The 115,343-nt window shown below is 72.2% G+C and carries 97 protein-coding genes and 3 pseudogenes (1 of these 100 cut by a window edge); 69 read left to right on the top strand and 31 right to left on the bottom strand.

The annotated features are described in order from the left end of the window. Window positions 1–1,386, top strand: the 3' portion of a protein-coding gene (locus tag IE294_RS23770; RefSeq protein ID WP_189889284.1) for an SMC hinge domain-related protein. The gene continues 2,367 nt to the left of window position 1, outside the view; only the last 1,386 of its 3,753 coding nucleotides appear in the window; its start codon lies beyond the left edge, outside the window; it ends in the stop codon at window positions 1,384–1,386. A gap of 200 nt (window positions 1,387–1,586) precedes the next feature. Beyond that, window positions 1,587–3,005 (top strand): sugar porter family MFS transporter, encoded by a 1,419-nt coding sequence (locus tag IE294_RS23775; RefSeq protein ID WP_189889286.1) that lies wholly within the window; start codon window positions 1,587–1,589, stop codon window positions 3,003–3,005. Between the two features lie 136 nt (window positions 3,006–3,141). Here IE294_RS23775 and IE294_RS23780 read toward each other — a convergent pair whose 3' ends face one another. Together IE294_RS23780 and IE294_RS23785 are read right to left on the bottom strand one after the other, a co-directional pair. Continuing rightward, window positions 3,142–4,113, bottom strand: a complete 972-nt coding sequence (locus IE294_RS23780) for an LLM class flavin-dependent oxidoreductase (protein WP_189889288.1) — start codon at window positions 4,111–4,113, stop codon at window positions 3,142–3,144. Between the two features lie 147 nt (window positions 4,114–4,260). Continuing rightward, window positions 4,261–5,709 carry a cytosine permease gene (locus tag IE294_RS23785; RefSeq protein ID WP_229917313.1) on the bottom strand — a complete coding sequence of 483 codons (1,449 nt, stop codon included), beginning with the start codon at window positions 5,707–5,709 and terminating at the stop codon, window positions 4,261–4,263. 168 nt (window positions 5,710–5,877) lie between these two features. Here IE294_RS23785 and ftsY point away from each other — a divergent pair, with 168 nt between their 5' ends. Then, window positions 5,878–7,086 carry a signal recognition particle-docking protein FtsY gene (gene ftsY / locus IE294_RS23790; protein ID WP_229917314.1) on the top strand — a complete coding sequence of 403 codons (1,209 nt, stop codon included), beginning with the start codon at window positions 5,878–5,880 and terminating at the stop codon, window positions 7,084–7,086. Window positions 7,087–7,183: 97 nt separating this feature from the next. Here ftsY and IE294_RS23795 read toward each other — a convergent pair whose 3' ends face one another. After that, window positions 7,184–7,846, bottom strand: a complete 663-nt coding sequence (locus tag IE294_RS23795) for a bifunctional DNA primase/polymerase (RefSeq protein ID WP_189889292.1) — start codon at window positions 7,844–7,846, stop codon at window positions 7,184–7,186. A gap of 457 nt (window positions 7,847–8,303) precedes the next feature. Here IE294_RS23795 and nsdA point away from each other — a divergent pair, with 457 nt between their 5' ends. From nsdA to ftsH, 6 genes are all read left to right on the top strand, one after another. After that, window positions 8,304–9,782 (top strand): transcriptional repressor NsdA, encoded by a 1,479-nt coding sequence (gene nsdA, locus IE294_RS23800; protein ID WP_189889294.1) that lies wholly within the window; start codon window positions 8,304–8,306, stop codon window positions 9,780–9,782. A 341-nt stretch (window positions 9,783–10,123) separates the two neighbouring features. After that, on the top strand, window positions 10,124–11,464 hold the full coding sequence (locus IE294_RS23805; RefSeq protein WP_189889296.1) for an ammonium transporter: 1,341 nt from the start codon (window positions 10,124–10,126) through the stop codon (window positions 11,462–11,464). Continuing rightward, complete coding sequence (locus IE294_RS23810) at window positions 11,461–11,799, top strand: P-II family nitrogen regulator (protein ID WP_189818691.1); 339 nt, start codon at window positions 11,461–11,463, stop codon at window positions 11,797–11,799. Before IE294_RS23805 ends, IE294_RS23810 begins: the two co-directional genes overlap by 4 nt. A 54-nt stretch (window positions 11,800–11,853) precedes the next feature. Beyond that, window positions 11,854–14,307: a [protein-PII] uridylyltransferase gene (locus IE294_RS23815; protein WP_189889298.1), complete on the top strand. Its 2,454-nt coding sequence runs from the start codon at window positions 11,854–11,856 to the stop codon at window positions 14,305–14,307. Window positions 14,308–14,388: 81 nt separating this feature from the next. After that, entirely contained in the window at window positions 14,389–15,936 is a 1,548-nt protein-coding gene (ffh, locus tag IE294_RS23820) for a signal recognition particle protein (RefSeq protein ID WP_189889300.1), read from the top strand. Window positions 15,937–16,054: 118 nt separating this feature from the next. After that, entirely contained in the window at window positions 16,055–17,989 is a 1,935-nt protein-coding gene (gene ftsH / locus IE294_RS23825) for an ATP-dependent zinc metalloprotease FtsH (RefSeq protein ID WP_189889302.1), read from the top strand. 16 nt (window positions 17,990–18,005) lie between these two features. Here the strand turns inward: ftsH and IE294_RS23830 are convergent, their stop codons facing one another. After that, window positions 18,006–18,890 (bottom strand): class I SAM-dependent methyltransferase, encoded by an 885-nt coding sequence (locus tag IE294_RS23830; RefSeq protein WP_189889304.1) that lies wholly within the window; start codon window positions 18,888–18,890, stop codon window positions 18,006–18,008. A 522-nt stretch (window positions 18,891–19,412) separates the two neighbouring features. On the opposite strand from IE294_RS23830, the gene IE294_RS23835 reads away from it, so the two are divergent. From IE294_RS23835 to IE294_RS23915, 17 genes are all read left to right on the top strand, one after another. Next, the gene (locus IE294_RS23835; RefSeq protein WP_189818696.1) at window positions 19,413–20,009 is read left to right on the top strand and encodes a hypothetical protein; all 597 of its coding nucleotides are present in this window, start codon (window positions 19,413–19,415) and stop codon (window positions 20,007–20,009) included. Between the two features lie 298 nt (window positions 20,010–20,307). Further along, window positions 20,308–20,727, top strand: a complete 420-nt coding sequence (gene rpsP / locus IE294_RS23840) for a 30S ribosomal protein S16 (protein ID WP_189889306.1) — start codon at window positions 20,308–20,310, stop codon at window positions 20,725–20,727. A gap of 5 nt (window positions 20,728–20,732) precedes the next feature. Next, window positions 20,733–20,972, top strand: a complete 240-nt coding sequence (locus IE294_RS23845; protein WP_003973401.1) for an RNA-binding protein — start codon at window positions 20,733–20,735, stop codon at window positions 20,970–20,972. Window positions 20,973–21,054: 82 nt separating this feature from the next. Next, window positions 21,055–21,612: a ribosome maturation factor RimM gene (gene rimM / locus IE294_RS23850; RefSeq protein ID WP_189818697.1), complete on the top strand. Its 558-nt coding sequence runs from the start codon at window positions 21,055–21,057 to the stop codon at window positions 21,610–21,612. Then, window positions 21,609–22,442, top strand: a complete 834-nt coding sequence (trmD, locus tag IE294_RS23855; protein WP_189889307.1) for a tRNA (guanosine(37)-N1)-methyltransferase TrmD — start codon at window positions 21,609–21,611, stop codon at window positions 22,440–22,442. The genes rimM and trmD overlap by 4 nt, the downstream gene beginning before the upstream one ends. Window positions 22,443–22,576: 134 nt before the next feature. Beyond that, window positions 22,577–22,927: a 50S ribosomal protein L19 gene (rplS, locus tag IE294_RS23860; RefSeq protein ID WP_189818699.1), complete on the top strand. Its 351-nt coding sequence runs from the start codon at window positions 22,577–22,579 to the stop codon at window positions 22,925–22,927. A 46-nt stretch (window positions 22,928–22,973) separates the two neighbouring features. Further along, window positions 22,974–23,675 (top strand): signal peptidase I, encoded by a 702-nt coding sequence (gene lepB / locus IE294_RS23865; protein WP_189889309.1) that lies wholly within the window; start codon window positions 22,974–22,976, stop codon window positions 23,673–23,675. Then, window positions 23,668–24,759 (top strand): signal peptidase I, encoded by a 1,092-nt coding sequence (gene lepB / locus IE294_RS23870; protein WP_189889311.1) that lies wholly within the window; start codon window positions 23,668–23,670, stop codon window positions 24,757–24,759. The genes lepB (IE294_RS23865) and lepB (IE294_RS23870) overlap by 8 nt, the downstream gene beginning before the upstream one ends. Then, the gene (lepB, locus tag IE294_RS23875) at window positions 24,647–25,666 is read left to right on the top strand and encodes a signal peptidase I (RefSeq protein WP_189889313.1); all 1,020 of its coding nucleotides are present in this window, start codon (window positions 24,647–24,649) and stop codon (window positions 25,664–25,666) included. The genes lepB (IE294_RS23870) and lepB (IE294_RS23875) overlap by 113 nt, the downstream gene beginning before the upstream one ends. A 75-nt stretch (window positions 25,667–25,741) precedes the next feature. Beyond that, window positions 25,742–26,530 (top strand): signal peptidase I, encoded by a 789-nt coding sequence (gene lepB, locus IE294_RS23880; RefSeq protein WP_189889315.1) that lies wholly within the window; start codon window positions 25,742–25,744, stop codon window positions 26,528–26,530. Further along, on the top strand, window positions 26,520–27,056 hold the full coding sequence (locus tag IE294_RS23885) for an NUDIX hydrolase (protein ID WP_189889317.1): 537 nt from the start codon (window positions 26,520–26,522) through the stop codon (window positions 27,054–27,056). The genes lepB (IE294_RS23880) and IE294_RS23885 overlap by 11 nt, the downstream gene beginning before the upstream one ends. Before the next feature lie 56 nt (window positions 27,057–27,112). Continuing rightward, window positions 27,113–27,421 carry a DUF2469 domain-containing protein gene (locus tag IE294_RS23890; protein WP_014675276.1) on the top strand — a complete coding sequence of 103 codons (309 nt, stop codon included), beginning with the start codon at window positions 27,113–27,115 and terminating at the stop codon, window positions 27,419–27,421. Window positions 27,422–27,564: 143 nt separating this feature from the next. Beyond that, a complete protein-coding gene (locus IE294_RS23895) occupies window positions 27,565–27,960 on the top strand; it encodes a YraN family protein (RefSeq protein ID WP_189889319.1) in 396 nt (131 codons plus the stop codon). Continuing rightward, window positions 27,961–29,586, top strand: coding sequence for a YifB family Mg chelatase-like AAA ATPase (locus tag IE294_RS23900; RefSeq protein WP_189889321.1), 1,626 nt, complete (start codon window positions 27,961–27,963; stop codon window positions 29,584–29,586). Next, window positions 29,583–30,743, top strand: coding sequence for a DNA-processing protein DprA (gene dprA / locus IE294_RS23905; protein WP_189889323.1), 1,161 nt, complete (start codon window positions 29,583–29,585; stop codon window positions 30,741–30,743). Before IE294_RS23900 ends, dprA begins: the two co-directional genes overlap by 4 nt. A gap of 323 nt (window positions 30,744–31,066) precedes the next feature. After that, window positions 31,067–31,909, top strand: a complete 843-nt coding sequence (gene whiG / locus IE294_RS23910) for an RNA polymerase sigma factor WhiG (protein ID WP_030649029.1) — start codon at window positions 31,067–31,069, stop codon at window positions 31,907–31,909. 64 nt (window positions 31,910–31,973) lie between these two features. Continuing rightward, window positions 31,974–32,531: a TetR/AcrR family transcriptional regulator gene (locus IE294_RS23915; protein WP_189889452.1), complete on the top strand. Its 558-nt coding sequence runs from the start codon at window positions 31,974–31,976 to the stop codon at window positions 32,529–32,531. Window positions 32,532–32,873: 342 nt separating this feature from the next. On the opposite strand, the gene IE294_RS23920 is transcribed toward IE294_RS23915, so the two are convergent. Next, window positions 32,874–33,443 (bottom strand): M23 family metallopeptidase, encoded by a 570-nt coding sequence (locus IE294_RS23920; RefSeq protein WP_229917316.1) that lies wholly within the window; start codon window positions 33,441–33,443, stop codon window positions 32,874–32,876. Window positions 33,444–33,716: 273 nt separating this feature from the next. Here IE294_RS23920 and rpsB point away from each other — a divergent pair, with 273 nt between their 5' ends. The 12 genes from rpsB (at window position 33,717) to IE294_RS23980 (ending at window position 46,193) form a co-directional block, all read left to right on the top strand. Further along, window positions 33,717–34,604, top strand: a complete 888-nt coding sequence (gene rpsB, locus IE294_RS23925) for a 30S ribosomal protein S2 (protein ID WP_014675282.1) — start codon at window positions 33,717–33,719, stop codon at window positions 34,602–34,604. 151 nt (window positions 34,605–34,755) lie between these two features. Further along, window positions 34,756–35,592, top strand: a complete 837-nt coding sequence (gene tsf, locus IE294_RS23930) for a translation elongation factor Ts (RefSeq protein WP_189889325.1) — start codon at window positions 34,756–34,758, stop codon at window positions 35,590–35,592. 215 nt (window positions 35,593–35,807) lie between these two features. After that, window positions 35,808–36,566, top strand: a complete 759-nt coding sequence (gene pyrH / locus IE294_RS23935) for a UMP kinase (RefSeq protein WP_014675284.1) — start codon at window positions 35,808–35,810, stop codon at window positions 36,564–36,566. Between the two features lie 176 nt (window positions 36,567–36,742). Continuing rightward, complete coding sequence (gene frr, locus IE294_RS23940; RefSeq protein WP_014675285.1) at window positions 36,743–37,300, top strand: ribosome recycling factor; 558 nt, start codon at window positions 36,743–36,745, stop codon at window positions 37,298–37,300. Then, window positions 37,300–38,445, top strand: coding sequence for a phosphatidate cytidylyltransferase (locus IE294_RS23945; RefSeq protein WP_189889327.1), 1,146 nt, complete (start codon window positions 37,300–37,302; stop codon window positions 38,443–38,445). Before frr ends, IE294_RS23945 begins: the two co-directional genes overlap by 1 nt. A gap of 290 nt (window positions 38,446–38,735) precedes the next feature. Beyond that, window positions 38,736–40,022 (top strand): cytochrome P450, encoded by a 1,287-nt coding sequence (locus tag IE294_RS23950; protein ID WP_189889329.1) that lies wholly within the window; start codon window positions 38,736–38,738, stop codon window positions 40,020–40,022. A 40-nt stretch (window positions 40,023–40,062) separates the two neighbouring features. Continuing rightward, window positions 40,063–40,251 (top strand): hypothetical protein, encoded by a 189-nt coding sequence (locus IE294_RS23955; protein WP_189889330.1) that lies wholly within the window; start codon window positions 40,063–40,065, stop codon window positions 40,249–40,251. A 60-nt stretch (window positions 40,252–40,311) separates the two neighbouring features. Further along, window positions 40,312–41,418 carry a dual-specificity RNA methyltransferase RlmN gene (rlmN, locus tag IE294_RS23960; RefSeq protein ID WP_014675289.1) on the top strand — a complete coding sequence of 369 codons (1,107 nt, stop codon included), beginning with the start codon at window positions 40,312–40,314 and terminating at the stop codon, window positions 41,416–41,418. 211 nt (window positions 41,419–41,629) lie between these two features. Further along, on the top strand, window positions 41,630–42,703 hold the full coding sequence (locus IE294_RS23965) for a thiamine ABC transporter substrate-binding protein (RefSeq protein WP_189889332.1): 1,074 nt from the start codon (window positions 41,630–41,632) through the stop codon (window positions 42,701–42,703). Between the two features lie 47 nt (window positions 42,704–42,750). Then, the gene (locus IE294_RS23970; protein ID WP_189889334.1) at window positions 42,751–44,352 is read left to right on the top strand and encodes an ABC transporter permease; all 1,602 of its coding nucleotides are present in this window, start codon (window positions 42,751–42,753) and stop codon (window positions 44,350–44,352) included. Then, the gene (locus IE294_RS23975; protein WP_189889336.1) at window positions 44,353–45,372 is read left to right on the top strand and encodes an ABC transporter ATP-binding protein; all 1,020 of its coding nucleotides are present in this window, start codon (window positions 44,353–44,355) and stop codon (window positions 45,370–45,372) included. Between the two features lie 23 nt (window positions 45,373–45,395). Beyond that, the gene (locus tag IE294_RS23980; protein ID WP_189889338.1) at window positions 45,396–46,193 is read left to right on the top strand and encodes a maleylpyruvate isomerase family mycothiol-dependent enzyme; all 798 of its coding nucleotides are present in this window, start codon (window positions 45,396–45,398) and stop codon (window positions 46,191–46,193) included. Between the two features lie 62 nt (window positions 46,194–46,255). Here IE294_RS23980 and IE294_RS23985 read toward each other — a convergent pair whose 3' ends face one another. From IE294_RS23985 to IE294_RS24015, 7 genes are all read right to left on the bottom strand, one after another. Then, entirely contained in the window at window positions 46,256–46,954 is a 699-nt protein-coding gene (locus IE294_RS23985) for an LAETG motif-containing sortase-dependent surface protein (protein ID WP_189889340.1), read from the bottom strand. Between the two features lie 176 nt (window positions 46,955–47,130). After that, complete coding sequence (locus IE294_RS23990; RefSeq protein ID WP_189889342.1) at window positions 47,131–48,255, bottom strand: LOG family protein; 1,125 nt, start codon at window positions 48,253–48,255, stop codon at window positions 47,131–47,133. A gap of 34 nt (window positions 48,256–48,289) precedes the next feature. Further along, window positions 48,290–48,697, bottom strand: coding sequence for a VOC family protein (locus IE294_RS23995; RefSeq protein ID WP_189889344.1), 408 nt, complete (start codon window positions 48,695–48,697; stop codon window positions 48,290–48,292). A gap of 95 nt (window positions 48,698–48,792) precedes the next feature. Next, on the bottom strand, window positions 48,793–50,130 hold the full coding sequence (locus IE294_RS24000; RefSeq protein WP_189889346.1) for a hypothetical protein: 1,338 nt from the start codon (window positions 50,128–50,130) through the stop codon (window positions 48,793–48,795). After that, window positions 50,112–50,852 carry an ABC transporter ATP-binding protein gene (locus tag IE294_RS24005; RefSeq protein ID WP_189889348.1) on the bottom strand — a complete coding sequence of 247 codons (741 nt, stop codon included), beginning with the start codon at window positions 50,850–50,852 and terminating at the stop codon, window positions 50,112–50,114. The genes IE294_RS24000 and IE294_RS24005 overlap by 19 nt, the downstream gene beginning before the upstream one ends. Before the next feature lie 191 nt (window positions 50,853–51,043). Next, entirely contained in the window at window positions 51,044–52,408 is a 1,365-nt protein-coding gene (locus IE294_RS24010; protein ID WP_058082068.1) for an aspartate aminotransferase family protein, read from the bottom strand. Between the two features lie 19 nt (window positions 52,409–52,427). Then, window positions 52,428–52,949, bottom strand: coding sequence for an Lrp/AsnC family transcriptional regulator (locus tag IE294_RS24015; protein WP_041665515.1), 522 nt, complete (start codon window positions 52,947–52,949; stop codon window positions 52,428–52,430). Window positions 52,950–53,119: 170 nt separating this feature from the next. Here IE294_RS24015 and IE294_RS24020 point away from each other — a divergent pair, with 170 nt between their 5' ends. Further along, entirely contained in the window at window positions 53,120–54,559 is a 1,440-nt protein-coding gene (locus tag IE294_RS24020) for a gamma-aminobutyraldehyde dehydrogenase (protein WP_189889350.1), read from the top strand. 52 nt (window positions 54,560–54,611) lie between these two features. After that, entirely contained in the window at window positions 54,612–55,805 is a 1,194-nt protein-coding gene (locus IE294_RS24025; RefSeq protein ID WP_189889352.1) for a polyamine ABC transporter substrate-binding protein, read from the top strand. Between the two features lie 33 nt (window positions 55,806–55,838). Here IE294_RS24025 and IE294_RS24030 read toward each other — a convergent pair whose 3' ends face one another. The 5 genes from IE294_RS24030 to IE294_RS24050 form a co-directional block, all read right to left on the bottom strand. After that, window positions 55,839–56,708 carry a carbohydrate ABC transporter permease gene (locus tag IE294_RS24030; RefSeq protein WP_189889354.1) on the bottom strand — a complete coding sequence of 290 codons (870 nt, stop codon included), beginning with the start codon at window positions 56,706–56,708 and terminating at the stop codon, window positions 55,839–55,841. A gap of 14 nt (window positions 56,709–56,722) precedes the next feature. Next, window positions 56,723–57,682: a carbohydrate ABC transporter permease gene (locus IE294_RS24035; protein ID WP_189889356.1), complete on the bottom strand. Its 960-nt coding sequence runs from the start codon at window positions 57,680–57,682 to the stop codon at window positions 56,723–56,725. Continuing rightward, window positions 57,676–59,061 carry an extracellular solute-binding protein gene (locus tag IE294_RS24040; protein ID WP_229917317.1) on the bottom strand — a complete coding sequence of 462 codons (1,386 nt, stop codon included), beginning with the start codon at window positions 59,059–59,061 and terminating at the stop codon, window positions 57,676–57,678. Before IE294_RS24040 ends, IE294_RS24035 begins: the two co-directional genes overlap by 7 nt. Beyond that, window positions 59,058–60,038, bottom strand: coding sequence for a GNAT family N-acetyltransferase (locus tag IE294_RS24045; protein ID WP_189889358.1), 981 nt, complete (start codon window positions 60,036–60,038; stop codon window positions 59,058–59,060). The genes IE294_RS24040 and IE294_RS24045 overlap by 4 nt, the downstream gene beginning before the upstream one ends. Window positions 60,039–60,106: 68 nt before the next feature. Continuing rightward, entirely contained in the window at window positions 60,107–61,312 is a 1,206-nt protein-coding gene (locus IE294_RS24050) for an exo-beta-N-acetylmuramidase NamZ family protein (RefSeq protein ID WP_189889360.1), read from the bottom strand. A gap of 157 nt (window positions 61,313–61,469) precedes the next feature. On the opposite strand from IE294_RS24050, the gene IE294_RS24055 reads away from it, so the two are divergent. Next, window positions 61,470–62,897, top strand: coding sequence for a phytoene desaturase family protein (locus tag IE294_RS24055; protein WP_189889362.1), 1,428 nt, complete (start codon window positions 61,470–61,472; stop codon window positions 62,895–62,897). Between the two features lie 45 nt (window positions 62,898–62,942). Here IE294_RS24055 and IE294_RS47780 read toward each other — a convergent pair whose 3' ends face one another. Together IE294_RS47780 and IE294_RS49745 are read right to left on the bottom strand one after the other, a co-directional pair. Continuing rightward, window positions 62,943–63,392: an IclR family transcriptional regulator domain-containing protein gene (locus tag IE294_RS47780; RefSeq protein WP_229917318.1), complete on the bottom strand. Its 450-nt coding sequence runs from the start codon at window positions 63,390–63,392 to the stop codon at window positions 62,943–62,945. Continuing rightward, window positions 63,389–64,021 carry a helix-turn-helix domain-containing protein gene (locus tag IE294_RS49745; protein WP_373315846.1) on the bottom strand — a complete coding sequence of 211 codons (633 nt, stop codon included), beginning with the start codon at window positions 64,019–64,021 and terminating at the stop codon, window positions 63,389–63,391. Before IE294_RS49745 ends, IE294_RS47780 begins: the two co-directional genes overlap by 4 nt. Window positions 64,022–64,048: 27 nt before the next feature. On the opposite strand from IE294_RS49745, the gene IE294_RS24065 reads away from it, so the two are divergent. Continuing rightward, window positions 64,049–64,561 (top strand): hypothetical protein, encoded by a 513-nt coding sequence (locus tag IE294_RS24065; RefSeq protein WP_189889364.1) that lies wholly within the window; start codon window positions 64,049–64,051, stop codon window positions 64,559–64,561. On the opposite strand, the gene IE294_RS24070 is transcribed toward IE294_RS24065, so the two are convergent. The 3 genes and pseudogenes from IE294_RS24070 to IE294_RS24080 all read right to left on the bottom strand — a co-directional run bounded on the left by IE294_RS24070 (window position 64,551) and on the right by IE294_RS24080 (window position 68,099). Beyond that, complete coding sequence (locus tag IE294_RS24070) at window positions 64,551–65,696, bottom strand: serine hydrolase domain-containing protein (RefSeq protein WP_189889366.1); 1,146 nt, start codon at window positions 65,694–65,696, stop codon at window positions 64,551–64,553. The genes IE294_RS24065 and IE294_RS24070 overlap by 11 nt on opposite strands. Window positions 65,697–66,157: 461 nt before the next feature. Next, window positions 66,158–66,844: a glycerophosphodiester phosphodiesterase gene (locus tag IE294_RS24075; RefSeq protein WP_189889368.1), complete on the bottom strand. Its 687-nt coding sequence runs from the start codon at window positions 66,842–66,844 to the stop codon at window positions 66,158–66,160. A gap of 20 nt (window positions 66,845–66,864) precedes the next feature. Continuing rightward, window positions 66,865–68,099 (bottom strand): annotated as a pseudogene (locus IE294_RS24080) (adenosine deaminase). Window positions 68,100–68,117: 18 nt separating this feature from the next. Here IE294_RS24080 and IE294_RS47795 point away from each other — a divergent pair. Next, entirely contained in the window at window positions 68,118–69,089 is a 972-nt protein-coding gene (locus IE294_RS47795) for a DUF4190 domain-containing protein (protein WP_229917319.1), read from the top strand. Between the two features lie 95 nt (window positions 69,090–69,184). On the opposite strand, the gene ybiA is transcribed toward IE294_RS47795, so the two are convergent. Continuing rightward, entirely contained in the window at window positions 69,185–69,748 is a 564-nt protein-coding gene (ybiA, locus tag IE294_RS24090; protein WP_189818730.1) for a riboflavin biosynthesis intermediates N-glycosidase, read from the bottom strand. 208 nt (window positions 69,749–69,956) lie between these two features. Between ybiA and IE294_RS24095 the strand changes: the two genes are divergently transcribed. From IE294_RS24095 to IE294_RS24130, 8 genes are all read left to right on the top strand, one after another. Beyond that, window positions 69,957–71,492: a gamma-aminobutyraldehyde dehydrogenase gene (locus IE294_RS24095; protein WP_189889372.1), complete on the top strand. Its 1,536-nt coding sequence runs from the start codon at window positions 69,957–69,959 to the stop codon at window positions 71,490–71,492. Window positions 71,493–71,542: 50 nt separating this feature from the next. Further along, on the top strand, window positions 71,543–72,790 hold the full coding sequence (locus tag IE294_RS24100) for a polyamine ABC transporter substrate-binding protein (protein WP_189889374.1): 1,248 nt from the start codon (window positions 71,543–71,545) through the stop codon (window positions 72,788–72,790). Between the two features lie 5 nt (window positions 72,791–72,795). Then, a complete protein-coding gene (locus IE294_RS24105) occupies window positions 72,796–73,965 on the top strand; it encodes an ABC transporter ATP-binding protein (protein ID WP_189889376.1) in 1,170 nt (389 codons plus the stop codon). After that, window positions 73,965–74,894, top strand: coding sequence for an ABC transporter permease (locus tag IE294_RS24110; RefSeq protein WP_189889378.1), 930 nt, complete (start codon window positions 73,965–73,967; stop codon window positions 74,892–74,894). Before IE294_RS24105 ends, IE294_RS24110 begins: the two co-directional genes overlap by 1 nt. Then, window positions 74,895–75,695, top strand: coding sequence for an ABC transporter permease (locus IE294_RS24115; protein WP_189889380.1), 801 nt, complete (start codon window positions 74,895–74,897; stop codon window positions 75,693–75,695). 38 nt (window positions 75,696–75,733) lie between these two features. Continuing rightward, window positions 75,734–77,164, top strand: a complete 1,431-nt coding sequence (locus IE294_RS24120; protein WP_189889382.1) for an NAD(P)/FAD-dependent oxidoreductase — start codon at window positions 75,734–75,736, stop codon at window positions 77,162–77,164. A 116-nt stretch (window positions 77,165–77,280) separates the two neighbouring features. Continuing rightward, entirely contained in the window at window positions 77,281–77,739 is a 459-nt protein-coding gene (locus tag IE294_RS24125; protein ID WP_189889384.1) for a hypothetical protein, read from the top strand. Between the two features lie 85 nt (window positions 77,740–77,824). Next, window positions 77,825–79,636: a chitinase gene (locus IE294_RS24130; RefSeq protein WP_189889387.1), complete on the top strand. Its 1,812-nt coding sequence runs from the start codon at window positions 77,825–77,827 to the stop codon at window positions 79,634–79,636. Here IE294_RS24130 and IE294_RS24135 read toward each other — a convergent pair. Together IE294_RS24135 and gabT are read right to left on the bottom strand one after the other, a co-directional pair. After that, window positions 79,578–80,213 (bottom strand): annotated as a pseudogene (locus tag IE294_RS24135) (phosphatase PAP2 family protein); the annotation flags it as partial. The gene IE294_RS24130 and the pseudogene IE294_RS24135 sit on opposite strands and share 59 nt — an antisense overlap. Window positions 80,214–80,636: 423 nt before the next feature. Further along, a complete protein-coding gene (gene gabT, locus IE294_RS24140; protein ID WP_189889389.1) occupies window positions 80,637–81,971 on the bottom strand; it encodes a 4-aminobutyrate--2-oxoglutarate transaminase in 1,335 nt (444 codons plus the stop codon). Window positions 81,972–82,248: 277 nt separating this feature from the next. On the opposite strand from gabT, the gene IE294_RS24145 reads away from it, so the two are divergent. From IE294_RS24145 to IE294_RS24155, 3 genes are all read left to right on the top strand, one after another. Then, window positions 82,249–84,408, top strand: a complete 2,160-nt coding sequence (locus IE294_RS24145) for an ATP-binding protein (protein WP_189889391.1) — start codon at window positions 82,249–82,251, stop codon at window positions 84,406–84,408. A gap of 107 nt (window positions 84,409–84,515) precedes the next feature. Beyond that, on the top strand, window positions 84,516–86,093 hold the full coding sequence (locus IE294_RS24150) for a PucR family transcriptional regulator (protein WP_189889393.1): 1,578 nt from the start codon (window positions 84,516–84,518) through the stop codon (window positions 86,091–86,093). Window positions 86,094–86,248: 155 nt separating this feature from the next. Further along, window positions 86,249–87,694, top strand: a complete 1,446-nt coding sequence (locus IE294_RS24155) for an aldehyde dehydrogenase family protein (protein ID WP_189889395.1) — start codon at window positions 86,249–86,251, stop codon at window positions 87,692–87,694. A 140-nt stretch (window positions 87,695–87,834) separates the two neighbouring features. Here the strand turns inward: IE294_RS24155 and IE294_RS47800 are convergent. Together IE294_RS47800 and IE294_RS24175 are read right to left on the bottom strand one after the other, a co-directional pair. After that, window positions 87,835–89,532: pseudogene (locus IE294_RS47800) on the bottom strand (TIM-barrel domain-containing protein). 143 nt (window positions 89,533–89,675) lie between these two features. Then, window positions 89,676–90,725, bottom strand: a complete 1,050-nt coding sequence (locus IE294_RS24175; RefSeq protein WP_189889397.1) for a LacI family DNA-binding transcriptional regulator — start codon at window positions 90,723–90,725, stop codon at window positions 89,676–89,678. 316 nt (window positions 90,726–91,041) lie between these two features. Between IE294_RS24175 and IE294_RS24180 the strand changes: the two genes are divergently transcribed. Then, window positions 91,042–92,979, top strand: a complete 1,938-nt coding sequence (locus IE294_RS24180) for an acyl-CoA dehydrogenase family protein (RefSeq protein ID WP_189889399.1) — start codon at window positions 91,042–91,044, stop codon at window positions 92,977–92,979. Here the strand turns inward: IE294_RS24180 and IE294_RS24185 are convergent. Further along, a complete protein-coding gene (locus IE294_RS24185; RefSeq protein ID WP_189889401.1) occupies window positions 92,976–93,434 on the bottom strand; it encodes a lamin tail domain-containing protein in 459 nt (152 codons plus the stop codon). The two genes, IE294_RS24180 and IE294_RS24185, sit on opposite strands and share 4 nt — an antisense overlap. A gap of 170 nt (window positions 93,435–93,604) precedes the next feature. Here IE294_RS24185 and dxr point away from each other — a divergent pair, with 170 nt between their 5' ends. From dxr to IE294_RS24215, 6 genes are all read left to right on the top strand, one after another. Continuing rightward, on the top strand, window positions 93,605–94,876 hold the full coding sequence (gene dxr / locus IE294_RS24190; RefSeq protein ID WP_189889403.1) for a 1-deoxy-D-xylulose-5-phosphate reductoisomerase: 1,272 nt from the start codon (window positions 93,605–93,607) through the stop codon (window positions 94,874–94,876). Beyond that, a complete protein-coding gene (locus IE294_RS24195; protein WP_189889405.1) occupies window positions 94,873–96,174 on the top strand; it encodes a M50 family metallopeptidase in 1,302 nt (433 codons plus the stop codon). Before dxr ends, IE294_RS24195 begins: the two co-directional genes overlap by 4 nt. 172 nt (window positions 96,175–96,346) lie before the next feature. Beyond that, window positions 96,347–97,504, top strand: coding sequence for a flavodoxin-dependent (E)-4-hydroxy-3-methylbut-2-enyl-diphosphate synthase (gene ispG / locus IE294_RS24200; protein ID WP_058082097.1), 1,158 nt, complete (start codon window positions 96,347–96,349; stop codon window positions 97,502–97,504). 202 nt (window positions 97,505–97,706) lie between these two features. After that, a complete protein-coding gene (locus IE294_RS24205) occupies window positions 97,707–98,555 on the top strand; it encodes a GNAT family N-acetyltransferase (RefSeq protein ID WP_189889407.1) in 849 nt (282 codons plus the stop codon). A gap of 20 nt (window positions 98,556–98,575) precedes the next feature. Next, the gene (locus IE294_RS24210) at window positions 98,576–99,106 is read left to right on the top strand and encodes a GNAT family N-acetyltransferase (protein ID WP_189889409.1); all 531 of its coding nucleotides are present in this window, start codon (window positions 98,576–98,578) and stop codon (window positions 99,104–99,106) included. Between the two features lie 73 nt (window positions 99,107–99,179). Further along, window positions 99,180–100,886: a proline--tRNA ligase gene (locus IE294_RS24215; protein WP_189889412.1), complete on the top strand. Its 1,707-nt coding sequence runs from the start codon at window positions 99,180–99,182 to the stop codon at window positions 100,884–100,886. A gap of 403 nt (window positions 100,887–101,289) precedes the next feature. Here the strand turns inward: IE294_RS24215 and IE294_RS24220 are convergent, their stop codons facing one another. The 3 genes from IE294_RS24220 to IE294_RS24230 form a co-directional block, all read right to left on the bottom strand. Continuing rightward, window positions 101,290–102,189, bottom strand: a complete 900-nt coding sequence (locus IE294_RS24220) for an aminoglycoside phosphotransferase family protein (RefSeq protein ID WP_189889414.1) — start codon at window positions 102,187–102,189, stop codon at window positions 101,290–101,292. A 145-nt stretch (window positions 102,190–102,334) separates the two neighbouring features. Next, on the bottom strand, window positions 102,335–102,835 hold the full coding sequence (locus IE294_RS24225; protein WP_189889416.1) for a ferritin-like domain-containing protein: 501 nt from the start codon (window positions 102,833–102,835) through the stop codon (window positions 102,335–102,337). Continuing rightward, window positions 102,832–103,332, bottom strand: a complete 501-nt coding sequence (locus tag IE294_RS24230) for a hypothetical protein (protein ID WP_189889418.1) — start codon at window positions 103,330–103,332, stop codon at window positions 102,832–102,834. The genes IE294_RS24225 and IE294_RS24230 overlap by 4 nt, the downstream gene beginning before the upstream one ends. 231 nt (window positions 103,333–103,563) lie before the next feature. Here IE294_RS24230 and rimP point away from each other — a divergent pair, with 231 nt between their 5' ends. The 8 genes from rimP (at window position 103,564) to IE294_RS24270 (ending at window position 115,230) form a co-directional block, all read left to right on the top strand. Then, the gene (rimP, locus tag IE294_RS24235; protein ID WP_189889420.1) at window positions 103,564–104,091 is read left to right on the top strand and encodes a ribosome maturation factor RimP; all 528 of its coding nucleotides are present in this window, start codon (window positions 103,564–103,566) and stop codon (window positions 104,089–104,091) included. Between the two features lie 2 nt (window positions 104,092–104,093). Further along, the gene (gene nusA, locus IE294_RS24240; RefSeq protein WP_014675348.1) at window positions 104,094–105,080 is read left to right on the top strand and encodes a transcription termination factor NusA; all 987 of its coding nucleotides are present in this window, start codon (window positions 104,094–104,096) and stop codon (window positions 105,078–105,080) included. A 124-nt stretch (window positions 105,081–105,204) separates the two neighbouring features. Then, entirely contained in the window at window positions 105,205–105,501 is a 297-nt protein-coding gene (locus tag IE294_RS24245) for a YlxR family protein (RefSeq protein ID WP_189889422.1), read from the top strand. 144 nt (window positions 105,502–105,645) lie between these two features. Beyond that, entirely contained in the window at window positions 105,646–108,705 is a 3,060-nt protein-coding gene (gene infB / locus IE294_RS24250; RefSeq protein ID WP_189889424.1) for a translation initiation factor IF-2, read from the top strand. A 194-nt stretch (window positions 108,706–108,899) separates the two neighbouring features. Then, the gene (locus IE294_RS24255; protein ID WP_014675350.1) at window positions 108,900–109,193 is read left to right on the top strand and encodes a DUF503 domain-containing protein; all 294 of its coding nucleotides are present in this window, start codon (window positions 108,900–108,902) and stop codon (window positions 109,191–109,193) included. A 40-nt stretch (window positions 109,194–109,233) separates the two neighbouring features. Beyond that, complete coding sequence (gene rbfA, locus IE294_RS24260; protein ID WP_189889426.1) at window positions 109,234–109,692, top strand: 30S ribosome-binding factor RbfA; 459 nt, start codon at window positions 109,234–109,236, stop codon at window positions 109,690–109,692. Beyond that, complete coding sequence (gene truB / locus IE294_RS24265) at window positions 109,689–110,594, top strand: tRNA pseudouridine(55) synthase TruB (RefSeq protein WP_189889428.1); 906 nt, start codon at window positions 109,689–109,691, stop codon at window positions 110,592–110,594. Before rbfA ends, truB begins: the two co-directional genes overlap by 4 nt. Before the next feature lie 352 nt (window positions 110,595–110,946). Continuing rightward, window positions 110,947–115,230: a trypsin-like peptidase domain-containing protein gene (locus IE294_RS24270; protein ID WP_189889431.1), complete on the top strand. Its 4,284-nt coding sequence runs from the start codon at window positions 110,947–110,949 to the stop codon at window positions 115,228–115,230. The last annotated feature ends 113 nt before the right edge of the window (window positions 115,231–115,343 follow it).

Genomic DNA, 115,343 nt, shown 5'->3' on the forward strand with positions numbered 1-115,343 from the left:
GCCCGGGGCGCCGCCGGGGAGGCCGAGCGGTCGGCCGCGGCGGCGGCCCGCGCGCAGGAGGCGCTGGAGAAGGCCGTACAGGAGGCCGAGGAACTCGCCGAGCGGCTGGCGGTGGCCGAGGAGATGCCGGTGGAGGAGGAGCCGGACACCTCGGTGCGCGACCGGCTCGCCGCCGACGGGGCCAACGCCAGGCAGACCGAGATGGAGGCCCGCCTCCAGGTCCGTACGCACGAGGAGCGGGTCAAGGGGCTCGCCGGACGCGCCGACTCGCTCGACCGGGCGGCCCGCGCCGAACGCGAGGCACGCGCGCGTGCCGAGCAGCGCCGGGCCCGGCTGCGGCACGAGGCGGCGGTCGCGGAGGCCGTCGCCGGTGGCGCCCGGCAGCTGCTCGCGCACGTCGAGGTGTCCCTCGCCCGGGCGGAGCAGGAGCGTGCCGCCGCCGAGGCCGCGAAGGCCCGGGGTGAGCAGGAGCTGGCCGCCGCCCGTACGGCGGGCCGTGAACTGAAGGCCGAGCTCGACAAGTTGACGGATTCAGTTCACCGGGGCGAGGTACTCGGTGCGGAGAAGCGGCTGCGCATCGAGCAGCTGGAGACCAAGGCGCTGGAGGAGCTGGGTGTCGAGCCGGAGGGTCTGGTGGCGGAGTACGGGCCGCGCCAGCTCGTGCCGCCCTCGCCCCCCGCCGACGGCGAGCGGCTGCCCGAGGACCCGGACCACCCGCGCAACCAGCCGCGCCCCTTCGTGCGGGCCGAGCAGGAGAAGCGGCTCAAGGCGGCCGAGCGGGCCTACCAGCAGCTGGGCAAGGTCAACCCGCTGGCGCTGGAGGAGTTCGCGGCGCTGGAGGAGCGGCACAAGTTCCTCAGCGAGCAGCTGGAGGACCTGAAGAAGACCCGCGCCGACCTGCTCCAGGTGGTGAAGGAGGTCGACGAGCGCGTCGAGCAGGTCTTCACCGAGGCCTACCGGGACACCGCCCGGGAGTTCGAGGGGGTCTTCGGCCGCCTCTTCCCCGGTGGCGAGGGCCGGCTGATCCTGACGGACCCCGACAACATGCTCACCACGGGTGTGGACGTCGAGGCGCGCCCGCCGGGCAAGAAGGTCAAGCGGCTCTCCCTGCTGTCGGGCGGCGAGCGCTCGCTGACGGCCGTCGCGCTGCTGGTGTCGATCTTCAAGGCCCGGCCGAGCCCCTTCTACGTCATGGACGAGGTCGAGGCCGCGCTGGACGACACCAACCTCCAGCGGCTGATCCGGATCATGCAGGAGTTGCAGGAGACCTCGCAGCTGATCGTGATCACGCACCAGAAGCGCACGATGGAGGTCGCCGACGCGCTCTACGGCGTATCCATGCAGGGCGATGGCGTCTCGAAGGTCATCTCCCAGCGCCTTCGGTAGCACTTCCTCAAGATCAACTGACTCTGCGTTCAAGAAATGAACACAGAGGGCTGAGCCATATCTGAAAACTCACAGCCCTTGAACTATTGACTTCGAAACTTGAAGGCATAGTCTCTGCAACGTTGCTTTTACCTTCAGGTCCCACCTGTAAGGGCTCGCCCCCACCCGCGGCAGCGCTGCCGTGGCCCGAGGAGTTACACGTGACCAGCACAGCGCAGGCACCTCAGCCAGGAGCCAGGACGGCTCACCCCGAACATCTCGGGCACGTCATCTTCATCGCGGCGGCAGCCGCCATGGGCGGCTTCCTCTTCGGCTACGACAGCTCCGTCATCAACGGCGCCGTCGAGGCCATCCGCGACCGTTACGACATCGGGTCCGCCGCCCTCGCCCAGGTCATCGCGATCGCCCTGATCGGCTGTGCCATCGGCGCCGCCACGGCCGGCCGCATCGCCGACCGGATCGGCCGCATCCGCTGTATGCAGATCGCCGCGGTCCTCTTCACCATCAGCGCCGTCGGCTCCGCGCTGCCCTTCGCGCTGTGGGACCTCGCCCTCTGGCGCATCGTCGGCGGCTTCGCCATCGGCATGGCCTCCGTCATCGGCCCGGCCTACATCGCCGAGGTCGCCCCGCCCGCCTACCGCGGCCGGCTCGGCTCCTTCCAGCAGGCCGCGATCGTCGTCGGCATCGCCATCTCGCAGCTGGTCAACTGGGGCCTGCTCAACGCCGCCGGCGGCGACCAGCGCGGCAAGCTGATGGGCCTGGAGGCCTGGCAGGTCATGCTCGGCGTGATGGTCGTCCCGGCCGTCCTCTACGGCCTGCTGTCCCTCGCGATCCCCGAGTCCCCGCGCTTCCTGCTCTCCGTCGGCAAGCACGACCGCGCCCGTGAGATCCTCGCCGAGGTCGAGGGCCAGGACGTCGACCTGGACGCCCGCGTCGCCGAGATCGAGCTGGCGATGAAGAGCGAGCACAGGTCCACCTTCAAGGACCTGCTCGGCGGCTCCTTCTTCTTCAAGCCGATCGTCTGGGTCGGTATCGGCCTGTCGGTCTTCCAGCAGTTCGTCGGCATCAACGTCGCGTTCTACTACTCCTCGACGCTGTGGCAGTCGGTCGGCGTCGACCCGACGGAGTCGTTCTTCTACTCCTTCACGACCTCGATCATCAACATCATCGGTACCGTGATCGCGATGATCTTCGTGGACCGCGTCGGCCGCAAGCCGCTCGCCCTCATCGGCTCGATCGGCATGGTCGTCGGCCTGGCCCTGGAGGCATGGGCGTTCAGCTACCACCTGGTCGACGGCAAGCTGCCGAGCACCCAGGGCTGGGTCGCCCTGATCGCCGCCCACGTGTTCGTCCTCTTCTTCGCCCTCTCCTGGGGCGTGGTCGTCTGGGTCTTCCTCGGCGAGATGTTCCCGAACCGGATCCGTGCCGCCGCCCTGGGCGTGGCCGCCGCCGCGCAGTGGATCGCCAACTGGGCCATCACCGCGAGCTTCCCGTCGCTGGCCGACTGGAACCTCTCCGGCACCTACGTGATCTACACCGTCTTCGCCGCGCTCTCCATCCCGTTCGTCCTGAAGTTCGTCAAGGAGACGAAGGGCAAGTCCCTGGAGGAGATGGGCTGAGCCTCGTAGCGAGGCCCCCCGAACTCGGGGAGAAGGGCCAAGTCCCCGCTGCCCCTCTCCTCGAACCGTCCGCCGCCCCCGGCCCGGCCACTGCCCGGACCGGGGGCGGCGGTGTCGTACCGCCGCACCGCCCGGCTCAGCCCTCCAGCGCCGGAAGGACCCGCCGCGCGAACAGCCGGAGGCTGCGCCAGCCCTCCTCCACCGGCATGCCGCCCGCCAGCGGATGCAGCACCAGGCTGTCCAGGCCCTGTGCCACGCACTGCTCCGGTGTGAGGATCCGGTACACGCCCTCCGCGCGCAGCTCCGCCACGGTCGTGGCCGCCGACCGCACCGCCGAGCGGATCCCACCCGACTGCCAGGAGGCGTACGTCCGCGCCTCGTGCAGGAGGTGCCCGCCGTACTCGGCCCACGCCCGGTCCGGGTCCTCGGCCAGGTGGAGCAGCGGGGTCTCGGCCGCCGGCATCATGGTCCAGCCCTCGGTGCCGTACTCGGTCAGCTTCCCCTTGTAGTACGTCTCCAGCTCCGGCAGGTGCGCGCTCGGGAAGAACGGCAGGCCGAGCCGGGCGGCCCGGCGGGCGGCGGCCCTGGAGGAACCGCCGACCAGCAGCAGCGGATGCGGATCGGTGTACGGGCGCGGGGTGAGCCGTACCCGCCGGCCCCGGTAGGTGAACTCCTCGCCGGTCCACGCCGCCAGCAGCGTCTGAAGCAGTTCGTCCTGGAGCCGCCCGCGCCGGTGCCAGTCCACACCGAACAGGGCGTACTCCTGCGGCCGGTACCCGATCCCGGCCACGGTCACCAGCCGGCCGCCGCTGAGCAGGTCCAGCACGGCGATCTCCTCCGCCAGCCGCAGCGGGTCGTGCAGCGGGCCGATCGCCGCCGACACCGTCACCGCGATCCGGCGGGTCGCCCCGAACACCGCGCCCGCGAAGGCGAACGGCGACGGCAGCCAGTTGTCGTCAGCACCGTGGTGCTCCTCGGTCTGCACCGTGCTGATCCCGTGCTCGTCCGCGTACGCGGCCATCTCCAGGGCGGCCCGGTAGCGGGCGGAGAGGGCGGCGGGAGAGGCGCCGGGCGCGACGAGGTTGAAACGTACGACCGTGACGGGCATGGGAAGGTCCCCCTCCGGTGCGCTGCGGTGGAGGGGGACCCTAGCTGACGATGCGTCAGATATCCAGGACCGGACAGGCAGGCTCGCGGGACGACCGGGGGCGGGGGCGCCTGCGGGCGCGGGAGCGATCCGTCCGGCTGAGGCGCGTCACACGCCGGCGGTCGTGCGCTCCCCGGCCGGCTCCGTCGTCCGGGCCGGGCGGACCGCCGGCTTCGGCAGCACCAGGTACAGCCCGCCGGAGATCACGATCGTCGCGACCCAGCCGAGGCCGTACTCGCCGATCACGTTGTTCGTCGCGAGCGGGCCGGTGAACCAGTCCGAGGTGGTGAACATCAGGCCCGACACCAGGCCGACCGCCCAGGCGGCCACGGCCGCGGGGGAGAAGCCGCACTTGTACCAGTAGGCGCTGGCGCGGGTGGTGTCGGCCATGGCCCGGCCGTCGTACTCCGTGCGGCGGAACATGTCCGCGCCGAACACACCGACCCAAGCCGAGAAGGCGACCGCCAGCAGCGACAGGAAGGCGATGAACGACCCCATGAAGCTCGTCGCCACCAGCATCAGCACCCCGCCGAAGACCAGCGAGATCACGGCGTTGACCGAGACCGCCCAGTGCCGCGGCACCTTGAAGCCCAGGGTCTGCGCGGTGAAGCCCGCCGAGTACATCGACATCGAGTTGATCAGCAGCATGCCGATCAGCGCGATGAACAGGTACGGCACGGCGATCCAGGTCGGCAGGATCTCGCCGAGGAAGGACACCGGGTCGCTCGCCGAGGCCAGGTCCGGCGTGGCGACGGCCATCACCGCGCCCATCAGGACCATGGGCAGCACGACGACACCGGCGCCGCCCACCGCCGTACCCACGATCGCCTTGGACGAGGCCGTGCGCGGCAGGTAGCGGGTGAAGTCCGGGGCGGTGGGGATCCAGCTCACCCCGCCCGCCGCGATCATGCCGATGCCGGTGATCACCGCGGCCGTGGAACCGGCGCTGTGGTCCATCACCTCCGACCAGTCGGTGTTCGCCACCAGATAGGCCAGGACCAGGACCGAGAAGACACCGAAGAGGTAGGTCGCGTACTTGTTGCACCTCTGCACGGCGTTGATGCCGAGCCCGGAGATCGCGAAGGTCGCGACGACGAACACCAGCAGCGTCACCATGTCCAGCACGCTGTTCGCCTTGATGCCGAACAGGATGTCCAGGATGGTGAGCATCGCGTAGGCGCCGGTCACCGCGTTGATCGTCTCCCAGCCCCAGCGCGCGACCCAGATCAGCGAACCGGGCAGCAGATTGCCGCGCTGTCCGAAGACCGCCCGCGACAGCGCCATGCCGGGCGCGCCGCCCCGCTTGCCCGCGATACCGATCAGGCCCACGAGGCCGTACGACACGATCGGCGCCGCCACCGCGACGACCAGCGCCTGCCAGATGTCCAGGTGGTACGCCACGACCAGGCTCGCGCCCATCGTCAGCAGCAGCACGCTGATGTTCGCACCGACCCAGGTGGGGAACAGTTCCCGGGTCTTCGCCGTGCGCTCGTGGTCGGGGACCTGTTCGATACCGCGCGTTTCGAGAGCGCCTTCGGTCTCGACGGTTTTCGTCATGAAAGAGGTGCCAGACGTGGGGGGACAGGGACGAGGGGACTCTACGCGCGTCAACAGCGCGCCCACCATCGTACTTTGCTCCTACTCCTAGCGATACGTGGCGTTTGTCTCTCGGAGGAAGCCACAAACGGGGTCCGCGCAGACCCCATGGCCGATACTGGACGGGTTATGGAAACCATCATCCTTGCTGTAGTCATCGCCGTGGTCGTGCTCGGCGCGCTCGGCGGGCTGATCGTGGGCAGCCGGCGCCGGAAGCCGCTGCCCCCGCCGCCCCCCCAAGCGCCCGACATCACCGCGCCCCCGGCCGAGCCGCACGTCGGCGACGAGGCCGAGACGCCGCGCGACGAACCGCGCCGGACGATCGAGGAGGTGGATCTTCCCGGCGGCCCCGCACCGGTCGTCGTCGAGGAGCCTCCCGTGGTCGAGGCTCCCGAGATCGAGATCGAGATCCCGGAGCCCACGGCAGGCCGGCTGGTCCGCCTGCGCACCCGCCTGTCCCGCTCGCAGAACGCCCTCGGAAAGGGCCTGCTCACGCTGCTCTCGCGCGAGCACCTGGACGAGGACACCTGGGAGGAGATCGAGGACACGCTGCTCACCGCCGACGTCGGCGTGCAGCCCACCCAGGAACTGGTCGAGCGCCTGCGCGAACGCGTCCGGGTCCTCGGCACCCGCACCCCCGAGGAGCTGCGCGGCCTGCTCCGCGAGGAGCTGGTCAAGCTGATCGGCACCGATGTCGACCGCACGGTCAGGACCGAGCCCGAGGACCGCAAGCCGGGCATCGTGATGGTCGTCGGGGTCAACGGCACCGGCAAGACCACCACCACGGGCAAGCTCGCCCGCGTGCTCGTCGCCGACGGCCGGAGCGTCGTGCTCGGCGCCGCCGACACCTTCCGCGCCGCCGCCGCCGACCAGCTCCAGACCTGGGGCGAGCGCGTCGGCGCCTACACCGTGCGCGGCCCCGAGGCCGGCGACCCCGCCTCCGTCGCCTTCGACGCGGTCAAGGAGGGCAAGGAGATGGGGGTCGACGTCGTCCTCATCGACACCGCCGGCCGCCTGCACACCAAGACCGGTCTCATGGACGAGCTGGGCAAGGTCAAGCGCGTCGTCGAGAAGCACGCGCCGCTGGACGAGGTGCTGCTCGTCCTGGACGCCACCACCGGTCAGAACGGCCTGGTCCAGGCCCGCGTGTTCGCCGAGGTCGTGGACATCACCGGCATCGTGCTGACCAAGCTCGACGGTACGGCCAAGGGCGGCATCGTCATCGCGGTCCAGCGCGAGCTGGGCGTGCCGGTCAAGCTGGTCGGGCTCGGCGAGGGCGCGGACGACCTCGCGCCGTTCGAGCCGGAGGCGTTCGTGGATGCGCTTATCGGAGAGTGAACCACCCACGGACGCCGGCAGGTGGTCACGTGGACACCGAGAAGCTCCCGCCCCGAGGTGCAGTCGGGGACGGGAGCTTCGTCTTGGCCGGGCCGGACTACGGCCTGGCCCGCGACCGGTGGGCCAGGTACGCCAGCGTGCCGAGCAGCAGCCGGGCCGCCGGGGGGCGCGTCGCCGAGTCCAGCGCGGGCGGGCGCAGCCAGCGCACCGGGCCCAGGCCGCCCCGGTCGGAGGGCGGCGCGGTGATGTGCGTGCCGGGGCCGAGGCCGCGCAGGTCCAGCGCGCCCGGGTCGTCCCAGCCCATGCGGTAGAGCAGCCGGGGGAGGTCGGCGGCGGCGCCGGGCGCGACGAGGAAGTGGGCGCGGCCGTCGGGGGTCGCGGTCACCGGGCCGAGCGGGAGGCCCATCCGCTCCAGGCGGACCAGGGCGCGGCGGCCGGCCGGCTCCGAGACCTCGATGACGTCGAAGGCCCGGCCCACCGGCAGCATCACCGAGGCGCCCGGTAACTCCGACCAGGCCTTGCCCACCTCGTCCAGCGTGGCCCCGGCCGGCACGGGCGGGGCGAAGTCCAGCGGATGCGCGCCCGGCGCCGGGCAGTCGGACCGCCCGCACGAGCAGGCGCCCCCGGCGGCCCGCGCCCCCGGCACCACGTCCCAGCCCCACAGCCCGGTGAACTCGGCGACGGCGGTGCACTCCGCGGACCGGCCGCGCCGGCGCGTGCCCGAACGGATCTCGCGGATGCCGCCGATCGTGAAGCCCATGCCCCCTCCAACGGGTCCAGCGCGCCGGTGGTCACGCCACGGAACGAGACGGAAACGGAACGTAACGCTACGGCTCCGCCTCCCCGCGGCGACGCGGCGCTAAGGCGGCGCCTTGAGGTGCGGAGGGTGGCGCACCGGAGGGCCGCGCGCCCCTGAGTGCATCACTCCGCCGACTCCGGCCGTCCTCTGTCAAGTGAATCGCGCGCGGGCCACTGTGAGTTCATTCGAAGGGGTGGCGAATGGTGGCGTTTCAGGGATCCCTGTGGTTGGACGCGTGATCGTAGGATTACTGTGAGTGTGCGAGTCCCCGGGGCACATGCACTCGCGGGTATGCCGGAGGCAAGTCGTCAGACCGTTCGAAGGGTGAGAACCGGCGGACGGGAGGCCCTATTTACCGGCATTCTGATAGGGCTTGGCGCATCGGGCGGCAAGTGGTCTCAGGGATGGGGGCGTTCCAGTGGGCGGCAGTGGCGGAAGCGGGACACACGCTGACAAGCGCCCCAATGAGCTGCTCGGTTCGTGGTTCGTGCGCAGTGGCTGGTCCAAGGGCGAGCTGGCCCGCCAAGTGAACCGCAGGGCACGCCAGTTGGGTGCCAACCACATCTCCACCGACACCTCGCGGGTGCGCCGCTGGCTGGACGGCGAGAACCCGCGCGAACCGATCCCGCGCATCCTCTCGGAGCTGTTCTCCGAGCGCTTCGGCTGTGTCGTCTCCATCGAGGACCTCGGCCTGCGCGCCGCCCGCCAGTCGCCCGCCGCCTCCGGAGTCGACCTGCCCTGGACGGGCCCGCAGACCGTCGCCCTGCTCGGCGAGTTCTCCCGCAGCGACCTGATGCTCGCCCGGCGCGGCTTCCTCGGGACCTCGCTCGCGCTGTCCGCCGGCCCCTCCCTCATCGAGCCCATGCAGCGCTGGCTCGTGCCCGCCCCGGCCGCCCCGGCCCCGGCCGAGCCCCGGCCCGCCCACGACGCGCGCAGGCCGGGCCCGCTGTCCCGGCCGGAGCTGGAGCTGCTGGAGTCCACCACGCGCATGTTCCGCCAGTGGGACGCCCAGTGCGGCGGCGGCCTGCGCCGCAAGGCGGTCGTCGGCCAGCTGCACGAGGTCACCGACCTGCTCCAGGAGCCCCAGCCCGAGGCCATCACCCGCAAGCTGTTCCAGGTCGCCGCCGAGCTGGCCGAGCTGGCCGGCTGGATGTCGTACGACGTCGGCCTCCAGCCCACCGCCCAGAAGTACTTCGTGCTCGCCCTGCACGCGGCCAAGGAAGCCGGGGACAAGCCGCTCGGCTCGTACATCCTCTCCAGCATGAGCCGCCAGATGATCCATCTCGGCCGGCCCGAGGACGCCCTGGAGCTGATCCACCTCGCCCAGTACGGCAGCCGCGACTGCGCGAGCCCGCGCACCCAGTCCATGCTGTATGCGATGGAGGCCCGCGCCTACGCCAACATGGGCCAGCCCGGCAGGACCAAGCGCGCCGTCCGCATGGCCGAGGACACCTTCGCCGAGGTCGACGAGTGGGACGAGCCCGACCCCGACTGGATCCGCTTCTTCTCCGAAGCCGAGCTGTACGGCGAGAACTCCCACTCCTTCCGCGACCTCGCCTACGTGGCCGGGCGCAGCCCCACCTACGCCTCCCTCGCCGAGCCGCTCATGCGGCGCGCCGTGGAGCTGTTCGCCGACGACTCCGAGCACCAGCGGTCGTACGCGCTCAACCTCATCGGCATGGCCACCGTGCACCTGCTCCAGCGCGAGCCCGAGGAGAGCACGACCTATGCCACGCGCGCCATGGAGATCGCCAAGAAGGTCCGCTCCGAGCGTGTGAACACTCGTATCCGAAAGACGGTCGACACGGCCGCCCGCGACCACGGCGACCTCGCCGCCGTGGTCGACCTCAGTGACCAGCTCGCCGTCGACCTGCCGGAGGCCGCCGAAGCCGTCTGACCACCACGGCACCCCGGACCCCGGCCGCGGCCGGTCCTCCCGAACCGCCCGACTCGGCTCCCCCATGCCAGGTCATCGGAAGGCCCGCCGCGGCCGGTTCGTGTCCGCGCGCCGGTCCCGCGGAGAAGGTTGCGCCACGATAACGATCGCGCGGCCCGGTATCCCGCGCTTCACCGACGCGTAACACACAGGGCGCCTTCGTCACCCCGGCGAAACAACGAGGGGCTTCCACCGAAACCGCGCTGCGCCAGTCTCGTGGCGCATAACCGGCCCACCCCTCACCGACCGGACCGCTCAGGCACCGCCCGCACGGGGCCGTACCAACCGACGAGGAGACGCCGATGGCACCAGCCATCATGCTTGCGGCGGACGCACCCAGACTGTCGTCCGCGAACACAGGCTTCATGCTCATCTGTTCCGCCCTGGTGATGCTGATGACCCCGGGACTGGCCTTCTTCTACGGAGGCATGGTCCGCGTCAAGAGCACCCTGAACATGCTGATGATGAGCTTCATCAGCCTCGGGATCGTCACCATCCTGTGGGTCCTCTACGGCTTCTCCCTCGCCTTCGGCACGGGCAACAGCCTGCTCGGCTGGAACGCCGACTGGATCGGCCTCAGCAACATCGGCCTGACGCAGCTCTGGGACGGCTACACCATCCCGATCTTCGTGTTCATGGTCTTCCAGCTGATGTTCGCGATCATCACCCCGGCCCTGATCAGCGGCGCGCTCGCCGACCGGGTCAAGTTCTCCGCCTGGACGCTCTTCGTCGCCCTGTGGGCCACGATCGTCTACGTCCCGGTCGCCCACTGGGTCTGGGGCGCCGACGGCTGGGCCTACAAGCTCGGCGTGATCGACTTCGCGGGCGGTACGGCGGTCCACATCAACGCAGGTGCCGCCGCGCTCGGTGTCATCCTCGTCATCGGCAAGCGCGTCGGCTTCAAGCGCGACCCCATGCGCCCGCACAGCCTCCCGCTGGTCATGCTCGGCGCCGGTCTGCTGTGGTTCGGCTGGTTCGGCTTCAACGCCGGCTCCTGGCTCGGCAACGACGACGGCGTCGGCGCGCTGATGTTCGTCAACACGCAGGTCGCGACGGCCGCCGCCATGCTGGCCTGGCTCGCCTACGAGAAGATCCGGCACGGCGCGTGCACCACGCTCGGCGCCGCCTCCGGCGCGGTCGCCGGTCTGGTCGCCATCACCCCGTCCGGCGGCGCCGTCTCCCCGCTCGGCGCGATCGCCGTCGGCGCCATCGCCGGTGTCGCCTGCGCCGCGGCCGTCGGACTGAAGTTCAGGTTCGGCTACGACGACTCCCTCGACGTCGTCGGCGTCCACATGGTCGGCGGCATCATCGGCTCCCTGCTCATCGGCTTCTTCGCCACCGGCAAGGGTCAGTCCACCGCCACCGGCGTCTTCTACGGCGACCACACCTTCACCCAGCTGTGGAAGCAGTGCGCCGGTGTCTTCGCGGTCCTCGCCTACTCCCTGATCGTCTCCGCCGTCCTCGCCTTCCTCCTCGACAAGACCCTGGGCATGCGGGTCACCGAGGACGAGGAGATCTCCGGCATCGACCAGGCCGAGCACGCCGAGACCGCATACGACTTCAGCGGCGCCGGCGGCGGCGTCACCGGCTCCCTCGCCGCCCCGGCCCTGGCCGCCGCGCAGAACAGGAAGGTGGACGCATGAAGCTCATCACCGCCGTCGTGAAGCCCCACCGGCTCGACGAGATCAAGGAAGCCCTCCAGGCCTTCGGCGTCCACGGGCTCACCGTCACCGAGGCCAGCGGCTACGGCCGGCAGCGCGGCCACACCGAGGTCTACCGCGGCGCCGAGTACACCGTCGACCTCGTGCCCAAGATCCGCATCGAGGTGCTGGCCGAGGACGGCGACGCCGAGCAGCTCGTCGAGGTCATCGTCAAGGCGGCCCGCACCGGCAAGATCGGGGACGGCAAGGTCTGGTCCCTGCCCGTGGAGACCGCCGTACGGGTGCGCACGGGCGAGCGCGGGCCGGACGCGCTCTGACACAGCACAATGCGGGTCAGGGGAACCTCGGGGGAAACGGACAGGAGTCGCTGGGTGACCGGTACGGATGTGCGGAAAGAGACGGAAGACTCGGGACCCGGCGGGTACGCGGCGGCCCGGCTGCGCCTCCTCACGGAGGGGGCGCGGTCCGGGCCGCCGCGCCGTGCCGCCCTCTCCGGGCTGACCGACGACTGGCTCGCCGGACTGTTCGACGCGGCGGCGGGAGCGGCGCACGGCGTCTCGCTCGTCGCCGTCGGCGGCTACGGCCGCGGGGAACTGTCCCCGCGCAGCGACCTCGACCTCGTCCTGCTCCACGACGGCTCCGACCCCGGCGCGGTCGCCGCCCTCGCCGACCGGCTCTGGTACCCGGTCTGGGACCTCGGCCTCGCCCTCGACCACTCCGTCCGCACCCCCGCCGAGGCCCGCAAGACGGCCGGCGAGGACCTCAAGGTCCACCTCGGCCTGCTGGACGCCCGCCACCTGGCCGGCGATCCCGCCCTCACCGCCGGCCTGCGTACCGCCGCCCTCGCCGACTGGCGCAACCAGGCCCCGGGGCGCCTCCCCGAACTCCAGGAACTGTGCGCCGAACGCGCCGCGCGCCAGGGCGAGCTCCAGTACCTGCTGGAACCCGACCTCAAGGAGGCCCGCGGCGGCCTCCGCGACGCCACCGCCCTGCGCGCCGTCGCCGCCTCCTGGCTCGCTGACGCCCCCCGCGAGGGCCTGGCCGACGCCCGCCGCCGTCTCCTCGACGTCCGGGACGCCCTGCACCTGGCCACCGGCCGCGCCACCGACCGGCTCGCCCTCCAGGAACAGGACCAGGTGGCCGCCGAGCTGGGCCTGCTCGACGCCGACACCCTGCTGCGGCAGGTCTACGAAGCGGCGCGGGTGATCGCGTACGCCAGTGACGTGACCTGGCGGGAAGTGGGGCGCGTGCTGCGTGCGCGCGCCGTCCGGCCGCGGCTGCGCGCCATGTTGGGCGGCGCCAAGCCGGTCACCGAACGGTCGCCCCTGGCCGAAGGCGTGGTGGAACAGGACGGCGAGGTGGTGCTCGCCCGCGCCGCACGTCCCGAGCGCGACCCCGTGCTCCCGCTGCGCGCCGCGGGCGCCGCCGCCCAGGCCGGCCTGCCGCTCTCCCTGCACGCCGTACGGCGCATGGCCGCCACCGCGCGCCCCCTGCCCACGCCCTGGCCCGCCGAGGCCCGCGAGCAGCTGGTCACCCTGCTCGGCTCCGGCCGTCCCACGATCGAGGTCTGGGAGGCCCTCGAGGCCGAGGGCCTGATCACCCGCCTGCTGCCCGACTGGGAGCGGGTGCGCTGCCGGCCGCAGCGCAACGCCGTGCACGTGTGGACGGTGGACCGCCACCTGATCGAGACGGCGGTCCGCGCCTCCGAGTTCACCCGCCGCGTCAGCCGCCCCGACCTGCTGCTGGTCGCCGCCCTGCTGCACGACATCGGCAAGGGCTGGCCCGGCGACCACTCGGTGGCCGGCGAGATCATCGCCAGGGACGTCGCCGCACGGATCGGCTTCGACCGCTCGGACGTGGCCGTGCTGTCCCTGCTGGTGCGCCACCACCTGCTGCTCATCGAGACCGCCACCCGGCGCGACCTGGACGACCCCGCCACCGTCCGCTCGGTCGCCGAGGCCGTCGGCAGCCAGAGCACCCTGGAACTGCTGCACGCCCTCACCGAGGCGGACGCCCTCGCGACCGGCCCGGCCGCCTGGTCCTCCTGGCGCGGCTCCCTCGTCGCCGACCTCGTCCGACGGGTCCGCGCCGTCCTCGCCGGGAACGCCCCCGACGAGCCCGAGCCGGCCGCGCCCACCGCCGAGCAGGAACGCCTCGCCATCGAGGCCTACCGCACCGGCGGCCCGGTCCTCGCCCTGCGCGCCCAGACCGAACCGGTCCCCGACGAGGAGCCGGCCGGCGACCCGGAACCCCTGGGCGTGGAGCTGGTCATCGCCGTACCCGACCAGCCCGGTGTCCTCCCCGCGGTCGCCGGTGTCCTCGCCGTGCACCGCCTCACCGTGCGCACGGCGGAACTGCGCGCGCTGCGCCTGCCGGACGGCGTGGACGACGACGGAACCGTCCTCCTCCTCAACTGGCGGGTCGCCGCCGAGTACGGCTCCCTGCCCCAGGCGGCCCGGCTGCGCACCGATCTGGTCCGCGCCCTGGACGGCACCCTCGACATCGCCGGCCGCCTCGCCGAACGCGACGCGGCCTACCCGCGCCGCCGCGGCTGGACCGCTCCGCCGCCGAGGGTGGCCGTCGCCCCGGCCGCCTCCCACCACGCCACGGTGATCGAGGTCCGCGCCCAGGACGCCCCGGGCCTGCTGTACCGCATCGGCATGGCCCTGGAGAAGGCGGGCGTACGGGTGCGGAGCATGCACGTGAGCACGCTGGGCTCCAACGCGGTGGACGCGTTCTACGTCACGACGGGGGCGGGCGCGCCCCTGCCCGCCGGGGACGCGGCGTCGCTGGCGGGGGTGCTGGAGGAGACGCTGCGCGGATGAGCTGCCCCGGTCCTTGCGGCGCCGGGATACCCTGGAGGGCGACCTTCAAGACCGTCACCGACCCCGAGGACCGCGAGCGCCGTGTTCGACACTCTCTCCGATCGCCTGTCAGCGACTTTCAAGAACCTGCGCGGCAAGGGACGGCTCTCCGAGGCGGACATCGACGCCACGGCGCGCGAGATCCGCATCGCGCTCCTCGAAGCCGACGTGGCGCTGCCCGTCGTGCGGGCGTTCATCAAGAACGTCAAGGAGCGCGCGCTCGGCGCCGAGGTCTCCCGGGCGCTCAACCCCGCCCAGCAGGTCCTCAAGATCGTCAACGATGAACTGGTCACCATCCTCGGCGGCGAGACCCGGCGTCTGCGTTTCGCCAAGCAGCCGCCCACCGTGATCATGCTGGCCGGTCTCCAGGGTGCGGGTAAGACCACCCTCGCGGGCAAGCTCGGCAGGTGGCTCAAGGAGCAGGGCCACTCCCCGCTGCTGGTCGCCGCCGACCTCCAGCGCCCCAACGCCGTCAACCAGCTCAGCGTCGTCGCCGAGCGCGCCGGTGTCGCGGTGTACGCGCCGGAGCCGGGCAACGGCGTCGGCGACCCGGTGAAGGTCGCCAAGGACTCCCTCGACTTCGCGAAGTCCAAGGTCCACGACATCGTGATCGTGGACACCGCCGGCCGCCTCGGTATCGACGCCGAGATGATGCAGCAGGCCGCGGACATCCGGGACGCGGTCGGCCCCGACGAGATCCTGTTCGTCGTCGACGCCATGATCGGTCAGGACGCCGTCAACACCGCCGAGGCCTTCCGCGACGGCGTCGGCTTCGACGGCGTGGTCCTCTCCAAGCTCGACGGTGACGCCCGCGGTGGTGCGGCCCTGTCCATCCGGCAGATCACCGGCAAGCCGATCATGTTCGCGTCGAACGGCGAGAAGCTGGACGACTTCGACGCGTTCCACCCGGACCGGATGGCCTCCCGCATCCTCGACATGGGTGACCTGCTCACCCTGATCGAGCAGGCGGAGAAGACGTTCAGCCAGGAAGAGGCCCAGAAGATGGCCTCGAAGCTGGCGTCGAAGAAGGGCCAGGACTTCACCCTGGACGACTTCCTGTCCCAGATGGAGCAGGTCAGGAAGATGGGCAGCATCAGCAAGCTGCTCGGCATGCTCCCGGGCATGGGCCAGATCAAGGACCAGATCGCCAACCTGGACGAGCGGGACGTCGACCGCACCGCCGCGATCATCAAGTCGATGACCCCGGCCGAGCGCCAGGACCCGACGATCATCAACGGCTCCCGCCGCGCCCGTATCGCGCGTGGTTCCGGTGTCGAGGTCAGCGCGGTGAAGAGCCTGGTCGAGCGGTTCTTCGAGGCCCGCAAGATGATGTCCCGCATGGCCCAGGGCGGTATGCCGGGCATGCCGGGGATCCCGGGCATGGGCGGCGGCCCCGGCCGTCAGAAGAAGCAGCAGAAGAAGGCCAAGGGCAAGCAGCGCTCCGGCAACCCGATGAAGCGCAAGCAGCAGGAGCTGGAGGCGGCGCAGCGCCGCGAGACCGCCGCGCAGGCCGGGAACGCGTTCGGGCTGCCGCAGCAGGGCGGCCAGGACTTCGAGCTGCCGGACGAGTTCAAGAAGTTCATGGGCTGAGTCCACGAAGCGCACGGGCTGAGCCCCGCTCGCACGACACGCCGGGGGCGCCTCCCTGCCACAGGGGGGGGCGCCCCTTGCGCGTGCCGAGGCCCGTGGGGTGTCGTAACGTCCAGATATGAGTGATGCGGCGCCGCCCCGCAAGGCGCCTGATCAGCCGTGGCGCGCCGAGGGCACACCGGAGGAGCCCCCGCGGCGGTCCGGCCGGCTCAGGGGCGGCAAATGGTGGGGCCTGCTCGCCACCGCGGTGGTCGTCTTCGTGCTGGCCTACGTCGGGCTGCACTACTTCGGCCAGGGCAACGAGCCGACGATCTCGTACACGGAGTTCAGCAGACAGGTCGGCGAGGGCAACGTCGCCACGATCTACTCCAAGGGCGACGCGATCCAGGGCCAGCTCAAGAACCCCCGCTCCGATCCCGAGGGCGGCGGGCAGTACACCAAGTTCAAGACGCAGCGGCCGGCCTTCGCGGACGACCGGCTGTGGCAGAACCTGAGCAGCCACGGGGTCACGGTCACCGCGCGGCCGGTCGTACAGGAACGCAGCCTGACGGCCAACCTGCTGATGTCCCTCATCCCCATCGCGGTCCTGGTCGTGGTGTGGCTCCTCGTCCAGCGGCGGCTCGGCGGGATGCTGCCCGGCGCGGGTGGCCTGTTCGGCCGCCGGTCGCCGCCCAGACCGGTCGGCCCGCGGCCGGACACCGAGCGCACGACCTTCGCCGACGTGGCCGGCATCGACGAGGTCAAGGGCGAACTCGACGACGTCGTCGACTTCCTGGAGCACCCCGACGTCTACCGCAGGATGGGCGCGAAGCTGCCGCGCGGGGTCCTGCTCTCCGGACCGCCCGGCACCGGCAAGACCCTGCTCGCACGGGCGGTCGCGGGGGAGGCCGGCGTGCCGTTCTTCTCGGCCTCGGCGTCCGAGTTCATCGAGATGATCGTGGGCGTCGGCGCGTCCCGCGTCCGCGAGCTGTTCGCCGAGGCCCGCAAGGTGGCGCCGTCGATCATCTTCATCGACGAGATCGACACCATCGGACGCGCGCGCGGCGGCAGTTCGTCGATGAGCGGCCATGACGAGCGCGAGCAGACGCTGAACCAGATCCTCACCGAGATGGACGGCTTCTCGGGCGCCGAGGGCGTGATCGTCATCGCCGCGACCAACCGCGCGGACATCCTGGACCCGGCGCTGACCCGTCCCGGCCGCTTCGACCGGGTGGTCACCGTGTCCCCGCCGGACCGCGGGGGCCGCGAGTCGATCCTGCGGATCCACACCCGGCAGATCCCGCTCGCGCCCGACGTGGACCTGACGCAGCTGGCCCGCGTCACCCCGGGCATGACCGGTGCGGATCTGGCCAATCTCGCCAACGAGGCCGCTCTGCTCGCGGTCAAACGCAAACAGGAGCAGGTGACCGGCGCCGACCTGTCCGAGGCGCTGGAGAAGGTGCAGCTCGGCGCCGAGCGCACCCTGGTCATGCCGGAGGAGGACCGCCGCCGTACCGCGTACCACGAGAGCGGCCATGCCCTGCTCGGCATGCTGCAACCCGGCGCGGACCCCGTCCGCAAGATCACCATCGTGCCGCGCGGCCGGGCGCTCGGGGTGACCATGTCCACGCCCGAGGTGGAGCGGTACGCGCACTCCGAGGAGTACCTGCGCGGGCGCATCATCGGCGCCCTGGGCGGCATGGCGGCGGAAGAGGTCGTCTACGGGGTCGTCACGACGGGCGCCGAGAACGACCTCGAACAGGTCACCAACATCGCGCGCGGGATGGTGGGCCGCTGGGGCATGAGCGAGCGCGTCGGGAGGCTGTCCGCCCTGCCGAGCGACGCCCAGCAGGCGTACGGACTGTCGGCCGCCCCGCAGACCCTGGACGTCATCGACTCCGAGATGCGGCGGATCGTGGACGAGTGCTACGAGGAGGCGTGCCGCAAGCTCCGCGACCACCGGGGCCGGCTGGACGCGCTCGCGCGGGCGCTGCTGGAGAACGAGACGCTGGAGGAGGCGGACGCCTACCGGATCGCCGGGATCACCCGCCTGACCAAGCCGAGCGAGGACTGACGACGGACCGGCCGCGCTAGGGCACGCGCGCGATGAGGTAGCGGAAGACGTTCGGCATCCACACGGTGCCGTCCGGGCGGCGGTACGGGTGCAGGGCCTCCGTCAACTCCTTGTCGACCTGTTTGGCGTCGGTCGCCGCGATCGCCGGGTCGAACAGGCCGGTGGACAGCAGCCCCCGTACGGCGCTGTCGAGGTCGGCGTACCCGAACGGGCAGGCGACCCGGCCCGAGCCGTCCGGCTTCAGCCCGGACCGCCCGGCGACCTCCTCCAGGTCGTCGCGCCGGGCGGGCGGCCGTCCGCGCGCGCCGCGCAGCGGATCGGCCAGTTTGGCGGCCACCCGCAGTACCGAGGAGGTGGCGCAGCGCTCCGGTGGTCCCCAGCCGGCCAGCACCACGGCGGCCCCCCGCCCGGCCAGCGGCAGCGCGCCGGCGAGCAGGTCGTCCAGCCCCTCGGCGTCGCCGGCGAGGCCGCCGACCGGCTCGAAGGCGGTCACCAGGGTGTACGCGCCCGTCTCCGGGCCGCCCGTGGCCGGGGGTGGACCGTCGAGGAGTTCCGCGGCCGTACGTGCGCGCGCGCCGCGTCCGCGGTCGCCGCCCCGGCCGGGCGGGGCCTTGGGCAGCAGGCGCTCGCGCGCGAGGGCGAGCCGTTCGGGGGAGGCGGAGTCGACACCGGTGACCGCGGCGCCCCTGGAGGCCGCCATCAGCAGGGCGAGCCCGGAACCGCAGTCCAGCCCCAGCAGCCGGGTGGCGGGGCCCACTTCGAGTCGGTCGTACACGGCTTCGTAGAGCGGTACGAGCATCCGCTCCTGGATCTCGGACCAGTCACGCGCGCGTGCGCTCAGGTCCACGCGGGGTGCGGACTCCGCGCGGGACGTGTGCTGCCGCACGAGCGTAGGTGTCATAGGTAAGCGCCCCAATCCGCCGACAGTTCGCCGCCGCGCCCGGTTGCGTGCCCCCGTGCCGTGCGCGCGCCCTTCCCACGTATGCCAGGTAACTCCCGGCTCGCGGTGGCGTCCAGGGGTCGTGGGGCCCGGCTTGGGGTGCGGGCGCCGGTGTGGCGAGATTTCACATCCCGGTAATCCGGATGGCCCTACCGTGTCGGCCCTTGGGCGGCGGGCCGGTGACGGAGGTCGCGGCGGTACGCGGTAACGTCACGCAGGCCGTGGACGCCGACCGGGGCGAGGGCGTGCGCCGAGCGCGGCCGAAACGCCTCTTGCGCAGCAGTCGGCCCTCGTCGCCTCAGGGCTCACCGGCGGTGCGTAGCGCGGACTACGCACCAGCTTGGTAGGAGCTGTGACGCTTCTCCGCAGATCAGCGCACCCGCCCTCGTCAGGACGCATCAGTGGCAACTGACGGGTACGTGCAAAATTATTTGGGATGCCCCGGAATAGGAACACAGCGGCCCTCCCGCTCGTTGTCATTACGTGAGCACGACACAGACACCACCTGTTCTCGCCGCAGAGCTGGCGCAGGCGTGGGCCGACATTCAGCGGTACCACCCCGAGCTGCCTGACCTTGCCGCACCTGAATCCCTGATCGGGGAGTCGTCGTCCGCGTGCGGTCACGAACTCTCCTTCGAGAGGCTGCTCCACGAGGCAGTCCACGGCATCGCCGCCGCCCGCGGCGTCCGCGACACCTCCCGGGCGGGCCGTTACCACAACCGCCGTTTCCTCGCGATCGCCGAGGAGCTGGGCCTGGACCACCCCGAGGAGCCGCACCCGAGCAGCGGTTTCTCGCTGGTCACGCTCAACTCCGAGGCGAAGCGGCGCTACCGCCCGACCATCGAGCGGCTCCAGCGCGCCCTGAAGGCCCACACGGTGGCCACCTCGGCCGACACCTCCCGCACCTTCCGCGGCCCGGCCGCCCGGCACGGCTCCTCCGGTGGCGGTGTCCGCGTCAAGGCGGTGTGCGACTGCGGCCGCAATGTCCGGGTGGTGCCCTCGGTCCTCGCCCAGGCCCCGATCGTCTGCGGCGGCTGCGGCAAGCCGTTCAGGATCCCGGAGGTCGTGGGAGCGGCGTAGCGGTCACGGCTGCTCGTGGCAGCCGTGGCCGGTGGCGACCGCGACCTCACAGCACCGGGCGGCGCACCCGACGTGACCTCACCTCCACGCCGGGTGCCTCGCCGGCATGCCCGGGCGGAGCTCGCGCACCCTCGGCCGGGAGCGGCCCGCGGGGTATGGCAGAATGGCTAGCTGTACTCGACAGCCGCACAGGACCCCTCTCTCCTCCGGCTGACGCGTCCATCGGGCACTCGGGTACCGCAACCCCACGCGGCAACTCGCCGTGCCCAACCACGTCAATCCAGGAGAACCCACTCCCGTGGCAGTCAAGATCAAGCTGAAGCGTCTGGGCAAGATCCGTGCGCCTCACTACCGCATCGTCGTCGCCGACTCCCGTACCCGCCGTGACGGCCGGGCCATCGAGGAGATCGGCAAGTACCACCCGACCTACAACCCGTCGGTCATCGAGGTGGACGCCGAGCGTGTGGCGTACTGGCTCGGCGTCGGCGCCCAGCCGACCGAGCCCGTGCTCGCCATCCTGAAGAAGACCGGCGACTGGCAGAAGTTCAAGGGCGAGCCGGCTCCCGCGCCGCTGCTCGTGGCGGAGCCGAAGGCCACCCGTCCGTCGTTCGAGGCTCTCGGCGGTGACGACGAGGGCAAGGGTGAGGCGATCACCCAGAAGAAGAAGGCTGAGAAGAAGGACGAGGCCGCTGCCGAGTCCGAGTCCACCGAGGCCTGAGCAGCATGCTCGAAGAGGCGCTTGAGCACCTCGTGAAGGGCATCGTCGACAACCCTGACGATGTGCAGGTCGCCTCGCGCAACCTGCGCCGCGGGCGCGTGCTGGAGGTCCGGGTCCACCCGGACGACCTCGGCAAGGTGATCGGCCGCAACGGCCGCACCGCGCGCGCCCTGCGCACCGTCGTGGGCGCCATCGGCGGTCGCGGTGTCCGCGTCGACCTGGTCGACGTGGACCACGTCCGCTGACGCTTCATCGCAACCGGCTCGGGCCGGGGAGGGCCACAGGGCCGTCCCCGGCCCGCAGTCGTACGACAGGAGATTTGGACAGGTGCAGCTCGTAGTCGCACGGATCGGCCGTGCCCATGGCATCAAGGGCGAGGTCACCGTCGAGGTACGTACCGACGAGCCGGAACTCAGGCTCGCGCCCGGCGCCGTACTCGCCACGGATCCCGCCTCGACGGGACCGCTGACCATCGAGACCGGGCGCGTCCACAGTGGCCGCCTCCTCCTGCGCTTCGCGGGTGTCACCGACCGCAACGCCGCCGAAGCGTTGCGCAACACCCTGCTGATCGCCGAGGTGGACCCCGAGGAACGGCCCGAGGACGAGGACGAGTACTACGACCACCAGCTCATCGACCTCGACGTCGTCACCGAGGACGGCACGGAGGTCGGCCGGATCACCGAGATCTCGCACCTGCCCACGCAGGACCTCTTCATCGTCGAGCGCGCCGACGGCAGCGAGGTGCTGATCCCCTTCGTGGAGGAGATCGTCACCGAGATCGACCTGGCGGAGCAGAAGGCGGTCATCGCGCCCCCGCCCGGCCTGATCGACGACCGCGCCGAGATCGCCTCCGCCAGGGACGAGTCCGGGGACGACGGCGCATGAGGCTCGACGTCGTCACGATCTTCCCGGAGTACCTGGAGCCGCTGAACGTCTCCCTCGTGGGCAAGGCACGCGCGCGTGGACAGCTCGACGTCCGGGTGCACGACCTGCGCGCGTGGACGTTCGACCGGCACAACACGGTGGACGACACGCCCTACGGCGGCGGCCCCGGCATGGTCATGAAGACCGATCCCTGGGGAGACGCCCTGGACACCGTCCTCGCCGACGGTTACGAGACGGGTGCCCGGGCGCCCGCGCTGATCGTGCCCACGCCCAGCGGTCGCCCCTTCACCCAGGAACTGGCCGTCGAGCTGTCCGAGCGCCCCTGGCTGATCTTCACCCCGGCCCGCTACGAGGGCATCGACCGGCGTGTCATGGACGAGTACGCGACCCGGATGCCGGTCTACGAGGTCTCCATCGGCGACTACGTCCTCGCCGGCGGTGAGGCGGCCGTCCTGGTCGTCACCGAGGCCGTCGCCCGGCTGCTGCCCGGCGTCCTCGGCAACGCGGAGTCCCACCGCGACGACTCCTTCGCCCCCGGCGCGATGGCCAACCTCCTGGAAGGCCCCGTCTACACCAAGCCGCCCGTCTGGCGCGGCCGGGACATCCCCGAGGTGCTGCTCAGCGGCCACCACGGGAAGATCTCCCGCTGGCGCCGTGACGAGGCCCTGCGGCGCACGACCCTGAACCGCCCCGACCTGATCGAGCGCTGCGACCCCAAGGCCTTCGACAAGAAGGACCGCGAGATGCTCTCCATCCTGGGCTGGGAACCGGACCCGGACGGGGAGCCGTACGGCCGATTTTGGCGCCGGGCCGAGGGCGTGGAACAATAGACCGCTGTTGTGCGCCCGTCCGGTGTGCGCCCCTGCCACAGGGGGACACGACGCCCGCCCCGACCCGCACGGCAGACTCCTGTACACCTAGCTCCCGTTGATGACCTGTGGCATCAGCGAAGAAAGCAGACGAAATGTCTCACCTGCTCGACTCCGTCGACGCCGCGTCGCTGCGCAGCGACATCCCGGCCTTCCGCCCGGGTGACACCGTCAACGTCCACGTGCGCGTCATCGAGGGCAACCGCTCCCGTGTGCAGCAGTTCAAGGGCGTTGTGATCCGCCGCCAGGGCTCCGGTGTCCGCGAGACCTTCACGGTCCGCAAGGTCTCGTTCTCCGTCGGCGTCGAGCGCACCTTCCCGGTGCACACCCCGATCGTCGAGAAGATCGAGCTGGTCACCAAGGGTGACGTGCGCCGCGCCAAGCTGTACTACCTCCGTGACCTGCGCGGCAAGGCCGCGAAGATCAAGGAGAAGCGCGAGAGCTGAGCGCTTTCCCGCCGGTCACAGCGGAGCCGGATAGCATCTGGCCCCGATGGACACCGAAGCACAGCCGACGGAACGCGACCGCTCCTCCCACCCCGGTACTCCGGGGGTGGAGGGCCGGTCGCGTTTCGCGTTGGTGTCGCGGGTCACCGAGTGGCTGCCCGGCGGCAGGATCACCCTCACGCTCTTCCTCTGCCTGACGTTCCTGCTGGTCCTCAACGCTTTCGTGGTGCAACCGTTCCAGATTCCGAGCGGATCCATGGAACAGGGCTTGAGGATCGGCGACCGCGTTCTCGTAAACAAGTTGGCGTACCGTTTCGGTGCCCAGCCGCGCCGCGGCGACGTGATTGTCTTCGACGGCACCGGGTATTTCGGGGACGCCGACTACATCAAGCGCGTGGCCGGTGTGGGGGGAGACCATGTGGTCTGCTGCGACAAGAAGGGGTGGATCGAGGTGAACGGCCGACCGGTCGACGAGACGGCGTTCCTCCATCCCGGGGACAGCGCCTCCAGCGTGCCCTTCGACGTCGTCGTGCCCCCGGGCCGCCTCTTCGTCCTCGGCGACCACCGCAGCGACTCCAGCGACTCCCGCGACCACCTCGGCTCGCCCGGCGGCGGCATGATCCCCGTCGGGGACGTCATCGGCCGTGCCGACTGGATCGTGTGGCCGTACCGCCACTGGACGCACCTGACCCGGCCGTCCGCCTACGCGCGCGTGCCTGCCGCCCCGACCGGAGGCGCCCATGGGTAACCGCGGCAAGCCGCGCGGGGTGCCCGGCACGCCCGCCGACAACCTGCTGCCCACCGGGGTACGCCGCACCTCCGCGCCCGGTGGTGGCCGCACGCGCGCGGAGCGGCGGCAACTGCAACGCAAGGTCAAGCGCAAGCGCAGACGGTCGGCCGTCCGGGAGATCCCCCTCCTGGTCGGTGTCGCCGTCCTCATCGCGCTCGTCCTGAAGACGTTCCTCGTGCAGGCGTTCGTGATCCCGTCCGGGTCCATGGAGGAGACGATCCGGATCGGCGACCGGGTCCTGGTCGACAAGTTCACCCCGTGGTTCGGCTCCGAGCCGCAGCGCGGGGACGTCGTCGTGTTCCACGACCCGGGCGGCTGGCTCCAGGACGAGCAGACCGCCAAGAAGGACGACCCCGTCGTCGTCAAGCAGTTCAAAGAAGGCCTCACCTTCATCGGCCTGCTGCCGTCCGACAACGAGAAGGACCTGATCAAACGGGTCATCGGGGTCGGCGGCGACCACGTCAAGTGCTGCGACGTCCAGGGCCGCGTCACCGTCAACGGCGTCCCGCTCACCGAGGGCGACTATCTCTACCCCGGGGACGTGCCCTCCGCCACGCCCTTCGACATCACCGTCCCCCAGGGCCGGCTGTGGGTGATGGGCGACCACCGGGGCAACTCCGCGGACTCCCGCTCCCACCAGAACACGGCCTACGGCGGCACGGTCTCGGTGGACTCGGTGGTCGGCCGGGCCATGGTCATCGGCTGGCCGGTCGGTCACTGGACGCGCCTGGAAGAACCTAAAACCTTCGCAAGCGTCACCGACGCGGCGCCGGGGACGACCGCTGGTCCCCAGGCGTCGCATAGGGTTGCCTCCGAGGATCCGAACGGAATGACCCAGCTCCCGACCCCTGCGGAACTCCCGCTCGTTATGGGAGTGGTGGGCCTGCGCCGGGTGCGGCGCGGGCGGCGGCACAGAGTGAGGAGTTGGCGTGGGGGATGTGGCGGTTGGCGCACGGTCGGGACACGACGGCGAGGAGCACCGCAGGCACCCTGTGGAACCGGACGTTCCCGTACCGGGCAGCGCCATGAGCTCCGGGAATGACGCGGCGGCGGGCGACGAGGGCACGCCGGAGGGCGAGCCGGAGCCGCGCGGCGGCGGCCCGGGCGGGGGCGCGGCGGCCGTGCGGCCGAGGCAGCCTCGGTCCTTCTGGAAGGAACTGCCGATCCTGATCGGCATCGCGCTGGTCCTGGCGTTGCTGATCAAGACGTTCCTGGTGCAGGCGTTCTCGATCCCGTCCGACTCGATGCAGAACACCCTCCAGCAGGGCGACCGGGTGCTGGTCGACAAGCTCACGCCGTGGTTCGGGTCCAAGCCCGAGCGCGGTGAGGTCGTGGTCTTCCACGACCCGGACAACTGGCTGGCCGGCGAGCCGACGCCGACGCCGAACCCGGTGCAGAAGGTCCTCAGCTGGATCGGCCTGATGCCGTCGGCGGAGGAGAAGGACCTGATCAAGCGCGTGATCGGGGTCGGCGGCGACACGGTCGAGTGCAAGGGCAGCGGCCCGCTGAAGGTCAACGGCAAGGCGCTGAACGAGCCGTACGTCTACCCGGGCAACACGCCGTGCAGCGTGGACGACCAGGGCGGCCAGTTCACGGTCAAGGTCCCCAAGGGCTTCATCTGGGTGATGGGCGACCACCGCCAGAACTCCCGTGACTCCCGGTACAACCAGTCCGACCGGAACCACGGCATGGTCCCCGTCGACAAGGTCGTCGGCCGCGCGATCGTCAAGGCCTGGCCGATCAACCGCTGGGGCACCCTGCCGATCCCGGACACCTTCGACCAGCCCGGCCTGAACGAGCAGTCCTCCGCCGCCGCGTCCCTGACGGTGGCCCCCGAGGGCATCGCCGTCGCGGCGGTCCTGCCGGTGGTGGTGTGGCGGCGCAGGCGCACCGACCGCCAGGAGTCCGAGAACGCGGTGCTCCGGCACGCGGAGTCCACGAAGCGGTAATCAGCGGTAATCAGCCGCCCCGGCCGGGCGAGAAGGGCTGCCCCCGTTCGGTACCGCCGGGTAGGGTGCGGGTCCATGGGTGGCGAGAGCATGACGCGTACGGCCCCGCGGGGCGGCGGCACCGGCACGGCACGGGCCGGCGGCGGCAGCCGGCTCGGGCAGCGGCTGTCCGGACTGGCCGTGGCGCTGGGTCTGGTGCTGTTCCTCGGCGGCTTCGCCTGGGGAGCGCTGGTCTACCGGCCGTACACCGTGCCCACCAGCTCGATGACCCCCACCATCGACGCCGGTGACCGGGTGCTGGCCCAGCGCGTCGACGGCGACGAGGTGCGGCGCGGTGACGTGGTCGTCTTCGAGGACAAGACCTGGGTCAGCAACGCCAAGGTGGTCAAGCGCGTGGTCGCCGTGGGCGGGGACACCGTCTCCTGCTGCACGAACGGCAAACTGACCGTCAACGGCAAGCAGATCGACGAGCCGTACCTGCCCGAGGGCAGCCTCGCCGAGATCAAGAACTTCGCAACGGTGACCGTCCCGGAGGGCCGGCTGTTCCTGCTCGGCGACGAACGCCAGGGTTCCCTGGACTCCACCGCCCACCTCACCGACACCGCACAGGGCACCGTGTCGCGTGACGCCGTGTCCGCCCGTGTGGAGGCCGTGGTCTGGCCCTGGAAGGGCATGCTGGGGCGCCCCACGGGCTTCGAGACGCTCGGCGCCCTCTCCGAGCCCGGCCCGCTGCGCACGATCGAGCTGCTGATCGTGGCCGGTGCGGTCCTGGTCCTCGGCGGCGGCGCCTACGGCCCGATCGCGGGCCGTGTGAGCCGCTCCCGCTCCCGCACGGCCCGTCCGGAGACGGCCGGTGTCCGCTGAGACCACGCGGCCGGCGGAGGAGTCGTACGAGGGCGAGGACGGGGCCGGTCCGCGGAAGGTGGCCCGGGTCGTGCTCCTCGACCCCGAGGACCGCATCCTGCTCCTGCACGGCCACGAACCGGACGACCCGGCCGAAGACTGGTGGTTCACGCCCGGCGGCGGCCTGGAGGGCGCCGAGACGCGCGAGGAGGCCGCGCTGCGGGAACTCGCCGAGGAGACCGGCATCACCGACGTCGAACTCGGTCCCGTGCTCTGGCGGCGGCGGTGCTCGTTCCCGTTCGCGGGCCGCCGCTGGGACCAGGACGAGTGGTACTACCTGGCCCGGACGACCCAGACGGCCACCGCGGCGACGGGCCTGACGGAGCTGGAGCGGCGCAGCGTCGCCGGAGCGCGCTGGTGGACGTGTCAGGAACTGACCCGGGCACATGAGACGGTGTATCCGACCAGACTCGCCGAGCTGCTGCGCACGCTGCTCGTCGAAGGTCCCCCCGCCCGGCCCGTGACCCTCGACACGGAAATCGTCTGAAGGTTCCCGGGACTGGCGCACAATGGGGGGATCGCACGGCTGAAGGGGAACATGCCATGAGCGCCGAGGACCTCGAAAAGTACGAGACCGAGATGGAGCTGAAGCTCTACCGGGAGTACCGAGATGTCGTCGGTCTGTTCAAATACGTGATCGAGACCGAGCGGCGGTTCTACCTCACCAATGACTACGAGATGCAGGTGCACTCGGTGCAAGGTGAGGTCTTCTTCGAGGTCACCATGGCCGATGCCTGGGTCTGGGACATGTACCGGCCGGCTCGTTTCGTGAAGCAGGTCCGGGTGTTGACGTTCAAGGACGTGAACATTGAGGAGCTGAACAAGAGCGATCTGGAGTTGCCGGGCGGGTGACGGGGTGACCGGGTGACCGGGTGGGCGGCCGGGTGGGTGGCTGCGAGACCGGGTGGGTGGCCGCGTGGGCGGCGCAAACGGATGACGGAGTTTTCCACAACCGCTGAGTAGTCCACCAAGATCAACACCGCTCGGCCGGATGCGTGACCGTTGGCGCCGGAGGTGGTGCCGACATGAACAAGGCACGCGACGGACTCGGCAAGTACGGCGAGGACCTGGCCGCCCGGCGGCTGGCCGCACAGGGAATGACGATCCTGGAGCGCAACTGGCGCTCCGGCAGGTGCGGCGAGATCGACATCGTGGCCAGGGACGGCGACGCCCTCGTCGTCTGCGAGGTGAAGACCCGCAGGGGCGGCGGCTACGAACACCCGATGGCCGCGGTGACCCCCGCGAAGGCGGCCCGGCTCCGCGCACTCGCCGAGCACTGGATCCAGGCCCACGGAGGAGCCCCACCGGGCGGCGTCCGCATCGACCTCGTCGGCGTCCTGCTGCCCCGCCGGGGCGCCCCGTCCGTCGAACACGCACGGGGGGTGGCCTGAATGGCGTTCGCCCGTACGTGCTCGGTCGCCCTGGTCGGCGTCGAAGGCGTGGTCGTCGAGGTCCAGGCCGACCTCGAACCCGGAGTCGCGGCCTTCACCCTGGTCGGCCTCCCGGACAAGAGCCTGACGGAAAGCCGCGACCGGGTGCGGGCGGCGGTGGTGAACTCGGGCGGGGCGTGGCCGTCGAAGAAGCTCACCGTCGGACTCAGCCCGGCCTCCGTCCCCAAGGCCGGCTCGGGGTTCGACCTGGCCGTCGCCTGCGCGGTGCTCGGTGCCGCCGAACGGATCGATCCCCGGGTCCTCGCCGACATCGTCATGATCGGAGAACTGGGACTGGACGGCCGGGTGCGCCCCGTGCGGGGCATCCTGCCGGCGGTCCTCGCGGCGGCCGACGCCGGGTACGAGCAGGTGGTCGTGCCCGAGTGCGCCGCCGCCGAGGCTTCACTGGTCCCCGGTGTGTCCGTGCTGGGTGTCCGCAGTCTGCGGCAGCTCATCGCGGTCCTGACCGAGGAACCCGTCCCCGACGAGACACCGGACGAGCAGGGCCGGCCCGATCCCCTCCTGGCAGGACTGCGCGTCCCGGGCACGGGCGCCGCCACCGGCATGCACAGCATCGGCGCCACGCACCACGACCACGAACACGACCTGGCCGATGTCGTCGCGCAGATCTCCGCCCGCACAGCCGTGGAGGTGGCGGCGGCCGGCGGACACCACCTGTTCCTGGAGGGACCGCCCGGCGCGGGCAAGACCATGCTCGCGGAGCGCCTGCCCGCCGTGCTTCCCCGGCTCACCCGGGAGGCGTCGCTGGAGGTCACGGCCGTGCACTCGGTCGCCGGGCTGCTGCCCCCGGGCAAGCCGCTCATCGACGTCGCCCCCTACTGCGCCCCGCACCACTCGGCGACGATGCAGTCACTCGTCGGCGGCGGGCCGGGCATCGCCCGGCCCGGCGCGGTGTCCCTCGCCCATCGCGGCGTGCTGTTCCTGGACGAGGCGCCGGAGTTCCACAGCCAGACGCTGGACGCCCTGCGACAGCCGCTGGAGTCGGGGCACGTCGTCATCGCGCGGAGTGCGGGCGTGGTCCGGTTCCCGGCGCGGTTCCTGATGGTTCTGGCGGCCAACCCTTGTCCCTGCGGACGCTTCTCACTCCGCGACTCGCTGTGCGAGTGCCCGCCGTCGGCGATCCGGCGCTACCAGTCCCGGCTGTCCGGCCCGCTGCTGGACCGGGTGGATCTGCGCGTCGAGGTCGACCCGGTCACCCGGGCCCAGCTCACCGAGCCCGGCGCCCGCGGAGAGTCCACGGCGACCGTGGCCGACCGGGTGCGGCAGGCCCGGGAGCGGGCGGCGGCCCGCCTGACCGGCACCCCGTGGCGCACCAACAGCGAAGTGCCCGGCCGGGAACTGCGCAGCCGGTACCACGCCGCCGCCGGAGCCATGGACGACGCCGAGCGCAGCCTGGAACGGGGCGTGCTCACCGCCCGCGGGATCGACCGTGTCCTGCGCGTCGCCTGGACGGTCGCCGACCTCGTCGGACATGACCGCCCGGACGCCACCGACGTCGCCCTGGCCCTGCAACTGCGCACCGGTGTCCCCCGCGGAGTACCGATGGCCATCGGAGCACTGACGTGACCGGGGAGGAGGACCCCGGCGCCGAACTGCTCGGCCGGGTGTTTCTCGGGCGGGTCGTCGAGGCGGGGGACGAGGCCGGTGGGCGGTGGGTGCGGGAGTTCGGGGTGGGGGAGGTGGTGCGGCGGCTGCGGTGCGGCGGGGACGCCTTGCCGGGGGTGAGCGGAACCCGGTGGGAGGGACTCGTCGCGCGGGCCCGGCGGGCCGAGCCGGAGCGGGACCTGGAGATGGCCCGGGCCGCCGGGGCGCGGTTCGTCCGTCCGGGGGACGCCGAGTGGCCCCGGCAACTCGACGACCTCGGGGACGCGCGGCCCCTCGGGCTGTGGGTGCGGGGCCGGCCGAACCTACGGATGTGGGCGCTCCGCTCCGTGGCCGTGGTCGGCGCCCGGGCCTGCACCGAGTACGGCGCCCACGCTGCCGGCACCCTCGCCTCCGGTCTCGCCGAGCGCGGCTGGGTCGTCGTCTCGGGCGGGGCGTACGGCATCGACGGCGCCGCCCACCGTGGCGCCCTCGCCACCCACGGCGCCACCGTCGCCGTCCTGGCCTGCGGCGTCGACCAGCCCTACCCCCGCGGCCACGCCGCGCTGATCGCGCGTATCGCGGAACAGGGACTGGTGGTGGGTGAGCTGCCGCCGGGCGATCATCCAACCCCCAGCCGGTTCATCCTCCGCAACCGCGTCATCGCCGCGCTGACCAGGGGCACCGTCGTCGTGGAGGCGGCCTGCCGCAGCGGCTCGCTGGCCACCGCGCGGGCCGCGCAGCGCCTCGGCCGGTTCACCATGGGCGTCCCCGGCCCGGTCACCAGCGCCCTCTCCGCCGGCGTGCACGAACTGTTGCGCGGAGAGGCCACCCTGGTCACCGATGCCACGGAGGTCATCGAACTAGTGGGCGACATGGGTGAGCTGGCGCCGGCCCGGCGGGGCCCCGTCCTCCCGCGTGACCTGCTGCAACCCGCCGCCCGCACGGTGCTCGCCGCCCTCCCCGGCAACCGCGCGGCCCCCGCCGAGGAGATCGCGCTGGGCGCGCGCACCACGCGGGACGAGGCGATCGCGAGACTGTACGAACTCCGAGCACTTGGTTACGTCGAACGACACGGCGACGGCTGGAAGTTGACACGCCAGGCGATGATCTCGGTCCGAAATGGTCACCGTCCGTGCTGACCGGGCGTGTTCGGCCGTCTGGGGGAACCCCCGACGCCCTTGGCGTTTACCGGAGTTGGCGCCTCCGGCCGGTCACACAGAGCGAGCCCCGGCATGGGGTCACCCGACCGGCGCGAGCGCCCCGCGCACGGGTGGCGCAGCCCTGTTCGCACACCGCGACTCCTCAGTCACGCTACGCTCACGAAGGCGGTGGCGCAGATCGCGCCAACCCCACATCAGACCGTCACCTCACCCAGGCAGCCCCACTTCACCCCAGGAACCCCACCTCCACCCACTCCACGGCACTTCACGGCACTTCACGGCAGAACGGCACAAGGCGACGAATGCCCCAGCACACCTCCGGGTCCGACCGGGCGGCGATCCCCCCAGCCGCCCGCGACGGTGGCAGCGTGCGACCGCCCGCTCCCTCGACACTCGACGAGCTGTGGCGGTCGTACAAGGCGACGGGGGACGACCGGCTGCGGGAGCAGCTGATCCTGCACTACTCGCCGCTGGTCAAGTACGTGGCCGGCCGGGTCAGCGTCGGGCTGCCGCCCAATGTGGAGCAGGCCGACTTCGTCTCCTCGGGCGTGTTCGGGCTGATCGACGCGATCGAGAAGTTCGACATCGACCGGGAGATCAAGTTCGAGACGTACGCGATCACCCGGATCCGCGGCGCGATGATCGACGAACTGCGGGCGCTGGACTGGATCCCCCGCTCGGTCCGGCAGAAGGCGCGGAACGTCGAGCGCGCCTACGCCACCCTGGAGGCGCGGCTGCGGCGGACGCCGACGGAGGGGGAGGTCGCCGCCGAGCTGGGCATGGAGGTCGACGAACTGCACGCCGTGTTCAGCCAGTTGTCGCTGGCCAACGTCGTCGCCCTGGAGGAGCTGCTGCACGTCGGCGGCGAGGGCGGGGACCGGCTCAGCCTGATGGACACGCTGGAGGACACCGCCGCCGACAATCCGGTGGAGGTGGCCGAGGACCGCGAGCTGCGGCGGTTCCTGGCGCGGGCGATCAACACGCTGCCCGAGCGGGAGAAGACCGTCGTCACCCTGTACTACTACGAGGGGCTCACGCTCGCCGAGATCGGCAACGTGCTCGGGGTCACCGAGAGCCGGGTCAGCCAGATCCACACCAAGTCGGTGCTCCAGCTGCGGGCCAAGCTGGCGAGCTTCGGGCGCTGACTCCTGCCTTCCGGGACGGCGTGTCCGTAAAGTGGTCGACGTGCCAAGGATTCGAGCGGCCTCCGTGGCCGAACACCGGTCGATGCAGCGAGCCGCCCTGCTGGACGCGGCTCGGTCCCTGCTCTCCGAGGGTGGGACGGAGGCGTTGACCTTCCCGGCGCTGGCCGAGCGGACGGGGCTGGCGCGGTCGTCCGTGTACGAGTACTTCCGGTCCCGGGCCGCCGTGGTCGAGGAGCTGTGCGAGGTCGACTTCCCGGTGTGGGCGGCGGAGGTCGCGGCGGCGATGGAGCGGGCCGGGACGGCCGAGGGCAAGGTCGAGGCGTATGTGCGGCAGCAGCTCGCGCTGGTGGGGGACCGGCGGCACCGGGCGGTCGTCGCCATCTCCGCGAGTGAGCTGGATGCCGGGGCCCGGGAGAAGATCCGGGCGGCCCACGGGGGGCTGGTCGCGATGATCGTCGAGGCGCTGGAGGAGCTGGGACACGGGCAGCCCCGGTTGGCGGCGATGTTGTTGCAGGGGGTCGTGGACGCGGCGGTACGGCGTATCGAGCTGGGCGCGGCCGAGGATCCCACGGTGGTGACGGAAGCGGCCGTAAGCATGGCGCTGCGAGGCGTGAAGGGCTGAACCCAGCCGACACCGGCCAGGGGCAGAGACGCTGCCCGGCGCTTGCCGGACGACCGAGCGACCAGACCAACGGCACCGCAGCTCCCCGAAGGTGGCGCGGGGAACTGTGCGGGTGGCCACGAGGGGGCCGCGGCCGGCTCGCGACGGTAGCGGTCTCGCCGGCTCCGCGGTCACGGCACCGCAGCTCCCCGAAGGGGCGCGGGGGAACGGCGCGAGCGACCACGACGGGCCCGCGGCCGGCTCGCGACGGTGGCGACCTCCCCTCACCCACCCCGCGGTCAAGGCGAAGCCGAACCCGCGGCCAAGGCGCAGCCCACCGCAGCCGCGGCGCATCCGACTCCGCTAAGACAGAACCGGCAGCAATCTCGACGGCCCCCCGTCCAGCAGCCACGGTGGCAGCACGGACAGTGGGTTCACGTACGCGTCACCCCGCAGCAGACCCCAGTGCACGCACGCCCGTGTCCCGCAGTGGGACCCCGTCGGCTCCACCACCCCGACCACCGCCCCCGCCCCCACCTCCTGCCCCTTCCGGACCGACGCCCGCACCGGCTCGTACGTCGTCCGCAGATCCGTCCCCCGCAGTTCCACCGAGACCACGCCCCGCCCCGCCACCCGCCCGGCGAACAGCACCCGGCCCGGTGCGACCGCCCGTACGGGCGCCCCGGCCTGCGTTCCCAGATCCACCCCCCGGTGCCCGGGGCCGTACACCGTCGCCGGTGGTTCCCAGCCACGCAGGACCGGTGGGCGGACACCGACCGGCCAGGCGCGGGCCACCGGCGGCACGGGGGCCGTCGGAGGGCGCGGCGGCACCACCGGAGGCGTGTCCGCCCAGGCCAGAGGCGTGAGCAGGACCGCCGCCAACCCCAGGACCAGCGCCGGCCACAGCAGCGCGCATCGCATCGTTCGTCGCATGCCGACACCGTCCCGCACATCCGCCGATCGTGGCCCGGCCTGTGGACCGTTCGCCGGTTGTGGACAGCGGCGTCACCCGGTGCCTCGCCGGTCCCGTACACTTCTTCTGGCGATCCGGGTCACCGGGTCGACTTCGCACGCCCCGGTACGACGGCCGGCAACGGTTCGTACCAAGCGCCCCTCGGTCCTTCGCGGCACGGCGCATCGCGGGCGTCAGGCGCATCCGCCGTCCGGCGGATGCGGCACAACCGAGAACACCAAGGAGAAACGGCCATGGCCGTCGTCACGATGCGGGAGCTGCTGGAGAGCGGCGTCCACTTCGGTCACCAGACCCGTCGCTGGAACCCGAAGATGAAGCGCTTCATCTTCACCGAGCGCAACGGCATCTACATCATCGACCTGCTCCAGTCGCTGTCGTACATCGACCGCGCCTACGAGTTCGTCAAGGAGACCGTCGCCCACGGCGGCACGGTCATGTTCGTCGGCACGAAGAAGCAGGCGCAGGAGGCCATCGCCGAGCAGGCCACCCGCGTCGGCATGCCCTACGTCAACCAGCGCTGGCTGGGCGGCATGCTCACCAACTTCTCGACCGTCTACAAGCGTCTGCAGCGCCTCAAGGAGCTTGAGCAGATCGACTTCGAGGACGTCGCCGCGTCCGGTCTGACCAAGAAGGAGCTTCTCGTGCTCTCGCGCGAGAAGGCCAAGCTGGAGAAGACCCTCGGCGGTATCCGCGAGATGCAGAAGGTGCCCAGCGCCGTCTGGATCGTGGACACCAAGAAGGAGCACATCGCCGTTGGTGAGGCCCGGAAGCTGAACATCCCGGTCGTCGCGATCCTCGACACCAACTGCGACCCCGACGAGGTCGACTACAAGATCCCGGGCAACGACGACGCGATCCGCTCCGTCACCCTGCTCACCCGCGTGATCGCCGACGCCGTCGCCGAGGGCCTCATCGCCCGCTCCGGCGTCGCCACCGGCGACAAGGGCGAGAAGGCCGCGGGCGAGCCGCTCGCCGAGTGGGAGCGTGACCTGCTCGAAGGTGAGAAGAAGGACGAGGCTCCGGCCGCCGAGGCCGAGAAGCCGGCCGAGGCCGCTGCCGAGGCCCCGGCCGCCGAGGCTCCGGCTGCCGAGGCTCCGGCTGCCGAGGCCGAGCAGGCCTGACGCCGATCCGTCAGCGTTCGACGGCGGGGGCGGGACATGACTCCGCCCCCGCTGTTCACCCGTAGGTCGGCACGACGTACGCGGTCCGCGACTACATGTGGGTCGCGACCGTGCGGATCTAAACCAGACTTCGAGAAAGACTCACAGACTCATGGCGAACTACACCGCCGCCGACGTCAAGAAGCTCCGTGAGCTGACCGGCGCCGGCATGATGGACTGCAAGAAGGCGCTGGACGAGGCCGAGGGCAACGTCGAGAAGGCCGTCGAGGCGCTGCGCATCAAGGGCCAGAAGGGCGTCGCCAAGCGCGAGGGCCGCTCCGCCGAGAACGGCGCCGTGGTCTCCATCATCGCCGACGACAACTCCTCCGGTGTCCTGGTCGAGCTGAAGTGCGAGACGGACTTCGTCGCCAAGGGCGAGAAGTTCCAGGCCGTGGCCAACGCCATCGCCGAGCACGTCGCCAAGACGAACCCGGCCGACCTCCAGGCCCTGCTGGCCTCCGAGATCGAGCCCGGCAAGACCGTCCAGGCGTTCGTGGACGAGGCCAACGCCAACCTCGGCGAGAAGATCGTCCTGGACCGCTTCGCGCAGTTCGCCGACGGCTACGTCACCGCCTACATGCACCGCACCATGCCCGACCTGCCCCCGCAGATCGGTGTCCTGGTCGAGCTCGACAAGCCGAACGCCGAGATCGCCAAGGGCGTCGCCCAGCACATCGCCGCCTTCGCGCCGAAGTACCTCTCCAAGGAGGACGTGCCGGCCGACGTCGTCGAGTCCGAGCGCCGCATCGCCGAGGAGACCACCCGCGCCGAGGGCAAGCCCGAGGCCGCGATCGCCAAGATCGTCGAGGGTCGCCTCAACGGCTTCTTCAAGGACGCCACGCTGCTCGGCCAGCCGTACGCGCTCGACAACAAGAAGTCGGTCCAGAAGGTGCTGGACGAGGCCGGTGTCACCCTGAAGCGCTTCTCGCGCATCAAGGTCGGCATCTGAGTCCGTACCGCGATCGACGCGCGACCCCCGGAGAAATCCACGAGGAAATCCCGATAGGGTCGACCGCAGTCGTCCGCGCACACCGCCACACCCCGGCGTGAGGCGGACGGCAGCAGATCTGACGAGGAGGCCATTGCCGCGTATGGGAGCGAAAAGCAACCCCATCGGCAATGGCCTTCTTCGTATGTGCAACACGTGAAAGAGTTGGGATCCCCATGACCACCAAGGCCCAGAAGAGCGACGACGGCAAAGTACGCGGCCGGTTTCTGCTGAAGCTGTCCGGAGAGGCCTTCTCCGGTGGCGGGGGCCTGGGCGTCGACCCGGACGTGGTGCACAAGATCGCCCGTGAGATCGCGGCCGTCGTGCGTGACGGCGCCCAGATCGCGGTCGTCATCGGCGGCGGCAACTTCTTCCGTGGCGCCGAACTCCAGCAGCGCGGCATGGACCGCGCCCGCTCCGACTACATGGGCATGCTCGGCACCGTGATGAACTGCCTCGCCCTCCAGGACTTCCTGGAGAAGGAGGGCATCCAGTCGCGTGTGCAGACCGCCATCACCATGGGCCAGGTCGCCGAGCCGTACATCCCGCTGCGTGCCGTGCGCCACCTGGAGAAGGGCCGCGTGGTCATCTTCGGCGCCGGTATGGGCATGCCCTACTTCTCCACCGACACCACCGCCGCCCAGCGCGCCCTGGAGATCGACGCCGAGGCGCTGCTCATGGGCAAGAACGGCGTGGACGGGGTCTATGACTCCGACCCCAAGACCAACCCCGACGCCGTCAAGTTCGACGCCCTCGGCTACGGCGAGGTCATCACCCGCGACCTCAAGGTCGCCGACGCCACCGCCATCACGCTGTGCCGCGACAACAAGCTCCCGATCCTCGTCTTCGAGCTTCTCGCGGAGGGCAATATCGCCCGCGCCGTCAAGGGTGAGAAGATCGGCACGCTGGTGGGTGACCAGGGCAGCCGGGACTGACCCGGTACCGACCCGGCCGGTGATGTGCGGCCCTGTGAGGGGGCCGGACCCCGGCCGGGGGATGGACAATGTCCTGCCGGTCGGGAACCGTGCAGGAAGAAGACGCGACGCAGCCGGCCGCCGACCGAGTTCAGGAACCGCAGCCGGGCCTTACTCAAGACACGCAGGAGCAAGTGGTGATCGAAGAGACCCTCCTCGAAGCCGAGGAGAAGATGGAGAAGGCCGTCGTGGTCGCCAAGGAGGACTTCGCCGCGATCCGCACCGGCCGTGCGCACCCGGCGATGTTCAACAAGATCGTGGCCGACTACTACGGTGCCCCGACGCCGATCAACCAGCTGGCCTCGTTCTCCGTGCCGGAGCCGCGCATGGCGGTCGTGACCCCGTTCGACAAGAGCGCTCTGCGCAACATCGAGCAGGCCATCCGCGACTCCGACCTGGGCGTCAACCCCAGCAACGACGGCAACATCATCCGGGTGGTGTTCCCCGAGCTGACCGAGGAGCGCCGCCGCGAGTACATCAAGGTCGCCAAGGGCAAGGGCGAGGACGCCAAGGTCTCGATCCGCTCGGTGCGCCGCAAGGCCAAGGACGCCATCGACAAGCTGATCAAGGACGGCGAGGTCGGCGAGGACGAGGGCCGTCGTGCGGAGAAGGAGCTCGACGACACCACGGCGAAGTACGTCGCCCAGGTGGACGAGCTCCTCAAGCACAAGGAAGCGGAGCTGCTCGAAGTCTGATGAGCGACTCTTCCTGGGGGGCGCCGCCATCGGCGGGCCAGGCCGGGTACTGGGGGCCCACCGGCGGTGGGCCCGCCCAGCCTGTCCCGGGGGCCGGCCCGGCGGGTCCCGCATACGATGCGCCTGAGGCGCAGCTGACTCGCCCCATGCCCATCGTGCCCGACGCCCCCGCGTACGGCGGAGGAGACCAGGACGACGACCGGGGGGCCGCTCGACTGAGCGGCCCCTTGTTCCGAGACGAGACGTTCCAGGCCCGGGAACTCCCGGCCGAGACCCAGAACCCGGAGCCCATGCCCGACGTCCCGCAGCCGGCGCCAGCGCCGCAGAAGAAGAGCGCGGGCCGTGACCTGAGCGCGGCCATAGGCGTCGGCGTCGGGCTCGGTGTGGTGATCGTCGCGTCCCTGTTCATCGTCAAGGCCGTGTTCGTCGGCGTGATCGCGGTCGCCGTCGTCGTCGGCCTGTGGGAGCTGACCAGCAGGCTCCAGGAGCGCAAGGGCATCAAGGCGCCGCTGGTGCCGCTCGCGGTCGGCGGCGCGGCGATGGTCGTCGCCGGCTATGTGCGCGGGGCCGAGGGCGCGTGGGTCGCCATGGCGCTGACGGCGCTGGCCGCGCTGGTCTGGCGGATGACGGAGCCGCCGGAGAACTACCTCAGGGACGTCACGGCGGGCCTCTTCGCCGCGTTCTACGTGCCGTTCCTGGCCACGTTCGTCGCGATGATGCTCACCGCCGACGACGGTCCCTGGCGGGTGCTCACCTTCCTGATCCTGACGGTCGTGAGCGACACCGGTGCCTACGCGGTCGGCTGGCGCTTCGGCAAGCACAAGCTCGCGCCGCGCATCAGCCCCGGCAAGACCCGCGAGGGGCTGCTGGGCGCGGTGCTGTTCGCGATGGTCGCCGGTGCGCTGTGCATGCAGTTCCTGATCGACGGCGGCAGCTGGTGGCAGGGCCTGCTGCTGGGCCTCGCGGTCGCGGCCAGCGCCACGCTGGGCGACCTCGGCGAATCCATGATCAAGCGGGACCTGGGCATCAAGGACATGGGCACCCTGCTTCCCGGGCACGGCGGCATCATGGACCGGCTCGACTCGCTGCTGCCCACGGCGCCGGTGGTGTGGCTGCTGATGGTGATCTTCGTCGGCTCCACGTGAGCCGTACGGTACGTCTCTTCGGCCTCCGCCTTTGCACAGGGCGGGGGCCGTTGTCGTACCCGGACCACTCCGCCGTCCCCGGATGGGGCGGCGGGTGTCGGTGGCTGGGGTGGTGTTCGGGCGTCTCCGCGTTTGGATGCCGCAGTGGGAGTCGGCGGCCGGCACCGTGCTCGGACACCTCCGCACCCGGATGCCGCAGCAGGAGTCGGCGGGTGGCGCCGGCGCGCGGCAGACTCCCTCAGAGGACGGCCGTTCCACCGCCGCCCGGTGACGCAGCAGGGAGTGAGCCGATGCCCCTCGACCCGACGCCCGCCCCGTCCGACCCGGCCCTCGCCCCCGCTGGCCCCGGTCCCGGCCCCGGCCACGTCTCCACCCCGCCACCCCCGCCCATCCGGTTCTGGCCCGTCGAGGATCTGCCCGCGCTCGTTCCCGATCCGTTTCTGGACGTGCTGGCGCGTGAGGAGCCGGTCGCGCGGATCAGGCTGCCGTACGGCGAGGGGTGCGCGTGGCTGGTCACACGGTACGAGGACGTCCGGTTCGTCACCTCGGACCCGCGTTTCTCCCGGGAACAGGTCGTCGGCCGCGCCGTCACCACCATGCGCCCGGTGCCGGTGGCCTCGCAGACGGCGGGCCTTCAGTACATCGATCCGCCCCGGCACACCCGGCTGCGCGGGGTCGTCGCCCGCGCGTTCACCGGGCGGAGCATGCGGCGGCTGCGACCGCTCGCGGAGCGCAGGGCCGCGGGCCTGCTCGACGGGATGGAACGCGCCGGCGCCCCGGCCGACCTCATGGAACACCTGCACGGCCCCTTCCCGGTCGCCGTGCTCCACGACTTCCTCGGCGTGGCGGAGAAGGACTGGCACCGCTGGGCCGCGACGGGCGAGGCCCTGCTGTCCGCGGGAGCCGAGTCGGAGGAGCGGGCCAGGCAGGCGGCCCGGACCACCCGGTCCCGGATCACCGAACTGCTCCGAAGGCGCCGAGAGGACCCCCGCGACGATCTGGCGGGCGTGCTGGCGCGGGCCGCCGAGGCCGGCGAGATCACCGACGACGAGGCGGTCTCCCTCGCCATCGCCGTCCAGGTCAGCGGCGGCCACGCGGTCCGCAACAACAGCGGTTCGATGATGTACGCGCTGCTCACCCACCCCGGCCACCTCCACCGGCTGCGCCGCGAGCCGGAGTTGCTGCCCCGGGCCGTGGAGGAACTGTTCCGCTACGTCCCGCACCGCAACGGCGTCGGCATCCCCCGCGTCGCCACGGAGGACGTGGAGGTCGGCGGCCGGCTGATCCGGGCCGGTGACGTCGTCTACAACGCCTACCTCGCCGCCAACCGCGACCCCGAGGTCTTCCCCGACCCGGACGCCCTGGACTTCGACCGCGACAACCTGGCCCACGTGGCCTTCGGGCACGGCCCGCACCACTGCCTGGCCGCCGTCATGGCCCGCATGGAGGCCGAGGTCATGATCGGCGCCGTACTCACCCGCTTCCCCGGCATCCGCCTGGCCGTGCCGCCCGAGGAGGTGGAGTTCCAACGGCGGGGGCTGATCCGCGGGCCGAGGACCCTGCCCGTGACGTGGTGACACGTCGCATGGCAAGGTACGTGGGAACACAGGGGGGAACATGGTCTTTCTACTGCTCGGCGTCCTGGTGCTCGTCCTCGGCGGCTGCGTGTGCGTGGTGTGGGCGGAGCGCGGCGGCCCGCGCTGGGTCAGGATCGTCGCGGCCCTCACGCGCGGCGCGGGCGAACTGGTGAGCAGCGCCCAGAAGAGCCGGAGCCGGAACCGGAGCGGGGACACCGACGGCGACTAGGAACGGCCGCGCCACACACTCGCCGGGCCACCCGTGTGGATCTGCGACACTGGTAGGACCATGCCCAAGCCCGGAGAACTCACTTTCGTCGCGCCGCGCGGAGCCAAGAAGCCGCCGCGGCATCTCGCCGACCTCACGCCCGCCGAGCGCAAGGACGCCGTGGCCGGGATCGGTGAGAAGCCGTTCCGTGCCAAGCAGCTCTCGCAGCACTACTTCGCGCGGTACGCGCACGACCCGGAGCAGTGGACCGACATCCCCGCCGGTTCCCGCGCCAAGCTCCAGGAGGCGCTGTTCCCGGAGTTGATGACCGTCGTCCGGCATCTGTCCACCGATCAGGGCACCACGCGCAAGACGCTGTGGCGGCTGTTCGACGGGACGCTGGTCGAGTCCGTGCTCATGCGGTACCCGGACCGGGTCACCATGTGCATCAGCTCGCAGGCCGGGTGCGGTATGAACTGCCCGTTCTGCGCGACCGGGCAGGCCGGGCTGGACCGGAACCTGTCCACCGCGGAGATCGTCCACCAGATCGTGGACGGCATGCGGGCGCTGCGGGACGGTGAGGTGCCCGGCGGGCCCGCGCGGCTGTCCAACATCGTCTTCATGGGGATGGGCGAGCCCCTCGCCAACTACAAGCGGGTCGTCGGCGCCATCCGGGCGCTCACCGACCCGGCCCCGGACGGCCTCGGTCTCTCGCAGCGCGGGATCACCGTCTCCACCGTCGGGCTCGTGCCGGCCATCCACCGGTTCGCCGACGAGGGCCTCAAGTGCCGGCTCGCGATCTCCCTGCACGCCCCCGACGACGAACTGCGCGACACCCTCGTCCCCGTGAACACGCGGTGGAAGGTGCGCGAGGTGCTGGACGCCGGTTTCGAGTACACCGAGAAGTCCGGGCGCCGGCTGTCCATCGAGTACGCGCTCATCCGCGACATCAACGACCAGGCGTGGCGGGGCGACAGGCTCGGGCGGCTGCTGAAGGGCAAGCCCGTGCACGTCAACCTCATCCCGCTGAACCCGACGCCGGGGTCGAAGTGGACCGCGTCGCGGCCGGAGGACGAGAAGGCGTTCGTGGAGGCCATCGCGGCGCACGGCGTGCCCGTCACCGTCCGGGACACCCGGGGACAGGAGATCGACGGGGCCTGCGGTCAGCTCGCGGCCACCGAGCGGTAATCTGACCCCGTCCACATATCTTCATATTCCGACAGGGGAGCGCCACAGCGCTGAGAGTGCGGCACCGGGCCGCAGACCCTCTGAACCTCGCCCAGGTCATTCTGGGTAGGAAGTTCGGTCATCACTCAAGCTGTTGCGCCCTGCCCGGGTCTCCCCAGCGGAGCCCGGGCAGGGCCGCGTCTCTTCCTGGCCCACCCCAGGAGGACATCCAGTGCACAACAAGACCTTCGTGGCCGTGGCGGTCGGGCTCGGCCTGATCGGCCTGTCCGCGTGCGGTACGTCGGACGCTCAGTCGTCCTCGGACTCCCAGACCGTCACCCTCGTCAGCCACGACTCGTGGGCCGTCTCCAAGAACGTGCTGAAGGACTTCGAGAAGCAGTCCGGGTACAAGGTCAGGGTCCTCAAGGACGGCGACGCCGGGCAGGCCGTCAACAAGGCCGTGCTGACCAAGGACAACCCGCAGGGCGACGTCTTCTTCGGCGTCGACAACACCCTGCTGTCCAGGGCGCTCGACAACGGGCTCTTCCAGCCGTACCAGGCCAAGGGCTACGACACGGTCCGGCCCGAGTTCCGCGTCGACCAGGACAAGCACCGCGTCACGCCCGTCGACACCGGCGACATCTGCGTCAACTACGACAAGGCATGGTTCAGCGCGCACAAGCTGACGCCACCGCAGTCCTTCGCCGACCTCGCCGAGCCCGCGTACAAGAACCTGCTCGTCACCGAGAACGCGGCCACCTCCTCTCCGGGCCTCGGCTTCCTGCTCGGCAGCGCCGCGCAGTTCGGCGACGGGGGCTGGCAGGGCTACTGGAAGAAGCTGAAGGCCAACGGCGTCAAGGTCGTCGACGGCTGGGAGCAGGCGTACTACCAGGAGTTCTCCGGCTCCTCCGAAGGCAGGAAGGCGGGCGGTGACCGGCCGCTCGTGGTGTCGTACGCCTCCTCCCCGCCCGCCGAGGTGATCTACGCCAAGAAGCGGCCGAGCACCGCCCCGACCGGGGTGGCGTACGGCACCTGCTTCCGGCAGACCGAGTACGCCGGGCTGTTGAGCAACGCGAAGAACACCAAGGGCGGCAAGGCGTTCCTCGACTTCCTGCTCACCAAGGAGTTCCAGCAGGACATGCCGTTGAACATGTTCGTCTACCCGGTCGTGGAGGGGGCCGCCGTCCCCGCCGACTTCACGAAGTACGGGCCGGCCGCCAAGGATCCCGAGACCATGGCCCCGGACAAGATCGCCGCCAACCGCGACCAGTGGGTCAAGTCGTGGACGTCACTCGTACTGAAGTGACCGCCCGCACGAGGGACAGGCGCGGGAACGCGACGCGGCTCGGCCTCATGGCCCTGCCCGTCGCGTTCTTCGCGCTGTTCTTCGCGTGGCCGGTGGCCGCGATCGTCGCGCGCGGGCTGAAGACGGACGGCGCCTGGCACCTCGGGCGGATCGCGGACGTCGTCACCCAGCCGGACATCCGGCACGTGCTGTGGTTCACCACCTGGCAGGCGCTCGCCTCCACCGGGCTCACCCTGCTGCTCGCCCTGCCCGCCGGTTACGTCTTCGCCCGCCTCGACTTCCCGGGCAAGCACCTGCTGCGGGCCGTCGTCACCGTCCCGTTCGTGCTGCCGACCGTCGTCGTGGGCAGCGCCTTCCTGGCGCTGGTCGGCCGGGGCGGGCTGCTGGACGAGCTGTGGGGGGTACGGCTGGACACCACGGTGTGGGCGATCCTGCTGGCCCATGTCTTCTTCAACTTCGCGGTCGTTGTGCGGACCGTGGGCGGGCTGTGGGCGCAGCTCGACCCCCGGCAGGAGGAGGCCGCCCGGATGCTGGGCGCCTCCCCGCTGACGGCCTGGCGCAAGGTCACCCTGCCCGCGCTCGCGCCCGCCGTGGCCGCCGCCGCCCTGATGGTGTTCCTGTTCACCTTCACCTCCTTCGGTGTGGTGCAGATCCTCGGCGGCCCCACCTTCTCCACCCTCGAAGTGGAGATCTACCGGCAGACCTCTGAGGTCTTCGACCTGTCCACGGCCGCCGTCCTCACCCTGGTCCAGTTCGCGGCGGTCGGCGCGGTCCTCGCCGTGCACGCCTGGACGGTACGGCGCCGGGAGACCGCGCTGCGGCTCGTGGACCCGAAGGCGACCGCCCGGCGCCCGCGCGGCGCCGGACAGTGGACCCTGCTCGCCTCGGTCCTCGCCGTCGTCGCGCTGCTGCTGGTCCTGCCGCTCGCCGTCCTCGTCCGCCGCTCCCTGGACGCGCCCGGCCTCGGCTACTACCGGGCGCTGACCCACGCGGACGGCGGTACGTTCCTGGTGGCGCCCGCGCACGCGGTGTGGACCTCGCTGGAGTACGCGGTCGCGGCCACCGCCATCGCCGTGATGATCGGTGGTCTCGCCGCCGCCGCGCTGGCCCGGCGGGACGCGGGACGGCTGGTGCGGGGATTCGACGCGCTGTTGATGCTGCCGCTCGGCGTCTCCGCCGTGACCGTCGGCTTCGGCTTCCTGATCGCGCTCGACAAGCCGCCGCTGGACCTGCGCCAGTCCTGGATCCTGGTGCCGCTCGCCCAGGCACTGGTCGGCGCGCCGTTCGTCGTACGGACCATGCTGCCCGTGCTGCGCGCGGTGGACGTCCGGCTCAGGGAGGCGGCGGCCGTGCTGGGCGCCTCGCCCTGGCGGGTGTGGCGGGAGGTGGATCTGCCGCTGGTGCGGCGGGCGTTGCTGGTCGCGGCCGGGTTCGCGTTCGCCGTGTCGCTCGGCGAGTTCGGGGCCACCGTGTTCATCGCCCGGCCCGACAACCCGACGCTCCCGGTCGCGGTGGCCCGGCTGCTCAGCCGTCCCGGCGACCTCAACTACGGCCAGGCGATGGCCCTTTCGACGATTCTCATGGTGGTGTGCGCCGCCGCGCTGCTCATCCTGGAGCGGCTGCGGACCGACCGGACGGGGGAGTTCTAGATGCTGCTGAGCCTGGATGCCGCGACCGTGCGCTTCGGCGGGCGAGCCGTGCTCGACACCGTCGGCCTCGATGTCGCCGAGCACGAAGTGGTGTGCGTGCTCGGCCCCAGCGGCAGCGGCAAGTCCACGCTGCTGCGGGCCGTGGCCGGGCTCCAGCCCCTGTCCGGCGGGCGCGTCCTGCTCGACGGCCGGGACCAGACGGGCGTACCCGCGCACCAGCGGGGCGTCGGACTGATGTTCCAGGACCACCAGTTGTTCCCGCAGCGGGACGTCGGCGCGAACGTGGCGTTCGGTCTGCGCATGCACGGCGTCGCCAAGGGCGAACGGGACGCCGAGGTGCGCCAGTTGCTGGAGCTGGTCGGGCTGCCCGGCGCCGCCCGGCGGGCGGTGGCCTCGCTGTCCGGCGGCGAGCAGCAGCGCGTGGCCCTCGCCCGGGCGCTCGCGCCCCGGCCCCGGCTGCTGATGCTGGACGAGCCGCTGGGCCAGCTGGACCGCTCGCTGCGGGAGCGGCTGGTGGTGGAACTGCGGGAGCTGTTCGGCCGGTTGGGGACGACCGTGCTCGCCGTGACCCACGACCAGGGAGAGGCGTTCGCGCTGGCCGACCGGGTGGTGGTGATGCGGGACGGGCGCATCGCCCAGTCCGGGACGCCGCTTGAGGTGTGGCAGCGGCCCGCCGACGCGTTCGTGGCCCGCTTCCTCGGCTTCGAGAACGTGGTCCCGGCGACCGTCGCCGACTCGGTCGCCGACAGCCCGTGGGGCAAGCTGCCGGTGCCCGAGGGCTCCGCGCAGGGCCACCGCACGGTCCTCGTCCGCCCGGCCGGCGTCCGGCTCGTGCCCGCCGACCAGGGCCTGGCGTGCACGGTGACCGCCCGCACCTTCAAGGGCACCCATGTGGCCGTCCGCCTCCAGCCGGCGGACGGCCCGCGACTGGAGGCGGCCTGCCCGCTCCGGGACGCGCCGGAGCCCGGCGCGTCGGTCGGCGTGGAGTTCGACGTGGCCGAAACCGTCGTGCTCGACTGATCGACAGATCCTAGAGTGAGGCCATGCCTTTGCTCACGCATGACCGTTACTGTGACGCAATCGCCCAGCAGGTCGAGCAGTTGAGAGCAGTGGTGACCTCGGGCGCCGACCTGTCCGCCACCGTGCCGACCTGCCCCGACTGGTCGCTGGAAGACCTCGTACGCCATACGGGGGGCGCCCTGCGCTGGGTGGACGCCCTGGTGCGCACCCGGGCGCAGGAGAACATCCCGCCGGAAACCGTGCCGCTGGGCGCCGGTCCGCGGGAGCGCGGGGACGCGGCGGCCCTGGACCGGTGGCTCGCCGACACCGGCGACCTGGTCGTCGGCGCGCTGCGCGAGGCCGGCCCCGACACCGGGGTGTGGGCGTGGTCCGGGGTGCTGAACGCCGGCTTCTGGGCCCGCCGCATGGCCTGCGAGATCACCGTGCACCGGGCCGACGCGACGCTCGCCGCCGGGCTGCCCTACGAGGTGGCGCCGGACATCGCGGCGGACGCGCTGGACGAGTGGCTCCAGCTCGTGGAATGGGTGCAGGGCAACACGCCCCACGAGGCGGCACGGGATCTGCGCGGCCCGCGGCGCTCGATCCACCTGCACGCCACCGACACCGACCCGGCCCTGAACGCCGAGTGGATCGTCGACCTGGGCGAGGAGGGGATGAGCTGGCGGCGCGGGCACGAGAAGGCCACGGTCGCCCTGCGCGGCCCGCTCACCTCGGTGCTGCTCGCCTTCTACCGCCGGCTGCCGCTGGACGCGCCCGGCCTGGAGGTGCTCGGCGACCGCGAGGTGCTGGAGTTCTGGCTGGAGCGGACCTCGTTCGGCTGACGCACCCCGGCCCGCCCCCCTGGGCACAGGGGGACGGGCCGGGACGCGGTACGGCGGTGCGGTCAGCCGTTGCGGCCGGCCCCACGGCGGCGCATGCCGAACCACACGGCGCTACCGCCGACGACGACCAGGAGCGCCGCGACGCCGGCTATCAGACCGGTGTTGGAGTTGGCGCCGGTCTCGGCGAGGTTGGACTCACCGGCCGCCGGGGACGGCGCGTTCTCGGCGGTGCCGGCCGGGGCGGAGCTCGACCCGGAGGCCGACGGGGCCGGGGTCGCCGGCTGGGCCGGGGCGGACTTGCTCGGCGAGGACGACGGCGACGGCGACAGGGTCGCGCTGGCCGTCGGCTTCGGGGTCTCGCTCTCGGTGGTGCAGGCGGTGGACGGGGTCACCAGGTCCGGCTGGACGTCCTCGTCGACGATGTCGCCGGCCTTGACGTGGATCCGGTAGGTGGCGCTCGGCTTCCAGTCCTCGGCGAAGGTGATCGAGGCACCCTCCTTGGACCCCTTGACCGGCTGCTCGCCGACCTTCGTCTCGACGCCGCCGACGCCCTTGAGGAAGACGCTGACGGTGGCGTCCCTGGCGGACGCGTCCGTGTCGGTGACGACGATGACGCCCTTGTCGCCGTCGCACTTGGCTTCGGCGGAGAAGTCCTTGATGTTGCACGCGAGAGCGGAGCCGGCCAGTCCCAGCACCAGCGCCGCCGACCCGGAGGCGACACCCAGAACGCGCACGGAACGACGTACGCTACGCGGAGTCATGGACAAGGTTTGTCCTTTACAGAGTGCAATTGCGGGGGGTGGAGGGGGAGTTGAGGCGTCGGATGAGGCATGGACAGCTGAGGCCCCAGCAACCCCGGGAGGCTCCCAGGTTTATAAGCGCTCCATAAGAAGTGTCAACGCACGGGCCATGAACGGCCGTTGACTTTGCCCGCTTATTAACCACCCAGACGTTTGAGCGCGTCCGGAGCCTGCTCGATCCGGTCAACGAGGGCGATACGGGACTCCATCGCCCGCCCTCGCGCCAGCGACCGGAGCAACGGCCAGGCCGGCAGCTCCCGCGTCCAGTGCCCGCTGTCCACGAGCACCATCGGGGTCGGCTCGCCGCGCGACTCGTAGTAGTTGGGCGTCGCGTTGTCGAAGACCTCCTGCACGGTCCCGGCGGCGCCCGGCAGGAAGACCACCCCGGCGGTGGAGCGGGCCAGCAGGCCGTCCTCGCGGGTGGCGTTGGCGAAGTACTTGGCGATGTGCGCGGCGAAGGCGTTCGGCGGCTCGTGGCCGTAGAACCAGGTGGGGATGCCCACCGAGTCCCCGCCGCCCGGCCAGCGCTCGCGCACCTCGAACGCGGCGCGCGCCCACTCGCCGACCGACGGCCGGAACGAGGGTGCCTTGGCGAGCAGCCGGAGCGCGTCGTCCAGCATGTCGTCGGTGAACGGAGCGGCGTAGGCGCCGAGGTTGGCGGCCTCCATCGCGCCCGGTCCGCCGCCGGTGGCGACCGTGTAACCGGCGCGGGCGAGTTCGCGGCCGAGCCGGGCGGCACCGGCGTACGCGTCGGTCCCCCGGGCCATCGCGTGGCCGCCCATGACGCCCACCACCCGGGCGCCGACGAGGAGTTCGTCCAGGGCGTCGGAGACGGCGTCGTCGTGGATCGCGCGGAGCATCGAGGAGAAGACGTCGCCGTCGGCCTTCGTCCGCTGGAACCAGGCGTAGGCGCGCGCGTCCGGCGTCACCTCGTACCCCGCGTCCAGCGACTCGAACAGCTCGTCGGGCGTGTAGAGGAAGGCGCGGTACGGGTCGAACGGGAGCCCGGGTACCGGCGGGAACACCAGGGCCCCGGCCGCCCGGATCCGGGCGGCGGCCTCGGGGTCCATCGGGCAGCCGAGGAAGACGGCGCCCGTGGTGTCGAGGCGGAGCAGGACGTCCGTGCGGCTGGTCAGGTCGACGGCCTGGACCCGGAACCGGGCCAGCGAGCCGTGCTCGGCGACCACCTCGTCGAACTCGGCGAGGGACTGTATCTCGCGGTCGTGGGCGGCGCGGTGCGGCTGGGCGGGTGTCGGTTGCACCCGCCCATGCTGGCACGGATGTTCGGACCGCGGGTCAGCCCTGGACGGCCGCCGGGTCCATCCACACGACCTCCCAGGTGTGGCCGTCGAGGTCGTCGAAGGCGCGGCCGTACATGAAGCCCTGGTCCTGGGGCTCGCCGCTGGCCGTGCCACCGGCGGCGATGGCCTTGTCGACCAGCTCGTCCACCTTCTCGCGGCTCTCGGCGCTCAGGCAGATCAGCACCTCGCTGGTCGTCGTCGCGTCGGCGATCTCCTTCTTGGTGAAGGTCGCGTAGAACGGCTTGGTCAGCAGCATCGCGACGATGCTGTCGCTGATCACCACGGAGGCCGCCTTGTCGTCGCTGAACTGCGGGTTGATCGAGTAGCCGAGTTCCGTGAAGAACTTCTTCGAGGCGTCCAGGTCGTTCACGGGCAGGTTCACGAAGATCATCTGCTGGTACATGCGGGCCTCTTCCGTCCGGGTCGTGCGCGGTTCGTCGCGTTCGGTGGGTAGACCGGCGGCCCGCGCCGGACTCATCGGCGACCGCCGAAGTTTTTTCAGTTCAGCGGCAGCGCCGACAGCGCGGCGATCCCGAGGGTGAGCGGGCCGAACAGGGCCAGCAGGGCGGCGGCGCGCAGGACGGCGGCGCCGCGCAGCATCGCGGCGGGCGCGCCGAGGCGGAGCAGCGCCGCGACGGTGTCGGCGCGGCACTGGCGGGCCTCCACGGCCGCGGTGAGGAGGGTGGCGAGCGTGCAGCCGGCGACGACGAGCGCGCCGAGGGCGGACAGCGGGCCGAAGGCGGGGGCCGGGCCGGCGCCGTCGTACAGGGCGGTCATGGCGTAGCCGGCGGACGCCACCGCGCAGACCACGCCCAGCGGGCGGCCGATCCGGGCGGCCTCCGCCATGAGCACCCGGCCGGCGAGCAGCCTCAGCGCCCCCGGGCGGGTGGACTGGAGGAGCCGCCCGCACAGGTGGGTGAGGCCGGGGCCGGCCAGGACGAGACCGGTGGCGGTGAGGAGCCAGCCGAGGAGCACGGCGAGGGAGGGCGCGGGGGTGGAGCGGCCGGCGTAGGCCTGTACGGCCAGTCCGGCGGTGACGAGGGCCACGCCCCAGGGGAGGCCGGCGGGGGGCTGGACCTCGGTGTCCGGTGCCGGCGCGGGGGACTCGGGGCCGGCTCCGGCACCCGGTGCCGACGCGTCGCCGTCCGCGCCCGCCGCCCCGGCGGTACGACCGCCCGCGGTACGCGAGTCCGCCGTGGCCGGTGCCCTCGATCCCGCTGCCCGTCCCCTGAAGCGTCCCGCCGTCCCGAACGTCTCCTTCCTCGGCGACGCCCCGTACGCCCCGAAGCGGCCGAAGCCGCGGCCGGTCCGGGGCGGGGGGACCGGGTCCCTCGGGCGCAGGGCCAGGGCCACCGCCGTCGTCGCCGTGACCGGGAGCAGGGCGAGGAGGGTCAGGGTCGCCGGGAGCGGAAGGGAGCGGTCGGCCGCCAGGACGTCCGCCGCCGCGCCGTCGAACGGCATGCCCGTCAGGTCGCCGCGCAGGTGGAGGAAGACCAGCAGGGCCAGCAGCGAGCCCAGGGTGCAGGACAGGGCCGTCGTCAGCGCGGAGACGGCCATGAGGCGGGCCGGGCCCAGGCCCACGGCGGACAGGCCGGGGCGCGGCCGGGTGCCGGGGTCGGTGCGGGCGACCGCGAGCGCGAGGTGCACCGTGGCGGCGAGCGGCACCGCGCACCAGGCCAGGCGCAGCGCGGAGGCGGTCGCGGCCTCCGGGTGGTTCAGGGCGTGGCCGAGGCTGGACAGCAGCAGGAAACCGGTGCCCGCCGAGGCCGCGGTGACCAGCAGGCGGCGCAGCTGGACGGCGGGCCGGGCGGCACGGGTCAGACGGAGAGCGAGCACGCGGCCCGGCCTTCCGTGTCGGGGCTGTCCGGCAGGTGCACGGTGTGCACGCGCCGCCCGTCCAGCAGGGCCACCGTACGGTCGGCGAGCGCGGCGGTCTCGGCGTCGTGCGTGGCGAGGACGACCGTGATGCCGTGCGAGCGGGCCGCCGCGGTGAGCGTGCGCAGGACGTGGGCGCGGTCGGCGCGGTGCAGCGGGGCCGTGGGCTCGTCGGCGAAGAGGACCGTGGGTCCGGGGGCGAGCGCGCGGGCGATGGCGACGCGCTGGCGTTCGGCGTGCTGGAGGTCGCGCGGGCGGCTGCGGGCCTTCTCGCCGACGTCCAGCCGCTCCAGCCACTCCAGCGCGGCCACCTTGGCCCGGCGGCGACCGGCGCCGCGCAGCATCAGCGGGAGCGCGGCGTTCTCCCAGACGTTCAGCTCGGGGACCAGGAACGGCTCCGGGTCGATCCAGCCGAAGCGCTCCCGGCGCAGCCGCTCGCGGGCCATCGGGCCGAGCGTGTGCACGGGGGAGCTGTTGAACCACACCTCGCCGCACCGCACCGGCTCCAGGCCGGACAGGCAGCGCAGCAGGGTCGTCTTGCCGCTGCCGCGCGGGCCGCTGACGGCGAGGATCTCGCCCTGCCGCACGCCGAGCGTGACCCCGGCGAGTCCGGGGGAGCCGTCGCGGTGGCTGAAGTGCAGGGAGCGTGCCCAGAGCACGTCGTTGTCCGGCGGAGCCTCCATGGGCGTACACCTCGGTTCAGATCCGTTTTCCCGTGCCTGTTCCCCCGTCCGAGGGAACGAAGGCTGGGCTGATCGGTCACTGGCACGCTAGGCAGGTCCCGGACGGGAGCCCGGACAGCACACGGCCCCGGGCCGCCGTTCTCACTCGAACGGAGGGCACCGGGGCCGGGGTCGGTCATCCCGTCGGATGATCAGAGCTTGGTCCACGCCTCCGTGAGGGTGGCCCGCAGGATCTGCTCGATCTCGTCGAAGGTCCCCTGGTCGGAGATCAGCGGCGGGGCGAGCTGGACGACCGGGTCGCCGCGGTCGTCGGCACGGCAGTACAGGCCGTTGTCGAACAGCGCCTTGGAGAGGAAGCCGTACAGGACGCGCTCGGTCTCCTCGTCGTTGAAGGACTCCTTGGTGTTCTTGTCCTTCACCAGCTCGATGCCGTAGAAGAAGCCGTTGCCGCGGACGTCGCCGACGATCGGCAGGTCGTGCAGCTTCTGGAGCGTCCGCAGGAAGGCGCCCTCGTTGTCCAGCACGTGCTGGGTGAGGTTCTCGCGCTCGAACAGGTCGAGGTTGGCGAGGCCCACCGCGGCCGACACGGGGTGGCCGCCGAAGGTGTAGCCGTGCAGGAAGGTGTTGTCGCCCTTGTAGAACGGCTCGGCGATCCGGTCGGAGACGATGCACGCGCCGATCGGGGAGTAGCCCGAGGTCATGCCCTTGGCGCAGGTGATCATGTCCGGGACGTAGCCGAACTTGTCGCAGGCGAACATCGTGCCGAGACGGCCGAAGGCGCAGATGACCTCGTCCGACACGAGCAGCACGTCGTACTGGTCGCAGATCTCGCGCACGCGCTGGAAGTAGCCGGGGGGCGGCGGGAAGCAGCCGCCGGCGTTCTGCACCGGCTCCAGGAAGACCGCGGCGACGGTGTCCGGGCCCTCGAAGAGGATCTGCTGCTCGATCTGGTCGGCGGCCCAGCGGCCGAAGGCCTCCGGGTCGTCACCGTGGATCGGGGCGCGGTAGATGTTGGTGTTCGGCACCTTGTGCGCGCCCGGGACGAGCGGCTCGAAGGGGGCCTTCAGGGCCGGCAGGCCCGTGATCGACAGGGCGCCCTGCGGGGTGCCGTGGTAGGCGACCGCGCGGGAGATGACCTTGTACTTGGTCGGCTTGCCCTGGAGCTTGAAGTACTGCTTGGCGAGCTTCCAGGCGGTCTCGACGGCCTCGCCGCCGCCGGTGGTGAAGAAGACCTTGTTCAGGTCGCCCGGGGCGTAGTCGGCGAGACGCTCGGCCAGCTCGACGGCCTTGGGGTGGGCGTAGGACCACACCGGGAAGAAGGCGAGCTCCTGGGCCTGCTTGAAGGCGGTCTCGGCGAGTTCCGTGCGGCCGTGACCGGCCTGGACCACGAACAGACCCGCGAGACCGTCGAGGTAGCGCTTGCCCTTGTCGTCGTAGATGTAGGTGCCCTCACCCCGGACGATGGTCGGGACGGGGGAGTTCTCGTACGAGGACATGCGGGTGAAGTGCATCCACAGGTGGTCGTACGCGGTGCGGCTGAGGTCCTTGCTGCTCACGGTTATCGGGTCCTCACGGTTATCGGGTTCCCCACATGTAGGTCTGCTTCTTGAGCTTCAGGTAGACGAAGCTCTCGGTGGAGCGCACTCCGGGCAGGGACCGGATGCGTTTGTTGATGACGTCCAGCAGGTGGTCGTCGTCCTCGCAGACGATCTCGGCGAGGATGTCGAACGAGCCCGCGGTCATCACCACGTACTCGACTTCCGACATGTCAGTCAGCGCGTCCGCGATCTTCTCGACATCGCCCTCGGCGTTGATGCCGACCATCGCCTGCCGGCGGAAGCCCACGGTGAGCGGGTCCGTGACGGCGACGATCTGCATCACGCCCTGGTCCAGCAGCTTCTGCACGCGCTGGCGCACGGCCGCCTCGGACAGACCGACGGCCTTGCCGATCGCGGCGTACGGCCGGCGGCCGTCCTCCTGGAGCTGCTGGATGATGGCGAGGGAGACGGCGTCCAGCTGGGGACTGCCGCCGTTCCTGGACTCGCGGGACGAGTCCCTCTGGTCTGCGCTTCGACTGGCCACGGCCTCACTGTGCACGACGTCTCGACAGTTTCGCAAGGCCTGATCGATGAAATTCGTTGTTTACGAGACCTGACCTTGCGGATTTCGCAGAACTGGTCGGGGTGGGGGTGTTGAAAACGTCGGTACGCCGACTAGGGTGGGTGTCTCAGAGATCGGACAGCTTGAACCAGACCAGGAGGCCGGCAGTGAGCACCGAGCTGCGTCGTCTGCGCAACTACATCGACGGTGAGTTCCGGGACGCCGCCGACGGACGGACCACCGAGGTGGTCAACCCGGCGACGGGCGAGGCGTACGCCACCGCGCCGCTGTCCGGGCGGGCGGACGTGGACGCCGCCATGGAGGCCGCCGCCCGTGCCTTCCCGGGCTGGCGCGACACCACGCCGGCCGAGCGGCAGAAGGCCCTCCTGAAGATCGCCGACGCCTTCGAGGAGCGCGCCGAGGAGCTGATCGCGGCCGAGGTGGAGAACACCGGCAAGCCGGTCGGGCTCACCCGCTCCGAGGAGATCCCGCCGATGGTCGACCAGATCCGCTTCTTCGCGGGCGCGGCCCGGATGCTGGAGGGCCGCTCGGCCGGCGAGTACATGGACGGGATGACCTCGATCATCCGCCGTGAGCCGGTCGGCGTCTGCGCGCAGGTCGCGCCCTGGAACTACCCGATGATGATGGCCGTGTGGAAGTTCGCCCCGGCCATCGCCGCCGGCAACACGGTCGTCCTGAAGCCGTCGGACACCACCCCGGCCTCCACCGTCCTGATCGCCGACATCATCGGCTCGATCCTGCCCAAGGGCGTCTTCAACGTCCTCTGCGGCGACCGCGACACCGGCCGCATGATGGTCGAGCACGACGTCCCGGCCATGGCCTCCATCACCGGCTCCGTGCGCGCCGGCATGTCCGTCGCCGAGTCCGCCTCCAAGGACCTCAAGCGGGTCCACCTGGAGCTGGGCGGCAAGGCCCCGGTCGTCGTCTTCGAGGACACCGACATCGCCAAGGCCGTCGAGGACATCTCCGTGGCCGGCTTCTTCAACGCCGGCCAGGACTGTACGGCCGCCACCCGCGTCCTCGTCCAGGAGTCCATCCACGACGAGTTCGTGGCCGCGCTCGCCAAGGCCGCGTCCGAGACGAAGACCGGCCAGCCGGACGACGAGGACGTGCTGTTCGGCCCGCTGAACAACCCCAACCAGCTCAAGCAGGTCTCCGGCTTCATCGAGCGCCTCCCCGCCCACGCCAAGGTCGAGGCGGGCGGCCAGCAGGTCGGCGACAAGGGCTACTTCTACGCCCCGACCGTCGTCTCCGGCCTGAAGCAGGACGACGAGATCATCCAGAACGAGGTCTTCGGCCCGGTCATCACCGTCCAGTCCTTCACCGACGAGGACCAGGCCGTCGAGTGGGCCAACGGCGTCGAGTACGCCCTGGCGTCCTCGGTGTGGACCAAGGACCACGGCCGCGCGATGCGGATGTCCAAGAAGCTCGACTTCGGCTGCGTGTGGATCAACACCCACATCCCGCTGGTCGCCGAGATGCCGCACGGCGGCTTCAAGAAGTCCGGCTACGGCAAGGACCTGTCGGCGTACGGCTTCGAGGACTACACCCGCATCAAGCACGTGATGACGTCGCTGGACGGCTGACGGCTCCTTGAGCCGATTGTCCGTGGACACGGTGGGACGGCATGCTTCCGGGGTGTTCCAGACTGCTTCCCGCAAGCCCCCGCTGTCCCGCCGCTCCCTCCTCGCCGCCCTCGGGGGCACCGCCGTGCTCGGTGCCCTGGGCGGCTGCGGGGTGCCCGCGGCCTATGTGGCGCCCGGTGACCGGGCCGCCGCCGACGACTCCGCGCGTGACAAGAAGCTGACCTGGGCGAACTGGCCGCTCTACATCGACACCGACGATGACGACCCCGGCCGGCGGCCCACGCTGGAGGGGTTCGAGAAGCGCACCGGGATCTCCGTCGACTACGTCGAGGAGATCAACGACAACGACGAGTTCTTCGGCAAGGTCGGCCCCGCGCTGATGAGCCACCGCTCCACCGGCCGCGATCTGGTCGTCATCAGCGACTGGATGTGCGCCCGGTACGTCCGGCTCGGCTGGGTCCAGGATATGGACCGCGCCCGCCAGCCGAACGTGGCGCGGCACCTCGACCCGCTGCTCCGCTCGCCCGCCTTCGACAAGGGCCGCCGGTTCACCGTGCCCTGGCAGTCCGGCATCACCGGCATCGCCTACAACCGCCGCGCGCTCGGCCGCGACATACGCCGGGTCTCCGACCTGTGGGCCGAGGACCTCAAGGGCCGCGTGACCCTGCTGTCCGGCCTGGACGAGTCGTTCGCGCTGCTCATGCAGGGCAACGGCGTCGACATCACCCGGTGGACCGCGGACGACTTCCACCGGGTCTGCGACCAGGTGGAGCGGCAGGTCCGCCGCGGCCAGATACGCCGGTTCACCGGCAACGACTACACCAAGGACCTGGTCAGCGGGGACGTCCTCGCCTGCCAGGCGTACTCCGGCGACGTCATCCAGCTCCAGGCGGACAACCCCGACATCCGATTCGTCGTCCCCGAGGAGGGCGCCGAGCTGTGGTCGGACTCCCTGATGATCCCCGACCGGGCCCGCCACAAGGCCAACGCCGAGCGCCTGATCGACTACTACTACGCCCCCGAGGTCGCCGCCCGGCTCGCCGCCTGGGTGAACTACGTCTGCCCGGTGCCGGCGGCCCGCGAGGTCCTGGCCGCCGCCAAGGACGAGGAGACGGCCGCCCTCGCCGACAACCCCCTGATCTTCCCGGACTCCGGCATGCGCCGCCGCCTCGCCGTCGCCCGCGACATCACCTCCACGGAACGCCCGGAGTTCACCCGGCGGTGGAACGGGATCGTGGGGCTCTGACCGTGCTGTCCGGGGCCGGCGGCGGGGCCGGGGTCACTTCAGGCCGCTGAGCATGACGCCCCTGACGTAGTACTTCTGGAGGAGCAGGAACAGGAGCAGGACCGGCAGGATGCTCAGGACGAGGCCGGCCATGACGATGGGCATCGTGCGGGTCGGGTCGACGTGGTCCTGGAGCAGCTGGATGCCGACGGGCAGGGTCATCACGTCCGGGTTGGCGGTCGAGACGAGCAGCGCCCAGATGTACTCGTTCCAGGCGTCGACGAAGGTCAGCAGCCCGAGCGTGACCAGGACCGGCTTGGTCTGCGGCACCACGATCCGCCACCACACGGCGAACTCGCCGGCGCCGTCGATGCGCGCCGCCTCCAGCACCTCGTCCGGGATCGCGACCATGAACTGGCGGGTCAGGAAGATCCCGAAGCCGTTGACGAGGAACGGCATGGCGAGCGCCGCGATGCTGACGGTCAGGCCGGCACCGCCGCGCCCGGACAGGTCGTTGCCGCCCGCCAGCGGCCAGTGCACCAGGATCAGGAAGTGCGGGATGAAGAAGAGGAACGGCGGGAACATCATCGTGGACAGCACGAGGCGGAAGACGAAGTCCCGGCCGGGGAAGCGCAGTTTGGCGAGCGCGTAGCCCGCGAGGGAGGACGTGAGCAGCACCGACCCGGTGATCAGCGCGGTGGCGACCACGCTGTTGCGGAAGAGCACCGGCAGGTCCAACTGGCGGACCGCAGCCCGGTAGTTGGAGAGGTCGAACGCCTGGGGCAGGAACCGGTACGGCAGCGTGCCGGACTCACCGGGTCCCTTGAAGGACGTCATCACCATGTCGAGGAACGGCACCACCGTGAGCACGGCGCCGGTCGCGACCACGAGGGACGACAGCCACGGGAAACGGCGACGGCTCACGCGTCCTCCCTCCCTCACGCGTCCTCCCCATTGCGCCGGAACCACCACAACTGCGCCAGCGTGACCGCGAGGACCACCACGAACAGCACGAACGCGGCGGCGCTCGCGGTGCCCCAGTCGCCGTAGCTGAAGGCCAGCCGGTACATCTCCAGCGCGGCCACGTTGGTCGCGTCACCCGGCCCGCCCCTGGTCATCACGCTGATCAGCGCGAACGACTGGAGGCCGGTGAGGAACTGGGTGACGCACACGAACAGCAGGGACGGCCGCAGCAGCGGCAGGGTGATCCTCCGGAAGACGGTGGCCGCTCCGGCGCCGTCGAGCGCGGCGGCCTCGTAGTACGACTCCGGGATGGACTTCAGCCCGGCGGTCAGGACGAGGACCGCCGAGCCCAGCGAGGCCCAGGCCTGGACGACCACGACCGAGGGCAGCGCGGTGTCCGGGTCCGCGAGGAACGCCACCGAGCCGATTCCGACGGCGTTGAGGACGCCGTTGACCAGACCGCCCGGCTCGTACATGTACTTCCACACGTTGCCGACGGCGACGACGGTCGTGACGATCGGCAGGAAGTACAGGGTGCGCCACAGCCCCTGGAACCGCAGCTTGTCGATGCAGGTCGCGACGAGCACCGAGCCCGTGAGGGCGAGGACGACGGTGCCCAGGGCGAACAGCAGCGTGTTGGTGAGGATCGGCGTCAGGAACGTCGATCCGTCCGCGAACAGGCCGGTGAAGTTGTCCAGGCCGGCCGGCTCGATGTCGCCGAGGGCGAACCCCGACCAGTGGGACGTCGACAGCAGCAGCGCGAAGCCGAGCGGCAGGACCAAGAAGACCGCGAAGAACAGCAGTACCGGCGCCAGGAAGAGGTAGGCGACGACGGTCTGGCGGCGCCGGTGGCGGATGCGGCCGTCGACGGCGGGTCGGACGGCCCGCGCACGAGGGGTCCGTTCGGCCGTCTCCGGCACCAGGGCGTTCACCATGCGCGCGCCACCTCCTGATCGACCTGACGGCGGGTGACGCGCAGCGCCTCCTCGACCGACCGCCGGCCGGTCCACAGCGCCTCGATGTTCTTGCGCAGCAGCGACTTGGCCTGCTGCGCCCCCGGCATGTTCGGCTCCGGCACCGCGTAGGCCAGCGCGTCCAGGAACGGCCGCAGGTTCGGATCGCCGGCCCCGCCGTTCCCGGCGCCCGCGCCCAGCAGCGTCCGCATGTCGTCGGCGCGGCCGGTCAGGGAGCCGACCGACACCTGGAGGGCGCTCATCCGGGTCGCCGCCGCGCCCTTCTCGCCGCCCGTCCTCTCGGCGTTGAGCCAGCGCAGGAACTCCCACGCCTCGCGGGGGTGCGCACTGGCCGTGTTGACCCCGAGCATGAAACCGGTGCAGAGCGTGGCGCGTGCGCCGCCCGCCTCGGGCAGGGGCAGCGGCGCGACGCCGACATCGCGGTAGTCCCCGCCCATCAGGGTCTTCAGGCTGCCGGTCCACCAGCCGGCGCTGATCACCATGGCCACCTGCCCGGCCGGGAACGCGCGGTAGACGTTGACGCCGGGGGAGCTCGCCCCTCGGGCGACGAGGCGGTGCTCCAGGTCGAACACGGCCCGGCCGGCCGGTGAGTCGATGGCGGTGCTCCTGCTGTCCGCCGAGACGAACGTCCCGCCGGCGGCGTTGAGCAGCGCGAGCGTCTGGCCGACGGTGGTGGAGTCGTCGTAGGCCGACAGGCCGAAACCCTGGACGAGCGTGTTGCCGTACCGGTCCCGCCTGGTGGTGCGGTAGGCCGTCTCCTCCAGCTCCCGCCAGGTGCGCGGCGGCCCGTCGAGACCGGCCGCGCGCAGCAGCCGCTTGTTGTAGTACAGGGCGTACGTCTGGACCTCGGTGGGGTAGCCGTACACCCTGCCGCCCACCGACGCGGCGCCGACCGCGGCGGCACTGTACCCGCGCCTGATCTCCTCGGCGTGCCCGGCCGGGGCGGGCCGCAGGACGCCGGCCCGGACGAGCTGGCCGTTCCACAGGCAGTACGGGTGGAGGATGTCGGCGCCCTGGCCGGCGGCCTGCCGGACCATGAACGTGGTCAGCAGGTCCGTGAACTCGACGGCCGTCGTCCGCACCTTGACCCGGTCGTGCGTGGCGTTCCACTCGTCCACCGGGCCGCGCAGCGCCTCCTTGAGCTCCCCGCTCGCGTAGTGCGAGAGCAGGGTCAGGACGATCGGATCACCGGGCCGCCCGGTGCCCCGGTGCGGCGCCGCGCAGCCGGAGACGAGCAGCGCCGAGGGGAGCGCGAGCGCGAAGTGACGGCGGCTCAGGCGCTCGGCCCCCTGTGCCGGCTGACGGGCGGGCAGGCCGTCGGCGCGGCGGGACGGTGTCATCGGGCGGCCTCCCGGCGCAGCACACGGAACACCCGGGTCGTGGTGAAGCCCGCCGCGCGGTACAGCCGGCCCGCCGGGGACCGCTCGCCGGTCCACAGGAACCACGCCGAGTGCGCGCCGCGCGCCCGCATCCGCTCCAGGACCAGGTGGAGCAGGACCGTGCCGAGCCCGGTGCCGCGCATCTCCTCCCGCACGCCGAACGGGCCGAACCGCTCGTCCGCCGACGCGTACGCGCCGTGCATCGCCCAGCCCGCCAGACGGCCCGACGGGTCCCGGGCGACGACGATCCGGTCGAGCGGCGTGCCCGCGGCCAGGCACTCCCGGATCGCCCGCGCCCAGTCCGGGTTGAAGCGGCTCCCGGCGAGTGCGAGCAGCTCCACCAGGTCGTCGTCGGACGGGGTGGCGAACCGGTGGCCGCGGGCCGTCAGTTCGTCCCGGCGGCGCGCCGCCGTGCCGGGGAAGCGGTAGCCGACCAGACCGCGGTCCATCGCCGCCGCCTCGTACAGGGTCTGGAAGCCCAGCGAATCGAGGAGCTTCGCCGCTTCCGGGTACGTCTCGGCGTCCAGCCCGGGGAGGATGTAGTTCGGGGTGTACGAGGAGAAGTCCACGCGGGTGCGGGCGTGGCCGTGCAGCCAGTCGAGGGCGTCGGTCAGCAGCCGACGGCCGAGGCCGCGCCCACGGGCGGCCGGGTCGACGAAGAAGAACGGGATCCAGCCCTGCTCCGGCTCCAGGTCGGTGCCGCTCATCGGTGTCAGACGGCGGACCGCGTAGGCCGCGCCGACGACCCGGTCGCCGTCCACGGCGACCCGGAGCCCCTCCGGGTCGAAGTTGGCGTCGAGCAGCACCAGGGAGCGGAAGCGGTCCGGGGTGATGGGGTCGGCCGGCGCGCTCCGCCGCCACGCCTCCACCAGCCGGGGCCCGTCACCCACCCGGAAGCCACGCGTCCCGGCCCGGGATGTCGTCGGACGGTCGGTCATCGACGGGGTGTCCTTCCATGAGGTACGGCCCCGCTCCCGGGGCGGGGGGTACGACGACGGCCGTGGGCTCAGGGGTAGAGCAGCACGTCGGCGCCGGCCCAGTCGGCGGGCGGTGCCGGCGGGGCGCACAGCGGCAGGGGGTCGTCGCCCGCGTCGACGGTGCGCCGCAACCGGTCGGAACCCCACAGCAGGTCGATGAAGGGACGGCGGCCGGTCTCCCCGGTCCCCTCCGCGCCGCCGTCCGGGCTGTGCCAGGCGAAGTCGTCCGGGTACAGCCGCCGCAGCGTGGCGAGCATCGCGACGGCGGTGCGTACGGGAGCGAACGCCACGCGGTCGGTGAGGTGGAGCTGGACCCCGCGCAGCGGCCGTCCGGCGTGTTTGTGGAAGGTCGGTACGAAGCGCAGGTCACGGAAGTGCACTCCCGGCAGGGCGAGTTCGGCGAGCGCGGGCGCGAACCGCGCGTCGAGGTACGGCGCCCCGACGATCTCGAAGGGCTGCGTGGTGCCCCGGCCCTCGGAGAGGTTCGTCCCCTCGAACAGGCAGGTGCCGGGGTAGACGGCGGCCGTGGCGGGCGTCGGGATGTTCGGCGAGGGCGCGATCCAGGGCAGGCCGGTGGCCGCCGCGTCCATGGCGCGCTGCCAGCCGGCCGCCTCGATCACCGTCAGGTCGGCGGGCCGGCCCGCGAGGTCGGCGACGGCGGAGGCGTTGAGGTGCCGGGCGAGTTCACCGCAGGTGAGGCCGTGCCGGACAGGTATCGGGGCGCGCCCGACGAAGCCGGCCCACGCCGGATCGAGCAGTGGGCCCTCGCTGACGAGACCGCCGAGCGGATTCGGCCGGTCGGCGACCACGAACCGCACGCCCGTACGGGCCGCCGAGACCATCAGGTCGAACATCGTCCACACGTAGGTGTAGAACCGGGCTCCGATGTCCTGGAGGTCGAACACCAGGGCGTCGACGCCGCTGTCGAGCAGCAGGGTGTCGAGGCGCTCGCCGTCGCACCGGTAGGTGTCGTGGACCGGCAGGCCCGTGGTGGGGTCCCGCCGGGCGGTCTCGCCCTGGCCGGCCTGGCCCGTCCCGTGCAGCCCGTGCTCGGGTCCGAACAGGGCGACCATCGGCGCGCCGGCCGCGAGCAGCGCGGGCGCGGCGGGACGCAGATCGGGGAGGACGCCGGTGTGGTTGGTCACCAGCCCCAGCCGGCCGGGCCCGGCGAGTCCGGGCGACGCGTGCAGTCGTGCGATCCCGGTCGTCACCGCGACGCGGTCGTCCGTGCTCATCCATTGCCCCGTCTGCCGGTGACGTCTCGAAGGGTGGGGCGCAATTTACTGGTATGTCCGGGAACTTTGCAATGATTCAGGGCGGTTCGTGCCGAGGCGGCTGTTCGTGCCGGAAGAGGACGTTCACGGTGGAGGGCGGCGTGGGAGACATCACCCCATGACCACCGCGATCGTCGTCGGCGGCGGACCCAACGGACTCACCGCCGCCGCGCTCCTCGCCCGCGCCGGACTGGACGTCACCCTCCTGGAGGCCGCCGACGAGGTCGGTGGCGGCACCCGCAGCCAGGAGGCGATCCTGCCCGGCCTGCTGCACGACCACTGCTCGGCCGTCCACTCCATGACCGTCGCCTCGCCCGCGCACCAGGCGCTGGACCTCGCACGGCACGGACTGCGCTGGCGGCTGCCGGACGTCGACTGCGTCCACCCCCTGGACGACGGCACGGCGGGGGTGCTGCTGCGCTCGGTGAAGGACACCGCCCGCCTGCTCGGCCCCGACGGCCCCCGCTACCGGCGCCTGCTGGAGCCCTCGGCGCGCCACTGGGAGGCCCTGAGCCACGACGTGCTGGGCCCCCTCCTGCGCGTCCCCTCCCACCCCCTGCTCCTCGCCCGCTTCGGCCTGCCCACCCCACTGCCCGCCACCCTGCTCGCCCGCCTCTTCTCCACCACCCGGGCCCGGGCCCTGTGGGCCGGGGTCGCCGCGCACTCCTTCCGCCCGCTGTCCGAGCCGTTCGGTTCGGCCATCGGGCTCGGCATCCTCGCCGCCGGCCACGCCACCGGATGGGCCGTGGCGCAAGGCGGCTCCCAGGCCATCGCCCGCGCCCTGGAGCAGGCACTCCGCGCGCACGGAGGCCGCGTCCGAACCGGCGTCCGCATCACCCGCCACACCCAGATCCCGCCCGCCGACGTCACCCTCCTCGACCTCGACCCCGCGCAGATCGCCCGTGTCTACGGCGACCGGCTGCCCACCCGTGTGCGCCGCGCCTACCAGCGCTTCCGGCGCGGCCCCGCCGCCTTCAAGGTGGACCTGGCCGTCGAACAGGGCGTGCCGTGGACGAACGCACACGCCCGGCGGTCCGGGTTCGTGCACCTCGGCGGCACGCTCGCCGAGATCGCCCAGGCGGCAAGGGACGTGGACGAGGGCCGTATGCCCGAGCGCCCCTTCGTCCTGGTCGCCCAGCAGTACCTGGCCGACCCCGGCCGGTCCGTCGGCGACGTCCACCCCGTCTGGGCCTACGCCCACGTCCCCCACGGATACGACGGCGACGCCACGGAAGCCGTCCTCGGTCAGCTCGAACGCTTCGCCCCCGGCACCCGGGACCGCGTCACCGGCCTGCGCGCCACCTCACCGGCCGGCTTCGCCGCCGCCAACCCCAACTTCGCCGGCGGCGACATCCTCACCGGCGCCAGTACCGTCCCCCGGCTCCTGTTCGGCCCGCGCCCCGCGCTCGACCCCTACTCCACCACCCTGCCCGGCGTCTTCTCCTGCTCCGCCGCCACTCCGCCGGGCCCCGGCGCCCACGGCATGTGCGGCGCAGGAGCGGCGGCCTCGGCCCTGCGCCACCTCGGTGCGACGCCGGACTGGTGACGCGGACGGGCGCGCCGCGGGCATGTCGGTCGCTCAGCGCCCGGCTCACCGTCGCCGCCGCCCGCCGCCCGCCGCCCGCCGTACGGCGGGGGCCGGCCGGTCGGGGCGGGCGGTCGTCGCAGTCGTCAGGGACACGGCCGCCACGGCGATGCCGTCCCGGAACACCGGGGCCGCGAGGGAGAGTTCACCCAGGCGGTACTCCTGGTGCGCCTGCGCCAGTCCGGTCGCGCGCACCCGGGTCAGCTGGGCACCGAGCACGCCGGGGGCGGTGACGGTGCAGGGGGTGTGGCGGACGGCGCTCGGGGACGGGCCGGTCGCGGTACGGGTGCCGTGGGCGGCGATCCGGCCGGGCGCGCCGCCGCCGTACGCGTACCCGCCGCCGAACCCGGACCCGACCCCGTAGGCCGGCGGCACCCTGCCCGCCGCCGTGGCGTGCAGCGGCAGCCGTTCGCCGGTGACCAGGCAGAGGGCCGCGCCGTCGGCCGGGATCGTCACGTCGGCGTGGCCGCCGGTGCGGGTGGTGAGGGTGCGCAGGGCCGGCAGGGCCGTGGCGAGGAGTGCGCGGGGGCAGGGCGCGGCGGCGCCGAGGGCGCGGATACGGGTGCCGAGGCGGTAGGAGCCGTCAGCCGCCCGCTCCAGCCCGCCCAGGCCACCAGCTCCCGCACCATGCGCAGCGCGGTCGGCGCGGGCAGCCCCGTGCGGCGGGCGATGTCCGTCAGGCGCAGGGTGCCCGGCGCGTCCCCGAACGCGTCCAGCACGGACAGGACCCGCCCGGCCACGCTCTCGGCCATACCGGCCCTCTGGAGGAATGCGTCGACCTGGCGGTCCAGGCGCCGACCGGACGCAACCGGCAGCGCCGGCACTTCGCCGCGCACCTGTACGGGCACCTCCACGAGGTCCCGGCGCTCGTCGTCCCGTGCGTGGAGGGCCGTACCGACGACGCGCCCGTGCCGCGCCAGGCCGGCACCTGGGGGTCCATCCTCCCGGCCGTGTGCGCCGCCCGCGCCCGGGGCCTCGGCACCTGCTGGACCACCGGGAACCTCGTCCACGAGCGGGAGTCGGCCCGGGTGCTCGGCATCCCGTACGAGGACGTCGTGCAGGCCGCCAGGAAGAGTTTTGAACATGTTCAATTCCGGGCGTACGCTGCTGCCATGAGCGACAGAGCCGCCCTGCTCAAGGGCATCCGCGCCTGGCTGGCCCTCTTCGTCGTGTGCCTCGTGCTCAGCGGGGCCACCGCCTTCCCGCTGGTGCACGAACTGCACTGGACGGAGAGCGCGTTGCGCGCGCTGTCCGTGCCGGAGCACCTGCCGGGTCTGATGGCGTGGATCTCCCGGGTGCGGGACGGGCTGGACACCGTCGACGCCGACTACCCCTTCGTCCTGTACGGCACCGACTGGCTCGCCTTCGCCCACCTCGTCATCGCGGTGGCGTTCTACGGCCCGTACCGCGACCCCGTCCGCAACATCTGGGTGGTCGAGTTCGGGATGATCGCCTGCGCCGGGATCGTCCCGCTCGCCCTCTTCTGCGGACCGGTCCGCTCAATCCCCTTCTGGTGGAGCGTCATCGACATGTCGTTCGGGGTCTTCGGGGTCGTCCCGCTGTACGTCGTACGGAAGAAGACCAAGCGGCTGGAGGCGCTCGGCGCACCGTCCGTCAGCGGTTGAACGCCGGGAACGCGAAGCGCTGGGCGACGGCCAGGCCGTCGCCCTTCGCGTCCGTGGAGTTGACCGAGTAGACCAGCGTGCGGGACAGGTCCGGGGTCGCGGCGATCACGGTCGCGTACCCGGGGCGCGAACCGGTCTTGCCCCAGATCACCTTGCCGTTCACCTCGAACCGCTCCAGCGCCGCGCCGTACCGCGCCCCGGGTACGTCCGGCAGCGTGAACATCTCCTTCAGCTCCGGCTCCGGCACCACCCGGCCGCGGAACAGCCCGACCAGCAGCCGCTCCAGATCGGCGGTCGTGGAGATCAAGTCGCCGGCCGCGAACCGGTCGGTCATGTTCCAGTCGGTCACGTCGACCAGCTTGCCGTCGATCCAGTCGTAGCCCCGGTTGTGCGGGCCGTGGATCCGGGGGTCCGCGCCGACCGGGAAGGAACTGTGCCGCATGCCGAGCGGCCGGAAGATCCGCAGTTCGGCCTGGTGCGCGTACGAGTCGCCGGTCACCTTCTCGATGAGCATGCCGAGCACGGTGTAGTGGATGTTGCCGTAGGTCTGCCGCGTGCCCGGCGCGTACGCCGGACCCTGCGCCACGGCGTCCGCCACGACCTGCCGGGGCGTCAGCGTCTCGAAGCGGTGCGGGTACCCCTCCTCCACCGTGTCGCCGAGGGACGCACCCGGGCGCAGCCCGCTGGTGTAGTTCAGCAACTGCCGTACGGTGACCGGCGCGAAGTCCTCGGTGAGCAGTCCCGGCAGATACCGCTGCACGGTCCCGTCGAGGTCGATCCGGCCCTCCGCGGCCAGTTGCAGCACGATCGACGCGGTCACCACCTTCGTCACCGAACCGGCCCGGAAGCGCGCGTTCTCCAGGGCCGGTGCTCCGGTCCGCACGTCCCGCACCCCGGCCGTACCGCGCCAGGTCCCGTCACCGCCGACGCGGAGCAGCGCGGCGGTGGCGTCGTGGTCGGGCAGCCCGGCGATGGCGGCGGCGAGGGCCTCGGTGTCGGGGCCGGCGCCGGCGGGGGCCGTCGTGGCAGGGGCGGGCTCCGAGGCTACGGCGAAGGCGGGGGCGGCCAGCGGGCCGGCGGCCACCGCGGTGACGAGGACGGCGGCCAGAAGGGCGGAACGGCCGGTGCGGGGCATACGGGACTCCTCGTGATGGCTGGGGGTCGGCACCGGAAGACGGTGCGTGATCATCCTCAGCCGCCGGGCCGGGCCGCGGATCCTCACCGAGGAGGACGCACGACCCTTGCTGGTCCCCGATCAACCAACCTCCGTCCTAGGGGAGTTGCCCGGGATCACCCCTACGGTCCGTCCCCGCGCGGGTGCAGTGCCCCTGCGTCCGCCCCGGCGAGGTGAGTCCGTACGCCACACGGGGTGGCGAGCAGGCGGAAGGCGAGCCGGGCCCGGCAGCCGACGAGGAAGGCTGGTCGTCGGTCACGGTCGTACGACGGCTCGTGCGCGACCCGGGCCGTGTGCCGCCGTGCGCCCGCGGACCGGACCGGTCGGGCTGTTGGAGGTGACGGTCGTGCTGCTGATCCGGCTGTGGGTGGGCGAGGGCGTGGACGACCGGGCGATCGTGCCCCGCTGGAGTTCTCCGGGGCTCAGACGGCGGTGCGCAGGGCGTGCAGGACGTCGACCCGGTTCGTCGTGATCGAGTCGACGCCCAGGTCCAGCAGGCGGCTCATGGAACGGCGGGTGTCCGGGGTCCAGACGGACAGCAGAAGGCCGTCGTGGTGGACGCGGGCCGCCAGCGCCCGGCTCACCAGGGAGAAGCGGTAGTTGAGCCAGCGCGGGCGGATCGCGGCCAGCAACGCGGGCCGGGGCGGCGCCAGGGTCGTCCAGGTCAGGGCGATCTCGGCGGCCGGGTCGGCGGCGCGGACGGCGAGCATCGCCTCGGCGTCCGCGCTGTAGTAGACCCGCTCCCCGGCCCCGCACTGCCGGACCACGTCCAGCGTCCGCGCGACCGCGCGGGGGCCGACCGGCCCGCACAGGTCCACCATCACCCTGCTGTCCCCGGTGGCGGCCAGCGCCTCCGCCAGCGTCGGCACACCGCCCGCCGTGAGCCCGCGCAGTTCGTCGGCGGACAGCGCGCCCAGCGGCCGGTCGACCTCCCACAGCCGCCGCAGTGTGTCGTCGTGCAGCAGCACCGGGACGCCGTCCCGGGTGAGCCGTACGTCGACCTCGACGGCGTCCGCGCCCCGGTCGAGCGCGGACCGCAGGGAGTCGAGGGTGTTCTCGCGGAAACGGTAGGGGTCGCCACGGTGGGCCACGGCGGTCAGCGTCTGCATGGCCCCCATTGTGGCCGGTGTCAGGAGGCCGGCCAGGCGGCGGTGTACGTGTCGATCTCCGCCGTGATCCGCGCCTTGCCCGCCGTGTCCAGGAAGGAGGCCGCCACGGCGTTCTTCGCCAGGTCGGCCACGCCCCGCTCGTCCAGGTCCAGCAGCCGGGCGGCCACCGCGTACTCGTTGTTCAGGTCCGTGCCGAACATCGGCGGGTCGTCGGAGTTGATCGTGACCAGCACCCCGGCCCGCGTGAACTCCTTGATCGGGTGCTCCTCCAGCGTGCGGACCGCGCGGGTGGCGATGTTGGAGGTCGGGCACACCTCCAGCGGGACGCGGTGCTCGGCGAGGTGGGCGAGCAGCTTCGGGTCCCGAGCCGAGCTGGTGCCGTGCCCGATCCGCTCGGCGCGCAGCTCGGTCAGCGCGTCCCACACGGTCTCCGGGCCGGTCGTCTCCCCGGCGTGCGGGACGGAGCGCAGACCGGCCGCGATGGCCCGGTCGAAGTACGGCTTGAACTGCGGCCGGGGCACGCCGATCTCCGGCCCGCCGAGCCCGAACGACACCAGGCCCTCCGGGCGGAACCGGTCGTCCGTGGCCAGCCGCACCGTCTCCTCGGCCGACTCCAGACCCGCCTCGCCGGGGATGTCGAAGCACCAGCGCAGTACGGTCCCGAACTCGGCCTCGGCGGATTTCCGGGCGTCCTCGATCGCGTCCATGAACGCCCGCGCGTCGATGCCGCGCCGGGTGGAGGAGAACGGGGTGATCGTCAGCTCGGCGTACCGCACGTGCTGCCGGGCCATGTCCCGGGCCACCTCGTAGGTGAGCAGCCGGACGTCCTCCGGGGTGCGGATGAGGTCCACGACCGACAGGTACACCTCGATGAAGTGCGCGAAGTCGGTGAAGGTGAAGTAGTCGGCCAGGGCCTCGGGGTCGCTGGGGACCTTGGAGTCGGGGTGGCGGGCGGCCAGCTCGGAGACGATGCGGGGGGAGGCGGAGCCGACGTGGTGGACGTGCAGTTCCGCCTTGGGCAGTCCGGCGATGAAGGAGCGCAGGTCGCGGTCGGCGGTGCCGGTGGCGGGTACGGAGCTGTCGGTCAAGGGGTCCTCCCCGGGACGGGCGCCCGCGGCACGTGGTCCGTGGCACGTCGTGCGGTGGACGTGCTCCCTGGTGCGGGCGCGATGATCGGCTGATCGGGTTGCGCGGCATCATCGTAGGCCCCGGGCCGCGGCGGCCCGCGCTGCCCGTAGCATGACGGGACGTCCAGCTGAGGGGTGTGCCGACCATGTCCGACGAGGTGCCGCAGTCCACGCCGGGGGAGCAGAGCGCCGGCCACCACTCCGCGATACCCCGGGTCTCCTTCGACAAGGACCCGGAGCGGACGGCACCGGCCGCCGGCGGAGCGGATGAGGCACGGGTCCAGGACGCGGCCCCCGCCCCCGGCGCCGTGCACGACCAGCAGACGGTGACATTCGCGCCGGCGTTCCCGGGCCCGGCCGCGCCTGCCGACGCCGTACCCACGCCATGGGCCGGCCCAGCCGAGGGCTCCCCCATCACGGCCCCGACGCCCTTCGCACCGGCGTCTCCGACCCCCCAGCCGAGCCCGTTCGCGCCGCCGGCTGCCGCCGCGGAGCCGAGCCCGTTCGCACCACCGTCTCCGACCCCCCAGCCGAACCCCTTCGCACCTCCGTCCGCCGCCGCGGAGTCGAACCCCTTCGCACCTCCGGCCCCGGCACCGCAGCCGAACCCCTACACGCCCCCGGCGGACCCCTTCGCCCCGCCGGTGTCCCCCGTCGGCCCGCACGGGGGAGCGGAGCCGGTGCCGCCGCCTCCCATCGCCCCTGACGGCCCCGGCCAGGTGCCGTACGGCTATCCGGGCGCCGCGCCGGCGTACGGCTACCCGGGCACCGCGCCCGGGTACGGTTACCCGGGCCCACAGCAGGCCCCGTACGGCGGTGTCGCCCCCTACCCCGCGGCCCACGGCTACGCCTGGCCCGGCATGCAGCCGCCCCCGAGCAACGGCATGGGTACGGCCTCGCTGGTGCTGGGGATCATCTCGGCGGTCGGCTTCATCATGTGGCCGATCGCCCTGGTGCTGGGCATCCTGGCCCTGATCTTCGGCGGGCTGGGCAGGGGCAAGGCCAACCGAGGCGAGGCGACGAACCCGGGCGTGGCCCTGGCCGGCATCATCTGCGGCGCCGCCGGGATCGTCCTGGTGCTGGGCCTGTTCGCCCTGCTCATAGCCACGGGCGCCTGACACGCCGGCCGGCCGAGGCAACCCGCCACCGCCAACCCGGCACCCGAAACCCGGCACCGCCAACCCGACGCCGCCCCCGCCGAAGCGCCGCAGGCCTACGCTCCCGCGCCCGCCAGTCGTTCCCGGGCCTCCATCAGGGCGAAGCCCAGGAGGTTCAGGCCCCGCCAGCGCTCCGGGTCCGAGGCGGCCTCGTCGTCCGCGGCCAGGCCGATGCCCCAGATCCGGTCCACCGGGCTCGCCTCCACCAGCACCCGCTCCCCGGTCCCCAGCAAGAACATGCCGAGGTCGTCGTCGGCGGCGAACTTGTGCACGCTGCCCTCGACCACCAGCCGGAAGCGTTCCCGCTCCCACACCGCCCCGTCGAAGTCCCGGACCAACCGGCCCTCCTTCTTCGCCTCGGCGGGATGCTCCGCGGCCAGCACCCGGCGCTCCGCCTGAGCGTCCCCGAACAGCCGGGCCTTGCCCGCCATCATCCAGTGCTCGGCCGTCGCGTACCGCACGCCGTCCACCACGAACGGTGACGGCCACCACTGGCTCAGACAGCTCGCGCCGATCCGGCCGTCCGGCCGCGGCCGGTGTCCCCAGAAGTGCAGATACCTGATCCGGGACCCCGCCCGGACCTCCCTGATCAGGGCGTCCACCCCGTCGATCTTCCCCATGCACGCGAGTCTGGCACGCACCACTGACACTCCGTCCGCCCTTTTCCGCCCCGACTCGACACCTGGTCGACAGATTCCGTCGCGTAACCAAAAGGCAACAACGGAATCACTTGTTGGCGTCCGGTCCCTCTGTCAGGATCGGCACTCAAATCGAGCTGGAGCCACGCCCCCCGCCCCTCGGGACGGGCGCACGGCGGAGGAGAGCGACATGCACAACCCGGGCACCGCCACCCCGGAACGATTCCCCGCACAGGACCGCCTCGCGGACGGCGCGCAGTTCATCGCGGGCCGGCCCGCCCAGGGCACCTCGGGCCGCACCCACCGCGTGGTCGACCCGGCCACCGGCGCCGAGGTGTACACGTACGAGCTGGCCGGTACCGACGACGTCGACGCGGCCGTCGCCGCGGCGCGCGCCGCCTTCCCGGGCTGGGCCGCCGCCACTCCGGGCGAGCGCTCGGACGCCCTGCACCGGTTCGCCGCCGTACTCGCCGACCGCGCCGAGGAGTTCGCCCGCGCGGAGTCCCTCCAGTGCGGCAAGCCGCTCAAGCTCACCCGCGAGTTCGACGTGCCGGGGACCGTCGACAACACCGCGTTCTTCGCGGGTGCCGCCCGGCATCTCCAGGGCCAGTCCGCCGGTGAGTACTCCGGCGACCATACGTCGTACGTCCGGCGCGAGCCCATCGGTGTCGTCGGCTCCATCGCGCCCTGGAACTACCCGCTCCAGATGGCCGCCTGGAAGATCCTCCCGGCGATCGCCGCGGGCAACACCATCGTGCTGAAGCCCGCCGAGCTGACCCCGCTGACCTCGCTGCTCTTCGCGCGGGCCGCCACGGACGCCGGCCTCCCGGAGGGCGTGGTCAACATCGTCACCGGGACCGGGAAGGAGGCCGGTGAGCACCTCGTCGGGCACCCCGACGTGGCCATGACCTCCTTCACCGGCTCCACCGCCGTCGGCAAGCGCGTCGCCGCGATCGCCACCGCCACCGTCAAGCGGCTGCACCTGGAGCTGGGCGGCAAGGCGCCCTTCGTCGTCTTCGACGACGCCGACCTGGAGGCCGCCGTGCACGGCGCGGTCGCCGGCGCGCTCATCAACACCGGGCAGGACTGCACGGCCGCCACGCGCGCGTACGTGCAGCGCCCGCTGTACGAGGCGTTCGTGGAGCGGACCGCCGCGCTGATGGAGACCGTGCGGCTCGGCGACCCGTTCGCGCCCGGCACCGACCTCGGGCCGCTGATCTCCCACGTCCAGCGCGACCGGGTCGCCGGCTTCGTGGACCGCGCGCGGGGCTACGCGCGCGTGGTGACCGGCGGCGAGGCCCCCCAGGGCGACCTGAAGGACGGCGCCTACTACCGGCCCACGCTGATCGCCGACGCGGCCCAGGACAGCGAGATCGTCCAGTCGGAGATCTTCGGTCCGGTACTGGTCGTCCTTCCGTTCGACAGTGACGATGAGGGCATCCGGCTGGCCAACGACACCCCGTACGGCCTCGCCGCCTCCGCGTGGAGCAGCGACGTCTACCGCGCGAACCGGGCCACCCGCGAGATCAAGGCGGGCTGTGTCTGGATCAACGACCACATCCCGATCATCAGCGAGATGCCGCACGGCGGTTACCGGGCATCCGGCTTCGGCAAGGACATGTCGGCGTACTCCTTCGAGGAATACACGCAGGTCAAGCACGTAATGTTCGACAACACCGCGGTGGCCAGGAAGGACTGGCACCGCACCATCTTCGGGGACCGCTAGCGACGACCAGGCCACCGACCAGGCCGATCCTCCGAAAGGGCACCACGCGCATGGAGCAGTACGAGCCCGACCGCCTCACCCCGCCCCAAGTGGCCGCCCTGCGGCGCAGTATGCGCAACGGCAGGGCCGCCCTGACCCGCCGGTCGCTGCTGCGGGCGTCCGCGGGCGGCGCGCTCGCCGTCGGCGGCCTCGGGGCGCTGAGCGGCTGCGGGATCCCCGCGGCGGGCAAGACCCAGGGCGGCACCTCCGCCCAGGACCACTCCGCCCAGGAGAAGGTCGTGAACTTCTCCAACTGGACCGAGTACATCGACGTCGACGACAGCGGCAAGCACCACCCCACCCTGGAGACCTTCCGCCGGCGCACCGGGATCACGGTCAACTACACCGAGGACATCAACGACAACAACGAGTTCTTCGGCAAGATCAAGCCGCAGCTCGCCGCGGGCCAGGACACCGGCCGCGACATCCTCGTCCTCACCGACTGGCTGGCCGCCCGGCTGATCCGCCTCGGCTGGGTGCAGAAGCTGGACCCGTCCAACCTGCCGCACGCCTACACCAACCTCTCGCCCCAGTTCCGCAACCCCGACTGGGACCCCGGGCGGGCGTACTCGTACCCCTGGCAGGGCATCTCCACCGTGATCGCCTACAACAAGAAGGCGCTCGACGGCATCGAGGTGAAGTCGGTCTCCGACCTGCTCGACAACCCCAGGCTCAAGGGGCGCGTGGGCTTCCTGTCGGAGATGCGGGACTCCATCGGCATGACCCTGCTCGACATGGGCAAGGACCCGGCGAAGTTCGGCGACGACGACTTCGACGCGGTGACCGCCCGCCTCCAGAAGGCCGTCGACAAGGGCCAGATCCGCCGCTTCACCGGCAACGACTACACCTCCGACCTGACCAAGGGCGACTTCGCCGCCTGTCTCGCCTGGGCCGGGGACGTGGTCCAGCTCAAGGCGGACAGCCCGGACGTCGACTTCGTCATCCCCGACAGCGGCTACATGACCTCGACCGACAACATGTGCGTCCCCAACAGGGCGCGGCACAAGACGAACGCCGAGCGGCTCATGGACTTCTACTACGAACCCGAGCAGGCCGCCGCGCTCGCCGCCTACATCAACTACGTGACGCCGGTCGACGGGGTGAAGCCGTACCTTGCGAAGATCGACAAGGACGCGGCGGACAACCCGCTGATCGTCCCCGACAAGGCCACGCAGGCGAAGTCCCACGCCTTCCGCTCCCTGAGCGCGAAGGAAGAGACGGCCTACGAAGAGAAGTTCGCGAAGCTCACAGGGGCGTGACGACGATGAAGACGACATCAGACAACAGCGGCGACGTCCGCCTCTCCGGCATCTCCAAGACCTACGGCTCCTTCACCGCCGTGCACCCGCTGGAGCTGACCGTGCCCGAGGGCTCCTTCTTCGCGCTGCTCGGCGCCTCCGGCTGCGGCAAGACCACCACCCTGCGCATGATCGCCGGCCTGGAGGAGCCCACGACGGGCACGGTCCGGCTCGGCGACCAGGACGTCACCCACCTGCCGCCGTACAAACGGCCGGTGAACACGGTCTTCCAGTCCTACGCCCTCTTCCCGCACCTCGACATCTTCGAGAACGTCGCCTTCGGCCTGCGCCGGCGCGGCATCAAGAGCGTGAAGAAGCAGGTGGAGGACATGCTGGAGCTGGTCCAGCTCGGCGAGCAGGCGCGCAAGAAACCGCACCAGCTCTCCGGTGGCCAGCAGCAGCGCGTCGCCGTGGCCCGCGCGCTGATCAACCACCCCAGGGTGCTCCTGCTGGACGAGCCGCTCGGCGCCCTGGACCTGAAGCTGCGCCGCCAGATGCAGCTGGAGCTCAAGCGCATCCAGACCGAGGTCGGCATCACCTTCATCCACGTCACGCACGACCAGGAGGAGGCCATGACCATGGCCGACACGGTCGCCGTGATGAACGGCGGCCGGGTCGAGCAGCTCGGCTCGCCCGCCGACCTGTACGAGAACCCGCAGAGCACCTTCGTCGCGAACTTCCTCGGCACCTCCAACCTCATCGAGGCCGAGGTCGACACCAAGAACGGCGACGACATCGTGCTCAAGGCGGGCGGCGGCAAGCTGGTGCTGCCCGAGGCGCGATGTTCCGCCCCGACGACGGCCGGCGGCAAGGTGCTGGTCGGCATCCGCCCGGAGAAGATCTCGCTCACGCACGCCGACGACGCGGGGGAGATCCCTCAGGGCCGCAACCGCCTCACCGGCAAGATCGCCGACGCGAGCTTCATCGGCGTCTCCACGCAGTACGTCGTCGACAGCCCGGTCTGCGACGAGCTGGCGGTGTACGTGCAGAACGTCGAGCGGGACGGCCGGCTCGTCCCCGGCGCCGACGTGGTGCTGCACTGGAGCCCGGCGCACACCTTCGGTCTGGACGCAGCCCAGTCCCTGCTTGCCGGGACAGTGGGCTCCGCGGGCACCGAGGAAGAGGTCGCCGCCTGATGTCCACCCTCACCGAGGCGCCCCCGCCCCTCGCCCCCGCGGCCCCGGAGGAGAAGCCCCCGCGCAAGCGCGGCCGGTTCACGCCCTACTGGCTGCTGCTGCCCGGCATCCTGTGGCTGATCGTCTTCTTCGCGCTGCCGATGCTCTACCAGGCATCCACCTCCGTGCAGCAGGGCTCCCTGGAGGAGGGCTACAAGGTCACCTGGCACTTCGCGACCTACTGGGACGCCCTGTCCGCGTACTGGCCGCAGTTCCTGCGGTCCGTCTTCTACGCCGCCGCCGCGACCGTGCTGTGCCTGCTGCTCGGCTACCCGCTGGCCTATCTCATCGCCTTCCGCGCGGGCCGCTGGCGCAACCTGATCATGATCCTGGTGATCGCGCCGTTCTTCACCAGCTTCCTGATCCGCACCCTGGCCTGGAAGACGATCCTCGCGGACAACGGCGTGGTCGTGCACACCCTGAACTCGCTGCACGTCCTGGACCTCACCAACTGGCTCGGCTGGACGGCCGGCGACCGCGTCCTGGCCACCCCGCTCGCGGTCGTCTGCGGCCTGACGTACAACTTCCTGCCGTTCATGATCCTGCCGCTGTACACCTCGCTGGAGCGGATCGACGGGCGGCTGCACGAGGCGGCCGGCGACCTGTACGCCAAGCCGTGGACCACCTTCCGCAAGGTCACCTTCCCGCTGTCCATGCCGGGCGTGGTCTCCGGGACGCTGCTGACCTTCATCCCGGCGGCCGGTGACTACGTCAACGCCGAACTCCTCGGCTCCACCGACACCCGCATGATCGGCAACGTCATCCAGACGCAGTTCCTGCGGATCCTGGACTATCCGACGGCCGCGGCCCTCTCCTTCATCCTCATGGCCGCGATCCTGGCCATGGTCACGCTCTACATCCGCCGGTCCGGGACGGAGGATCTGGTCTAAATGCCCTTCGTCACCTGGCTCAAGCGCCATCTCGTCGTCATCGCCGGACTGCTGACGCTCGCCTATCTCCTGCTGCCGAACGTCATCGTCACGGTGTTCTCCTTCAACAAACCGAAGGGGCGCTTCAACTACGAATGGCAGCGGTTCTCCACGGACGCCTGGAAGGACCCCTGCGGCGTCGCCGACATGTGCGGCTCGCTGTCCCTCAGCCTCCAGATCGCCGTCTGGGCGACGGTCGGCGCCACGATCCTCGGCACGATGATCTCCTTCGCGCTGGTCCGCTACCGCTTCCGCGCGCGCGGCGCCGTCAACTCGCTGATCTTCCTGCCGATGGCCATGCCCGAGGTCGTCATGGCCGCCTCGCTGCTCACCCTGTTCCTCAACATGGGCGCCCAGCTGGGCTTCTGGACGATCCTCATCGCCCACATCATGTTCTGCCTGAGCTTCGTCGTCACCGCGGTCAAGGCGCGCGTGATGTCGATGGACCCGCGTCTGGAGGAGGCCGCCCGGGACCTGTACGCCGGTCCCGTGCAGACCTTCCTGCGGGTCACCCTGCCCATCGCGGCACCCGGGATCGCCGCGGGCGCGCTGCTGTCGTTCGCGCTGTCCTTCGACGATTTCATCATTACCAATTTCAACGCGGGCTCGACCGTCACCTTCCCCATGTTCGTGTGGGGCTCGGCCCAGCGTGGAACGCCCGTCCAGATCAACGTGATCGGTACGGCCATGTTCCTGATCGCCGTCCTCTTCGTGCTGACGTCGATGGTCGTCAGCAATCGCCGGAACAAGCAAAGGGCATGAGCCCTTTCGCGCAGCGTCCTCTGTAGGGAGTTGAAATCATGGCCCCAAGCGCCATGAGCCGTGGCAAAGACAACTGGACCGCCTCTCTCTCCGAAGCCCAGCCGGTCCCGTACTGGCTGGAAGACCCCGGCAAGCCGCCCGCCGAGCCCGCCCTCACCTCCGCGGAGACCTGCGACCTGCTCGTGGTCGGCGGCGGCTACAGCGGGCTGTGGACCGCGCTGAACGCCAAGGAGCGCGACCCGCGGCGCGATGTGGTGCTGCTGGAAGGCCGCGAGGTGGGCTGGGCCGCCTCCGGCCGCAACGGCGGCTTCTGCGCCGCCTCCCTCACACACGGCCTGCCCAACGGCCTGGCCCGCTGGCCCGACGAGATCCACACGCTGGAGGAGCTGGGCCGGCGCAACCTCGACGGGATCGAGGCGGCGATCGCCCGGCACGGCATCGACTGCGACTTCGAACGCACCGGCGAGATCGACGTCGCCACCGAGACCTACCAGGCCTGGGAACTGCGCGACTGGCACCGCGAGCTCCAGGAGAAGGGACTCGCGGACGGCATCGAGTTCCTGGACGCCGACGCCGTGCGCGAGCAGGTGAACTCGCCCACCTTCGAGGCCGGCCTGTGGGACCGCCGGGGCGTGGCCATGCTCCACCCGGCCAAGCTGGCGTGGGGCCTGAAGAAGGCCTGCCTGAAGCTCGGGGTGCGGGTGTACGAGCACACCCCCGCCCTGACGCTGAAGAGCTACGGCGCCGGAATGGCCGTACGCACCCCGTACGGCGCCGTCCGCGCCCGCAAGGTCGCGCTCGGCACGAACATCTTCCCGAGCCTGCTGCGCCGCGTGCGGTCGTACACCGTCCCGGTCTACGACTACGCCCTGATGACCGAGCCGCTGACCGCAGGCCAGCTCGCCTCGATCGGCTGGAAGAACAGACAGGGGCTCGGGGACTCGGCGAACCAGTTCCACTACTTCCGGCTGTCCGCCGACAACCGCGTCCTGTGGGGCGGCTACGACGCGATCTACCCCTACGGCGGCCGGGTCCGCGCCGAGTACGACGACCGGCCCGAGACGTACGCCAAGCTCGCGGGCCACTTCTTCACGTGCTTCCCGCAGCTGGAGGGCGTCCGCTTCACCCATGCCTGGGGCGGCGCGATCGACACCTGCTCCCGCTTCTCGGCGTTCTTCGGCACCGCCCACCAGGGCCGCGTGGCCTACGCGGCGGGCTACACCGGCCTCGGCGTCGGCGCGACCCGGTTCGGCGCGGACGTGATGCTCGACCTGCTGGACGGGGAGCGCACCGAGCGGACCGAACTGGAGATGGTCCGCAAGAAGCCGCTGCCGTTCCCGCCGGAGCCCTTCGCCTGGACGGGCATCGCCCTCACCAAGTGGTCCCTGGCCCGCGCGGACGCCCACGGGGGCCGCCGGAACCTGTGGCTGCGGACGATGGACCGGCTGGGACTGGGCTTCGACAGTTAGTCCCGGGCTGACCCGGGTCGCCGCAACAAGTCGCCCGAACCCGCGTAATGCTCCCCGCGAGACCTCCCTCTCCCTCGTGACGCGACCGCGTCCACGAGAGAAAGGGAGGCCTTCTCATGACTGGGGCGAAGACGGCGGTCGAATGGCTGGCATCCGTCGCACCGGACCCCGCGGCCTGTCGCCGGGAGTGGGAGCGCGACCCCCTCGGGGTCGCGCTGCTGCCCGCCGGCAAGGCGTGGGACGTCCTCATCCTGCCGGGTGACCTCGGCTATCCGACCCTCGACGTGCTCACCCGGCTCCTCGACCGACTCGGCCCCGTGCTCGCCGACTTCGGCGACAGCCGGGTCGGGTTCCTCGTGCCCCCGGGCACCGCGGCCCGCTGGCTCGGCACCGGGATCAAGGCCGCCGGGGCCGGCACCTGGATCGTCGTGCCGTATCCCGGCCGGGCGGCCCGGGGCGTGCGCTGGCTGGTGCCGCCGGACGGCTCGGGCACGCTGACCGACCCGGCACTGCTGGAACTGGCCCTGCACGAGGCGGCGGCGGGGGCGGCGAGGGAGAGGAGCGGGAACGGGTAGCGCCCCGACACCTTGACAACGGGATTGGTCTGGACCAAGTTGTGTGCGCTCCGCCCCTCCAACTCCCCGGCACACGGAGGCCCTCGTGGACCGCGCCAGACGCCCCAGATCCGTCCTCGCCGCGCTCACGGCCGCACTGCTGGCCGTGCCCGGCATCACCGCCCTCTCGTCGGCCGCCCGCGCGGCCGACGCGGACGTCGCGGTCAACGGCGGCTTCGAGTCCGGCCTCACCGGCTGGACCTGCACCGCCGGCACCACCGTCACCTCCCCCGTGCACAGCGGGAGTTCGGCGCTCCAGGCCACCCCGGCGGGCAGCGACAACGCCCAGTGCTCCCAGACGGTGACCGTCCAGCCGAACGCGCAGTACACCCTGTCCGGTTACGTCCGCGGCTCCTACGTCTACCTCGGCGCGAGCGGCACCGGCACCACCGACGTCTCCACCTGGACCCAGTCCGCCCCCGACTGGCAGCAGCTGAGCACCACCTTCCGCACCGGGGCGGCCACCACCAAGGTCACGATCTACACCCACGGCTGGTACGGCACCGGCGCCTACTACGCCGACGACCTCACCCTCGTCGGCCCCGGCGGCAGCGGCACCACACAGCCGCCCGCCGCCCCGGCCGGCCTGCGGACCACCACCGTGACCTCGTCCTCCGTCGGTCTGTCCTGGTCCGCGGTGACCGGCGCGACCGGCTACGCGGTCTACCGCGACGGCACCAAGGTCCAGACCGTGACCGGCGCCTCGGCCACCGTCTCCGGCCTCGCGGCCTCGACGGCGTACAGCTTCCAGGTCACCGCCGTGAACGACGCCGGCGAGTCCGCGAAATCCGCGGTCGTGACCGCGACGACCAGCGCCGGCGGCGGTGGCGGCGGCTCGTCCGACCTGCCCGCCCACGCCCTCGTCGGCTACCTGCACGCCAGCTTCGCCAACGGCGCCGGCTACACCCGCCTCGCCGACGTCCCCGACAGCTGGGACGTCATCGACCTGGCCTTCGGCGAGCCCACCTCGGTCACCTCCGGGGACATCCGCTTCAACCGCTGCCCGGTCACCGAGTGCCCGACCGTGGAGAGCGACGCCGACTTCAAGGCGGCCGTCAAGGCCAAGCAGGCCGCCGGCAAGAAGGTCCTGATCTCCATCGGCGGCCAGAACGGCCAGGTCCAGCTGACCACGACCGCGGCCCGCGACACCTTCGTCGCCTCCGTCTCGAAGATCATCGACACCTACGGCCTCGACGGCCTGGACATCGACTTCGAGGGCCACTCGCTGTCCCTGAACGCGAACGACACGGACTTCAAGAACCCGACCACCCCCGTGATCGTGAACCTCATCTCGGCGCTGAAGACCCTGAAGGCCAAGTACGGCGCCAAGTTCGTCCTCACGATGGCCCCGGAGACCTTCTTCGTGCAGAACGGCTACCAGTACTACGGCACCGGCAAGTGGGGCGGCCAGGACCCGCGCTGCGGCGCCTACCTCCCGGTCATCCACGCCCTACGCGACGACCTGACCCTGCTGCACGTCCAGGACTACAACTCCGGCCCCATCATGGGCCTGGACAACCAGTACCACTCCATGGGCGGCGCCGACTTCCACATCGCCATGACCGACATGCTCCTCACCGGCTTCCCGGTCGCCGGCGACCCGAACAACGTGTTCCCGCCGCTGCGCCCCGACCAGGTCGCGATCGGCATGCCCGCGTCGACCAACGCGGGCAACGGCTACGTCTCCCCGTCCGAGGTCACCAAGACCCTGGACTGCCTGACGAAGAGGACGAACTGCGGCTCGTACGCCACCCACGGGACCTGGCCCGCGCTGCGGGGCCTGATGACGTGGTCGGTGAACTGGGACCGCTACGCGAACTGGGAGTTCCAGAAGAACTTCGACGCGTACTTCGGCTGAGGACAAGGGACAGGGCGGCCAGCAGCACCGTGCCCAGGCACCAGCTGGCCACCACGTCCAGCGGCCAGTGCCAGCCGTGGCGGACCAGGCCGTACGACACCCCGAGGACGAGGGCCGCGCACCCGGTGACCAGCACGCGGCGGGCGGCGGGGGAGCGGAGCCAGGGCAGGAGGAGCAGGGTCGCGGAACCGTACGCGACCGCGGCCGTCGCCGTGTGACCGGACGGGAAGTAGCCCGTCCCCGGGGGCACCACCGGTGTCCCCGGCCGGGCCGTCCACTCCTTCAGCGGGACGACGACCGCCGGGACCAGCGCCATCACCACGGCCGCGGCGAGCGGCGGCAGCCACCACCGCCCGGCACCGGCGGCCCGGCCCCGCCAGGCCGCGTACCCGAGGGCCACGGCGAGCACGGGGAGGGCGACCTGGACGTTGCCGAGGTCGGAGAGCAGCTGGGAGAACCGGTCCGGGTGGACGAGGGCCCGGCTGGCGTCCGCGTCCAGCCGGAGCAGCGGCCCGTCGGCGGCGACCTGCCAGGTGACGAGGGCGAGGACGACCGCCGGGAGGACCAGGAGCAGCATGGGCCCAGCTTGGCAGACGGTCGCGGGGAAGGAGGTCGGCCGCCCCGGAACAGGGGGGGGTGGTTCCGAGGCGGCCGTCCGGATCGGAACGTCGCGCGCCCCGGGGGGTTTGGGGCGGCGACCGTCCGATCGGTGAGGAGATCCCGGAGCCGTCAGGCGCCGGTTGTGTGCGCGAGGGCACGACCAGGTCGAAGCTGGGGAGGCCCCGGCCCGGTGTCCGCCCGCAGTCCCCTGTGGGCGGGTGTATCTCTCATCTGAGGAGAACCTACGGCAGGCGGCGGCGGTTTGGCAGACGGAATCCGCTCCCGTCATCCACCCCGCACACCTTCTTCACACGGCCTGCCGCAGGCACCTTCAGGGGTGCGGACCCTCCGCTCAGATGCGCGGTGGACGCGCGGGTGGAGCGCGGGCCGGATGCGCGGCTCAGATGCGGGCGAACGCCTGCTCGATGATGTCGAGGCCCTCGTTCAGCAGGTCCTCGCCGATGACCAGCGGCGGCAGGAAGCGGAGCACGTTGCCGTAGGTGCCGCAGGTCAGGACCAGCAGGCCCTCGGCGTGGCAGGCCTTGGCGAGCGCGGCGGTGGCCTCCGGGTTCGGCTCCTTGGTGGCGCGGTCCTTGACCAGCTCGATCGCGATCATGGCACCACGTCCGCGCACGTCACCGATGACGTCGAACTTCTCGGCCATGGCGGTGAGGCGACCCTTCATGATCTCCTCGATGCGCTTGGCCTTGCCGTTGAGGTCCAGCTCCTTCATCGTCTCGATGGCGCCGAGCGCACCGGCGCACGCGACCGGGTTGCCGCCGTACGTACCACCGAGCCCACCGGCGTGCGCGGCGTCCATGATCTCGGCGCGCCCGGTCACGGCGGCGAGCGGCAGACCGCCGGCGATGCCCTTGGCGGTCGTGATCAGGTCGGGCACGATCCCCTCGTCCTCGCACGCGAACCACTGCCCGGTCCGGCAGAAGCCGGACTGGATCTCGTCGGCGACGAAGACGATGCCGTTGTCGGCGGCGAACTGGCGGATCGCCGGCAGGAAGCCCTTGGCGGGCTCGATGAAGCCGCCCTCGCCGAGGACCGGCTCGATGATGATCGCGGCGACGTTGTCCGGGCCGACCTGCTTGGTGATCTGGTCGATGGCCTGCGCGGCGGCCTCCGGGCCGGCGTTCTGCGGACCGGTCGGCCAGCGGTACGCGTACGCGACGGGCACCCGGTACACCTCGGGCGCGAACGGTCCGAACCCGTGCTTGTACGGCATGTTCTTCGCCGTCAGCGCCATGGTCAGGTTGGTCCGCCCGTGGTACCCGTGGTCGAACACCACCACGGCCTGCCGCTTGGTGTAGGCACGCGCGATCTTGACGGCGTTCTCGACGGCCTCGGCGCCGGAGTTGAACAGCGCGGACTTCTTGGCGTGGTCACCCGGGGTCAGCTCGGCGAGCGCCTCCGCGACCTCCACGTAGCCCTCGTACGGGGTGACCATGAAACAGGTGTGGGTGAAGTCGGCGAGCTGGGCGCTCGCGCGGCGCACCACGGCCTCGGCGGAGGCGCCGACGCTCGTCACGGCGATACCGGAGCCGAAGTCGATCAGCCGGTTGCCGTCGACGTCCTCGATGATCCCGCCGCCCGCGCGCGCGGTGAACACGGGCAGCACGGAACCCACGCCCTGGGCGACCGCGGCGGTACGGCGGGCCTGAAGCTCCTGCGACTTCGGGCCGGGGATGGCGGTGACGACGCGGCGCTCCTGCGGAAGTGCGGTCATGGGGGCTCCCTGATGATCTTGCGTACCGGGCGGTCCCGGGCGGTTCCGGGCGGTGCGTTTTCGGACGCATACCTTCTTTTCTCGCAGGCTAAGACCGGTTCCGGAGGGTGGGCATGCTCCATGTGGGCGTTGTCGGCGAGCCCCGTTGTCCGCCGTGGACATAGCCCGGCCGGGCGGTACGGCTCCTTACGGCCACGTAAGCGGTGAACTCCCCCTGCCGGGGCGTTAGATTGACTCGCTGACGACGGACGGAACGGCTGGTCAGGGGGCAAGGTCGATGGACAGCGACGCGACGCGCGACACACGCGGCACGCACGCCAACCCACTACCGCGGCCCATGGCGGCGCCGGAGGGGGCGGGGAGGCCGGTTATGCCGCCCGGGGTGCCGCCGATGCCCGACGGGTCGGCCTTCTTGACATGGCTGCGCGCCCCCCGGCCGCAGGCGGCACCTGGAATCTGGCGATTCCGCTATCGGCCACGGCCGGAGGTCGAACCGAAGGAGACACCCACGCGGCAATTGCTCGGCGGGGCCGTGATCGCTCTCCTGTGCGGGTGGCTGCTGTGTTCTCTGCTGTGGAACGGCTATCTCGGCGGCTTCTGGCAATGGCCCTGGTACGTACTCGCGCCCGATTCCTGGGTGAAGGGCGAAGCCGGCCAAGTGGGCGGGGCCGCATCGTGGCTGTACACGTGGCTGGTGTTCGGTGCGATCTTCGCGTTGTTCGGAAAGATCGGTCACTGGGGTGAGCTCTGGCGCCGCTACGGCGCCCCCCTCCTGCGCGCTTTGGTGCCCGCACTGCGCTCGGCCGTGTCGGCGGGGCGCGATACCGTCCCCACCGCTGACACACAGCCCACCCCCGAACAAGACCCCGCCGAATGGCCGCAGCTGCGGCAGGCCGGGGCCTATGAGGCTGCTGAGCGGCTTGCCGGCGAGGCGAAGGCGGGGCTCATGCGGGACGTGGACCACGCGCGGATCAACAGGGCCTGGCAGGGCGTGCGGTCCGGCCGGCACAGCCTGGCCACCTTCACCGGCGCCGTGCTGAAGGACGGCGCCGCCGCCTGCCTGCACCCCTCCGGCGAGCGCGACCTGCCCGCCCGGCACGCCCGCCACGACCTGCTCACCGGACAGGTCCGGCTCGGCACCACCGCCGACGACCCCCGCAACCCGTACCACTACCGCGGCGCCGGCCTCGCCCTCGGCCCCGACCTGCTCGGCACCTCCCTGCTCGCCGTCGGCCCCGCCGGCTCCGGGAAGACCGGTGCCGTGGTGCGACCGCTCGCCGAGTCCCTGTGCCTGCACGCCCTGGCCGGCCGCGCGTCGGTCGTGGTGGTCGGCGCCGCGGGCGCCGGGCTCGGCCCGGCCGAGGCCTACGACGTCGTCGTCCGCGTCGGCCACCCCGATTCCGTGTACGACCTCGACCTCTACGGCGGCACCACCGACCCCGATGAGGCCGCCGCCATACTCGCCGAGGCCCTTGTCGGCGACCTCGCGGACCCGCACCCCGGCAGCGACAGCCGCCGCTCCACCACCGTCCTCGCCCAGTTGCTCGGCCCGTTCAGGGCCGTCCACGACCGCTTCCCCTCCGTACCGGAGCTGCGGCAACTGCTCGACGGCGCCCCCGGCCCGCTGGCCGCGCTGCGCAAGGGCCTGACCGACACCGGGCACGCGTCCCTGCTCAGGGAACTCGACGCCCGGGAGCGGCAGATGGCCCACCCGGGCGACGTCGGCACGGTCCTCGCCGACCGGATCGCCCTGCTCGACCGGCCCGCCTTCGCCGCCTTCTTCGACACCTCCGGACAGAGCCGGCCGTTCTCCCTGAAGGCTCTCGACCACCCGGTCCGGGTCCGCATCGACCTGCCCCAGCGCGGTCACGCCGACGCCTCCCGGATCCTGGCCCGGCTGGTGCTCGCCCAGTTCACGGCCTCCGTGACGATACGGGAGGACCGGTCGCTCTTCGCCTGCCTGCTGCTCGACGACGCCACCGGGGTCGTCACCCCGGAGGCCGTACGCGGCATCCAGCGGCTGCGCAGCGCCAACGCCGGCACGGTGCTCACGCTGCGCACCCTGGACGACGTACCCCGGCCGCTGCGCGGCCCGCTGCTGGGCGCCGCGGGCTGCCGGATGGCGCTGTCCGGGCTCACCCCCTGGGACGGTCAGGACTTCGCCGAGGTGTGGGGCAAGGAGTGGACCGAGACCCGGGACGTCACCGACCGGCAGATCATCGCCGAGACCCCGGCCGGCAAGGCCGTGCACATGCTGCGCCGGGTCATCACCGGCCAGGCGCCCACCGCCCGTGCCGTTACCGTGCGTCAGGTCGAGCGGGAGCGGTGGTCGGCTTCCGAGTTGGCTCATGGGGTGCCGCCGGGGCACGCCGTGTTGTCGTTGACCACCGTGGAGGGGGAGCACGCGCCGCCGTTGCTGGTGGATCTGCGGGGGTGAGAGGCCAGCGCGGGATCGTACGGTGAGGCAGAATCGGGGTGGGCCGTTCATACACGGCGGCCAAAAGATCACCGGGATCGACGGATCTCCCTCACCGTGAAGGCCCCATGCCCCCGACTCTCGCCTCGCTCGTCCACCACTCCGCGCTCAAGCTGACCGTGCGCGCGGGCGAGGACCGTCTGGACGTGCCCGTGCGCTGGGCGCACGTCAGCGAGCTGGCCGACCCCGTCCCCTACATGGAGGGCGGCGAGCTGCTGCTGATCACCGCGCTCAAGCTGGACGCGGAGGATCCCGAGGCCATGCGGCGCTATGTGCGGCGGCTCGTCGGCGCGGGGGTGGTCGGGCTGGGGTTCGCCGTCGGGGTCAACTACGACCAGATCCCCGACGCCCTCGTCGACGCCTGTGCGCGGGAAGGGCTGCCGCTGCTGGAGGTGCCCCGCCGCACCCCCTTCCTGGCCATCAGCAAGGCCGTCTCCGCCGCCATCGCCGCCGACCAGTACCGAGCCGTCACCGCGGGCTTCGCCGCCCAGCGCGAGCTGACCAGACAGGCGCTGAACGCCGGCCCGGAAGGGGTGCTCACCGCGCTCGCCGCCCAGGTCGACGGCTGGGCCGCGCTGTACGACGCCTCGGGCTCCGTCGTCGCCGCCGCGCCCGAGTGGGCCGGCCGCCGCGCCGCCCGGCTCACCACCGAGGTGGAGCGGCTGCGGGAGCGGCCCGCGCCCGCGTCCTCCGTCGTCGGCGGACCCGAGCACGAGGACCGGGTGGAGCTGCACAGCCTCGGCACCGGCCGCCGCCCGCGCGCCGCGCTCGCCGTGGGCACGGCCGCCGCGCTCGGCACCGCCGAACGGTACGCCGTCCACTCGGCCATCGCCCTGCTCACCCTCACCACCGAACGCTCCCGCTCCCTGCACGCCGCCGAGCAGCGCGTCGGCGCGGCGGTGCTGCGCATGCTCCTCGCGGGCGAGCCCGACCACGCGCGGGCCGTCGCCGGTGACCTGTACGGCGAGCTGCTGGACGCCCCGTTCCGGATGATCGTCGCCGAGTCCGGGTCCGGCCCGGCGGGCGAACCGCTGGGCGAGCTCGCGGAGACCGTGGAGAGCGCGGCGGCGCGGGCCGGGGAGGCCGTGCTGGTCGTGCCCGAGGGGGAGCGGCTGGTGGTGCTGGCCGCCGACGGGGGCGCGGCGGTGGCCGCCTGTGTCGATCACGCCGCGGCGCGGGAGGCCGACCGGGCGGCGGCCGAGCAGGGGCGGACGGAGGAGGACACGCTGGTCGTCGGCCTGTCCGCGCCCGCCGGGCCGATCGCGGCGGCGGCGGCGTACAAGCAGGCCGAGCAGGCGCTGTCGGTGGCGCGGCGGCGGGGACGGGTGTTCGTGGAGCACGAGCAGCTGGCCGCCGGGTCGGTCCTCCCGCTGCTGGCCGACGACGCGGTGAAGGCGTTCGCCGACGGGTTGCTGCGGGCGCTGCACGAGCACGACGCCACCGGCCGGGGGGACCTGGTCGCCTCGCTGCGGGCGTGGTTGTCGCGGCACGGGCAGTGGGACGCGGCGGCGGCCGACCTGGGGGTGCACCGGCACACCCTGCGGTACCGGATGCGCAGGGTCGAGGAGATCCTGGGGCGCAGCCTGGACGATCCGGACGTGCGGATGGAGCTGTGGCTCGCCCTGAAGGCGACGTCCACGCAGTAGTGCGGAGCGGTGCGCGGCGCCGAGTAGTCCAATCAGTAGTGCCTGGTCCGTGCACTGCTACGACTCGGACAAACACCCCCCGGCCGCCCCCGCCCTACCGTGGACCACGCAAGCCAAGCGACACACCTCCAACGCGGAAGGGCCGGGACTCGTACATGACTTCCACCCATGCCTTCTGGCTCGCCGGCCGCCAGGCCACCGGCGAGGACACCTTCGACGTCACCTCCCCGTGGGACGGCCGGCTCGTCGGCAAGGTCAGCGTGCCGACCGACGCCCAGGTGGAGGAGGCCGTGGCCGCCGCGTACGCCGTCCGCGAGGACTTCGCCGCCACCCCGGCGCACGTCCGCGCCGCCGCTCTCGACCACGTCAGCAAGCGGCTGGCCGAGCGCACCGAGGAGATCGCCCAGCTGATCTCCGCCGAGAACGGCAAGCCGATCAAGTGGGCCCGGGGCGAGGTCGGCCGTGCCGTCTCCGTGTTCCGGTTCGCGGCCGAGGAGGCCCGGCGGTTCAACGGCGGCGAGGCCCAGCGGCTCGACACCGACGCCGGCGGCCAGGGCCGGCTCGCGCTCACCCGCCGCTTCCCGAAGGGTGTCGTGCTCGGCATCGCGCCGTTCAACTTCCCGCTGAACCTGTGCGCCCACAAGGTCGCCCCGGCCATCGCCGCCGGCGCCCCGATCATCCTGAAGCCGGCCCCGGCCACCCCGCTGTCCGGCCTGATCATCGGTGACCTGCTCGCCGAGACCGACCTGCCGGCCGGGTCGTGGAGCATCCTGCCGGTGCCGAACGACAAGATGCCCGCCCTGGTCCAGGACGAGCGCCTGCCGGTCATCTCCTTCACCGGTTCCGAGAAGGTCGGTTACGCGATCATGGACTCGGTGCCGCGCAAGCACTGCACGCTGGAGCTGGGCGGCAACGGAGCAGCGGTCGTCCTCGGCGACTACGCCTCCGACGCCGACCTGGACTGGGCCGCGACCCGCATCGCGACCTTCTCCAACTACCAGGGCGGCCAGTCGTGCATCTCGGTGCAGCGCGTGATCGCCGACGCCGCCGTGTACGACCGGCTGGTGCCGCGGATCGTCGCCGCCGTCGAGGCCCAGGTCACCGGTGACCCGTCCGACCCGAAGACCGATGTCGGCCCGCTGGTCAGCGAGGACGCCGCCAAGCGCGTCGAGTCCTGGGTCAAGGAGGCGGTCGAGGCCGGCGCCACCCTGCTCACCGGCGGTGACCGCGACGGCGCCTCCTACGCGCCGACCGTGCTCACCGACGTACCGGCCGGGGCGACCCTCTCCTGCGAGGAGGTCTTCGGACCCGTCCTCACCGTGCAGAAGGTCGACGGCGAGGCCGAGGCGTTCGCCGCGGTCAACGACTCCAAGTACGGCCTCCAGGCGGGCGTGTTCACCCACGACCTCCAGGTCGCCTTCCGTGCCCACCGCGCCCTGGAGGTCGGCGGTGTGGTGATCGGCGACGTCCCGTCCTACCGCGCCGACCAGATGCCGTACGGCGGCGTCAAGCAGTCCGGTGTGGGCCGCGAAGGCGTGCGGTTCGCGATGGAGGACTACACCTACGAGCGCGTGCTGGTCCTCACCGGTCTCGCGCTCTGACCTGCCACGGACAGGTCAGGAACAGAACGGCCGCAGCCCACTGTGCGGGGGCTGCGGCCGTTCTCGTCGCCCGGTACGGGTCCGGCGCCGCTGCCGTACGGTGCCGGACCCCCGCCGGGCGACGGTCTCCTTCGGGACCCTCAACCGGAGAAGCCGACGCGCGCGAGCCGCAGCGGGCCGCGCAGCCTGAGGCGGACGTCGTGGACGCCGTCGGCGACCAGCCCGGCGGTCAGGTCCGTGTACGCGTACGGGCCGTCCGTGGGCGTGTCCGGGGTGAGCGCCGCCAGCACCGGGCCGCCGTCCAGGGCGAGTTCCAGGGTGCCCCCGCCCGCCCCTCGCGCGCTCACCTCGCGCACACCCGTGCCGAAGTCGCAGGCGCGGTAGACCAGTTCGGCCGTGCCGTCGTGGGCCGGGGTCACCGCGTCGCCCGCCGTCCTCGTCCGGTCCACGATCGCGGCACCGGACCCGCCGATGTCGGTGTTCCACCACGGGATGCCGGACAGCGCGGTGTTGAGCCCGGCCGCGAGCTGCCGGCGCAGGGTCGCGAAGTCGCCGGGTAGAGGTTGCCGACCTCCAGGCCCGGGCCCGCCCACTAGCGCAGGTTCTCCTGGAAGCCGGGCTTCAGCTCGGGCTCGCACGCGTCCAGCCAGAAGGCCGTGATGCCGTACGGGGCAAGGCAGTTGTCGCGGACGCGGGACCAGACGAAGTCGCGGGCCTCCGGGTTCGTCGCGTCGTGGAACGCCACCTGCACGGTCGAGGCGACCTCCTTGTCCGGCCAGTCCGCGTGCGCCGGCGGTCCGTACTGGGTGCCGATGAACCAGCCGCGCTGCTCCATCACCGCGTGGTTCCCGGCCAGCGGGGACACCGACGGCCAGAGGGAGACGACCAGCTTGACGCCCATGTCCTCCAGTTCGCGCACCATCGCCGCCGGGTCGGGCCACTCCAACGGGTCGAACTTGCACTCGCCGAGGTGGGTCCAGTGGAAGAAGTCGCAGACGATCCCCAAGAGGGGCAGGCCCCGGCGCTGGTACTCGCGGGCCACGGCGAGGAGTTCGTCCTGGGTGCGGTAGCGCAGCTTGCACTGCCAGAAGCCCGCCGCCCACTCCGGGAGCATCGGCGACCGCCCGGTCACCGCCGTGCAGGCGCGCCGGCCGTCCGCCGGGGTGCCGGCCGTGATCCAGTAGTCGCTCTGCCGGGCCGAGTCCGCGCCCCACCGGGTGCCGTTGCCGGCCAGCTCCGCGCGGCCGATCGCCGGGTTGTTCCACAGCAGGGTGTAGCCCCGGCTGGACACCAGCACCGGCACGCTCACCTCGGCGTTGCGCCGCACCAGGTCCAGCACCAGGCCCTTCTGGTCCAGGCGGCCGTGCTGGTGCTGGCCGAGCCCGTACAGCTTCTCGCCCTTAGGCGGCGAACCGCTGCTCCAGCCGGTGGTGTCCGTTGCCGACCGCCGTGTACAGGCGGGAACCCGGCCACCGGAAGTGGGCACGCTCCTCGGCGAGCAGCTCGGTGCGGTCGTCGGTGCGCAGGAAGCGGAGCAGGCCCTCGGCGGTCGCCTCGACGGTGAGCGTGCCGACGGTCATCCGCGCCCCGCCGTCACCGATCCCGACCGTGCCGTCCCGGGCGGGCGGGGCGTCGAGGAGCGCGCCCGGCAGGCCCTCCAGCACCGGGCCGCCGAGCCGGGCGCGCACCCGGACCGCGTCCGGACCCCACGGCTCGATCCGCACCGTCTCCTGACGGCCGCTCCACTCCAGCGCCCCGTCCCGCTCCCGGAACGTGCCGATGGTGGGGGAGGACTGCGCGAGACCGGCCTTGGGCCACGCGACGACAGGCTGGTTCACGGCATGCTCCTGAGGCTGGGGTCAGGACAGGGACAGCCGGCAGAAGTGCGGAGCGGGACAGCGGACGGAGGTGCGGTCGGAGCAGCGTGCGGGCAGGAGATCGGGCGGAGGTGTGCCCCGTACGGGGCGTGCCCGGCGGGTGGTCAGGGCGCGGCCGGTGCCGGTCCGGAACTCGCCCGTACCGTCAGCTCGGGCGCGAGCAGCACGACCTCGTCGCCGCCCCGCCCGTCCAGCTTGGCCACCAGGTGCTCCACCGCGCGCCGGCCCATCTCCTGGGCGGGGATGGCGACGGAGGTCAGCCGTACCGAGGCCTGGACGGCGACCTGGTCCGGGCAGATCGCGACCACGGACACGTCCTCGGGCACGGCCCGGCCCTGCTGGCGCAGCAGCGCGAGCAGCGGTTCCACCGCCGACTCGTTCTGCACCACGAACCCGGTCGTCCCGGGCCGCTCGTCGAAGATCCGGGCCAGGGTGAGGGCCAGGGCGTCGTACCCGCCCTCGCACGGCCGGTGCAGCACCCGCACGCCCGTCTCCCGGGCGCGGGAGCGCAGACCGTCCAGGGTGCGCTCGGCGAAGCCGGTGTGCCGCTCGTAGACCGCAGGGGCCTCGCCTATGACAGCGATGTCACGGTGCCCGAGCCCCGCCAGATGCTCCACGCACAGCGCGCCGGTCGCGCTCCAGTCCAGGTCCACGCAGGTCAGCCCGGTGGTGTCGGCGGGCAGACCGATGAGGACCGAGGGCTGGTCGTCCCCCGGTCCCGACTTCGCCCGACCGGGGGCACCCCCGCCGCGCAGCAGCGGCAGCCGCTCGTCCTCCAGCTCGACGTCCATCAGGATCATCGCGTCGGCGAGACCGCTGCCGGTGACCCGGCGCACCGCGTCGGGCCCCTCCTCGCCGGTGAGCAGCAGGACGTCGTAGCCGTGCGTCCGGGCCGTGGTGGCCACCGCGATGGCGATCTCCATCAGCACCGGCACGTACATGTCGGTGCGCAGGGGGACCATCAGCGCGATGATGTTGGACCGCTTGCCGGCCAGGGCACGGGCGCCCGCGTTCGGGTGGTAGCCCAGCTCCCGGATGCTCTGTTCGACCCGCTGCCGGGTGGTCGCGGAGATGGACCGCTTGCCGCTGAGGACATAGCTCACCGTGCTCGCCGAGACTCCGGCGTGCTGAGCGACCTCGGCGAGGGTGACCATCCAGCTCTCCAGGAGTTGTGAAGCGCTTCGATGCTGCGCATAACCGACAAGGTGGGTGAAGATAAGGGTGACACTAGCTCCAGGCGGGCGGGAGTGTCCATAGGCTGTCGAAGCGCTTCGACAGCATTTCCCGGGGGCATGCGGGGCGCCCCGCCGACCGCAGTACATCACCCCGGCCCCGGTGCTCCGGCGGGCATGTCCACCGTTCGCGCGCGAGGGGTGGTGGGGTCGGCCCGTTTCGGGTACCAACGATCCAGTAGCACTGGTCGGTAACGAACGGTCCCATTCGTCCCTCTTCGCGGCGAGGTGAGCCTGAATGTCCGCCACCACCACCCCACGCACCACCGTCACCGAGCGCGAGGCCCGCCAGGTGGCGGAGGCCGCCCGGCAGCAGGACTGGCACAAGCCCAGCTTCGCCAAGGAGCTGTTCCTCGGGCGCTTCCGGCTCGACCTCATCCACCCCCACCCGCTGCCCGACGACGAGTCCGTGCGGCGCGGCGAGGAGTTCCTGGCCAAGCTGCGCGCGTTCTGCGAGACGGCGATCGACCCCGCCCGGATCGAGCGCGAGGCCCGCATCCCCGACGAGGTCGTGGCGGGCCTGAAGGAACTCGGCGCCCTCGGCATGAAGATCGACCCCCAGTACGGCGGTCTCGGCCTCACCCAGCTGTACTACAACAAGGCCCTCGCCCTGGTCGGCTCCGTCAGCCCCGCCGTCGGCGCGCTGCTCTCCGCGCACCAGTCGATCGGCGTACCGCAGCCGCTGAAGCTGTTCGGCACCCAGGAGCAGAAGGACGCCTTCCTGCCCCGGTGCGCCCGCACCGACATCTCCGCGTTCCTGCTCACCGAGCCGGACGTCGGCTCCGACCCGGCGCGCCTGGCCACCACCGCCGTAGTCGACGGCGACGACTACGTGCTCGACGGGGTGAAGCTGTGGACCACCAACGGGGTGGTCGCCGACCTGCTCGTCGTCATGGCGCGCGTGCCGAAGTCCGAGGGGCACAAGGGCGGCATCACCGCGTTCGTCGTGGAGGCGGCTGCCGAGGGCGTCACCGTCGAGAACCGCAACGCCTTCATGGGGCTGCGCGGCATCGAGAACGGCGTCACCCGCTTCCACCGGGTCCGGGTGCCGGCGGGCAACCGCATCGGCCCCGAGGGCGCCGGACTGAAGATCGCGCTCACCACCCTCAACACCGGCCGGCTGTCGCTGCCCGCGATGTGCGCCGGAGCCGGCAAGTGGTGCCTGAAGATCGCCCGCGAGTGGGCGGCCGAGCGCGAGCAGTGGGGCAAGCCGGTCGCGCTGCACGAGGCGGTCGGCGCCAAGATCAGCTTCATCGCGGCCACCACCTTCGCCCTCGAAGCCGTGCTCGACCTGTCCTCGCAGATGGCCGACGAGGACCGCAACGACATCCGCATCGAGGCCGCCCTCGCCAAGCTCTACGGCTCCGAGATGGCCTGGAAGATGGCCGACGAACTGGTCCAGATCCGGGGCGGGCGCGGCTACGAGACGGCCGAGTCGCTGCGGGCGCGCGGCGAGCGGGCGGTCCCGGCCGAGCAGATCCTGCGCGACCTGCGCATCAACCGCATCTTCGAGGGCTCGACGGAGATCATGCACCTGCTGATCGCGCGGGAGGCCGTCGACGCCCACCTCTCGGTCGCCGGTGACCTCATCGACCCCGACAAACCGCTGTCCGCCAAGGCGAAGGCGGGCGCGAACGCGGGCGTCTTCTACGCCAAGTGGCTGCCGAAGCTGGTCGCCGGACCGGGTCAACTGCCGACGGCGTACGGCGAGTTCAAGCACGGCATCGACCTCTCCGGGCACCTGCGCCACGTCGAGCGCACCGCTCGCAAGCTCGCCCGCTCCACCTTCTACGCCATGTCCCGCTGGCAGGGCCGGATGGAGACCAAGCAGGGCTTCCTCGGCCGGATCGTGGACATCGGCGCCGAACTGTTCGCGATGAGCGCGGCCTGCGTCCGCGCCGAGCGGCTGTGGCGCGAGGGCGAGCACGGCCGCGAGGCCTACCAGCTCGCCGACGCCTTCTGCCGCCAGGCCCGCATCCGGGTGGACGAACTCTTCGCCCGGCTGTGGACCAACACCGACGACCTGGACCGCAAGGTGGTCAAGCACGTCCTCGGCGGGGCCTACACCTGGCTGGAGGAGGGCATCCTCGACCCGTCGGGAGAAGGGCCGTGGATCGCCGACGCGACCCCCGGACCCCCCGCCGGCGAGAACGCCCGCCGTCCCTTCGGGAGCTAGCAGTACGTGTCGCTCGGGTCCCGCGTCGTCCAGGAGCAGGTGTCGACCTTGCTGCCGCTCGCCTTGGTCAGCGTCGCCGTGTCCTTGTCGTTGTTCCAGACGTAGGCGCGGCGGCCCTGGTACTTGTCCGACGCGGTGTCCGAGCCGCTGCCGGTGTGCACCTTCAGGTACTTCCCGGCGCCGATCTTCACGTTGCCGAAGACGTGCTTGTGGTGGGAGGCGTCCTTCAGTACCCACCCCTTGAGCGAGACCGCCGAGCCGCTGGTGTTCTTCAGCTGCACCCACTCGGCGTTCAGGCTCTTGTTCGAGCGGTTGTCCGTGCCGGGGCTGTCGAACCACACGTGGTGGATCCTCACGCCCCCGGCGGCCTGGGCCGGGGTGCTGAGCAGGGTGCCGGTGAGCAGGGCCGCGCCGGCGAGGGCGGGCAGGGCGGCGCGTATGCGCACAGTAGGCATGGAGAGATCCCCCCAGGATGTCGTCCGCGAAGTCGTGGCAGGGCCGGGACGACCGGCCCGGACTGAAGTGTTATCACATGATCTTCACGGCGCGTCCACAATGCCGCTGAACCCACCCGAGCGAGGGACGCGCTGTCCGGGCCGTCACCGCGTGCCGCCACAATGGGGGGATGACCGACAGTCCCGCCCGTCCGGCCCCCCTCGCCGACCCGCACCTCGTCTACGACCCCGCCCCCGGGGACGGCCCCAAGGACGTGGTGATCCTCGGCTCCACCGGATCCATCGGCACCCAGGCCATCGACCTCGTGCTGCGCAACCCCGACCGCTTCCGGGTCACCGCCCTGTCCGCGAACGGCGGCCGGGTGGCCCTCCTCGCCGAGCAGGCGCACCGGCTGCGGGTGCGGACCGTGGCGGTCGCCCGCGAGGACGTCGTCCCCGCGCTGCGTGAGGCGCTCGCCGCCGAGTACGGCGGTGCGCACCCGCTGCCCGAGATCCTCGCCGGACCCGACGCGGCCACCCAGGTCGCCGCCTCCGCGTGCCACACCGTGCTCAACGGCATCACCGGCTCCATCGGCCTCGCCCCGACCCTCGCCGCCCTGGAGGCGGGCCGCACCCTCGCGCTCGCCAACAAGGAGTCGCTGATCGTCGGCGGCCCGCTGGTCACCGCGCTCGCGAAGCCGGGCCAGATCATCCCGGTGGACTCCGAGCACGCGGCCCTCTTCCAGGCGCTCGCCGCCGGTACCCGGGCCGACGTCCGCAAGCTCGTCGTCACCGCCTCCGGCGGCCCCTTCCGCGGCCGGACCAGGGACGAACTGGCACACGTCACCGTCGCGGACGCCCTCGCCCACCCCACGTGGGCGATGGGCCCGGTCATCACGGTCAACTCCGCGACCCTGGTCAACAAGGGACTGGAGGTCATCGAGGCCCACCTCCTCTACGACATTCCCTTCGACCGCATCGAGGTGGTCGTGCACCCGCAGTCGTATGTCCACTCGATGGTCGAGTTCACCGACGGATCCACGATCGCCCAGGCGACGCCCCCCGACATGCGCGGGCCCATCGCCATCGGACTGGGCTGGCCCGAACGTGTCCCGGACGCGGCCCCCGCGTTCGACTGGAGCAAGGCCTCCACCTGGGAGTTCTTCCCGCTGGACGACGAGGCCTTCCCCTCGGTGAACCTCGCCCGGCACGTGGGGCGGCTCGCGGGCACGGCCCCGGCGGTGTTCAATGCCGCCAACGAGGAGTGCGTCGCGGCCTTCCTGAGCGGCGCGCTGCCCTTCAACGGGATCATGGATACCGTCACCCGGGTGGTGGAGGAGCACGGCACCCCGGTCACGGGAACTTCACTCACGGTGTCGGACGTCCTCGAAGCGGAGACCTGGGCGCGGGCCCGGGCCCGTGAACTCACAGCCACGACGGCGACCGCGGAGGCGCGTGCATGACGACCTTGATGTTCATCCTCGGCATAGTGGTCTTCGCGGTCGGCCTGCTCGTCTCGATCGCCTGGCACGAGCTGGGGCACCTGTCGACGGCCAAGCTCTTCGGCATCCGCGTGCCGCAGTACATGGTCGGCTTCGGCCCGACCATCTGGTCACGAAGGAAGGGCGAGACCGAGTACGGCATCAAGGCGGTCCCGCTCGGCGGCTACATCCGCATGATCGGCATGTTCCCGCCGGACGACCAGGGCCGGGTCTCCGCCCGCTCCACCTCCCCGTGGCGCGGCATGATCGAGGACGCCCGCTCGGCGGCCTTCGAGGAGCTCCAGCCGGGCGACGAGACGCGCATGTTCTACACGCGCACACCGTGGAAGCGGGTCATCGTCATGTTCGCGGGCCCCTTCATGAACCTGGTGCTCGCGGTCGCCCTCTTCCTCACCGTGCTGATGGGCTTCGGCATCCAGAAGGAAACCACCGTCGTGGAATCCGTCTCGCCCTGCGTCATCGCGCAGAGCCAGCACCGCGACAGCTGCAAGAAGACCGACCCGTCGTCCCCGGCCGCGCAGGCCGGCATGAAGGCGGGTGACAAGATCGTCTCCTTCGACGGCAAGCCGACCAAGGACTGGAACACGCTCTCGGACCTCATCCGGGACAGCGCCGGGAAGAACGTCGCCTTCGTCGTCGACCGCGACGGCCGGGCGGTGACCCTGCACGCCAGGATCGCCACGAACCAGGTCGCCAAGAAGGACGCCGGCGGCAACTACGTCGACGGCTACGTCAAGGCCGGCTTCCTCGGCTTCAGCCCGGCCACCGGCGTCGTCAAACAGGACTTCGGCGAGTCCGTGACCTGGATGACCGACCGGGTCGGCGACGCCGTCGACTCCCTCGTCGCCCTGCCCGGCAAGATCCCGGCCCTGTGGGACGCGGCCTTCGGCGACGGCCCGCGCGAGCCGGACTCCCCGATGGGCATCGTCGGCGCCGCCCGGGTCACCGGCGAGATCGCCACCCTGGACATCCCCGCCTCACAGCAGCTGGCCATGTTCGTGTTCGTGCTGGCCGGCTTCAACCTCTCCCTGTTCCTGTTCAACATGCTCCCGCTGCTCCCGCTCGACGGCGGGCACATCGCGGGAGCCCTGTGGGAGTCGCTGCGGCGGAACCTGGCCCGCGTGCTGCGCCGGCCCGACCCCGGGCCGTTCGACGTCGCCAAGCTGATGCCGGTGGCGTACGTGGTGGCCGGGATCTTCGTCTGCTTCACCGTCCTGGTGCTGATCGCCGACGTGGTGAACCCGGTGAAAATCTCCTAGCCACCCGTCGTTCATCGCGGCCCGGACCCCTCGGGTTCCGGGCCGCATTCCATCGGGTGGGTTTACGGGTGGGGATGTGCTGACGCGGGGCCCGGTGCCGTAATCTCAAAGCCTGGGAGCCCGCCGTTGCACGGGACCGGACCTTGATCCACGACTTGGGGTTGCACAGCAGATGACTGCGATTTCTCTCGGCATGCCGTCCGTTCCGACCAAGCTCGCCGAGCGCCGGAAGAGCCGGCAGATCCAGGTCGGAAGCGTGGCGGTCGGCGGAGACGCGCCGGTCTCGGTCCAGTCGATGACCACGACCCGCACGTCCGACATCGGCGCCACCCTCCAGCAGATCGCCGAGCTGACCGCCTCCGGCTGCCAGATCGTCCGTGTGGCCTGCCCCACCCAGGACGACGCCGACGCCCTGGCCACCATCGCGAAGAAGTCCCAGATCCCGGTGATCGCGGACATCCACTTCCAGCCGAAGTACGTCTTCGCCGCCATCGAGGCCGGCTGCGCCGCCGTCCGCGTCAACCCTGGCAACATCAAGCAGTTCGACGACAAGGTCAAGGAGATCGCCAAGGCCGCCAAGGACCACGGCACCCCGATCCGGATCGGCGTCAACGCCGGTTCGCTGGACAAGCGCCTGCTCCAGAAGTACGGCAAGGCGACCCCGGAGGCCCTGGTCGAGTCGGCCCTGTGGGAGGCGTCCCTCTTCGAGGAGCACGACTTCCGCGACATCAAGATCTCCGTCAAGCACAACGACCCGGTCGTGATGATCGAGGCCTACCGGCAGCTCGCCGAACAGTGCGACTACCCCCTCCACCTCGGCGTCACCGAGGCCGGTCCCGCCTTCCAGGGCACGATCAAGTCGGCCGTCGCCTTCGGCGCCCTGCTCTCCCAGGGCATCGGCGACACGATCCGGGTCTCCCTCTCGGCCCCGCCGGTCGAGGAGGTCAAGGTCGGCCTCCAGATCCTCCAGTCGCTCGGCCTGCGCCAGCGCGGCCTGGAGATCGTCTCCTGTCCGTCCTGCGGTCGCGCCCAGGTCGACGTCTACAAGCTCGCCGAAGAGGTCACCGCCGGCCTGACCGGCATGGAGGTCCCGCTCCGCGTCGCCGTCATGGGCTGCGTCGTCAACGGCCCCGGCGAGGCCCGCGAGGCCGACCTCGGCGTCGCCTCCGGCAACGGCAAGGGCCAGATCTTCGTCAAGGGCGAGGTCATCAAGACCGTCCCCGAGTCCAAGATCGTGGAAACCCTCATCGAGGAGGCCATGAAGCTGGCGGAGCAGATGGAGGCCGAGGGCGTGGCCTCCGGCGAACCGTCGGTGTCGGTGGCGGGCTGACTCCTGCGTCGCCGGTCGGTGGCAGCACCCCGCCAGGGGCGCGGGGCCCTGCTCGATGTGCGGCTGCGCCGCGTGGGCGCGAGCAGCCACCGACCGGCCCGCACTCGCCGGTGCTCCCAAGCCACCCGGGCTGGCAGGCGCACGGCGAAGCAGCGCAGCTATAGTGCGGAGATCAGCAGACCCCCAGCGTGAGGCCCCGCACGTGTTGACCCAGACCACCTCACGAGTTCTCGAACCGGGCGACCTGGACGCCGCGCTCGCCGTCCTCGACCGCGAGCCGGTCGCGAACGCCTTCGTGACCTCGCGGGTCCAGGTCGCGGGCCTCGACCCCTGGCGGCTCGGCGGCGAGATGTGGGGCTGGTACGAGGACGGCATGCTCACGTCCCTGTGCTACGCGGGCGCCAACCTCGTCCCGATCTGCGCCACCCCCCGCGCCGTCCGCGCCTTCGCCGACCGCGCCCGGCGGGCCGGCCGGCGCTGCTCCTCCATCGTCGGCCCCGCCGAGGCCACCGCCGCGCTGTGGCGGCTGCTGGAGCCGCACTGGGGCCCGGCCCGCGAGGTCCGCGCCCACCAGCCGCTGATGGTCACCGACCGCATGCCGGCCGACATCGCCCCGGACCCCTACGTCCGCCGCGTCCGCAAGGACGAGATGGAGACGATCATGCCGGCGTGCGTGGCGATGTTCACCGAGGAGGTCGGCGTCTCGCCCCTCGCCGGCGACGGCGGCCTGCTCTACCAGGCCCGGGTCGCCGAACTCGTCGGCTCCGGCCGCTCCTTCGCCCGCGTCGACGACCAGGGCCGGGTCGTGTTCAAGGCGGAGATCGGCGCGGCCACCCCCCATGCCTGCCAGATCCAGGGCGTGTGGGTGGCCCCCGAGTACCGGGGCAGGGGCCTGGCGGCCCCCGGCATGGCGGCCGTCCTGCGCTACGCCCTGGCCGATGTGGCCCCGGTGGTCAGCCTGTACGTGAACGACTTCAACACCGCGGCGCGCAGGACGTACCGCAGGGTGGGCTTCCACGAGGTGGGAGCCTTCATGAGCGTGCTCTTCTGACCGCCCTGTACGCTCCCGGCATGGACCTCGTGATCGGCTCCCTGGACCTCACCGCCCACGTGGACGAGGCCCTGGCCGTCCAAGCCGTCGCCTTCGGACTCGGCCCGGACGAAGTCGCCGTACGCCGCCAGATCGTCCAGCGGCACATGCAGTACCGCGGCGCGCGCGCCTACGGCGCCACCGTCCGGGGACGGCTCGTCGGTTTCGTCTACGGCATGCCCAACAGCCGAAACCACTGGTGGTCCACCGTCGTCGAGCCCTACCTGCGCGCGGGCGGCAACGACTTCTGGCTGGACGACTCCTTCGTCATCACCGAACTGCACGTCCACCCCGACCACCAGAACCGCGGCATCGGCCGGCGCCTGATCACCACCATCACCGACACCGCCGACGAACCCCGCTCGATCCTCTCCGCGATCGACACCGACAGCCCCGCCCGCGGCCTCTACCACTCCCTCGGCTACGTCGACCTCGCCCGCCGGGTCCACTTCCCGAGCGCGCCGAGGCCGTACGCCGTGATGGGCGCCCCGCTGCCGCTGCGCAGGCGATAACCGATTTCCACCGGCACAGGCGGCCCGGCTAACCTCCATGCCATCACCGTTTCCCGGCAGGAGTAAGAGAACCATGGCCAACGCACCGGTCCAGCGCATGTCCCAGTTGATGGCGAAGACGCTGCGCGACGACCCGGCGGACGCCGAGGTCCTCAGCCACAAGCTCCTCGTCCGCGCCGGCTACGTCCGCCGCACGGCCGCCGGCATCTGGAGCTGGCTGCCCCTCGGCAAGAAGGTCCTCGCCAACGTCGAGCGCGTCGTCCGCGAGGAGATGGACGCCATCGGCGCCCAGGAGGTCATGCTGCCCGCGCTGCTGCCGCGTGAGCCCTACGAGGCCACCGGCCGCTGGGACGAGTACGGCCAGGAGCTGTTCCGGCTCAAGGACCGCAAGGGCGGCGACTACCTCCTCGGCCCCACCCACGAGGAGATCTTCACCCTCCTGGTCAAGGACCAGTGCACGTCCTACAAGGACCTGCCGGTGATCCTCTACCAGATCCAGACCAAGTTCCGTGACGAGGCCCGGCCCCGCGCCGGCATCCTGCGCGGCCGCGAGTTCCTGATGAAGGACTCGTACTCCTTCGACCTGGACGACGAGGGCCTCGGCCGGTCCTACGCCCTGCACCGCGAGGCCTACCGGCGCGTCTTCGCGCGCCTCGGCCTCGACTACCGCATCGTCGCGGCCACCGCCGGCGCCATGGGCGGCTCCAAGTCCGAGGAGTTCCTCGCCCCGGCCGAGGCCGGCGAGGACACCTTCGCCGACTGCCCGAACTGCGACTTCGCCGCCAACACGGAGGCGATCACGTACGCGTTGGAGCCGGTGGACGCCTCCGGCGTGCCCGCCGCCGAGGAGATCCCGACCCCCGACACCCCGACCATCGAGACGCTGGCCGCCTCGCTCGGCGTCCCGGCCTCCGCCACGCTGAAGAACCTGCTGGTCAAGGTGGACGGCGAGATCGTCGCCGTCGGCGTGCCCGGGGACCGCGAGGTGGACCTGGGCAAGGTCGAGGCGCACTTCGCCCCGGCCGCCGTCGAGATGGTCACCGAGGCGGACTTCGCCGAGCGCGACGACCTGGTCCGAGGCTACGTCGGCCCGCAGGGCCTGGGCGAGAAGGTCACCTACATCGCCGACCCGCGCGTGGCCCCCGGCACCGCCTGGATCACCGGCGCCAACAAGGAGCACACGCACGCCAAGAACGTCGTCGCCGGCCGGGACTTCGAGGTCGACGCGTACGTGGACGTCGTGGTGGTCCAGGAGGGCGACCCCTGCCCCAAGTGCGGCACCGGCCTGAAGCTGGACCGCGCCATCGAGATCGGCCACATCTTCCAGCTGGGCCGCAAGTACACCGACGCCCTCAAGCTGGACGTCCTCGGCCAGAACGGCAAGCCGGTCCGCGTCACCATGGGCTCCTACGGCATCGGTGTCTCCCGCGCCGTCGCCGCGCTCGCCGAGCAGACCGCCGACGAGCACGGCCTGGTCTGGCCCAAGGAGATCGCCCCGGCCGACGTGCACGTCGTCGCCGCCGGCAAGGCGCTCCAGACCGAGCTGGCCCTCGACGTCTCCGAGAAGCTCGCCGCCGCGGGCGTCCGCGTCCTGGTGGACGACCGGGCCGGGGTCTCCCCGGGCGTGAAGTTCACCGACGCGGAGCTGATCGGCGTCCCGCAGATCCTGGTCGCCGGCCGCCGCGCCGGCGAGGGCGTCCTGGAGCTGAAGGACCGCAAGACCGGCGAGCGCGAGGAACTGACGGTCGAGGAAGCGATCGCCCGCCTGACCGCCCAGTAGCGGCAGACAGCAGCGGTGAGGGACCCCCGGGCTCAGCCCGGGGCCGTCCCGTGCGTTCGGTGACGACCCAGGCGACGGCCACCGAGGCAGGCACTCCGGCCGCCACGGCTCACGTGCCCTCCGCTCTGGCCGTGTCGGTGGGCTCTCCGTCCTCGGCCGTGCCGCGGGCTCTCCGTCCTCGGCCGTGCCGCGGGCTCTCCGTCCTTGGCCGTGCTGGCGGGTTCACCGTCCTCGGTCGTGCTGGTGGGCTCTTCGTCCCAGTGACGGCCGCCGAGACAGGCACCCCGGCCGCCACGGCTCACGTGCCCTCAGCCTGGCCGTGCCGCGGGCTCTCCAGTCCCTGGCCGTGCCGGCGGGCTCACCGCGCCTGGTCGTGCCGGCGGGCGCCCCCGGCCGTGTTCGGCTAGAGCCAGCTCGCGAACTCCAGCAGGAGCTCCGCGTCCTTCTCGCGGCCGACCCGTCGGGCCCGTACCCCGGACTCCACCGCCCGGAACAGCGTCCAGCCCCGCAGCCGTTCCTGGTCGACCTCCAGCGACTCGGCGAGCCGCTTGATCCGGCGCCGGGTGGTGGACGGCCCGGACGGCGCCGCGATCAGGTCCTCCACCCGGTCCCGCACCAGCCGCGCCAGGTCGAAGGCGCTCTCGCCGACCACCGGGTCCGGGCCCACCGCCAGCCAGGGCATCCGCTCCCCGGAGAGCACCTTGCTCTGCCGGAACGTGCCGTGCAGCAGCAACTGCTCGGGCGGCGCGGCCAGCAACTCCGTACGGGCGGCGAGGGCCGCCTCCACCAGCGGGGCCGCCTCCGGATCGGTCCCGGCGCCCGCCCGCATCGCCACCGCCTGCCGCCCGGTCCGCTCGGCGACGGTCTCGAAGACATGCCCGGACGGCGGCGCGACCCACAGCCTGCGCAGCGTCCCCGCCGCCTCCAGCAGCGCCTTCGCCTCCGGCAGCGACCGCACCGACACATCCGGGTGCAGCCGCTCCAGCAGCAGCGCCCCGTCCTCCGCCCCGGCTTCCAGCAGCTGTACGGCGCCCAGCCCGCCCCAGTGCGCCAGCGCCGCCCGCTCGCTCTCCGGGCGGGCCCGGGGCGGCGCCAGCTTCAGCACGGCCGGGGTGCCGTCCGCCCGCCGTACCAGCACCACCAGGCTGCTGCGCCCGCCCGGCACCTGTACCCGCTCGACGGTCAACTCGCGCCGGGCGACGGCCCGTTCGGCCGCCGTGGGCAGCCGCGCCAGCCAGTCGTCCCCGGCCGGTGCCGTCTCACCGAGCGCGCGCACCAGGCGCTGCGGCGGTTCGAAAGCCATGCGCGAGTCGTTCCCTTCGTGTCCTGTGCTGCCGGGACCCCGCCCGAGTCTCCCGTCCTGGTCCTGTTCCCGATCGTGTCCGGTGCCGTCCCGTCCCGCCGTCACGGGCTGTCCGGGCAGTGGCCCCGGCCCGCCCGGCCGGCGGTCAACGCGCCGGCGAACCGGACGGCGACGGTGCCGTGCCGGCCGCGCCCGTCCGTTCGCCGGACCGCTCGGCCAGACCAGGGAAGGCTACGCTCCCCCCGCTCCAGCGCACCGCCCGCACCGCGGCCTCGCGCAGCGCCCCGGCCGCGTCGGCCCGCCGCGCGCCGGTCGTGGCCCGCACCAGGTCCGAGTAGACGCCGGCCACCCGCTCCTCCAGCCGCGCGGCCAGCCGCAGCGCGCCCGCCCCGTCCTCGACCGGGAACGGCAGCGCGTACGCGGCGCTCGCGGCGACCGGTGCGCCGCCCAGGTCGCGTACGGCGCGCACCAGCGCGTCCCGGCGCGCGCGGTGGGCGTCGTACGCCGACCGCGCCTCCGTCCGGCGCCGCTCGCCGATCCGTCCGCCCACGACGCCGTACCCGTACACGGCCGCGTGCTCCGCCGCCAGCGCGGCCTGCAAGGCGGTCAGCTCGGCCGTCCCGTCCTGCTCGGTCCCGTCGCTCACCTGGCTCCCTCCGTCAGCAGGTACGCGTGCGCGGCCCCGGCCGCGGCGACCGACGCCAGCAGCCGCGCCAGCTCGCCCGGCGCCTCCAGCAGGTCCTTGGCGCGCCGGTCGGCGAGGGCGCGCTCGGCGGCGGCCAGCCCGGCGACGGCGTCCTTCTCGCCGGCCGGGACGGGAGCGGTGGAGGCGGTGGCCGTGGCGGAAGCCGTGGGCGCCGTACCGTCCGTGAAGGCCGCCGCGTGCGCCGCGACCTGGGCCCGCAGCGGGCGCAGCCGGTCCGCCAGGCCGGGGTGCGCGGCGAGCACGGCGTCGTACCGTGCCAGCAGCCCCCGGCTGTCCCGCGCCGCACGCGCGCGTGCCCGCTGCGTGGCCGACGGACCGTCGTCGCCGGACTCCGGCCCGGCCGAGCAGCCCGTCAGCAGGGCGCCGCCGGCGGCCGAGGCGAGCAGGGTTCTTCTGCGCGGCCCCGAGGGCACGCGCGAGGGCGGGGGGTACGGCACGGCTGACGTCCTCGGGGGCTCGTACGAACACACGGGCGGGAACGCCGACCCGCCGTTGATCACGGTACCCGCGAGTCCCTCCGCCTCGTGTCACCGGCTCGACGGCCGACCGCACCGGCCCGCGAACCACCCCGGACCTCTGATGCGAACCGGCCCCTGTCGGAGGCAGTACCCTTTGATCAGACACGCGACCCATCCCACAACAGCACACGCGGCCGAGGAGTCACCCGGATGAGCACCACCCAGAGCGAGAGGCTGCGAGAGCTGCTGGAACCGCTCGTCACCTCCCAGGGGCTGGACCTCGAAGAGATCGCCGTGGACTCCGTCGGACGCAAGCGGGTGCTGCGGGTGGTCGTCGACTCCGACGCCGGGGCGGATCTGGACGCCATCGCCGATGTGAGCCGCGCGCTCTCGGCGAAGCTGGACGAGACGAACGCGATGGGTGACGCGGCGTACGACCTGGAGGTCGGAACCCCCGGCGCGGAGCGCCCCCTCACCGAGCACCGGCACTTCGTGCGCGCCACCGACCGGCTCGTGAAGTTCCAGCTCACGGAGGGCGCCGAGCTGGTCGCGCGGATCCTGAAGGTCGACGACGAGGGCGTCGACGTCGAGGTGCCCGGCGTGAAGGGCCGCAAGGCCACCGCCCGCAGACTCGGCTTCCCGGAGATCGCCAAGGCGCGTGTGCAGGTCGAGTTCAACCGCAAGGACAGCGCCGGCACGGCCGGCGAGAAGGACATGAAGGAAGAGGAGGAGGCGTAGCCGTGGACATCGACATGAGCGCCCTGCGGGGCTTGGTTCGGGAGAAGGAGATCTCCTTCGACCTGCTGGTCGAGGCGATCGAGTCGGCCCTCCTCATCGCCTACCACCGCACCGAGGGAAGCCGCCGACACGCGCGCGTGGAGCTCAACCGGGAGACCGGGCATGTGACCGTGTGGGCGAAGGAGGACCCCGAGGACCTCGCCGAGGGGCAGGAGCCCCGCGAGTTCGACGACACCCCGTCCGGCTTCGGCCGCATCGCCGCCACCACCGCCAAGCAGGTGATCCTCCAGCGGCTGCGCGACGCCGAGGACGACGCGACGCTCGGCGAGTACGCCGGCCGCGAGGGCGACATCGTCACCGGTGTGGTCCAGCAGGGCCGCGACCCGAAGAACGTGCTCGTGGACATCGGCAAGCTGGAGGCCATCCTGCCGGTGCAGGAGCAGGTGCCCGGCGAGAGCTACTCGCACGGCATGCGCCTGAGGTCGTACGTCGTCCGGGTGGCCAAGGGCGTGCGCGGGCCGTCCGTCACCCTCTCCCGTACGCACCCGAACCTGGTGAAGAAGCTCTTCGCCCTGGAGGTGCCGGAGATCGCCGACGGCTCGGTGGAGATCGCGGCCATCGCCCGTGAGGCCGGTCACCGCACCAAGATCGCCGTACGGTCCACCCGTTCGGGCCTGAACGCCAAGGGCGCCTGCATCGGCCCCATGGGCGGCCGGGTGCGCAACGTGATGGGCGAACTGAACGGCGAGAAGATCGACATCGTCGACTGGTCGGACGACCCGGCGGAGATGGTCGCGAACGCCCTGTCACCCGCTCGGGTGAGCAAGGTGGAGGTCGTGGACCTGGCCTCCCGGTCCGCCCGGGTGACCGTGCCGGACTACCAGCTGTCGCTGGCGATCGGCAAGGAGGGCCAGAACGCCCGCCTGGCGGCCCGGCTGACCGGCTGGCGGATCGATATCCGGCCCGACACCGAGCAGGCCGGGGAGTAGACCGGGGAGCCGATCGGGGCGCCGGAGGGAATAGATCCAAGCCGTTCGGCGCTCAGATCACGACAACAGCCGTTCGATTCTTGCCCCAAAGGGGTGAGGTCGGTACGGGGAGGTAGACTTAGCTGTGTCTGGCCGGACGCACGCCCGAGCATGCCCTGAGCGCACCTGTGTGGGGTGCCGGGAGCGGGCGGCCAAGAACGATCTCCTGCGGATCGTGATGATCGAGGACGCCTGCGTCCCCGATCCTCGCGGTACGCTGCCCGGCCGGGGTGCGTACGTGCACCCCGCCCTGGTCTGTCTCGACCAGGCGGTACGCCGCCGGGCGTTCCCGCGGGCACTGCGCGTCCCGGGACCGCTCGACACAAAGGCGTTGCGCCGATACGTCGAGCAGACAACAGTTGCCGAGCAGGCAACGCCGTAAGACAAGCCGCACGGAACCCCGTGCGGTCTGGTACCTCGCGAGTCGAAAGCAGGTCGAGATTGCGATGAGCACTCGATGAGTACGCGATGAGTACGCCCATGAACTAGCGACGGTCCGGCTTCACCCGGACCTCAAAGGAGCGAAGTGGCTAAGGTCCGGGTCTACGAACTCGCCAAGGAGTTCGGTGTCGAGAGCAAGGTCGTCATGGCCAAGCTCCAGGAACTCGGTGAATTCGTCCGTTCGGCGTCTTCGACCATCGAAGCGCCGGTTGTACGCAAGCTGACCGACGCCTTCCAGGGCGGTGGCAACGGCAAGTCCGCCCCGCGCAAGGCCGCCCCCAGGCCCGCCGCGCCCTCTCCGGCGCAGGCGGCACGTCCGGCTGCCCCGGCCCCGAGGCCGGCGGCCCCCAAGCCTCCGACGGCGCCCGCTGCCCAGCAGCCGGCCGCCCCGTCGGCCCCCTCGGCGCCCGCACAGGCACCGGCCCCGGGCCCGCGCCCGGTGCCCGGTCCCAAGCCCGCGCCGCGTCCGGCCCCGGCCGCCCCGGAGTTCACCGCTCCGCCGGCCCCGGCCGCGCAGACCCCGCAGGCTCCGGCCGCCCAGGGTCCGCGTCCCGGCGCCCGTCCCGGTGCCCCGAAGCCCGGTGGCGCCCGTCCGGCCCCCGGCCAGGGCCAGGGTTCCCGTCCGGGCCAGGGCGGTGCCCGCCCCGGTGGCCAGGCCGCGCGTCCCGGTGCCCGTCCGGCCGGTCCGCGCCCGGGCAACAACCCCTTCACCTCCGGTGGCAACGCCGGCATGGCCCGTCCGCAGGCCCCGCGCCCGCAGGGCGGTCCGCGTCCCGGCCCCGGCGGTGCCCCCGGCGCCGGTCCCCGTCCGCAGGCGCCCGGCGCCCAGGGCGGCGGTCCGCGTCCGCAGGCTCCCGGCGGCAACCGTCCGTCCCCGGCGGGCATGCCCCGTCCGCAGGGCGGTCCGCGTCCCGGCCCGGCCGGTCCGCGTCCGAACCCCGGCATGATGCCGCAGCGTCCCGCTGCCGGCCCGCGTCCCGGCCCCGGCGGCGGTCGCGGCCCGGCCGGTGCCGGTCGTCCCGGCGGCGGCGGCGGTCGTCCCGGTGGCGGTGGCTTCGCCGGCCGTCCCGGTGGCGGCGGCGGTGCCCGTCCGGGCGGTGGCGGCGGCTTCGCCGGTCGTCCCGGTGGTGGCGGCGGCTTCGGCGGCGGTCCCGGCGGTGGCGGCGGTGGCCGTCCCGGCTTCGGCGGCCGTCCCGGCGGTCCCGGTGGCCGTGGTGGCACGCAGGGCGCCTTCGGCCGTCCCGGCGGTCCGGCGCGTCGTGGCCGCAAGTCGAAGCGGCAGCGTCGCCAGGAGTACGAGGCCATGCAGGCCCCGAGCGTCGGCGGCGTGATGCTGCCGCGCGGCAACGGCGAGACCATCCGTCTCTCCCGCGGCGCGTCGCTCACCGACTTCGCGGAGAAGATCAACGCCAACCCGGCGTCCCTCGTCGCGGTCATGATGAACCTCGGCGAGATGGTCACCGCGACCCAGTCCGTCTCCGACGAGACCCTCCAGCTCCTCGCCGGCGAGATGAACTACACGGTTCAGATCGTCAGCCCGGAGGAGGAGGACCGCGAGCTGCTCGAGTCCTTCGACATCGAGTTCGGCGAGGACGAGGGCTCCGACGAGGACCTGGTCGTCCGTCCGCCGGTCGTGACCGTCATGGGTCACGTCGACCACGGTAAGACGCGACTGCTCGACGCCATCCGCAAGACGAACGTCATCGCGGGCGAGGCCGGCGGCATCACCCAGCACATCGGTGCCTACCAGGTCGCGACCGAGGTCAACGACGAAGAGCGCAAGATCACCTTCATCGACACCCCGGGTCACGAGGCGTTCACCGCCATGCGTGCCCGTGGTGCGAAGTCGACCGACATCGCGATCCTGGTCGTCGCGGCCAACGACGGCGTCATGCCGCAGACGGTCGAGGCGCTCAACCACGCCAAGGCGGCCGACGTGCCGATCGTCGTCGCGGTCAACAAGATCGACGTCGAGGGCGCGGACCCGACCAAGGTGCGCGGTCAGCTGACCGAGTACGGCCTGGTGGCCGAGGAGTACGGCGGCGACACCATGTTCGTCGACATCTCCGCCAAGCAGGGTCTGCACATCGACTCGCTGCTGGAGGCCGTGATCCTCACGGCCGACGCCTCGCTCGACCTGCGGGCCAACCCGAACCAGGACGCGCAGGGCATCTCGATCGAGTCCCGTCTCGACCGCGGCCGTGGTGCCGTGGCGACGGTCCTCGTCCAGCGAGGCACGCTGCGGGTCGGCGACACGATGGTCGTGGGCGACGCCTACGGTCGCGTGCGCGCCATGCTCGACGACAACGGCAACAACGTGGCCGAGGCAGGCCCGTCGACGCCGGTCCAGGTCCTGGGTCTGACCAACGTCCCGGGCGCCGGCGACAACTTCCTCGTGGTCGAGGAGGACCGAACGGCCCGCCAGATCGCGGAGAAGCGCGCCGCCCGCGAGCGCAACGCGGCCTTCGCGAAGCGCACGCGCCGCGTGTCCCTGGAGGACCTGGACAAGGTGCTCAAGGCCGGCGAGGTCCAGCAGCTGAACCTGATCATCAAGGGTGACGCTTCTGGTTCGGTCGAGGCCCTGGAGTCCTCCCTGCTCCAGCTGGACGTCGGCGAAGAGGTCGACATCCGCGTCCTGCACCGCGGCGTCGGTGCGGTCACGGAGTCCGACATCGACCTGGCGATGGGCTCGGACGCCATCGTGATCGGCTTCAACGTCCGCGCGGCCGGCCGCGCGGCGCAGATGGCCGAGCGCGAGGGCGTGGACGTCCGGTACTACTCGGTCATCTACCAGGCGATCGAGGAGATCGAGGCGGCCCTCAAGGGCATGCTCAAGCCGGAGTACGAAGAGGTCGAGCTGGGTACGGCGGAGATCCGCGAGGTCTTCAAGTCGTCCAAGCTGGGCAACATCGCCGGTGTCCTCATCCGCTCCGGCGAGGTGCGCCGCAACACCAAGGCCCGCCTCATCCGAGACGGCAAGGTGGTCGCGGAGAACCTCAACATCGAGGGCCTGCGTCGCTTCAAGGACGACGTCACCGAGATCCGCGAAGGCTACGAGGGCGGTATCAACCTCGGCAACTTCAACGACATCAAGGTCGACGACGTCATCGCGACGTACGAGATGCGGGAGAAGCCGCGGGTGTAACGCCTGTGGTTCGTGCTGGCCGGCGGGACTGCGGTCCCGTCGGCCAGCACGCCGTTTTCCGCCCGGGTGCCGGTCCGGCCCACCGCACCGAAACCCTGTCGAGCCACCGGCGGGTACGGGGTACGGTTCTTGATGTCCCCGGCCGCACGGATCCGGGGCCATCGATCCCGTACCGGCGGGTGAACCGGTTGCACATGTACGTGGGGACTCTGTCCTTCGACCTCCTCCTCGGCGACGTCCACTCGCTGAAGGAGAAGCGCTCCGTCGTCCGCCCGATCGTCGCCGAACTCCAGCGGAAGTACGCCGTGAGCGCGGCCGAGGTGGACCACATGAACCTCCACCGGCGGGCGGTCATCGGCCTCGCCGCGGTCTCCGGCGACGCGGCGCACCTCACCGACGTACTGGACCGGTGCGAGCGGCTGGTCGCCGGCCGCCCCGAGGTGGAACTGCTGTCCGTGCGACGGCGCTTCCACGGCGACGACGACTGACCACGAAACGCAAGCAAGAGAAAGAACGGGAGACGGACCAGTGGCCGACAACGCGCGGGCTAAAAGGCTGGCGGACCTCATCCGGGAGGTGGTGGCCCAGAAGCTGCAGCGCGGGATCAAGGACCCGCGGCTCGGCTCACACGTCACCATCACGGACACCCGGGTCACGGGTGACCTCCGGGAGGCGACCGTCTTCTACACGGTCTACGGCGACGAGGAGGAGCGGAAGGCGGCAGCCGCCGGCCTGGAGAGCGCCAAGGGCATCCTGCGCTCCGAGGTGGGGCGCGCGGCCGGGGTGAAGTTCACGCCCACCCTGACCTTCGTGGCGGACGCCCTGCCGGACACCGCCCGGACCATCGAGGACCTCCTCGACAAGGCCCGGCAGTCCGACGAGAAGGTGCGCGAGGCGGCCACGGGCGCCACGTACGCCGCCGGCGCCGACCCGTACCGCAAGCCGGCGGACGACGACAGCGACACGGACGGCGACGCCACCGAATGACCCAGAAGCACACCGCGCCCGACGGCCTCGTCATCGTCGACAAGCCGTCGGGCTTCACTTCGCACGACGTGGTCGCCAAGATGCGCGGGATCGCCAGGACCCGCCGCGTCGGCCACGCCGGCACCCTCGACCCGATGGCGACCGGCGTCCTGGTCCTCGGGGTCGAGCGCGCCACCAAGCTCCTCGGGCACCTGGCGCTCACCGAGAAGGAGTACCTGGGCACGGTCCGCCTGGGCCAGAACACCCTCACCGACGACGCCGAGGGCGAGATCACCTCGTCCGCCGACGCCTCCAAGGTGACCCGGGACGCCATCGACGCGGGCATCGCCAAGCTGACCGGCGACATCATGCAGGTGCCGTCCAAGGTCAGCGCCATCAAGATCGACGGCGTACGGTCGTACAAGCGGGCCCGTGAGGGCGAGGACTTCGAGATCCCCGCCCGGCCGGTCACCATCTCCTCCTTCACGGTGTACGACGTCCGGGACGCGGTCGCCGAGGACGGCACGCCCGTGCTCGACCTGGTGGTGTCGGTGGTCTGCTCCTCCGGCACCTACATCCGCGCCCTCGCCCGCGACCTGGGCGCCGACCTCGGCGTCGGCGGCCACCTCACCGCGCTGCGCCGCACCCGCGTCGGCCCGTACAAGCTGGACGCGGCGAAGACGCTGGACCAGCTCCAGCAGGAGCTGACCGTGATGCCGATCGCCGAGGCCGCCACCGCGGCGTTCCCGCGCTGGGAGGTCGACGCCAGGCGGTCCCGGCTGCTGCTGAACGGCGTCCGGCTGGAGATCCCCGACGAGTACGCGGGAGCCGGTCCCGTCGCCGTGTTCGACACCGAGGGCCGTTTCCTCGCGCTGGTCGAGGAACACCGGGGCAAGGCGAAGAGCCTGGCGGTCTTCGGCTGAGGGTCTGAGGCCCTGAGGCTCTGAGCCCCTGAAGGCCGAGCTGTGAGCCCCGAGGACGGGCCCGCACGGATCGGCTGTCCGCCGTGGAGTGGCCGTCCCCCGTGGGCCGGCTGTCTGCCGTGGAGCGGCGGCCGGCCACACGGGGTCGGTCCTGCCGCCGCTCCACGGTCCCCCCTCGGTTCCCCCACCCCTAGGGTTATCCAGCGACTTCCGTCCATTCACCCGTCCGGGCAGGCGCTCGGAGTGAACCGGGGGAGCGGAAGGGGGCGCGTTCACCACGTGATCTGTCCCGCCGATCATCCCGCGCCTACCGTCGGAACCAGGGCACGGGGACGGGCGGGGAGGTACGACCATGACGGAACGGGGCCCGCGGGGCGGAAGCGGGCGCCGGGGGCACGGGGGCGAAGAGCGGCCGTTCGAGGAGCGGGCCGAGGGGGAGCGCGCGGGCGGGCACGGCGCCTACGGGGTACGGCCGTCCGGGGCGCGCGTGGACGAGGAGTGCGCCGCTGGTGGGCCGGGCGCGGGTCCGGCTGACCGTGCCCTGGCCACCACCCCGGCCGACGACACGGGCGCGGGCGCCGGGACCGGCCGCTGCGACGCCGCCCTCGTCCGCATCCGGGACCTGGCCGGCCGCCCGCGCGGACTCGGCTTCCTCGCCGATCACGAGGGCACCCTGCTCACCAGCCACGAGGCTGTCGACGGCCTGCCCCGGCTGGTGCTGCACGCCGGCGGCGACCGTACCTGCGTGGTCGGCCCCGACGCGGTCACCGCACTGCCCGGTCTCGGCCTCGCCCTGGTGCGCACCGAGGGCCTCGGCGTGGAGCCGCTGCCGCTGACCGTGCGGGAGCGGATCGACGCCGGCACCTATGTCCAGGTCGCCGCCGGCTGCTGGCGCGAGGCGCGGGTGCTGGCCGCCACGCAGGTGACGTACACCGCCACGGACCGCTTCCACCTCCTGGACGACGCGCTGGAACTGGCCATCGGCACGGCCGGCCGGGACGCGCTCCGGCTGGGCGGCGGCGCGGCCGGCGGACCGGTGCTCGACGCGCGCACCGGCGCGGTCGTCGGCGTCCTCGGCACCGCCCTGCACAGCGCCCAGCGCGACGCGGGCTTCGCGGTGCCGCTGCGGCCCGCCGACGGCGCCCTCGCCGACCTGCTCGCCCGCAACGCGGCCACCGTGCCCGCGTACGGCGCCGACCTCAACCTCGCCGGCATCCTCCAGCTGACCACGACCTCGGTCGGGCAGGACGGCCCCCCGGGCACCGTCGAGCCGGTCGAACGCCCCGGCATCACCGGGGAGGTGGCCGACTTCGCCACCGGCGACCGGCCCGTGCTCGGCCTCGTCGGCGCGCCGGGCAGCGGTCGTACGACGGAACTCGCGGCGCTCGCCGCCCGTCGTGCCGGAGGTGAGCGGCCGGCCCCCACGCTGTGGCTGCGCGGCGCCGGCCTGAGGGGCACCGACGGCTCGGTGGCCGACGTGGCCCACCGCGCCCTGGCGCGTGCCGCCCGGATCATCGCCGCCTCCCGCTCCGGCCGAGCCGAAGACCTCGGCGACATCACCCCCGAGCGCGTGGCCCGCCTCGCCGTCCGGGCCGGCCGCCCGCTGCTGCTCCTCCTGGACTGCCCCGAGGAGATGCCCCCCGCCCTCGCCGACCGTCTGTCCGCCTGGGCCCAGGGCACGGCCACCTGGCTGACCGAGACAGGAACCCGCCTGGTGGTGGCCTGCCGGGAGGAACACTGGGAACGCACCGGCCGGGCCTTCCCACCGGCCGTCCTCCACGTGCCGGGCGCCCCGGGGGAGCCGGTGCGAACGCCGCCTGACCACAGGGTTCCGGCGGGCGGCGGCGAGCTTCCGGCGACGGAGCCCGGAGCCGGGGTCCCGACGAGCGACGCCGGTCCGGACCGTGCGCCGGCCGACTCCGCGGCTCGGGCGGACGGCGCTGGTGCCGTGTACGCGTCGGCTGGGCCTGCGGTTGAGGCGGGCGGTGTGGGTGCGGTGTGCGCGTCGGCTGGCTCTGCGGCCCCAGCGGGCGGCGGTGAGCCGCTGCACAGCGCACCGGCCGGCCCTCCGGCTGTGCCCCCGGGCTCAGCCGGACCGGCCGTGCTGCCGCACGGTGACGCCGGCCGCGCGCCCTCGCCCGGTGCCTCGCCCGACGGCGCCGAGCCGCGGGTCCCCCTGCCTCGCCTTGCCTTCCCGGCGGGCAGCCCCGAGCCGCACCACCCCCCGGCCCGCCTCGCCTCCCCGGCCGACAGCCCGGCATCGCACCGCACGCCCGGCACCCCCGCGACCCCACCCCAGGCATCCCCCGCACCCGCCGAGTCGGTCCCCGGCGTTCCCGGCGAGTGCCCTCGCACCCCCGCGATCCCACCCCAGGCATCCCCCGCACCCGCCGAGTCGGTCCCCGGCGTTCCCGGCGTTCCCGGCGCCCCCGGAGAAGCCCCCCTCACCCCCGCCACCGACCCCCTTCCGCCCTGTCTGCGGATCGGGGACTTCACGATCGGTGAGGCGCGGTGGGCTCGGGTGCGGTACGGGATTCCGGAGGGTGCGCTCGGTGAGCGGGACGCGCGGCATCCGCTCGTGCTGCGGCTGTTGTCCGAGGTGCGGGCCGCCGTACCCGACGCGCCGGTCATCGGGCCCCTCGACCGGCACGACGTGTTCGCCGCCTACCTCGATCTGATGTGCCTGCGCATCGCGGTCCGCCTGGCCGCCGCCGGCGGTCTGCGCGGAACGGCCGTGCGGCGGCTGGCGGCGCGGGTGGCCGGGCAGGTGCACGAGGCCGCCCGGCGCAGCCTCGGGCCGGGGCAGGGGGCGCTGGACGGGGAGTCGTTCGAGGCGGTGTTCCCCTGGGGCCCCGCCCCGGCCCGGCTCGGCGGCGGTACCGGCTGGGCCTCCGCCGTGCTGACCGAGGGCCTCCTCGTGCCGGCCGGTACCGGCTACCGCTTCGCCCACGAGGAACTGGCCGACTGGATCCAGGGCACGCACCTGGACCTGGACGCGGCGCTGCGGGCCCTGGTGCACCGCGTCGGCGAGCCGAGCGCCCCCCGCCCGGTGCCGCACCATCGCGTCGGACCCGTCGTCCAGGCGCTGCTGCTCCTCGCCCGTCAGCAGGGAACCGGTCAACTGTCCCTACGGCTACGGGAGTTGGTCGACGCTCTCGACCGTGACACCGGCTCCTGGTGGGCCGCCCGGCTGCTCGCCCGGACCCTGCTCCAGGTCCCGGACGCGACGCCGTACACCGAGGTGCTGCGCCTGCTCGCCGACCGTGTCGTCGCCTGGCACGGCGCCCGGCGGCCCGTACCGGCCGACTTCCGCCCCGCCTTCTGGACCGGCCTGCCCGTCCCCGACACCGAGCGCCTGGACCTGCTGCGCCGCCTCGTCCTGGCGGACCCGGCGCCCCCCGCGGCAGGCGACCGGTACCTGGACGCCGTCGCCGGACTGCTCGCCGCCGCCCCCACCGTCGTACAGCCCCTGCTCACCCGGTGGTTCACGGACGAGCGGCCACTGCCCGCGACCCCGCACGCCACCGTGGCCACCGCCGCGCAGGCGCTGCTGCACACCCACCGGCACGGCGCCCTGGACGATCTCACCGAGGTGCTGATGGCCTGCGCGCACCGGCGTGCCGACGAACTGCTCGCCGTCCTCGCCGAGGAGGAGCCGTCGGCCCTCTGCCGGGCGGTGGACCGCTGGGCGCACGACGAGCGCCCCGCCCGCCGGGTCGCGGCCGTGGCCTTCGCCCTGCGCGCGGCCCCCCACGCCCGCTCGGACGCCGACCGCGAGCTGCTGCGCTACGCCGCCCTCACCCTGCTCGCCCGCCCGGCCGACCGGACCCTGCACGGCGCCGCCCTCGCCCTGCTGGTCCGCGATCCGCGCAGCCGGGACCGGCACCTGCCCGCGGCCCTGCGCCACTTCACCGACGGCGACCCGCAGTTCCCGCCCAGCGCCCTCGTCCCGGCCCTGACCACGCACCCGGAACCGGTCCTGGGAGCCTTCCGCGTCCGCCTGTGCGCCCCGGGCGCCGGTGGCCCGGAGACCGGAGCGGTCCTGCGCGGCCTCACCCAGGTCGATACCCCGGCCCTGGCCCGCCGGGTCGCCGCGCTCGTCCAGGAGGCGCTGCGGCTGCGCCCGGAGACCGCCGGACCCGTCGCCGGCCAGGTCGCCGGGCACGTCGGGCGCCGCCTCGAACAGGGCCCCACCGCCCGCCCGGCCCTGCTGCCCCTCGTCACCGGTCTGCTCGACGGCGCTCCCGAACCCCTCCGGGCAGCCCTCGCCACCGTCCTCGCCGCCCCCGGCACCCCCGCCTCCCGCCCGTTCCGCCGCGAGCTGCTGGAGTTCCTGCTCGCCCGGGAGGAGGACCCGTCCGTCCTGCTCGCCGTCCTGCACGCGGCCACGGAACACGGCGGCCGGGAGGAGGAGGCCCGCGGCCTGGTCCACCGCACCGGCCTGCTCCTCGTCCGCACGCCCGAGGGCGCCACCCGTTTCGACCGCGCCCTGGTCGACATCGGCCGGCACGTGCCCGGCTTCGCCGCCCGCATGGCCCGCTGGCTGAACGAGACCCCGGACGACTGGGCGGCCGTGGTCGGCCCCAGCGCCCGCCGCATGATCGAGAGCCTGGCGGGCGTACGCGTACCGGCCTGAGCCGCGGCGGGAACGTGCGCCCCGTCACAGCCCCCATGCCGATGCTGGCGCGGGGCACCCGGCATGGCACCCTTAGACCTGCACGACGAGGTCAAGACAGACACGGACAAGGG

This window comes from Streptomyces canarius (assembly GCF_014650735.1).
Classification (GTDB): domain Bacteria; phylum Actinomycetota; class Actinomycetes; order Streptomycetales; family Streptomycetaceae; genus Streptomyces; species Streptomyces olivaceoviridis.

Coding starts and splice junctions, on each gene's coding strand:
- IE294_RS23785 (WP_229917313.1), bottom strand. CDS start 5,709: ATGACGAAAACCGTCGAGACCGAAGGCGCTCTCGAAACGCGCGGTATC.
- IE294_RS24195 (WP_189889405.1), top strand. CDS start 94,873: ATGACGACCTTGATGTTCATCCTCGGCATAGTGGTCTTCGCGGTCGGC.
- IE294_RS23985 (WP_189889340.1), bottom strand. CDS start 46,954: ATGACTCCGCGTAGCGTACGTCGTTCCGTGCGCGTTCTGGGTGTCGCC.
- rplS (WP_189818699.1), top strand. CDS start 22,577: ATGTCTCACCTGCTCGACTCCGTCGACGCCGCGTCGCTGCGCAGCGAC.
- IE294_RS23810 (WP_189818691.1), top strand. CDS start 11,461: ATGAAGCTCATCACCGCCGTCGTGAAGCCCCACCGGCTCGACGAGATC.
- IE294_RS24100 (WP_189889374.1), top strand. CDS start 71,543: ATGGAGCAGTACGAGCCCGACCGCCTCACCCCGCCCCAAGTGGCCGCC.
- trmD (WP_189889307.1), top strand. CDS start 21,609: ATGAGGCTCGACGTCGTCACGATCTTCCCGGAGTACCTGGAGCCGCTG.
- IE294_RS24035 (WP_189889356.1), bottom strand. CDS start 57,682: ATGGTGAACGCCCTGGTGCCGGAGACGGCCGAACGGACCCCTCGTGCG.
- dxr (WP_189889403.1), top strand. CDS start 93,605: ATGACCGACAGTCCCGCCCGTCCGGCCCCCCTCGCCGACCCGCACCTC.
- IE294_RS24040 (WP_229917317.1), bottom strand. CDS start 59,061: ATGACACCGTCCCGCCGCGCCGACGGCCTGCCCGCCCGTCAGCCGGCA.
- IE294_RS24150 (WP_189889393.1), top strand. CDS start 84,516: ATGCCCCCGACTCTCGCCTCGCTCGTCCACCACTCCGCGCTCAAGCTG.
- IE294_RS49745 (WP_373315846.1), bottom strand. CDS start 64,021: ATGTTCAAAACTCTTCCTGGCGGCCTGCACGACGTCCTCGTACGGGAT.
- IE294_RS23900 (WP_189889321.1), top strand. CDS start 27,961: ATGGCGTTCGCCCGTACGTGCTCGGTCGCCCTGGTCGGCGTCGAAGGC.
- IE294_RS24180 (WP_189889399.1), top strand. CDS start 91,042: ATGTCCGCCACCACCACCCCACGCACCACCGTCACCGAGCGCGAGGCC.
- ftsH (WP_189889302.1), top strand. CDS start 16,055: ATGAGTGATGCGGCGCCGCCCCGCAAGGCGCCTGATCAGCCGTGGCGC.
- IE294_RS24055 (WP_189889362.1), top strand. CDS start 61,470: ATGACCACCGCGATCGTCGTCGGCGGCGGACCCAACGGACTCACCGCC.
- IE294_RS24095 (WP_189889372.1), top strand. CDS start 69,957: ATGCACAACCCGGGCACCGCCACCCCGGAACGATTCCCCGCACAGGAC.
- lepB (WP_189889309.1), top strand. CDS start 22,974: ATGGACACCGAAGCACAGCCGACGGAACGCGACCGCTCCTCCCACCCC.
- IE294_RS24045 (WP_189889358.1), bottom strand. CDS start 60,038: ATGACCGACCGTCCGACGACATCCCGGGCCGGGACGCGTGGCTTCCGG.
- lepB (WP_189889311.1), top strand. CDS start 23,668: ATGGGTAACCGCGGCAAGCCGCGCGGGGTGCCCGGCACGCCCGCCGAC.
- IE294_RS24065 (WP_189889364.1), top strand. CDS start 64,049: ATGAGCGACAGAGCCGCCCTGCTCAAGGGCATCCGCGCCTGGCTGGCC.
- IE294_RS23805 (WP_189889296.1), top strand. CDS start 10,124: ATGGCACCAGCCATCATGCTTGCGGCGGACGCACCCAGACTGTCGTCC.
- ftsY (WP_229917314.1), top strand. CDS start 5,878: ATGGAAACCATCATCCTTGCTGTAGTCATCGCCGTGGTCGTGCTCGGC.
- IE294_RS24115 (WP_189889380.1), top strand. CDS start 74,895: ATGCCCTTCGTCACCTGGCTCAAGCGCCATCTCGTCGTCATCGCCGGA.
- IE294_RS23890 (WP_014675276.1), top strand. CDS start 27,113: ATGAGCGCCGAGGACCTCGAAAAGTACGAGACCGAGATGGAGCTGAAG.
- IE294_RS24125 (WP_189889384.1), top strand. CDS start 77,281: ATGACTGGGGCGAAGACGGCGGTCGAATGGCTGGCATCCGTCGCACCG.
- IE294_RS47795 (WP_229917319.1), top strand. CDS start 68,118: ATGTCCGACGAGGTGCCGCAGTCCACGCCGGGGGAGCAGAGCGCCGGC.
- IE294_RS24070 (WP_189889366.1), bottom strand. CDS start 65,696: ATGCCCCGCACCGGCCGTTCCGCCCTTCTGGCCGCCGTCCTCGTCACC.
- IE294_RS24105 (WP_189889376.1), top strand. CDS start 72,796: ATGAAGACGACATCAGACAACAGCGGCGACGTCCGCCTCTCCGGCATC.
- IE294_RS23995 (WP_189889344.1), bottom strand. CDS start 48,697: ATGTACCAGCAGATGATCTTCGTGAACCTGCCCGTGAACGACCTGGAC.
- IE294_RS23980 (WP_189889338.1), top strand. CDS start 45,396: ATGCCTTTGCTCACGCATGACCGTTACTGTGACGCAATCGCCCAGCAG.
- tsf (WP_189889325.1), top strand. CDS start 34,756: ATGGCGAACTACACCGCCGCCGACGTCAAGAAGCTCCGTGAGCTGACC.
- lepB (WP_189889315.1), top strand. CDS start 25,742: ATGGGTGGCGAGAGCATGACGCGTACGGCCCCGCGGGGCGGCGGCACC.
- IE294_RS24110 (WP_189889378.1), top strand. CDS start 73,965: ATGTCCACCCTCACCGAGGCGCCCCCGCCCCTCGCCCCCGCGGCCCCG.
- IE294_RS24215 (WP_189889412.1), top strand. CDS start 99,180: ATGGCCAACGCACCGGTCCAGCGCATGTCCCAGTTGATGGCGAAGACG.
- IE294_RS24185 (WP_189889401.1), bottom strand. CDS start 93,434: ATGCCTACTGTGCGCATACGCGCCGCCCTGCCCGCCCTCGCCGGCGCG.
- IE294_RS23955 (WP_189889330.1), top strand. CDS start 40,063: ATGGTCTTTCTACTGCTCGGCGTCCTGGTGCTCGTCCTCGGCGGCTGC.
- IE294_RS23830 (WP_189889304.1), bottom strand. CDS start 18,890: ATGACACCTACGCTCGTGCGGCAGCACACGTCCCGCGCGGAGTCCGCA.
- IE294_RS23920 (WP_229917316.1), bottom strand. CDS start 33,443: ATGCGACGAACGATGCGATGCGCGCTGCTGTGGCCGGCGCTGGTCCTG.
- IE294_RS23975 (WP_189889336.1), top strand. CDS start 44,353: ATGCTGCTGAGCCTGGATGCCGCGACCGTGCGCTTCGGCGGGCGAGCC.
- IE294_RS23970 (WP_189889334.1), top strand. CDS start 42,751: ATGGCCCTGCCCGTCGCGTTCTTCGCGCTGTTCTTCGCGTGGCCGGTG.
- IE294_RS24155 (WP_189889395.1), top strand. CDS start 86,249: ATGACTTCCACCCATGCCTTCTGGCTCGCCGGCCGCCAGGCCACCGGC.
- IE294_RS24210 (WP_189889409.1), top strand. CDS start 98,576: ATGGACCTCGTGATCGGCTCCCTGGACCTCACCGCCCACGTGGACGAG.
- gabT (WP_189889389.1), bottom strand. CDS start 81,971: ATGACCGCACTTCCGCAGGAGCGCCGCGTCGTCACCGCCATCCCCGGC.
- IE294_RS24120 (WP_189889382.1), top strand. CDS start 75,734: ATGGCCCCAAGCGCCATGAGCCGTGGCAAAGACAACTGGACCGCCTCT.
- IE294_RS23950 (WP_189889329.1), top strand. CDS start 38,736: ATGCCCCTCGACCCGACGCCCGCCCCGTCCGACCCGGCCCTCGCCCCC.
- rimP (WP_189889420.1), top strand. CDS start 103,564: ATGAGCACCACCCAGAGCGAGAGGCTGCGAGAGCTGCTGGAACCGCTC.
- IE294_RS24175 (WP_189889397.1), bottom strand. CDS start 90,725: ATGGTCACCCTCGCCGAGGTCGCTCAGCACGCCGGAGTCTCGGCGAGC.
- pyrH (WP_014675284.1), top strand. CDS start 35,808: ATGACCACCAAGGCCCAGAAGAGCGACGACGGCAAAGTACGCGGCCGG.
- IE294_RS23780 (WP_189889288.1), bottom strand. CDS start 4,113: ATGCCCGTCACGGTCGTACGTTTCAACCTCGTCGCGCCCGGCGCCTCT.
- ispG (WP_058082097.1), top strand. CDS start 96,347: ATGACTGCGATTTCTCTCGGCATGCCGTCCGTTCCGACCAAGCTCGCC.
- IE294_RS24075 (WP_189889368.1), bottom strand. CDS start 66,844: ATGCAGACGCTGACCGCCGTGGCCCACCGTGGCGACCCCTACCGTTTC.
- ybiA (WP_189818730.1), bottom strand. CDS start 69,748: ATGGGGAAGATCGACGGGGTGGACGCCCTGATCAGGGAGGTCCGGGCG.
- IE294_RS24220 (WP_189889414.1), bottom strand. CDS start 102,189: ATGGCTTTCGAACCGCCGCAGCGCCTGGTGCGCGCGCTCGGTGAGACG.
- IE294_RS23945 (WP_189889327.1), top strand. CDS start 37,300: ATGAGCGACTCTTCCTGGGGGGCGCCGCCATCGGCGGGCCAGGCCGGG.
- IE294_RS23795 (WP_189889292.1), bottom strand. CDS start 7,846: ATGGGCTTCACGATCGGCGGCATCCGCGAGATCCGTTCGGGCACGCGC.
- IE294_RS24050 (WP_189889360.1), bottom strand. CDS start 61,312: ATGAGCACGGACGACCGCGTCGCGGTGACGACCGGGATCGCACGACTG.
- IE294_RS23845 (WP_003973401.1), top strand. CDS start 20,733: ATGCTCGAAGAGGCGCTTGAGCACCTCGTGAAGGGCATCGTCGACAAC.
- IE294_RS24145 (WP_189889391.1), top strand. CDS start 82,249: ATGGACAGCGACGCGACGCGCGACACACGCGGCACGCACGCCAACCCA.
- IE294_RS24255 (WP_014675350.1), top strand. CDS start 108,900: ATGTACGTGGGGACTCTGTCCTTCGACCTCCTCCTCGGCGACGTCCAC.
- rpsB (WP_014675282.1), top strand. CDS start 33,717: ATGGCCGTCGTCACGATGCGGGAGCTGCTGGAGAGCGGCGTCCACTTC.
- whiG (WP_030649029.1), top strand. CDS start 31,067: ATGCCCCAGCACACCTCCGGGTCCGACCGGGCGGCGATCCCCCCAGCC.
- rlmN (WP_014675289.1), top strand. CDS start 40,312: ATGCCCAAGCCCGGAGAACTCACTTTCGTCGCGCCGCGCGGAGCCAAG.
- IE294_RS24270 (WP_189889431.1), top strand. CDS start 110,947: ATGACGGAACGGGGCCCGCGGGGCGGAAGCGGGCGCCGGGGGCACGGG.
- truB (WP_189889428.1), top strand. CDS start 109,689: ATGACCCAGAAGCACACCGCGCCCGACGGCCTCGTCATCGTCGACAAG.
- IE294_RS24005 (WP_189889348.1), bottom strand. CDS start 50,852: ATGGAGGCTCCGCCGGACAACGACGTGCTCTGGGCACGCTCCCTGCAC.